The following is a 115,343-nucleotide window of genomic DNA, read 5'->3' as shown; positions in this document are numbered from 1 at the left end:
TGGTGTATTATTTTTATTAATGATTTTCTTCTCACCACTGGAAAAAATGGTGCCATTATATGCAACAACTGGTGCGCTGATTTATATCGGTGTACTGATGGCGTCAGATTTAGCCCGTATCAAATGGGAAGATTTAACTGAATCGGTACCGGCCTTTGTCACCACCATTATGATGCCTTTTAGTTTTACCATTACAGAAGGGATCGCAACGGGCTTTATCACTTATGTGTTTATGAAAGTTTTTTCGGGCAAATTCAAAGATTTGACTGCCTGTACTATCATTATGGCGATTCTATTTTTAGCTCGCTACATTTTCCTTTAATGAATGATTAAACAGATCATCTAACTTGATGACGAAAATAGGATATTATTATGACAACCATGTATAAAGAAGATATTTGTGAAATGATTGATGCCGGCGCTGCTAAAATTCCAGCCGATCTCATTATCATTAATGGTAACTTAGTTAATGTCAACTCAGCCGAAATTTATCCCGCTGATGTTGCTGTGTATAAATCACGTATCGTCGCAACAGGCGATGTATCAGGTTATATTGGTGCGAAGACGAAAACCATTGATGCCAAAGGTAAATATATTGTACCGGGGTTAATCGACGGCCATTTACATATCGAATGCAGTAAACTGTCCATGACTAGCTTTGCTAAAGCCGTGCTACCGCACGGCACAACGAGCATTATTTCAGGACTAGACCAATATGTGGTCACCGCAGGCCTTGATGGTATTGAAGAGATTTTACAAGAAATCGACAAGACGCCACTTAAAGTTTTTTGGGGACTGCCATTTTTAACACCTTACACCTTACCACAAAGTAATGTCGGCTTTAATGTCACCGCCAAAACACATGCTGAAGTCCAAAAGTGGCCAGAAGTATTTGGTGTATGGGAAACCGTTAGTGAATTTATTGAAAATCAGCACAGCGATGTGATGAAAGCGATTGAATATGCCCGTATCAACCGTTTACCTATTTTTGGCTGTGCACCAATGACGCGAGGCCATAAACTTAACTCCATTTTGTGTGCTGGTGTTCGCCTTGATCATGAAAGCTATGATCACCAAGAGATGATGGAGAAAATCCGTAAAGGGATGAATGTGATCATTCGTGAATCATCAATCTCGCATTTCTTAGCAGAAAACGTCAAAGTTATTACTCACTTAAACCCACGTTTATCTCGCCGGGTCAGTTTTTGTACCGATGATGTTATCGCATCCGATATCATCAACAATGGCCATATGGATAAATTGATTCGCATGGCGATTGCCAATGGGGTTGATCCACTCACTGCCATTCAAATGGGGTCGATTAACTCAGCAGAAGCGTACCGTATCGACCATTTAGTCGGTTCAGTTTCACCCGGCCGTTTTGCGGATATTTTATTAGTGGAAGACTTAGTGAAATTTAACATTGACACGGTTATTGCTAAAGGGCAATTAGTGGTTGAAAACCATCAAACCGTCTATCAATTTGTGCCACCAAAACGCAGTAATGTGCTCTTACAAAGCATGAAATTAAAACCGGTTACAGCTGATGACATTGCGGTTAAAACCGATGTGACTGAACCAACCGTGCACGCTTTATCTCTGGATGTCGATTTTGACATTCCCTTTGTACGACGTGGCCGTCAGGTAGAATTAGCGGTTAAAAATGGCGTAGTACAACCCGATATAACTAACGATGCAATCTATGCAACGGTGATTGAGCGTTTTGGCAAAACGGATGGTAAACCGAAAGTCGGTTTTTGTTCTGGCTGGAAGTTGAAAGCCGGCGCAATGGCAAGTTCTTGTGCACCCGATGATAATAATGTGGTCTGTATTGGTACCAATTCCGCCGATATGGCGATCGCAATCAACCATCTTGCCGAGCATGGCGGTGGTCAGGTCATCGTCAAAGATGGCAAGGTACTTGGCTTCTTATCACTGCCAATTTGTGGAATTGTCTCCGATCTTGATCCGCATACCATGGCCGCTGAAGAAGAAAAACTGCTACAAATCGCCCGTGAGCTTGGTTGTGATCTGCCTGATCCACTCTTTTATATGTGCTGCCTACAAATTACCGCCATTCCGGATTATGCCATCACGGATTTAGGTGTCATTGATTTCCATGAGCAAGCGGTTATGGATCCAGTCTTTAAATGCGGCTGTACACATGGCAAGTTACATCCTAAATGCCATCATTAAGGTGTCAAAAAGGACAAGTGATAACCTGACTTGTCCTTTCGATATCACATAGATAAGCATAACTATTTTTATCCCATTTTAGGTGAAAAAGAGGTACCTAATGACACAATATCAACAGCTTAATGATTTAATTGATATGGCCGCTGGTAAGAAAAAAGCGCACTTACTTATCACAAACTGTAAAGTGATCGACGTGTATAATCAACAAATCGTCGACGGACCTTTAGCGATTGCTCATGGCAAAATCGTTGGTTATGGCCATGATTATCAAGCAGAAAAAACCTTAGACGCTAAAGGTGGTTACGTGATGCCGGGCTTAATTGATGGTCACGTGCACATTGAATCCTCATCACTGAGCCCAACCCAATTTGCCCGCTGTATTTTACCATTTGGTACGACAACCATCATCGCCGATCCACACGAAATTGCCAATGTTTGTGGACTTGATGGTATCCGTTATATGCTTGAGTCGGCACGTAAAACCCCGCTTGATGTGCGTATTATGCTGCCATCTTGCGTCCCTGCAACACCATTTGAACAATCAGGCTGCGTGCTTGAAGCAGAAGATCTTGCCGAGCTCATCAATGAGCCTGGCATTCACGGACTTGGTGAAGTGATGGACTACCCTAGCGTGATTAATCATAGTGACAACATGATGAAAAAACTCTGGCTCGCCAAAGATCACGATCGCGTTATCGATGGCCATAGCCCTGGTGTGAAAGGTAAAGATTTAGTCGCGTATGTGATGGGCGGTATCATGACTGACCACGAATGCAGCACGACTAATGATATGCTAGAGCGCATACGTTTAGGCCAGTATATTTTGCTGCGTGAAGGCTCAACGTGCAAAGATTTATTAAACCTAATTCCTGCAATCACGCCAGCCAATGCGCGACGCTGCGTACTGTGTACTGACGACCGTGAACCATCGGATATTTTAACTACAGGTCATATCAATAAAAGTTTGCGTTTGGCTGTTGAGCATGGACTTGATCCGGTTTTAGCTGTCACCATCGCAACGCTTAATGCGGCGGAATGTTTTCGGTTGAAAAATAAAGGGGCTATTGCACCGAATTACGATGCTGACTTACTGATCGTTGAAGATTTAGTCTCATTCAACGCCAAACACGTCTTTGTTGGCGGGGAAGAGATCGCCCGCGATGGTCAGCTACTTGTTGAGTGGGAAGACTATGTGTCCGATGTTGTCTTAAATACCGTCAATATCCCCGATTTAACCATTGCTGATTTTACTTTGCCATTAACCAGTGAAAAAGTGAATGCAATTGGCGTTAAACCTGGTAGTGTGGTGACACGTCATTTACAGCTTGATGTGAAAAAAGATGAGCATGGCTATTTTGACCCTCAACATAATCCCGGTTTAAATAAATTAGCCGTGATTGAGCGCCATCATGCGACCGGTAATATTGGCCTTGGTGTACTGGCAAACTATCATTTAAAAAATGGCGCAATCGCCGTCACCGTTGCTCATGATTCACATAATATTGTGGTGGTTGGTGATAATGATGCCGATATGCTTGCGGCAGTGAAAGACATTGAAAAAATGGGCGGCGGCTTTTCGCTGTGTCAAAATGGCAAAATCCTTGCGCATCTTGCCTTGCCTATTGGTGGTTTAATGTCGGATAAACCCGCTCAAGAAGTCGCCGATGAACTCCACCATATGATTAAAGTGGCAACCGAGTCTTTTGGTATTAATCCCAATGCCCATCCACTAATGACATTGGTATTTATGACGCTACCGGTAATTCCTGAACTGAAATTAACGTCAACTGGGTTATTTGATGTAAAAGCATTTATGCCGCTCGATCTCTGTATCGAGTAATCAGCTGCTGATAAAATAATAGCACGCTTACCGTTCCATGACGTTAAACGTGCTATCACCTCACGGCAACAAGCGATTAAGATTTAAACATTGAGCTTAAAAATTCTTGCGTTCTTAAATTTTGTGGATGATCAATCAGTGATTTAGCGGGTCCCGATTCGACAATAATGCCACTATCCATAAATAAGACCGTATCAGCAACTTCTCGTGCAAATCCCATTTCATGGGTCACAATCACCATGGTCATTTTATCTTCAGCGAGTTTTTGCATGGTTTTTAATACCTCACCGGTTAGCTCCGGATCAAGTGCCGACGTCGGTTCGTCAAATAGCATAATCTCAGGTTGCATAGCGAGCGCTCTCGCAATCGCAACTCGCTGCTTTTGCCCACCAGATAATTGAGATGGATAATCATTTTGTTTTGCCAGTAAACCCACTTTACTTAATAGCTCTTGCGCTAATGGCACGATTTCATCACGTTTAATTTTTTTCACAATCATCGGTGCTTCAATCACATTTTGCAATACAGTCATATGGGGAAACAAGTTAAAATGTTGAAAAACCATGCCCATTTTTGCGCAAATTTGCTTAATTTGTCGCTCGGGTTGATACACGGCTTGATCTTGAGTATTATTTTGCACCATCCACTCATTGGCGATAGCAATATTACCAGAATCAATTTGTTCTAAATGATTTAAGCAGCGCAGCAGCGTTGATTTACCAGAACCGGATGAGCCAATAATCGCCACCACTTCAGAGCGCTTCACCGCTAAATCAACCCCTTTTAACACTGATAGCTGACCAAACGATTTATACACTTGATCAGCTTTAATCATCATATCAGTCATCGTAGCGGGCATAGTATTTCTCCAGTTTTTGATATAGCCAAGTCAAAATAAGCGTCATTAGTAGATAAAAAACCGCAGCTATAAAAAATGGTGATAAATCAAAATCACGTTTGACTAATTGGTAGGCAATTCGCATCAAATCTTGTAGCGCAAGTACATAAACGAGTGAGGTATCTTTAACTAAAGTAATCGTTTCGTTACTCAGTGGCGGTAAAATTTTCTTGACCATTTGTGGTAATACAATGCGCCACATGGTTTGGCTATAAGTCATCCCCAAGGTTTTGGCTGCTTCATACTGGCCTTTATTGACCCCTTGAATACCCGCTCTAAATATTTCAGCAAAATAGGCGGCATAGTTTAGTGAAAATGCGATAACAGCGGTCGAAAAACTATCAAAACGAATACCAAGCATAGGCAGCGCAAAATAGATAAAAAATATCTGCAGCATCAATGGTGTACCACGCATTAACCAGATATAACCATTAACCAAATACTCTAACGGTTTAATTTTGGATAAGCGCATTAACGCTAATATCAAACCAAACGGAATAGAAAGTAATAAGGTAATGAAAAATAAGCCTAATGTCAGCTTAGCACCAACCCACAGCTGCGGAACGATATCAATACAATAATATGCTATAAGCTTCGCATTACCCCCTATCTGAAGGATAATTTGCAGTATATAATCCATTTATATTCCTATAAAAATAACAACGCAGTCCAATATTGGGCTGCGTTTATCAAAATAGCGCTTTTTAAATGCTATTTTGTAACATCTTTACCAAACCATTTTTCCGAAATCTTAGCTGAAGTGCCATCGGCTTCCATACTATCAAGTGCATTTTGAATTTTTTGTTGTAACTCAGTATTGCCTTGTTTAAAGCCCACACCATATTGTTCTTCACCAAAATTATCATCAAGGATACGGTAGTCATCTGGTTTTTTCGCTACATAATAACGACCAACCACACCATCAACAACCACAGCATCAAGACGTTCATTACCTAAATCTAATAGCGCGGTCACATTATCCGCATATTGGTTAAGTTCACCAAACGATTGATGAATCGGATCAGCATTAACCGCATCAAGTGCACTACTACCGTTTTGTAATCCAATCACTTTACCTGCTAAATCAGCTTTGCTTTGAATATCACTATTAGGTCTAACCACAATAATTTGTTGGTTAACCATATAAGGTTTTGAAAACAGAACATTTTCTTTACGATAATCGGTAATCGTCAAGCCATTCCATAAGGCATCAACTCGACCACTATTTAATTCAGCTTCTTTTGCAGACCAATCAATCGGTTTAAACTCGACATTAAGATTAGCGCGCTTAGCCGCTTCTGTTGCTAAATCAATATCAAAACCCACTAAGTTATTACTCTCATCACGAAATCCCATCGGAGGGAAATCATCATCAAGCCCAACCACAATCGTTTGCATTTGTGTATTTGTATCTTCATTAGCCGCATTTTGTTTTGATGAATTGTCACAAGCACTTAATAAAAATGCTGCAAAAAATGTCATAATCGGTAAAAAAAAGTATTTACGCATAAGATTCCTTAAAATAGAGTTAATTAAACTTATATCAAATATCAGCTTTGATAATGCTATCGTATGTCACTCTATTTATCCAGTCAGTTTTAAGCGTTTTGCCATAAAATTAATTGATAATTGAAATCAAAATTCGACATTTCCTAATAGCGGGCTAATTCTGGTGTGCAACTTTATAAGATTTAGTTGTTGCTGTAAATATTTTAATAGTTATTTGCTGGAATAATTACACAAAATTCATCACGTTGTTTGAGTGCTAAACTCAAATTTAATGGGCACAACAGAATCATCAACACTACATTTAGCAAGGTTATTATTGCTAAAACTTTTCATTCATTAATTGCTCAAAATTATTTTGTTTCTGTTACAATGTTTCACATGCAGTAAAAGCAATGTCATAACCCTATAAAATAGAAGGTTTTTTAATGATTACAACAGATGCAAATGGCGCGGTATCCTCCGTTGCTTATCGCGCTAACGAAGTCATTGCGATATATCCAATCACCCCAAGTTCGACGATGGCTGAACAAGCAAGCACTTGGAGTGAATATCAAAAGAAAAATATTTTTGGCGATATCCCTACAGTCATTGAGATGCAGTCAGAAGCTGGCGCGATATCTACCGTACACGGTGCATTAATGACCGGAGCTCTAGCGACATCGTTTACCTCATCACAGGGATTATTACTCATGATCCCATCGCTATACAAAATTGCCGGCGAATTAACCCCATTTGTGCTGCATGTAGCGGCTCGAACTGTCGCAACTCATGCGCTATCAATTTTTGGCGATCACTCTGATGTCATGGCTGTGCGGCAAACTGGCTGCGCGATGCTGTGTGCCAATTCCGTGCAAGAAGCACAAGATTTTGCGCTAATTTCACAAATTGCCACCTTAAATAGCCGTGTGCCATTTATTCACTTTTTTGATGGCTTTAGAACCTCGCACGAAATTAATAAAATCGAGCCCATCACGGATGAAACGATCAAACGGTTGTTACCGTATGAAGCGATTGCAAAGCACCGTGCCAATGCACTAACGCCAGATCATCCGGTTGTGCGCGGCACATCCGCCAATCCCGATACGTTTTTTCAGTGCCGTGAAGCGGTTAATACCTTTTATGATAATACCTATCAACATGTGGTGGATGCGATGGACGCATTTGCTAAAGAGACGGGTCGACATTATCAGCCTTTTGAGTATTATGGTTCACCTGATGCCGAGCGCATCATCGTCTTAATGGGCTCTGCGGTAGGTACGACCAAAGAAGTCATTGATAACTTAATGCAGAGTGATGCGAAAGTTGGCGTGGTATCGGTCAGATTATTCCGTCCTTTCTCAGCTAAACATTTGCTCGATATTATTCCGCAATCAGTCAAAAAAGTAGCGGTTCTCGATCGCACTAAAGAACCAGGTTCACTAGCGGAGCCGTTGTATCTTGATATTATGACTGCTTTTGCTGAAGCCGTATCACGCGGCGAGCGCACCAGCCTACCAATGATAATTGGTGGTCGTTATGGCTTATCATCAAAAGAGTTTAACCCACGTGCAGTATTGGCAATATTTAATGAGCTAGCCTTAGAAAAGCCAAGGCCACGTTTTACCGTTGGTATCTTTGATGATATTACTGGTTTATCACTGCCCTTACCTGCGCAGTCAATTCCACAAAAATCTGCGCTTGAAGCGTTATTTTATGGACTTGGTAGCGATGGCACCGTATCGGCGACGAAAAATAATATCAAAATTATTGGTAATAGCTCGCCATTCCATGTACAGGGCTATTTTGTCTATGACTCGAAAAAGGCCGGTGGTTTAACTGTTTCTCATCTTCGCGTGAGCTCAGATCCGATTCATTCAGCCTACTTAATTGACAGTGCGCACTTTATTGGCTGCCATCAAGATCAATTTATTGATAAGTATCATATTGTCGAAAATTTGAAAGAAGATGGTATCTTCTTACTTAATACGCCTTATAGTAAAGACGAAATTTGGCATCGGCTACCGAAAGAAGTACAAGCTGGGCTCATTAAAAAACGCGCTCACTTCTATATTATTAACGCCAGTAAAATTGCGCGTGAATGCCGCTTAGGATCGCGTATTAATACCGTGATGCAAGCGGCGTTCTTTTATTTAGCTGAAATTTTCAAACAAGACTTTACAACCGAGAAACTTAAAGCGGTGGTCGAAAAAGCCTATAGCAGCAAAGGGCAAGATTTAGTCGAAAATAACTGGAAAGCCATTGATATGGCGGTCAGTTCATTAGAACATATTCCGTTGACATGTGTTGATGAGAGCAGCCCATTCATGCCGCCAATTGTGCCAGATAACGCGCCTGATTTTGTCAAAACAGTCACAGCGGCCATGCTCGCAGGTATTGGTGATAGCTTACCTGTTTCCGCTTTCCCACCCGATGGGACTTGGCCAGTAGGTACAACCCAGTGGGAAAAACGCAATATTGCTGAAGATATCCCAATTTGGCGAGAAGATCTCTGTACGCAGTGTAACCACTGTGTGGTTGCCTGTCCTCATGCCGCTATACGTGCTAAAGTCGTCTTGCCAGAAGATATGGCAGATGCACCAAGTACACTTGCCTCGCTTGACGTCAAAGCAAGAGACATGAAAGGTCAACGATACGTACTACAAGTTGCTCCAGAAGACTGCACCGGCTGTAATTTATGTGTTGAAGTTTGCCCATCGCGTGATCGCAATAACGTTGATATTAAATCAATCAATATGGCTTCACGTATTGATAACCTGGCAGATCAAAAAGCAAATTATGACTTCTTCTTGAATTTACCTGATCGTGACGTCAGTAGCATTGAGCGTATTGATATTCGAACTTCACAACTGCTCACGCCGCTGTTTGAGTACTCAGGCGCATGTTCAGGTTGTGGTGAAACGCCATACATTAAACTGTTAACGCAGTTGTTTGGCGATCACTTAGCCATCGCCAATGCGACGGGTTGTTCATCAATTTATGGGGGTAACCTACCGTCAACGCCTTATACCACAGACCGTTCGGGTCGCGGACCTGCGTGGGCTAACTCGTTATTCGAAGATAATGCTGAATTTGCATTAGGATATCGGCTCACCTACACACAGCACAAACACCGTGCTATGCGTTTACTTGAGCAAGTGACCACACAAGGCATTGCAACCGTAACGCCGGAATTAGTGCAGCAACTGATATCAGCGGACACACCATTGAACGATAAACGTCAACAGCTCGCTTTACTTAATGCACAGCTAGCTAATATCACATCACCCATTGCCAAAGAGCTACTTGCTTGCAGTAACTACTTAGTCGATAAGTCCGTTTGGGCTGTGGGGGGCGATGGCTGGGCTTATGATATCGGGTTTGGTGGGCTTGATCATGTGTTGAGCTTAACAGAAAACATCAACGTTTTAGTACTTGATACGCAGTGTTACTCCAACACCGGTGGTCAACAATCAAAAGCGACGCCGATGGGTGCAGTCTCTAAATTTGCCGATTTAGGTAAGCAGAAATCACGTAAAGATCTTGGCGTTAGTATGATGATGTATGGTCATGTGTATGTCGCGCAAATTGCGTTAGGTGCGCAGCTAAACCAAACCTTAAAAGCCATTCAAGAAGCCGAAGCTTATGATGGTCCATCAATTATTATTGCTTATAGTCCTTGTGAAGAGCACGGTTATGAACTCGATAAATCCCATGAACAAATGAAAGACCTAGTCAAATCAGGATTCTGGCCACTTTATCGTTATGATCCACGCAAACTGCACGAAGGTAAATCAGCCTTAACGTTGGATTCTCGTCCACCCAATAGTGGTATGTTATCAGCGACGCTATTAAAAGAGCAACGCTTCAAGCGCCTTGAAACCTTAGAACCGCTAACTGCTGACAAGTTACATCTAGAATCAACCAAAATTATTGATGCTAAATATAAACTTTTACAGTTATTAGCCACTTACACGGAAGCGGAAGTCCCGCCTGAAGCATAATGCACAAAGTCATCGCTAAGCAAAAAACAGCTCAATTGAGCTGTTTTTTTATCACTTAATCTTTGCTACTGTTTACGAAAACATCCCACTATGGGTAATGTTGATACAACTAATTCACGGCTTTCCTGCGAAATATGTTGCTTGAGCATATGATAAAAATCCCCCTCCTTACCACCTAACATTGATGTCATAACAGTGACAAGTTTTTCGCTATTAAAAAATGGCCACAGTAAAGGACATGATATTAAAATATAAGTTAGCGGGAGCAGATTTTTGAAATTTTCAACTGACGATGTACAATCAAATTCAGCTAATAGTCTTTTTAAATTGTAACTTAGTTCATTGTCAGTAGTTGCCACATTTTTGGTATTTAAAATGGCGTTAACTAACTCATCTGAATATGTACTTTGGCGATAGCGGATTTCTTCAACTAAGACAGAATTAAGCATGCCACAGATAAACTGTTAAAAAATATCACCCAATAAAAGTATCGTATTTCTGATAATTTTTAGTTATGCCGTTAAGCGGTTGCTTCACTTTGGCGTTTTCAGCAATAATACTTAATGAGTAGAAAATACGCGTCCAGATTTTACCGCTTAATAGCATTGGCGTTTTAATATTAATTGCTATACTGTTATCGATCCAAGTCCTTAAAAGCGCAATTAACCTTACCATCTCATGTGGGGAGTTCGCTGTGGCTATATAGATAACACTATCGAACTCATCTCTTTCATCATCCACAAATTCAGTATGGCCTTTTATTTTGCCACTAAAAAAATTTGGATAATCATAATTTTTCAATGTCATTAAATCAGCGATTTTAGCGGTGCCCTCTGAGAGTAGTTCAGCAATAGCGGCAATTAATTTATAGACTGAAATATAATCTCGCCGCTCTACCGCCGTTACAGCATGATGAGCCGCCATTGTAATTGTCATCACAGAGGTATAGTGATAAAGATCTAAAGGTGAATTTGGTGCCAATTTTTTGCTTAAGCCTTGTAGGGTATTAATGCACTTAAAATTGTTTGCTATTCGTTTTTGTAATAAAGTTTCAAATGTACTAACATCAAATGTTCTGGCATTAATTTGCCGATAGGTCCTAACTACATCACCTGAAATTGCCTTGTGATGCGTTGAGATTGAGTATGACTCTAATATAATTGGGCTAAAGCGTGCTGCAATACTCGTTATTCTATTATTATGATTTAAACCAATGTAATCGATATAACGTTCAGTATTACAACCTTCTTGACCGCTATTTTTGACACAATTTGTGTAAATATGGGCACTTGCCCCGACTATTAGCATTAGTTTGAGTAAATGACTTAATTCATTATTCAAGTTCATAGCTGATGCTGATAAATATAATTTCGCCGCATTATAAGAATTTTGCCCTTTAGAACTATCTGGGCGAGCATAAAAACCGGTTTCGAAATCATTATGCTGAAAAATTAATTTACACAACTCATAGCCTATAGGGTTAATATCATAGGCCGATAATGAATCAACATTCACACCTTCATCAATAATTTCACCGACAAAAATGTGGTATAGCGATTGCTCTAGCGCTTTTGAGGTAAACCGTCCATTTTGCATACCTTCTATCATCGTTTTGATAAACTGAAAAATAGATCTAATAGGTTGATTTAAAATAAATTTAATATATGAAATGAGATATTCTTTTTTAATATCTAAAGATTGCATAAAAATTGCCGTTAGTAATTGTCTAATCTCATTATCAGTTAAATTATCAGATAAATACGCATGCTTAATATAAATGATGCTCGATTTACTGACTAATTCATCCATCTTTTTTAGCGCGATACGCTGTTCTATTGGAAATACTTTTGACAAATATTGTTGCTCTAAGTGCGTAATTAAGGTATTTTTTTGCGTCTTATTGATATCGTCCTTGGTTGATAACTCATCATTTTTCTTATTTCTAACAATATAACTATATAGTTTTAAATCACCTGAGATGATAATCGCTAATCGCGGATGAGTTAAATAACAACGAATGGCTTCGAGTATTTCATATGCTTTTTCTGTTTGAGTATCGACATCGTCAATGGCAATAATAAAAAGTTCAATATTAAGCAATTTAGCAACTTGATCAATTAAGGTGTGAATTTTTTTCTCTACATGAATTCTACTTGTTGCTTTATTTACTGTTCGGCTTAAAAACCATGGCACATTATGCCCACTTTGCATATCATCTACCAGTACGAATGATTTAATACCTTCTGAGATTAAGTCCAATAATTTATGAAATTCCATCCGTTTTTCAACGTGTTGACAAAGTGTGAGATGTTCATCAACTAATGTATAAAAATGAGCAATAATATCAACTAAAATTGGCTGTTATAACTCAATGAGCGTAGGACCGATGAACGCAACAGGATAGATTGCGCTGATCTGTGAATTATTACTCGTCGTAAGGTATTTTTTATAATACGTCAATATTTCTCTTAAAAAGCTAGTTTTCCCTGCACCTCTCGACCTTGTATGTAAATCACATTGTTCTTTCTTTGTAAACCGAACTCAATCAAATTAGCGTTATCAGATGCTTCAGTACAAAATTTTTTTAATAATTTTTGCACATAACAAAACACATCTTTTTGTAAATAATTTTGTTCACAGTCTGAAAGTGACATACTTAATGATCGGTTCAAATTTAGTATAATTGGATCTTTCAATGTTCTTGGCATCTATTTCACCTAAACCTTATAATTATTATGCGATAGAGATAACTAAATCAATGTAAAATCAACACATAAAGCATTAAAAAAAAACAATAACAGTTCATATATTGAGCTTTTGTAAGATTTAATATGATTATTACTTAAGGTTAAAGAGCAATTAACGATAAAAAAAGCCACTAGTCATAGTGGCTTATATACAATTAAACGCCAAATACGATCGATTTAGCACTTAATCTTAGCGTTTAATCGATTAGCTAAGACTATCAAGTTTGCAGTGAGCTTACGCTAAACAGTTATGTCATACTGATTTTAAATGACGTTATTAATAAATGAAATGTTGGTTAATCAATTGCGATTCACCTTGATAACGGTAAGCAACAAGTTTACCGCTATCGAGCGCTGCAGAATAATCAACACATACCATTTTGGGCGTCAAAATAGCCGGTTTCCCCGAAAACCAATAGTGACCAAAAAATACCGGTTTTTTATCTTGATAAAGCTCTAAATTAATATCAATTTTTTGCTCAAGCCCCTTAATACACTCAGCATCAGGAATCATACATAATTTCCGTAATGTATCAGCGCGTTTCAACCACCATTTAATCCGCGAACGATGACGCGTCGTCCCTTCTTTATCTTGATAATACACGCCATCAGGTAAAGTGATTTCTTTACCTTTGAGCAAAGTTTCACAATATTCAAATAGCTCACAAGTGGGATCAAACGCTTGCTCAATATACTGCGCTTTTAAACAATGGCGCTCATCAAGATAAGGCAAAATACGGTCAATACATTGGTTATCCCAACAAGCATGAATCACCCGAATATGCGCTAAATCAAGAAAAAGTGGAAGTGATTTAAACCATTCTATCCAATATTGATGTAAAGCCTCGTTGTGCCCAAGCTGTTCTAAAAAAATCTTATGCTGCTTATGATGAATTGCATTGTGTTTTCTTAAAAATGTATCAGGATGTTGTGCGCTAGGAGTCATCCAACCTATGGCGTTAAATTCGTGGTTGCCCATCACGGCATAAGCATTTTGATTGTCTATCATCTCTTTAATGATGGCGAGCGTCTCAAGTTGATGGGGACCGCGATCAATAAAATCGCCGACAAAAATCACTTTATATTCGTTATGTGTAAATCCCTGATCGGTTTTTTTATACCCTAGCTTAATTAATAGCTGCTTAAGTTTAGTAGCCTGCCCATGAATATCACCAATAATATCAAACATATCACCTCTTTTCTCTATTTGTGCGATTTTACTGTATAAATCATTGTGGTAATCCATGTCCTATTGTAACTCATAAAACTCATTAGAAAAAACCGGTTCAAGCATAACATCGGCAATAATATGTGCTATACGACAGTTATTGGGTAAATACAATAAGTCATTACCTTTATTTTTTGTGGAATCAATGTATTACCGATAATTAAAATAGAATAATGTGTTCTGTTATCAAGGTCACAGATTTTTTTTTCACTATCTTATATCATGATAACGTTAACATGTTCTAACTGCGGTGCCATGACACATAATAATAAATGCGCGAACATGACAACGAGCCTGAAAATTAAGTCGATCTGATAATTATTATTTTATCCACTATTCAATTTAACTTCGCTAACTGACTTGATTTATGTTTTTAATAGTGAAAATGGGTTAAACGCAGTTTAGCAATATTCATTTATTGCAAGGCAATTACACAGTATTTGGACTTCCAAATATGTAACATTACATTTTTATATCATACTTAATGGATCATTCTTATGAAAATATCACTTCCTTTTAGTAATAAAAACTACATGTTTTCATCTTCATACCTGTTTTTCTTTTTTGCTGCATGGTCATTATGGTGGTCGTTTTATGCCATTTGGCTAAAAAATAATATCGGCGTATCAGGTTCCAATCTTGGCATAATTTACTCCATCAATCAGTTCACCAGTATTACCTTTATGATTTTATATGGCGTAATACAAGATAAACTTGGTATTCGTAAACATCTTATGTGGATTGTGAGTGTGATTCTTATCGCCACTGGGCCATTTTTAATTTATGTATATGAGCCGTTACTAAAACAGAATTTTATGCTTGGCGTGATTCTTGGCTCGGTACTGTTTTCACTCGGCTACTTATCGGCCTGCGGATTAATTGATAGTTATGTTGAAAAAATTAGCCGTAAATTTGGCTTTGAATATGGTCAAGCAAGATTATGGGGCTGTTTAGGCTACGCAGCAGCAGCCGCAATTGGTGGCATCTTTTTTAGTATCAATCCACACTATAACTTTTGGGCAGTATCGATCGTTGGGATCTTATTTTTTATCACCAATGTTTACTATCAACCGACTAAGTTATTAAAGCGTAAAGAGATACAAAATAAATCCGATAGCTACAATTCAATAACTTTAAACGATTTTGCCATTATTTTTAAAAATCCAAAATTCTGGGGCTTAGTTATTTTTATTTTAGGAACTTGGTCATTTTATAATATCTATGATCAACAACTTTTCCCGGTCTTTTTTGCCAATTTATTTAGTGACCCAAGCGTTGGGGCTAGCGTTTATGGGCAATTGAATTCAATACAAGTTATCCTCGAAGCACTCGGCATGGCTTGTATGCCACTATTGATCAATCGCATTGGACCTAAAAACTCGCTGTTACTAGGTGGTGCAATTATGACCTGCCGTATTTTAGGTTCGGCAATTTTCGACGATGTTTATATTATTTCATTTATCAAAATGCTGCACGCCCTCGAAGTGCCATTATTTGTGATCTCGATCTTTAAATATAATGCGGCAAATTTTGATAAACGCCTATCGGCAACCCTATTTCTAATTGGATTTCAAATTGCGACTTCGGTCGGTATCATCATCTTATCAATTCCAATTGGTATGCTATTTGATGAGGTCGGTTACCATACCATATTCTTTATTATATCGGTGATTGTTATTGCATCAATCGTGCTAGGATTTTTTACTCTCAGCAATAAAAGACAGTCCAAACCAGCCGGTGATATAAAACCCGCTAACGCATAACCACTTACAGCGATAAACATTGAGCATGTTTATCGCTACACACTTGTCTTATCAGGAACAACTCATGCCTACAGAAAAGCAAAAAATGTTAGCTGGCGAACTGTATAACGCCGCAACAGCTAATGAACTCTGCAATGAGCGGTATTGTGCTCAGAATTACTGTTTCGAATTTAATCAACTATCACCAGGACATACCGCTGAACGACTGGCTATTTTACAAAAACTCCTCAATCGAGTTGGACAAGACGCAATGATTATGCCCGGTTTTTGGTGTGACTATGGTTACAACATTACACTGGGCGATCACTTTTTTGCCAATTTCAATTGTGTCATGTTAGATGCAGCGCCAATCCAATTTGGCAATCATGTTTTTATTGGTCCTAATTGCGGCTTTTATACTTCAGGTCACCCTTTAGATATCAAATCACGTAATATGGGATTAGAATATGCTAAGCCCATTACTGTTGGTAATAATGTTTGGATTGGTGGCAATGTGGCGGTTTTACCTGGCGTTTGTATTGGTGACAACTGCGTTATTGCCGCAGGTAGTGTGATTACCCAATCAATTAGTGATGATGCCATCGTGATGGGTAATCCAGGTAAAATAAAGCGCATCTTAACCGAACTGTAGCGTTAAACGGTCAAGGCGATGCGGTCTACGCCGCATATAAGCGTTTGTTTTGTATTTAAAAATAATCTGAAAAATAAGGCTGCTTAGCTGGAATCATCTGTTCTAATACCACAATCATTGCTTGATCTGTTTGTAAGCGCTCATATTCAAAGAAAAACTGTGGGCGCCTAAAACTCATCAGCATCGATGATAATGTTTGTATCGTTAATCCGACAGCCTTACCTTTTGGCTGCCGATCAACAGCAAGCTGACCATTATCATCGCAGTAAATACTAAAGATCCCGTTATTCCACTCAGCAACGGGATCTGTGACCACAAAATGAAATGGTTCTTTGGGTAATATTTTAAATGGGTAGGCTTTTAAAAACTCCGCGACATCAACAATTCTCGCCATATAGTAAGGCTCAATCGTTTCGGTAATTTTACTATCTTGCAGCTGAAACGCCAGCGGATCATGGCGATAAATTCGACCTTTCACTTTATCGACCATTGAGTAATGGGCATAGACGAAGTTCCACAATCCTTTACGCGCTTCTTGCGTTAAATAGATCAGATCTTTGATATAAAATACATCTTTATTAATCCAATAAAACATCACGCCAGTGGGCTGATTATGCTGATCATAATATACCGCAGCTGTCCGCTCATTTTCATTCTCCCATCGCCAATATTCATCCCATGATAATTGACTACGGATTAGTGCGCCGTGATTAGATTGTGAAAATCGATTATAAACATCAATCACATCTTCTTCATCAATCTCAAGTCGCTCAACAAATCCAGGCTGCTTATCGTAACGCGGTAATTGTGAGTCTTTCAGATTAAACACCACAAACTCACTGAATATCTCCCAGCCTTTTTTACGATAGAAAGGCACTGAATACGGATACAAATAAGAGATCCACTGTTGATTATCACGCATTTTTTTCAGTGCAATTTGGATCAAATCATTCATCAATCCTAAGTTAGCGTATTCAGGGTAGGTACCAACACCGGTTAATCCGGCCATTTCAAAAATTTTATTATGGATATTGACCTTACAAGGATAAATACATAATTGGGACACAAGTTTATTTTTATTAAACCAACCAATAACATCAGTATCTTGCAGTACGGGACGTTTTTCACGCAATAACTCATCATATTTTTGATAACCAGACTCTTCAATATCTCGACTAGTTACCTGAAAAACATAACGTAACAATTCATTAAATTGATCTAAATGCTCAAGGGTAACGGGTTTGATCGTTAATTTATCGCGAATACTCGAACTTAACATATAGCCTTCTAATCTATTATTATTTTACTTTGCCTAATACAAATAACAGAGCTCATTAATAAAGTCAAATCGGACAAATCATTAAATTCTTTTTACCCTAATCCACTCAAAAATATCCATTGTATTCTGGATGAATACTGTTAGAATATTCCTTTTTAGCGGTGTAGACGTCTATATGGATAAAATAAAAAATACTGAGCAAAACCAGTTCCAACGCACAATGAAAACCCGTCATCTTGTCATGTTATCTTTAGGTGGGGTAATTGGCACTGGGTTGTTTTTTAATACCGGTTATATTATTGCTAGCGCAGGTCCTGCTGGTGCAATTCTCGCTTACTTAATTGGCGCATTGGTAGTTTATCTTGTCATGCTTTGTTTAGGTGAATTAGCTGTTGCAATGCCTGAAACGGGTGCATTTCATACCTATGCGGCACGTTTTATCAGCCCCGCAACCGGTTATACTGTCGCTTGGTTATATTGGCTAACTTGGACGGTTGCGCTCGGTTCAAGTTTAACCGCGGCGGGACTATGTATGCAGCTTTGGTTCCCAGCCATTGCTATTTGGAAATGGTGCCTTATCTTTTGCGTCATCATTTTTACATTAAATATTATCACCACGCGCTTTTTTGCGGAAAGTGAGTTTTGGTTCTCACTCATTAAAGTCCTCACCATTATATTGTTTATTATCGCCGGCAGCGCCGCAATCTTTGGCTTTATTCCATTGAAAGATGGTACCTCTGCACCATTTTTTACGAACTTAACCACTTCAGGCTGGTTACCTAATGGCATCACCCCAATACTGATGACAATGGTAGCGGTTAATTTTGCCTTTTCAGGTACAGAGCTTATCGGTATCGCCGCAGGAGAAACCGTTAATCCGCAAAAAACAATTCCACTGGCCATTAAAACAACCATTATCCGTTTGGTGATCTTTTTTGTTGGCACCGTTGTGGTGTTATCAGCTTTAATTCCCATGAGCGAAGCGGGCGTATCGAAAAGCCCGTTTGTGCAAGTTTTTGAAAATATTGGCATACCCTATGCTGCCGATTTATTAAATTTTGTCATTCTCACTGCAATATTATCAGCAGCAAATTCAGGCTTATATGCTTCGGGGCGTATGTTATGGTCATTATCCAACCAAGGTACGTTACCTCGTAGCTTCACTCGATTATCTCAACGTGGCGTTCCTGTCATTGCCCTAACGGTTAGTATGTTAGGTGGTCTGCTGGCACTGTTTACCAGTGTTATCGCTCCTGATACGGTATTTGTTGCCTTAACCGCAATTTCAGGTTTTGCGGTAGTTGCAGTTTGGTTAAGTATCTGTGCATCACACTACTTTTTTAGGCGCCATTATCTCAAATCAGGTAACGCATTATCCTCACTCAAATTTAAAGCGCCATTATATCCTTATGTGCCAATCTTGGGCTTTATTATGTGTTTAATCGCCTGTATCGGTCTCGCTTTTGATCCTGAGCAGCGTATTGCCTTATATTGTGGAATCCCATTTGTCGCCTGCTGTTACATCGCTTACTATGTCACGCATTATTATCAGAAAAAATAAGAGAGCAAACATGAGCAACACTAATCTTTTTGCGCCATTTTTAACCACTAACGGACATGTTATTATTGACGGTGCATTAGCAACAGAGTTACAAAATCGCGGCTGTGATCTTAATGATTCTCTCTGGTCAGCAAAAGTATTGATCGAACAGCCAGATTTAATCTCCGACGTCCACTACGACTATTTTATGGCCGGCGCTGATTGTGCAATTACGGCCAGTTATCAAGCGACCCCGCTGGGATTTAAAAAACGGGGTCTATCAACAGTACAAGCCATCGCGCTCATTGAAAAAAGTGTTCTGCTCGCACAACAAGCTAAAAGTAAATACCAGCATACAACCAAAAATTACCGACCACTGATTATCGCCGGCTCTGTTGGCCCTTATGGCGCTTATTTAGCCGATGGCTCAGAATATACTGGTAATTATGCCCTTAGCGAAACTGAAATGACCGATTTTCATGCTGAGCGTATTGATGCGCTCATCCGTGCAGGTGTCGATATTATCGCCTTTGAAACAATGCCCTCATTTACCGAGATTAAAGTGTTAACCCAGCTTATTAGTCAGTATCGAAATATGCCATGTTGGTTCTCATTTACTTTACAAGATAGCCAACACCTCAGTGATGGTACACCGCTGGACAACGTAGTTGATTATTTAAATAGCATTGAACCCGTCATCGCGCTTGGCGTTAACTGCATTGCACTAGATAAAGTCACCGATGCGCTAAACGAATTACAACAATTGACCGATAAACCGTTGATTGCTTACCCTAACTCGGGCGAACACTATGATGCAAAAACAAAAACATGGCAGAGCTTGCCTCATCAGCCAACACTTTGCCAGCAATTATCAGCATGGCAACAACATGGCGCTAAATTGATTGGTGGTTGTTGCCGTACTACGCCAATTGATATAAAAAATATCGCCTTAGCGCTAACGCGTACTGATGAATAACCTCAGCGCATCGTTTAAGCCTATCGATAACAACAGCTGACAGATAATAACGCGGTACCTCATGAGCGCAATACCTCTGCGCTCATAAGATCAATGATAATAGCAAGAATGAATCAACTTATTTATCAATCAAGCCATCTTTCAGAAACATCGCTTTAATTCCCCGTAGCGCTTGACGGGTGCGATCAAGATTTTCAATTAATGCAAAACGCACATGGGTATCGCCATAATCGCCAAAACCAATGCCTGGCGATACACAGACTTTCGCTTCCGCTAATAATTTTTGTGCAAATTTAAGTGATCCTAAATGCGCATACGCATCCGGAATTTTGGCCCAAATATACATTGACGCTTTGGGTTTTTCAACCATCCAGCCAATTTGATGAAGCCCTTTCACAATCAGATCTCGGCGCTCTTTATATTGGTTGGCAATCTCTGTTACACAAGATTGATCGCCTTCGAGTGCGGTAATTGCAGCAACTTGAATTGGCGTAAAAGAGCCATAATCATGATAGCTTTTAATTCTAGCCAGCGCACTGACTAATTCGGCATTGCCCACCATAAACCCAATCCGCCATCCAGCCATATTGTAGCTTTTTGACATGGTGAAAAATTCAACCGCAACCTCTTTTGCACCTTCAACTTGCATAATCGATGGTGCTTGCCAACCATCATAAACCAAATCAGCATACGCCAAGTCATGCACCACTAAAATATTATATTGCTTCGCTAGCGCCACCACTCTTTCAAAAAAATCCAATTCCACGCATTGCGCAGTTGGATTGGATGGGAAGCCTAAAATCATCATTTTTGGCTTTGGAATCGCTTCTTTAATCGCACGCTCCAATTCAGAAAAAAAATCGATACCAGGAATCAATGGCACAGAGCGAACTTGTGCGCCGGCGATAACCGCACCATAAATATGAATCGGATAACTTGGATTAGGTACTAAGACCGTATCACCATGATCGAGCACCGCTAACATTAAATGCGCTAGCCCCTCTTTAGAACCAATGGTTACAATGGCTTCACTATCGGGATTAATATCAACATCATAGCGATTTTTATACCAGTGCGAAATTGCCCGACGCAAACGAGGAATACCACGGGAGGTCGAATAACCATGCGTATCACCGCGCTGCGATACCTCGATGAGTTTATCAACAATATGCTTAGGTGTGCTACCGTCAGGGTTTCCCATACTAAAATCAATAATATCTTCGCCACGGCGACGTGCCGCCATTTTTTGCTCAGCTGTGATATTAAAAACATAAGGCGGAAGACGATCAATGCGCGCAAAACGGCGCGTTGTAGAATTAGACATAAAAACCTCGAATAACGTTTGTGCCCAGAACCGTCTGAGCAACGCAGTCAATAATTGACGCTATTATATTATGCTGATTTAAGCTAAAATCAATGACAATATTGTGCAATAGTTGCAAAATATCCAGAAATCGAAAATATCAGCTCAAGATGATAATATATTGATAACATTGACTTTAAAAATTTAAAATATCAATTTATCCAATAAGGTGGAAAATAAATAATGAAAAAAATGCTTAGCCTGACAGGTTTAGTGCTCGTACTTGCAGCCTGTTCATCAATCACAACCGATCCGAATTGGCGCCCGGATATGACTAATGCTAATTTTGGTAAATATCCAACTAACTACCCAGAAATTATTAAAACATGGGGCGATGATCATTTTGACAATCCCAAAGCTGTTAGCTACGTATCAATGAGCTCACCGCGTGAAGAATACATTGTGACCGATTCAGAAAAACAACAAGCAAACTTTGGTTATTCTGTTTGTGCCAATATCGGCGGAGTTAAATCTGACAGCTACTATAAACCATTCAAAAAATACTGGTTCTTTATCCGAAATGGCAAAGTTGTCGAACAGCGAGATTTAGAATACGGTTATAACAAAGTTATTTATCGTGATCATAAAATTAATTGCGATGATGCTAATTAATCACTAGCCAACAGCAACGTTGCAGTCATTAACCATTATTGAAAATAGCGGTCTATAGGTAGTCCAATGCCAGATAGACTCATTCATCATATCAAAAATAACTGACTGCAATTAGCGTCCCTACAGCAAGCTGAATTAATGAAAGATAATGCCCCTTTGATAGCTCTACTTGAGCTACTTTTAGCTTGAACCGATACTAAGATAAGTAAACAATCAACACTGTGCGATAAAGCAGTGATCATCATATCGCACTAGATTTCGTCTTCATCATCGGCCAAACTTAACTAAGTTGATATTGTTTAATAAAACGGCTAGCTGCAAAGTTTAAAGACCAACAAATCACAAAGTACACCGCAATCACAAACAAAAAGATTTGTGTTGGATTAACGATAACACGATTATTGACTTGCGTGGCTAAAAAAGTGAATTCGGCTACACCAACAATATATGCTAGTGAGCTGTCTTTAATCAACGAAATCCACTGATTAATAAACGATGGCATCATCATCCGAATTGCTTGCGGTAAAATGATATAAACAATAACCTGTTGCCGCTTCAATCCCAGTGAGTAAGCTGCCTGCCACTGCTCATCTGTAATCGCTATCATACCGGCAAATACCGCATAGGCAATATAAGCCGCACCAATCAATGCTAACGCCATAATTACAGTAAAAATAGCCGGCACATCAATCTGAAACAAAACTGGCACTAAAAAATAGCTCCAAAAAATCAGCATAATAATCGGAATTGCTTGTAAAAATGCCAAAATAGTAACTAAAATACGACGCGGCCAGCTTGTCAAAACCACTAAACCAATCCCGGCGATAATGCCAAGTCCGGTTGCCAGTACAATCGCAGCCAGACTCATCAACAGCGTCAAGGCAATGCCACTAATTGGCCCATCAGGATAGTTACCCCAGGCTAAATAATCCAAATTTTGCCAAACAACGTCAAACCCTTTAATCAGTTGCGAAAAATCCATTATTTGACCTCTTTAAGCAGTAAGCTGCGGTGATAAATATTACCAATCATACCAACCAACGTTACCCCCAGAATATACAATAAAGTTGCCAAGGCAAAATCCTGAAATGTTTTTAATGTTTCAGTTTCAATCTGCCGAGAGACGTACGATAGCTCAAGCACACCGATGGACATCGTTAAAGATGAGTTTTTAATAATATTCATATACTGACCCACTAAGGCGGGAAAGGCAATTCGCCAAGCTTGCGGTAGCACAATAAAATAAAACCCTTGCCAACGGCTCAAGCCTAAAGCAAGGGACGCATTGAGCTGCCCAGCCCTAACACCTGCAATTCCCGCTCTAAACTCCTCAGCAACAAACGACGCCGAATAAAACGTCAGCCCAACCAAACCGATAATAAATTCGAAGGACGGCATTGATAAAATGACCGGACCGAACCCAATTTGCGGTTCATCAAATAGCCATAATTTAAATTCAAGTGGTAAAATACTGCCCACACCAAAATACCAAAAAAAGAGTTGTGGCAATAATGGAGAATAACGAAAAATGGCATTATACGCATTCACCATATATCGAATTATTCGGTGTTGACTTTGCGCTAAAATCGCTAATATAAAACCGGCAATTGTCGATAAAATAATGCATAATATCGAGATAGACATCGTGACAACAAATCCGTTCCATAGCCAGCCTAAATAGCGTGGTGCTAATAACTGTTGAAAGATTTCCTGTGTAAACATAATTGGCTCTAATTTAATAAAATCGCCACATAAAGCGGCGTTAATCATCGGGGGGATAGTTTACTTGGTTAAGGTGCCATCACCGGTTTTAAAATTGCCTCTTGGCATTGCTGATGATGTATCAGGACCAAACCAGCGATTATAAATTGTCAGTGCCTCGCCTTTAGCTTCCAACGAAAAAAGAACTTGATTGACCTTATCTTTTAAGCGCGTTTCACCTTTAGGGATTCCAACAGCTTGATACTCCTGAGTTAAACTAAATGGCGAAATTTCAAATTGTTCACGTTGCTCCGCTGACACATTAGCCAATAATCCAATCAGCTTTGCATCATCTTGGGTGATAGCCTGCACAACACCATTACGCAGTGCAGCAAATGCAAATGGCGTATCGTCATACGAAATCACTTTGGCATTTGGGTATTGCTCACGTAACGTGATCTCCATCACCGTGCCTTTGTCGGCGCCAATGCGCAGTTTTTTCAGGTCATCCGGCGTTTTGAGTAGGCCTTTTCTGGCAATAAATTTTTGCCCTGTTGCAAAATAAGGCACACTAAAATCAACAGCGTTAGCCCGCTCATCTGTCACGGTAAAATTAGCCACGATCAAATCGGCTTTTTGTGATGTTAATAATGGAATACGGTTAGCTGGGTTAGTTGGCACTAAAATAACTCTAACATTTAACGCATTAGCAATTGCCTTAGCATAATCGACATCGAGCCCCACAATCGTTTTTGATTTTTCATCGACGTAACCAAATGGTGGATTACTATCAAAGACCGCAATTTTAATTTCACCACGTTTTTCAATATCATCTAGACGATCAGCATACGCACTGTTCACGCTAGCAAACATACCTAATAGCGCTAAAGCAGTGACAGTTTTCTTAACGATTGATTTCATTTTTGGACTCCATTGTGAGTAATAGCATTAGTTTAACAAGCAAAATAATGGATTCTAAATAATAAAATGCTACATATTTATAACTAAAAGTTATAAAAATAAAGGCAGATTCAATTCGTTAATTTGCACTTACTCGGTTCACTATTTTTTAGATTGTGCTATCAATTAGCATGGTAGTCTAAAAAGTTCACTTATGATCTATTTAATAAAAATGTACGGATTAATTACTCAGCCAAAATGTTAAGCACTGAAACAATTGGTATCCGAAAGCCCTTTGTTTAACACTGTTTTACTGAATTCGATAAAACTTTACTGCATGTAAACGGTTTTAGAGAAGTGTATTTGATTATAAGGCTGCTATGATTGCATTAATCATCAGTAAGCATGATAATACTAACGTCGGTTTGGTGCTTAAAGGCATCTTAATGACTGAGGGCGGATAAAAATTTTCCCTAAAACAGTGTCATCCAATGACTGAGTGCCAGCAACTCAAACAACAAGATTGTTCGGCGGTAGACCAGCAAAAAAATACGTTAGGCGACTTAATATTAAGTTCACTAAGTGAAGAATTAAATTTCGATGATTTGTGTAGGCTTTTATTAGCGTTTTTAATAAAAACGATCAATGTCATAAAAATATTGATAGGAATTTTGACAACAAATCAATCCGCATTGAGTTAAAAATTATTACCAAAAATACATGATTTCGTTAATATTTTATTACTGACAGTTTTGTTATTATCGTCGGCTACAAAAAATATACGATGATAATGATGAAACGATTTTTAGTTACCTTACTACTTATTCCTGCTCTATCACACGCAGTCCAACAAAATTTTAGCCATGCGAAAACCGAGCTTGTCAAACTTTATAAAAATAATCCTGAACAGAAAGAGTTCTACTGCGGTTGTGATTTTAGATTTCAGGGTAAAAAAGGCATTGTTGATTTACCAAGCTGCGGCTATCAAAGCCGTAAAAATCAAACGCGTGCTCAACGCATTGAATGGGAACATGTCATGCCAGCGGAAAACTTTGGCCGCAATCTCCAATGCTGGAAAAATGGTGGTCGTAAAAATTGTAAAAGTGATGCAACCTTTAATCAAATAGAAGGCGATATGCACAACTTACAACCGGCGATTGGTGAAGTCAATGGTGATCGCTCAAACTACAGCTATAGTCTATTTACCAAGACATACACTCAATATGGTCAGTGTCCAACAGCGGTTGACTTTAAAACGCGTCAATTCCAGCCCCGTGACGAAATCCGTGGTATGATTGCGCGTACCTATTTATATATGTCAAATCAATATCATATTCCGCTATCAAAACAAAACCAGCAATTAATGTCTGCATGGAACAAAATGTACGCGCCAAGTATATGGGAATGCCAGCGTAATCAACTGATCAAAAAAGTCCAAGGCAATGATAATCCATATATTACCGAGCAGTGCGGTAATAGCGCTTTGTAATGAAATAATGAAAGGTAGTCGTTATGACTACCTTTTGGTATTTAACATAATATTTCACCGCTCAACTTAACACAATAAGCGTTAGATAATAATCCTTTGCTTTGCCAGCTCAACCATCCCCGACAATACCTGACTATATTTATAAATTATTTCAAATAAGCACCAAATCACTCATCAGTTGTTAGTTAGCAATCAAACCAAATTAAACAAAAAATATAATATATTAATTCATAACAAAATTTTTAAGAAATTATGTAACAAAAATTGATTAATTAAAGATTCTGGTTATCTCTCGCTTTATTAATACAATCTTTACACTTTTTTCCGTTGTTTATTTTTATCATTTGTTTGTTAAATACCGATTTTTAGACTATTTGAATAAAAAAACGATCTAATTATTTCTGTTGAAAAAAAAGTGTTTTTCTCTATTTTTACACTCACTGCTAATCGGTAAGTATATACTTAAAACAAGTAAAAAAAGAATTATTATTAATAAAATTCAATATAATAACTAAAAATCAAAATTAATCTTTTAGCTGTTTTTTTGCTGCACTCAAAGTTGATATTTCCCTTTTCCTAAACTATTCTAGCCAAGTGAATCAAATTTCATTTTACCTGTTATTAAATTTATTGCTACATAAAAAAATAGTATTCCTAATAAAAATTTGCAATGCGCCTTCAAAGAATAGAAATCCACGCAAGCAAATCATTTATTCTAACGTTAATTAATTTAGTGAGGTTCCACATGACTCTTCCACTACAAGGTATCCGTGTACTCGACTTTACAGGCGTGCAATCTGGCCCATCATGTACTCAAATGTTAGCCTGGTTTGGTGCAGATGTAATTAAAATTGAACGTCCTGGCGTTGGTGATGTTACCCGTCGTCAATTACGTGATATTCCTGATGTTGATGCGCTCTACTTTACTATGTTAAATAGTAATAAGCGCTCACTCGAACTCAATACCAAAACCCCTGAAGGTAAAGAGGTGATGGAAAAATTAATCCAAGGTGCTGATGTATTAGTTGAAAACTTCCACCCCGGTGCGATGGATCACATGGGCTTTACATGGGAAAAAATTCAAGAACTCAATCCGCGTTTAATCTTTGGCTCAATTAAAGGATTTGATGACTGTTCACCTTACGTTGATGTTAAAGCCTATGAAAACGTTGCACAAGCAGCGGGGGGGGCATTATCAACAACCGGTTTCTGGGACGGGCCACCAACAGTAAGTGCCGCCGCATTAGGTGATAGTAACACCGGTATGCACCTATTAATTGGTTTACTTGCTGCTTTGTTACAACGTGAAAAAACGGGTAAAGGCCAACGCGTAACCATGTCAATGCAAGATGCGGTATTAAATTTATGTCGCGTTAAACTGCGCGACCAACAACGCCTTGAAAAAGTCGGTTACCTTGAAGAGTATCCGCAATATCCAAATGCAAAATTTGGTGATGCTGTGCCACGTGGTGGTAATGCGGGCGGCGGCGGCCAACCGGGTTGGGTATTAAAATGTAAAGGTTGGGAAACCGATCCTAATGCGTATATCTACTTTACGATCCAAGAACAAAACTGGGCAAATACTTGTAAAGCGATTGGCAAACCAGAGTGGGCTGAAGATCCTAATTACAGTACACCACAAGCTCGTCAGCCACATATTTTTGATATTTTTGCTGAAATTGAAAAATTCTTAGCCAATTACGACAAACATGCCGCCGTCAAATATTTAAGTGCTTACGATATTCCATGTGCACCAGTGTTAAGTATGAAAGAAATCGCCGCAGATCAATCACTACGTCAAAGCGGTAGCGTGGTTGAAGTAGAGCAACCTGGCCGTGGGACTTACCTAACAGTTGGTTGCCCAATGAAATTCTCAGCATTTACACCTGATATTAAAAGTGCACCACTATTAGGTGAACACACAGAGCAAGTGTTAAAAGAACTCGGTTATAACGATGAACAAATCACCCAAATGCGAAAAAATGGTGCCATTTAACGCAGTGATAACCAAGGTAAAACACATTGGAACGGCGCGAGTATAGCCCGTTCCTGTCCGTTAAATGCAAACGAAGATGAAGGTATAAAATGTCTGATAACAATACACAAAATCTAACAGATGGCATGCACATTATCGTTGATGCTTTGAAAAAAAATGATATTGATGCCATTTATGGTGTGGTCGGTATTCCAATCACTGATATGGCTCGTCATGCGCAAGCTGAGGGCATTCGTTATATTGGTTTTCGCCACGAACAATCAGCAGGTAACGCAGCGGCAATTAGTGGCTATTTAACCAAAAAACCGGGTATTTGCTTAACCGTTTCGGCGCCGGGTTTTTTAAATGGTCTGGTGGCGCTTGCCAATGCCACAACTAATGGCTTTCCAATGATTTTAATCAGTGGTTCAAGTGATCGTGAAATCATCGATTTACAGCAAGGTGATTATGAAGAGCTTGATCAAATGAATGCCGCTAAACCTTATGCTAAAGCGTCATTTCGCGTGAATAAACCTGAAGATATTGGCATCGCGCTTGCCAGAGCAATTCGCACTTCCGTATCGGGCAGGCCAGGCGGTGTGTATTTAGATTTAACCACCGAAGTGTTATCTGCTGTGATGGATAAAGATACGGCTGATAAATCGATTTTTAAAGTAGAAGATCCTGCCCCAGCGCAGCTTCCAGCCCCTGAATCAGTCAATAAAGCACTACAACTGTTAGCTGGTGCCAAAAGGCCATTAATTATTTTAGGTAAAGGCGCGGCTTATGCGCAGGCCGATCAAGATATTCAAACGTTTATCGAAACAACCGGTATTCCATTTTTACCGATGTCAATGGCAAAAGGCTTACTACCCGATACCCATAAACAATCAGCCGCAGCAGCACGTTCACATGTGCTGTCAAACGCTGATGTGATTGTGCTATTAGGCGCACGATTAAATTGGCTACTCGGTCATGGTAAAGGCAAAAATTGGTCAGCCGAGACAAAACTGATTCAAGTTGATATTGATGCCAATGAAATCGATAGTAACCGCCATATTACAGCGCCCGTTGTCGGTGATATCAATTCAGTCATGGCTGAGTTTGTGAAAGGATTACAACACGTCAATATTCAAGCCAGCCAAGATTGGATTGAGGGTATTAATACCATCAAAACCACCAACGAAGCGAAAATGGCAGCGAAATTGAATAAAGATGTTGTGCCGATGAACTACTTTTGTGCACTAAGAGCGATTCGTGATGTCCTTGTTGATTATAAAGATGCTTATGTCGTCAATGAAGGGGCTAATACCCTGGATAATGGGCGTAATATCATCGATATGTACAAACCTCGTCAGCGTTTAGATTGCGGTACGTGGGGTGTGATGGGTATCGGAATGGGCTACGCAATTGGCGCCGCGGTGACCAGTGGCAAACCCGTTGTCGCCATCGAAGGTGACAGTGCCTTTGGCTTTAGCGGAATGGAAATTGAAACCATCTGCCGTTATCAATTACCTGTCACGATTCTGGTATTTAACAATGGCGGCGTATACCGCGGTGATGATGTCAACCGTCACGGTGATAGTGATCCAGCGCCAACGTCGTTAATGAAAGAAGCGCGTTACGATAAAATGATGGAAGCATTTGGTGGACAAGGCTTTAATGCCACCACCGCTGATGAGATCAAACAGGCATTATTAGCCGGTTTACAATCAGGTAAACCAACGTTAATCAACTGTGAAATCGATCCAACGGTTGGGACTGAAAGCGGTCATTTAACCAATTTAAATCCTCAATCCGTCGATACAAAATAGACGTTAATTGGCAAGTGCCCCGCACTTGCCTGCTTTAATAAAAAGCTAAGGAGCTTTTATGTTTAGTATTTTTATGGCCGATTTGCTGCCGATTATCGTCATCATGGCATTAGGTTATGCCAGTGGTAAACGTAACGTGTTTACAGAAGATCAAGCCAAAGCCTTTAATAAACTCGTGCTTAACTACGCGTTACCGGCAGCTCTTTTTGTGTCATTAGTTCGTGCCGATAGATCGATGCTATTTGCCGATATGACCTTAACGATTGTTTCATTTGTTGGTTTAATTATCAGCTTTTTTGTGGCATTTTACAGCTGTAAATACCTCTTTAAACACACCCGAGGTGAAGCCGCAGTATGTGCTTTAATCGCCGGTTCACCAACTATTGGATTTTTAGGATTTGCCGTTTTAGACCCGATTTATGGCGATACCGTCTCAACTGGCCTTGTTGTTGCCATTATCTCGATTATTGTCAATGCGATTACCATTCCAATTGGTCTCTTTTTACTTAGCCCAGCGAAAGGCGAAAATGCCAAAGGTAACAGCGGTTTAGACTCACTAATCTCAGCTCTAAAAGAGCCGGTCGTCTGGTCACCAATTTTAGCGACGGTGCTCGTATTAGTTGGCTTCAAATTACCATCAATGTGGGATCCAACCTTTGATCTTATTGCTAAAGCCAACTCTGGTGTGGCAGTCTTTGCGGCAGGTTTAACCTTAGCGGCGAATAAATTTGAATTTGATGGCGAAATTATCTATAACACGTTATTAAAATTAGTCTTTATGCCTGCGTTATTATTAGTGCTTGGCTTAATGTTCAACATGTCGTCAAACAACTTACAGATGATGGTTCTTGCCGGTGCCTTACCACCAGCCTTCTCAGGCATTATTATCGCTAGCCGTTTTGGCGTGTATACTCGTACTGGTACTGCCTCACTTGCAGTCAGTGTACTTGGTTTTATTATCGCCGCACCAGCTTGGATATTTATTACTCGTTATGTCATTGGTTTAGTGTAATATCATTTAAGTCGTATCGATATAACCCAATCAAGAGATCAACGGCGCAGCGGTGATCTCTTTTATTATTAAATAGCACAAGAACACCCTATCAATGGAGTGAGTATGACAGACCATAATCCCAAATTAGCAAAAGGCCCTTTTGACGGTTTACTCGTGATTGATTTAACGCATGTATTAAATGGACCGTTTGGTACCCAAATTTTAGCTGATCTAGGCGCTCGCGTTATCAAAGTTGAACAACCGGGCCATGGTGATGATACACGGTTATATGGCCCGTTTGTTAACGGCGAATCACTTTATTACAGCTTTACCAATCGCGGAAAAGAGAGCATTGTACTGAATTTAAAAGATGAAGCAGACCGCGAAATTTTCTTTAATATGATTAAAGAAGCTGACGTATTAGCCGAAAACTTCCGCCCAGGTACTATGGATAAACTCGGTTTATCCTATGACACTTTAGCAAAAATTAATCCACGTTTAGTTTATGCGTCATCATCAGGATTTGGTCATACCGGCCCACTTGCTAATGCCCCCGCTTATGACACCATTATTCAAGCGATGAGCGGCATTATGATGGAAACGGGTTTCGTCAATGGTCCGGCAACTCGGGTCGGAACGTCGCTATCTGATTTATGTGGCGGTATTTATATGTTTTGTGGGATTGCCAGCGCGCTATATGGTCGGGAGCGTACCGGTCAAGGAACCCATGTTGATGTCGCCATGTTTGATTCCACCCTCGCCTTTTTAGAACACGGCTTAATGAATTATGTGGCAACGGGTCAATCGCCTGAACGCTTAGGCGATCGCCATCCTTACATGGCACCATTTGACGTATTTCAAACGCAAGACAAACACATTGCGATTTGTTGCGGTAATGATGCGCTATTTGCTGAGCTGTGTGATGCGTTAAAAATACCGGAACTTGTCAGTGATGAACGCTTTAGCAGTAATGCCAGTCGAGTCAAAAATCAAGCTGAATTAAAAGCGATCATTGAGCAGCAGCTTAGCCAACAAAATGCCGCCTACTGGTTAGATGAAATCGATAAACACCGCGTACCAGTAGCGCCACTACTTGGCGTTGCACAGGCGATGGAGTTACCCCAAACCAAAGCCCGTAACATGCTCATTGATGCTGGCGCCGTGAAAGTACCCGGCACCCCGATAAAACTCAGTACTTACCCCGATCCAACCGTCAGGAAAGGCGCACCAAAACTTGATGAAAATGGTACAGCTATTCGGCAAGAATTTGCAACCGCTCAAAAAACATAATTGTTTCGAGATAGTGATAGCGTGAGTCGTTATCGAAAATGAAAATGACTCACCATTAACAATCAATAACGCGTCGAATCAGTGAATTTGTGCTTATCTGCCACAACGCGTTATAATTTCCAGTAAGACTGTAATGGCCAAATAATCAATTTGGATAATTCAACTAACATGATACCGATAATAACACCACATAATCGGTAAATCCCGGGCTCTGCGGACATCTCAGTGAGCGAATCAGGCACCATAACAACTAAATACACTAACACAAATTGAGTACCCATATAGGCAAACGCTTTACCACTGTTTTCAATATGCCGTCCAATCATTATGCCTAATGCTAAAATGATTGTGCTTATCATTAAATTAACTTGATAAAACGGTAAACAGACCAACGCTAACATAGCACCTGATAAGCACCCTAAAAAGCGATGGAAATTGCGTTTAGAGACAATTTTAGCATTATTAATACTTGTTAAGGGAACAGTTAATACCACAAAACAGGTAATTGCCGTTTGACCTAAATAGCGTAAGTCAAAAAAATAGGCTAAAAAAGGCAAAGACGCTAAAGCGATCATGGCCCTTAGTGAATGAATGACGGTATATTTTGCGTAATTGGGGAATTTAACCACATCAGTCAGACCAATTTTACAAGGCTTTGTAATAAATCTCGGCTTTATAAAATTAGAAATAATACTGACAAACACCGAGGCGCAAATGCCCGCCGATACTTCAATGACCCGTGAAATGACAAAATCGTGCACTTGGTTAAACGGATTGCCTAGCGCGTCAACGCCGACCATAATGTAAGTGATGCCTAAAAAAAGCCAAGCATAGTTATATTTACTAGTAATTGCGAAATACAGTGCAATTCCACCAATTAGAGCAATGGCAGAGGCAATCAACAATAGATCATCGCCATATGCATATGCCGAGCTATAGGCTAAACACGCTCCGATAATCGTTCCCAAAAATCGTAAACCACCGCGAATGAGCGTATCGAGCACATGTGAACGCATAATCATATAGCCGGTAAACGCCGCCCAGCCAATATTTTGCGCATTGATAAAATGCGCGATGATAATAGCTAAGAAAACCGAACAGACTACTTCTAACTCATCGATAAAACGCGATAAGGTGATGTTTTGTCGCCGAAATTGCGCAACAATATCGTGGGTAAAGACTGAAACGTTATGTAGACTTTCCATGAATGACACTAAATTTCCAATATTCAATAAAAGGTGATGCTTGATCGCAATAAAAAACCTTTATCCTAGCGTTTTTTTAAAGTTATTTAGTGCTTTAGCTAAGCCATTTTATAACATATCACAATATGAAGAGTAATGATTCTACTGCGAATTCCTCATTAACTTCAAGCAATTTAACTCGCTGTTATCTTGTAATTTGACTCAGCAATCCATGTTCAATAACGCAATTTCGATATATAATTTCTGTTAAAGGCGTATCAATCGAGGAATAGCAAAGATGCATAGTTTTACCAATGATTATAATGAAACCGCTCATCCACAGTTATTAGAAGCACTGTTAAATATTGCAAAACAAAAAAATGGCGGTTATGGCCTAGATAGTTACTGCGAACTTGCTGCTAGCCACATTAAAACATTAATCCAATCACCGCAAAGTCATGTGCATTTTTTACCGGGTGGAACCATCACGAATCTGACGTTTATTGCCCATGTCCTAAGACCTCACCAAGCAGTGATTGCCGCCGAAAGTGGTCACGTTGCAGTACATGAAACCGGCGCAATTGAAGCAACCGGACACAAAGTCATCACCGCAAGATGCCAAGCGGGTAAACTCTCGCCAGAGGTAATCAAACCGATTTTAGATGAACATTGTGATGAGCATATGGTGCAACCTAAGCTAGTTTATATTTCCAATACAACAGAACTTGGCACCATTTATAGCCATAAAGAGTTACGAGCACTCCATCAATTTTGCCAGGCGCATCAGCTTTACCTTTACGTTGATGGTGCCCGTCTAGCCATGGCGCTCAGCGCCAAAGATAATGATGTGACGTTTGCCGATTTAGCCAAATACACCGACGCGTTTTATATTGGCGGTACCAAAGTTGGCGCCTTTGCAGGTGAAGCATTAGTGATTAATAATCCGCAGCTGAATCATGATTTTCGTTTTACGATCAAACAAAAAGGCGGCTTAATGGCTAAAGGTTGGATTTTAGGTGTGCAGTTTCTAACGCTGCTGCAAAACAACTTGTATCTTGAGCTTGGTGCACACAGTAATAATATGGCTGGGCAACTCGCTGAATTATTTCAGCAGTGCGGCTTTAGCTTTTCGCACCAGCCACAAACTAATCAGATTTTTGTCAATATTCCCGATCATTTAGTTAAAGCTATCACCGATCATTATGACGTCTATGCGTTTGGTAAACCCGATGATGTACATACCTGTTTACGGTTTTGCGCATCTTGGTCAACCACACAAGATGATATTGAAAAATTTAAATGTTTCTTCAACAATCTGCAGCAAAAATAGCTTGCTAAGCGAAATAAAGTATTATATGGTATCGGTAGTTTAATTGGAGAATTAATATTTTTATGAATTTACTTTGCGTCTGTTTGAACAACCATCATCACCATTTCCCTGAATAGTCTTCGGGCGTTTGGTGCTGGAAGACATACGGTCTTCCGGTTGAGCGCAAAGCAAGTCAATAGAGCCCTCGGAAGATCAACTTCCGGGGGTTTTTTTATGGCGAATTCACAGACTTCTTTGTTTTAATATACACAATAACAATAGGGGAAAAAATGTTAGATAATTCACGTTTACGTATTGCAATGCAAAAATCAGGACGCCTGAGTGACGAGTCCAAAAAGCTGTTAGCACAGTGCGGAATTAAAATTAACTTACAAGAGCAGCGCCTAATTGCTTTTGCCGAAAACATGCCAATTGATATTTTACGTGTACGTGATGACGACATTCCAGGTCTTGTTATTGATGGCGTCGTTGATATTGGTATTGTTGGCGAAAATGTCCTTGAAGAAGAAGTGCTTGATCGCCAAGCCGAAGGCCAACAGCCTCAGTTCAAACAGTTACGACGACTCGATTTTGGTGCGTGCCGTTTATCAATTGCAGCCCCTCGTGATTTTCAGTATCAAGGCCCAAGGTGTTTACAAGATCTGCGCATTGCAACAACTTATCCTCACTTATTAAAACGTTACTTAGCTAATTATAACGTCACCTTTAAAACCTGTTTATTAAATGGCTCAGTCGAAGTGGCACCCAGAGCGGGGCTAGCTGATGTGATTTGTGATTTAGTATCAAGTGGCGCAACACTTGAAGCCAATGGGCTCAAAGAGATTGAAATTATCTACCAATCAAAAGCCTGCTTAATTCAGCGTAGCGGCATTATGTCAGCTGAAAAACAAGCGCTAATCGATAAATTACTAACGCGAATTCAAGGCGTGATTCAAGCACGAGAATCAAAATACATCATGTTACATGCGCCAACAGCGGTACTTGATCAAGTCGTTGCCCTGTTGCCCGGTGCTGAGCACCCAACCATTTTACCGCTAACCGGTGAAAAAAATCGGGTTGCACTACATATGGTCAGCAGTGAATCACTATTTTGGGAAACGATGGAAAAATTAAAAGCGCTTGGCGCCAGCTCTATTTTAGTGCTACCCATTGAAAAGATGATGGAGTAACAACATGCAATTAATCTATTGGCAACGCTGCAATGCCGAGCAGCAAACAGCCCTCTTAACTAGGCCTGCGGTAAATGCGTCAGATGCAATTAGTCAATCAGTTGCTACAATTTTAGCGCAAGTGCAAACCGGTGGTGATAGCGCATTAAAAGCGCTCAGCCAGCAATATGATAAAATGACATTATCAGCTCTGCAAATTAGTGCCGATGAAATAATTCAAGCTGCGCAGCGCGTACCTGAGCAACTAAAACACGCGATGCAACTTGCTGCCCGCAATATTACGTTATTTCATCAGGCACAAGTCCGTGATACCGTGACCGTTGAAACAATGCCGGGCATTACCTGCCAGCAGCTCACCCGCCCTATTCAATCGGTTGGTTTATATATTCCTGGCGGCTCTGCGCCGTTGTTATCGACGGTTTTAATGCTCGCCATTCCCGCTAAAATTGCCGGTTGTAGTAACGTTATCTTATGTTCACCGCCACCAATTGCCGATGAAATTTTATATGCGGCTCATCTTTGCGGCGTAAGCAAAATTTACCCAATTGGCGGCGCACAAGCGATCGCCGCAATGGCGCTAGGCACTGAAACTATCGGCCGTGTTGATAAGATTTTTGGCCCAGGTAATGCTTATGTGACAGAAGCAAAGCGCCAAGTCAGTCAGCGCCTTGATGGCGCGGCGATTGATATGCCAGCTGGCCCTTCTGAAGTCTTAGTCATTGCCGATAGTCACGCAAACCCAGCGTTCATCGCGGCTGACTTATTATCCCAAGCGGAACATGGCCCTGATTCGCAAGTGATCTTATTAACGCCGGATGAAAATCTGGCTCAAGCGGTCGCCAATGAGGTTGATAAACAGTTAGCTCAGCTATCACGTCAAGCTATCGCCAAACAAGCACTGAGTGCCAGTCGTTTAATCATCGCCCAAGATATTGCACAGTGCATTGCAATTAGCAATGCCTATGGTCCTGAGCACTTAATTATTCAAACGCGTGATGCGGCAAAACTAGTGCCAAAGATTACCAGTGCCGGCTCTATCTTTTTAGGCGATTGGTCACCAGAATCGGTCGGCGATTATGCCTCAGGCACCAATCACGTCCTACCAACTTATGGCTACACAGCGACCTATTCCAGCCTTGGGCTGGCGGATTTTCAAAAACGCATGACCGTGCAAGAACTGACGCCAAGTGGGCTACTATCAATTGGCCAAGCCGTCGAACTTATGGCAGAAGCTGAGCAATTAACCGCTCACAAAAATGCCGTTACGCTGCGCCTGTCCGCCTTAAAGAAGGAAAAATCAGATGAATAGAGCAATGGATATCAATCAATTAGTCCGCCAAAACGTACGCGAGCTGACACCTTATCAATCAGCAAGGCGTATCGGCGGTAAAGGCGATGTGTGGTTAAATGCTAATGAGTCAGCCATTGCTCTACATTTTGAGCTCACCATGCAAACGCTTAATCGCTACCCAGAACCTCAGCCCGAGCAAGTGATTGAACGTTATGCGCGCTATGCCGGCGTGAGAGCCGATCAAGTCATTGTCAGTCGCGGCGCCGATGAGGCGATAGAACTCTTAATGCGCGCATTTTGCGAGCCGGGCCGAGATAGGATTATTTATTGCCCGCCAACTTATGGCATGTATTTGGTCAGCGCTCAAACGCTTGGCATTGGCTATAAAGCGATTGTACAAATGAACAACTGGCAATTAGATTTAACTGCCATCGAACAAAATTTAACCGATACGAAATTAATTTATATCTGTTCGCCGAATAACCCGACCGGTAATGTGCTTAATCCTGATGATATCAAAACCTTACTCGATATGGCTTGGGGAAGTGCGTTAGTGGTCGTTGATGAGGCCTATATTGAGTTTGCCATGGAACATTCCGTGGTCAGTTGGCTGGCAAACTACCCGCATTTAGTGATATTAAGAACCTTGTCAAAAGCCTTTTCTTTAGCTGGATTGCGCTGCGGTTTTGCACTGGCAAATAAACCGGTGATTGATGTGCTGCAAAAAGTGATTGCGCCTTACCCGTTACCAACGCCAGTGGCAGATATCGCAGCGCAAGCACTGAGTAAAGAAAATTTAACCAAAATGACCTTACAAGTGGTTAATCTCAATAAACAAAAAGCACATTTAATCACTGCACTTAAGCAGTTTAGCCTTGTTGATGCGATCTATCCGAGCTATGCTAATTATATTCTCGTCAAATTTAATGACCAAGGTGTATTTAAATACTTGTGGAATCAAGGCATTATTTTACGCGATCAGTCCAAGCAGCCGAATTTAGCAAACTGTATTCGTATAACAATTGGCAGCCAAGCTGAATGCGATGCCGTTATCAACGCGTTAAAAACATTAAATGATCAGGGGAACTAAAGATGCAACAAAAGTACCTGTTTATCGATAGAGATGGCACATTAATCACTGAGCCGCCGGTTGATTTTCAAGTGGATAAATTTGAAAAATTGGCTTTTGAAGCCCATGTCATCCCCGCTTTACTCAAACTACAAGCGGCAGGTTTTAAATTAGTCATGGTCACTAACCAAGATGGTCTGGGCACAAATAGTTACCCAAAAGCCGATTTTGATGGCCCACATAATTTGATGATGCAAGTCTTTCGCTCACAAGGCATCAAATTTGAAGACGTGCTAATTTGCCCACACTTCCCAACTGATAATTGCTCATGTCGTAAGCCCAATATTGAGCTGGTGCTGCCTTATTTAATGAGCGGCAAGCTCGACAAGCAACACAGCTATGTGATTGGTGATCGCCAAACCGATGTACAGTTAGCCAATAATATGGGCATTACCGGATTACGGTACAATCCTACTACGTTAAACTGGGATGAAATAACCCAACGATTAACAACGCCCGATCGCTATGGCAAAGCTGAGCGCCACACCAAAGAGACACAAATTCTTGTCGAGGTCTGGCTTGACAGGCAAGGCAATAATCACATCAATACTGGCATTGGCTTTTTTGACCATATGCTCGATCAAATTGCTACTCATGGCGGCATTCGCTTAAATATTGAGGTGAATGGCGATTTGCACGTTGATGATCATCATACGATTGAAGATACTGGCCTGGCGCTAGGTGAAGCATTAAAAGTTGCCTTGGGTGATAAACGCGGAATTACACGTTATGCCGCAGTGATTCCAATGGATGAGTGTTTAGCCCAATGTGCAATCGATATTTCCGCTCGCCCTTATCTTAAATTTTCAGCGCCATTCACACATCAAAAAGTGGGTGACATGAGTACTCAAATGGTTGAGCACTTTTTTTACTCATTAAGTTATGCAATGGCGATTACTTTACACCTTGAAACCACTGGCGATAATGATCACCATAAGGTGGAAAGCCTGTTTAAAGCCTTTGCCCGAACCTTAAAACAAGCAATTAAACTTGATGGCAATCAACTACCAAGTTCAAAAGGAGTACTGTAATGGAGATTGTTATCCTTGATACTGGCTGTGCCAATTTATCATCCGTCAAATATGCCATTGAGCGATTAGGTTATTCACCAATCATTACTGCCAATCCAGAACAAGTCTTACAATCAGATAAGCTGTTTTTGCCCGGCGTTGGCACGGCTGCTTCGGCAATGGCTCAACTACAAGAGCGCAACTTAATTGAACTCATCAAAGTCTGTACCCAACCAATTTTAGGTATTTGTCTGGGTATGCAGCTATTAGCAAAACATAGTCAGGAAGGTGATGTTGATACGTTAGGAATGATTGATGAAACCATTGAGAAAATTCCCGATTGCGGTCTACCTATTCCGCACATGGGGTGGAATAATGTTTATCCTAAAGCCGGTCATCACTTATTTAGAAACATTCCAGATGGTAGCTATTTTTACTTTGTGCACAGCTATGCACTGCTGCTTTGCTCAGCAACCATTGCCGAAACCCGCTACGGTGAAAATTTTTCAGCCGCGGTGCAAAAAGATAATTACTTCGGTGTACAGTTTCACCCCGAGCGTTCTGGAGCGGTGGGTGCACAGCTATTAAAAAACTTTTTGGAGATGTAAGACGATGCCAAAACCAATTATTATTCCTGCACTCGATCTGATTGATGGTAATGTGGTGCGTCTACATCAAGGCGACTATAATCAGCAACGCGACTATGGGAATGACCCACTACTTAGGCTGCAAGATTATCAGGCACAAGGCGCTGAAATTTTACATTTAGTCGATTTAACTGGTGCCAAAGATCCACAAAAACGACAAATTGCGTTAATCAAAACGCTGATTAATGGTGTGAAGATTCCGGTCCAAATTGGTGGCGGTATTCGCTATGAATCCGATGTTGCCGCGCTGTTTAGTGCTGGGGCTGCTCGAGTCGTCATTGGTTCGACGGCAATCAAATCACCCGATATGGTTAAATCGTGGTTTACCACCTATGGCGCTGAGCGCTTAGTATTAGCACTGGACGTGCGCATTAATGATGCTGGGCAAAAGCATATCGCTATTCATGGCTGGCAAGAAGAGTCACAGCAAACCTTAGAAGACGTCATTGAGGATTTTCTCCCATATGGCCTTAAGCATGTGCTGTGTACAGACATTGCTAAAGATGGCACGTTATGTGGCACTAATGTGGCACTATATCAACAAATTAGTCAAAAATACCCCCAAGTGGCCTTGCAAGCGTCGGGGGGAATCGGTCAACTCGATGATGTCAAAGCACTAGAGCATAGCGGCGTTAACGGCGTTATCGTCGGTAGAGCATTACTCGAAGGAAAATTTACCGTTAGGGAGGCTATAAAATGCTGGCAAAACGCATAATCCCCTGTCTTGATGTCAAAAATGGTCAAGTCGTGAAAGGCGTGCAATTTCGTAACCACGAAATCATCGGTGATATCGTGCCGTTAGCTAAACGTTATGCACAAGAAGGCGCTGATGAGCTGGTCTTTTATGATATCACCGCCTCATCAGATGACCGCGTTGTCGATAAAAGTTGGGTTAGCAAAGTCGCCGAGGTCATTGATATTCCATTTTGTGTGGCTGGCGGCATTAAAACCGTTGAAGATGCCGCACGTATTTTATCTTTTGGCGCTGATAAGATTTCCATCAATTCCCCTGCACTAGCCGATCCATCACTCATTAGCCGCCTGGCCGATCGCTTTGGTGTACAGTGCGTAGTTGTCGGTATTGATAGCTGGCATGATGACACGCGTAATAATTACCATGTGTACCAATTCACCGGCGATGAAAAACGCACTGTTGCAACCACTTGGCAAACAATCGACTGGGTTGCAGAAGTGCAGCGACGAGGGGCTGGCGAAATCGTTCTTAATATGATGAACCAAGATGGCGTGAAAAATGGCTATGATTTGGCGCAGCTTTGCGCCGTTAAATCCGTTTGCCATGTGCCATTGATTGCCTCTGGCGGCGCAGGTCAAATGCACCACTTTTTAGATGCTTTTCGACAAGCCGACGTCGATGGTGCACTTGCTGCCTCAGTGTTTCATAAACAGATCATTAATATTCACGAACTCAAACAATATTTATCGGATAACGGAGTCGAAATACGCTTATGTTAACAACCGCACAAATTGATCAGCTTGACTGGCAAAAAGTCGACCACTTAATGCCAGCTATTATTCAACATGCCATCTCTGGCGATGTCTTAATGCTAGGTTATATGAACCAAGAAGCGCTAGCTAAAACTGTTGAATCCAATAACGTCACCTTCTATTCTCGTACCAAACAACGATTATGGATGAAAGGCGAAACCTCAGGGAACGTGCTCAATGTGGTGAGTATTAGCGCTGATTGTGATAATGATAGCTTACTTATCTTAGTCAATCCGGTTGGCCCAACTTGCCATACCGGTAATCGCAGCTGCTTTAATGACGCACAATCAGCAGGCGGCTTTTTATTTGCGCTTGAGCAGCTACTTGCTTCGCGTAAAAGTGCCGATCCAAATACATCGTATACCGCAAAGCTCTATCATGACGGTACAAAACGCATTGCCCAAAAAGTCGGGGAAGAAGGCGTTGAAACCGCGCTTGCCGCAACCGTTAATGATCGCGAAGAGCTGAAAAATGAATCGGCTGATTTAATCTATCATCTCTTGGTGCTGCTACAAGATCAACAGCTCAATTTAACCGATGTGATTGGTATTTTAAAAGCACGTCATCAACAATAATTATCCCCTTATTTTTATATCAAACCGCATCAATGCGGTTTTTTTTGATCATTATCAGTGATACTCTATAAAATGAATCACCGGTTAAGATCGATTAAATAGCAGTTGCACTGCATTCATGCTGCTCGATTAAAGCGAGCAATGCCTGTAATGGATGTTTTAGTACTAGCTTTTCAAAACGTTTAACTTGACTGCGACATGAATATCCAGTCGTTAAACAGTGTGTGCTTGGATATTTTGCTAACGCTTGCTGCCACGACAGTTGATACAGTTTTTCAGAGTCGTGTAAGTTAGCCAGTTCATGACCATAAGTCCCCGCCATACCACAACACCCGACATCAACAATGTGTAAATTAGCGCCAAAATGGGCGAAGATTGCTTGCCATTGGGCACGACTTGCCGGTAATTGCGTGGTTTCACTACAATGACCGAGCAAGTACCACTGAGATACTGCCTGATGCTCTTTACCTTGTAATGGCAAATTAAGTTGAGCTAACCATTCATGGGATAATAATACCGTGAAATCGCCTTTATCATCTTGTAGCATCTGCTGATATTCATCGCGATAACAAAGCACCAAAGCGGGATCTACGCCTACCATTGGCATACCCAAAGCAGCAATTTGCGTTAAGGCATCAGCGGCTGACTTAGCTGTTTTGGCAAATTGGGCCAGAAAGCCTTTAATATGCTGTGCTTTACCATTGGGTATAAACGGCAAAACCACCGGTTTAAAACCCAGTTTTTCGGCCAATTTGACAAAATCAGACACCACTTTAGCATCGTAATAGGAGGTAAAAGGATCTTGCACAATGAGCACATACTGCTGACGCTCTGCAACAGTTAACGCCTTCAACTGCGGTAAAGTGATATTAGCGCTATGATGGCCCGCTAACTGCTGTTTTAACGTTGGATAAGAGAGCAAAGGTAAACTGGTCATGCCCACCATTTTTCGCGACAGATAGTCTGTGACTGAAAGGCGCATAAAGACGTTAAAAAAACGAGGCGTTTTCGCCATTAAAGGTAACAAGGTTTCAATATGGCCAACGGCATAATCTTTTAATGGACGTAAATAACGCGTGTGGTAAAGCTGTAAGAAACGCGCTTTAAAATCAGGTACATCGATTTTAATCGGGCACTGCGTCGAGCAAGCTTTACAAGATAAGCAGTAACTCATCGATTGTTTGACTTCATGAGAAAAATCATACTCACCGCGTTTTGCGTTAATCGTATTGGTCAAGCGCTTGGCTAGCTCAATGAGCGATCCGCGTTTTTGCGGATAAATCGTATTAATGTCATGTTCATTCATGCCCTGCTCTACCAGTAAGCGTAACCATTCTCGCACCAGCGCGGCCCGACCTTTTGGCGAATAAACACGATTGGCTGAGATCTTCATCGAAGGACACATTGGACTATTGATATCAAAGTTAAAACATAAACCGTTACCATTACACTCCATCGCACCGTGAAAAACCTGTTTAACACGGATAGGAATGGTTTGATCGTACTCGCCCCGCCCGGTTGACTCAATCGAATAAAGCGGTTCATCAATCGTTAATGGCACACAAATTTTTCCGGGATTTAACCGATTATTGGGATCAAAGGCCGCTTTAATCGTTCGTAGCCCATGATAGAGCGTCTCACCAAAAAATGCAGGGCTATACTCACTACGCAGACCTTTACCATGCTCGCCCCACAGCAAACCACCATACTTTGCCGTCAATTCGACAACGCGATCAGATAGGGTTCTAATCAGTTTTCGCTGCTCACTATTACAAAGATCCAAAGCCGGCCGAACATGCAATACGCCTGAGTCCACATGACCAAACATGCCATAAGTTAAGTGATGCTGATCAAGTAATGCCCTGAACTCCATAATATAATCAGCTAAATGCTCAGGGGGGACGCAGGTATCTTCAACAAACGGAATCGGTTTTTGTGCCCCTTGCGCATTACCAAGCAAGCCAACCGCTTTTTTACGCATGGCATAAATTTTATTAATTTCAGCCAATTGATCACAAGTTTGATAACCAATCACACCAATTGCGTTACCCTCAAGCAAGCGATCTAACTGCTGACATAACGCAATAAATTTAGCGTTGACCTCATCAAAATCTTGACCGGCAAATTCGACAATATTAATGCCTTGCAAGTCATAGCCTTTAACATCGGTAATTAAATTTTGTACTGATTGCCAAATAATATCTTGTTTCGCTAAATTAAGGACTTTTGAATCAACGGTTTCAACCGATAGCGCTTTTGCCTCAACTAACCATGGCGCATGTTTTAAAGCCGATTGAAACGAATCGTATTTAATATTAATTAAATAACGAACTTTAGGCAGTGGAATAATGCGTAATGTTGCCTCTGCAACAAAGGCTAACGTCCCTTCAGAACCCGTAATTAACCGGGTTAAATCAAACTCCGTCATCTCATCGTTAAATACGTGCTTGAGATCGTAGCCGGTTAAAAAACGGTTCAATTTGGGAAAACAGTCTAAAATCAGTGCACGATGATCACGGCAATAATTAAACACTGTTCGATAAATATCGGCGATTGGCGTTGTTTGAGCCAAAAGATCAGCGACCTCCGTCAACGACTGCTTGCCGGTTTGTAAAATATCACCGGTTAATAATACCGCTTTAAGTGCTAAGGTATGATCGGATGTTTTGCCATAAACCATCGAGCCTTGCCCTGAAGCATCAGTACTAATCATCCCGCCAATTGTCGCACGGTTACTGGTTGATAGCTCGGGGGAAAAGAAATAGCCATAAGGCGCCAGATATTGATTAAGCTGATCTTTCACCACTCCCGCTTCAACTTTTACCCAGCCTTGCTCAACATCAATGGCTAAAATACGATTCATATGCCGGGATAAATCCACAATAATATCGTGATTAAGCGATTGACCATTGGTGCCAGTGCCGCCACCGCGAGGGGTAAAGCGAATAGCATGATAATCCGATTGTTGCGCTAAGGTGGTTAACAAAGTTATATCATCAATGTTGCGCGGAAATAAGATAGCTTGAGGTAACAGCTGATAAATACTGTTATCCGTTGCCAGACTTAATCGTGAGGCATAATCCGTTGCAATATCACCACCAAATCCGCTATCGCGTAACGCTTGTAAATAACGTAGCGTAAGTGGACTAATTTGTGGCGAGTGTTTAATTTGCGGTATCATATTTATACAACATTGGGTTGGAAAATGATTAATGTTAATCTAACACAGGCAATCAATAAGTTAAATGATAATAATAGGTATATTATTGCCGATAGCAGCACCCACAGGCACTGCTATACATAATATTACTGAGCAGAAAATGCCGACAATAGCATTTGCCACTGCGGATCAAAATCACAGCGAATCGTCATCGGTTGCTGGCTTATCGGGTGGAGAAAGGTGAGTTCACTCGCATGTAGCATCAAACGTTTAATAGCAAAATATTGCGCAAATGCGCGATTTTGATGTAAATCACCATGCCGACTATCACCAATGATCGGGTGAAAAATATGCTTCATATGGCGTCTAAGTTGATGTTTACGCCCCGTCAGTGGTTTAAGCTTCACAAAGCTATAACGTGCCGTTGGATACTTGCCAACGCTAACGGGAATCTCTACCGAGCTTATCGGTTGGTACTGCGTCACCGCCGATTGTGCTGGCTTGGCCTTATCAGCAAATTTATCGGCAATCTTATCGAGTTCTTCAACTAACGGATAATCAATCTTACCGCTCTCAGTAATGACGCCACGTACAATGGCATGATAGGTTTTTTGTGGTTGCCTCTGCGAAAACTGCTGCGCTAATAAGTGCGCAACTTCACTCGATAGCGCCAACAATAACACGCCGGAGGTCGGCCGATCTAATCGATGAACCGGAAACACATGTTGACCAATTTGATCGCGCAGTGTTTGCATCACCACCACTTTTTCATTTTTATCGAGCCAACTGCGATGAACAAGCCAACCTGATGGCTTATTTATCGCAATAAGATACTGATCTTGGTATAAGATATCAAACATCGTGTTATAAAAATAAACGGGTTAGTTCTTGAGCAATACTGGGCTGATTATTATCACCAATCACTCGTGTCACTTGTGACTTAACCTCATCATCGGCGTTACCCATCGCAATGCCCAGACCAACAGTTTTTAACATGCTGATATCATTATAACTATCACCAAATGCAACAATATCTTGTAAGTCCATCTGCTCTGACTTCGCCCAGTTAGCCAGTCCATTGCCTTTACTATTGCCTTTTAAAGCCACATCGGCGCGATTAACCCAAGACCATTCACACTCAAATTGACCTGTTTGCTCAACTGCTTTAGAAAACGCTTGTAACGCCGGAATATCATGTGAGCTCGTGGCAAACTTAAAGACCTCTTTGCTATTGTCAATCACATCAAGAAAACTATCGACTTTCATCAATTTAGGCTGTAGCGCTTGAGGTAATGAATCAATCCATTTAAATAATCCAGCAAGATGATCATCAAGCACTTCATAAGTCATATAACTATCGGTATAAAGCAACGTGTGAATGCGGTATTCGTTGACTAAATTAAGTAATAACTTAGCTTGTGTTTTCGATAAAGGATGCGCATCAAAATAACGCTGTTTGCTAAAATCATAAAGGTAGCTACCATTGCAACAAATAGCCGGTGTATTGAGCTGCAATTGGTGAAAGTAAGGGTAAATCACACTGTGATGACGCCCCGTGACTAAAATCACTTTTATCCCTTTTTGCGTTACCAGCTCAATGGCAGCTATCGTTTCAGGCAAGATGGCTCTTTGGCTGTTTAGTAATGTCCCATCCATATCAAAAGCAACGGCTTTATAGGTCATAATATCCTCGTTATAATGATTAAAAATATGAACGCTAAATGATTCACTGATTTATCGATAAATATCGATTTTTTGGCGTCCCAAAAATGAGTGAGACAACGTTGTGCCATCAACAGTTTCAAGTTCACCACCAACTGGCACGCCGTGAGCGATGCGCGTTGCGATAATATCAGCCTCACTACACATTTGCGCAATATAATTAGCAGTAGCTTCCCCTTCAATAGTTGGGTTAGTTGCTAAAATCACTTCATTAATTTGCTCACTACGTAATCGTATGTTGAGCTTATCTAAACCAATATCATTGGGGCCAATGCCATCTAATGGTGAAAGATGCCCCAAAAGCACAAAATAGCGTCCACTGTATTGTCCGGTTTGCTCAATTGCCACAATATCAGCAGGTGTTTCAACAATGCATAGCTGGCCACTTTCGATACGTCGAGAATTGGCACAAATAGCGCATTTGTGCTGTTCTGTAAATGTTCGACAATCCTCACAATGCCCAATGTTAATCATTGCCTCATGTAAGAGATGTGCTAATTCAATGCCACCTTTACGATTGCGTTGCAATAAATGAAATGCCATGCGCTGAGCACTTTTAGGACCGACGCCAGGTAAACACCTTAGCGCCTCGATTAAAGACTGTAATAAAGGACTAATTTGCATCTTACTACCAAATGATTATGTTAATTAACAACATTATATAAACAGCGCATCAATATGCACTATCAATAAAATCTCACACTGCTTTTTGATTTGTCGCGCGAAGTATCAGGCAAAATAACGCCTTAATGCAAAGCGAGTTAAACAATATAAAACCGCATAACAAACGATAAACCACAGCAGTAATAGGATTATTGAGTGAAATGCAAAGACAAACGGTAACATAAAACAACTTATCATTAATGATGATATCCCAAACAAGATTAATGTTATCGTACTTGCGGTTAACAAACTTGAAATAGGTAACCAACTATATGTTTTTAAAATAAATTTTTGACTAATACAGTATAAAAAAACATAGCTAAATATCACCGAGGCAAAACCAAATAGGAAAATCATGTTGTCATACTCATTGAGTAAAACATTAATTTCATAAACGGATGAAAAAATACGAAAATAAATATTCCACATCGCACCATTACTGACAAAACAAAAAATCGATGCAAAAATAATGGCATAAAACTTGCTGCTATCTTGTTGAGTCATATTGCTATTAAGTTGATTACTTGAACTCGGTAATTTTTGTTGGTGAGATTGTGCAAAACTATCAATTAATGGCGTTTGAAAAAACCGTCGGCTTAATTTAACTAGAATATATAACACAATACCGCTAATAATATATAACCAGATGTTTGTTGAGATCTCAATGAGTGAATTTACTATCGGAATTTGATCAGCCTGATGATAATTACTAGATTGTTCACCTAATTTGACAAAATTACTCATAAAAATAATCTTGATCAAATAGGATAATACACACTCTGTGAATAAATAAATCAAAGCAAAAACAAGTGCTAATATCCGAATACGCGACTTATTTCTCGCAATATAAAAATAGAGTTTATTTTGATAAAAAAAGAAACAACTCAAGATTAACACAAAGAAAAAAGACGTTAAATCGTATAACGCCATTTTAGTAATTGTATTACGCTGAGCGGTCGTATCATTAATAAACTTCCGCCCAAAAAACAAAGACAGCACTTGAGCTGAGAGTAGAATAATATAATAACTCGCTGAAAATAACAAAGGTAAGCGATAAAACATAGGTTACTCTATCAAAATGGCATCTTAAAGCCAGGCGGTAATTGCATGCCACCCGTCACTTGAGCCATCTTTTCTTTTTGGGCTTCATCCAAACGACGGCTTGCATCATTATAAGCTGCGGCAATTAAATCTTCTAACATTTCTTTATCATCATCAGTTAACAGTGATGGATCAATTTCAACACGTCGGCAATTATGCGCGCCATTGACGGTTACTTTGATCATACCAGCCCCTGATTCGCCAGTTACTTCCATTAGGGCGATCTCTTCTTGCACTTTTTGCATACGCGTTTGCATTTGCTGTGCTTGCTTCATAATATTACCCAAACCACCTTTACCACCAGAAAACATGATTAATTCCTCTTAAAATTGTTAGTACATTACATTTAGTCGTGATTAAAATGCAGTATTATACAGGACGAATACTCTCTTCATCAATTCGCGCTTCAAAAAATTGGCAAATCATGGCCACTTTACTGTCTTGCAAAACGCCTTTTTTTGCTTGGGCCAATTTCGTTTGATAAATTTTTTCGCGCACTTCTAAAGGGGTTAAGTGCGATTTATCATCATCAACTACCGCCGTTAATGATAGCTCTTGGCCACGGTGTGAGGATAATATTTCGGCTAAACGTTTAACATTGTTATCGCTACGCACCAAATGAGCTAAGGTTGAACGAATATGTAATATGAGTTTGGTTGGCTCAACATATTCTAAAAATGCGTTTATCGCAATTTGCTTGATTAAAGGTGGCATGGTTAATATATTTATCTCAGCACTCCAGGAATCAATTTGCGCAGCCTCATCAATCAGCTTCTGATTAAGTTCGGGTGTTTTTTCATGCAAAAACGCTTGTTTAACGGTTTTAGCATCCAACACCGTTTCGGCATTAGGTGTGAAATGCTCACTAAATTGCCATTGATAGGTTTCAGCAGTTTCTTCCGTAGAATTGAGTTCTTCTCCCGGCATTGCCGCTGACTGTATCTGCTCAGACGGATCAGCGGCAGTTAACAATCTTGCCGAATGACTTTCCACACTTCGCGCCATCAATTCAGGTTGAGTGCGCTCAACCTGATCAGACTTTTTTACATTTTTTTCGCTCTCAATAACTTGTTGCCTTGCTGCTAAAATGCTTTTTGTCGCATCAGCAACATGATGATCAATCTCGGGGGCACTTGCGGGAGGGGGCGCTAATTGCGTCGTTTTTTTGGTAGTCGCGATAGGTAGTTCTTGTATCGGCTGATTATCGGTTGCTGCACGATTCATTGCGGGGTCAATCGAACGAGCGAGGGGATTATCTTCCTGCGCGACTTGCCTTTCATTATCCGATTTAGCGTTAGATGATATCAACGTTTTAGGTATGAAGGCCAATGCGCGCAAAAAGCCCATTTCAACACCCATTTTTTTATCGGGTGCATAAGTAAGCTCTTTTCGGCCCATTAACAAAATTTGATAAAATAGCTGAACATCATTAGGCGCAATATGCTGTGCTAAATAACGAATGCGCTCTTGATAATCACTATAATCACCAATTGCACTTGGCACAATTTGTAACAATGAGATTTGGTGCAATAGTGTTAACGTTTCGGTCAATAGATGATCCCAGTCAACACCTTGTTTAGCTGCCTGCTCAAGGTGCTGCATCAAACGATTACCATCACCTTGATACATCGCTTCAATGAGTTCAAAAGGGATCACTTTATCGAGCGTACCAAGCATAATGCTTACTGACTGCGTATCGATTTTGCCATTGCCCAATGCAATGGATTGATCCGTTAAACTCAGTGCGTCACGCATGCTACCATTTGCTGCTTGTGCTAATAATTGTAGCGCTTTATCATCAGCTTCAATTTGCTCACTATGCAGTATTTTAACTAATTGTTGCCTAATTAAATCGTGATCAAGTACGCTAAGGTGCAGGTGTAAACAACGCGATAAAATCGTAATAGGTAGTTTTTGTGGATCGGTTGTCGCCAATAAGAATTTAACGTGTTCAGGTGGCTCTTCGAGCGTTTTTAATAAAGCATTGAAACTGCTACGCGATAGCATGTGAACTTCATCGATCAAATAGACTTTAAAGCGCCCTTTCGTTGGCAGGTATTGAATATTGTCGAGAATTTCACGAGTATCTTCAACTTTAGTGCGCGATGCGGCGTCAATTTCAAGTAAGTCGATAAACCGTCCCAGTTCAATATCACGGCAGTTATCACACTCACCACAAGGATTGGCGGTGATACCTTTTTCGCAATTAAGGCCTTTAGCTAATAAACGCGCGATCGATGTTTTTCCAACGCCGCGCGTTCCTGAAAAGAGATAAGCATGGTGAACACGCCCCAAAGAAAGTGCATTTGCTAATACGGTTAACACATGTTGTTGACCGACAACATCGGCAAATGCTTTAGGGCGCCATTTTCTGGCTAAAACTTGATAACTCATCATTTAACTCTTACCGTACTTTATCAAACATCCGATTTTTTTGCATTATAGCATAAATTTATTGTGAGTTTAGCGGGCAATTTATCTGTTATTGATTAGCAAAATTGCAACATAAAAATGACAATTAATTAGCTAACAACACGTTTGGCGATCCAGTAATGTTTTTTCCAGTAGCTATCATTGACGTTAGAAAAGCGGACACCATCAGATGTTGATGCATGTAAAAATTGACCATTTTTATAATAAATACCGACATGTAAACCCGCTGATCCGCGGCCGGTTTTAAAAAAAATCAAATCGCCAGCTTGTAATTGTGAAACCGATACGCCAATTTTTGCTTGATCGGTCGTCACCCGAGGAATCCACATATTAAACTTATCGCTATAAAAACGTTTTACAAATGCTGAACAATCCACGCCATTTAGCGTATTACCGCCATAGCGATAGGGTGTTTTATTCCAGACTTGATATTGTTGTTCGATTTTTTTCAGCATCACAAAATCGGATTTTTTATCTGCGTATTTCAATGAAGCTTCAGAGCTGCAAGCACTTAACATCACTAATGCAATTAGGACATTAACAAGCTTAAATATCCTAATCCAATTCATTTGCAACATGTTCCAAAACCTCTTGACGTTGATCATCGTGTTTTTTATAGCGATGATGATTAAGTGTAGACCAATTAGGGTGAGCTCGGGCAATTTGTAACGATTTAGGTAATTTGCCCTTTTTCCATTCATTCTCATCTAATTTAGCTAAAACAATCGGCATATTATTAGCATGACCTCGCGCATTCAAGCTTGCCTTTAGCTGTAATAATCGTAGCGATAAAAAACAGATAACGGCATCATCGATGGTCATATTAGTATGGCCTGATATTTTTTGTTTGATTCGTGCGCCGTAATGCTTGGCTGTTTGTGCAATTCCGCCAATTGTTGCACCAATTAAAGCCGCTGAACCTAACGTGATACCACCAACCGCTAAATCAACACCCGCACCAATTGCTGCACCTGAAATAACGCCTTTGCTTAAATGTATCCCCATTAACTTCAGCGCTTCTTTATTAAATAAATCGCTTTTAAAACGACCTTGTAATATAGGCATATTCTCACTACTTTCTTGCGCAACAGAAAACTGATATAACGATAATAAATCATCGATGGCTTTTTGCTCTCGTCGACGCACTTGATCTTGCATTGATTTAACCACCGCTTCAATGTTGTTTTTCACCAACTCATGATAAGCAACAACGTCAATGAGCGTTTCAGCAATTACGATTTTAGCTGCATAATCACGAGATGCACGCTGTTGCTGAATTTTTTCTTGCCATTGGTTTAAAATTGCTTGGGCAGGTTCAATCAGTAATAATAAGCTTTGGTAAAGGCGGATTTCACCATCGATCGATGGAAACACCGCATCAAAACGAACAATAGTATGGATACCGACTCTGGCAAGCAATGTTTTCCAATTCGTTTCATTGGGTGAAGACGATGCCGTATAGTTAAGTACCGCTAGGACTGGCTTATCGCTATAAGCAAGTATAGCTAGCTCGTCATGGTATTTCTCAAGTACGGGTTCTCGCACATCCACGACATAAATTGCGACGTCACTTTTCAATAATTGGCGAATAACTTTTGCTTCTTGCTCAAATTGATGCTGTGATTCAGGACTGGCTAAAAATAGGTTTAGTTTATCAATGCCATCGCTTTTAGTATTAAAACGATCCAACTGGCGAATATAATCATACAGCGCAATGCTGTCTTCGATACCAGGTGTATCGTAAAAATGAATTTTTTTGTTTTGTGCGAGTGAAAAGGTGATTCTTTCAACATGTGTTGTCGTGCCAGGTTTGTCAGCGATGCTTCCTAAATGGCTATCTTGTGTCAATGTTCGCAGTAATGATGTTTTACCCACATTGGCATGACCCACAATAGCCAAATTAAGTTCATTAAGCATCATGCTTGCCTTCCAATAACCAGCGCGAATTAGCCTGCTCAATATTAAGGCTCGCCAGATTCTCTTGCCAGTTATTCCATTGCCGCCCTTGATTAATAAACCATACTTTCGTTTGCGAGGATTTACTCGCCAAAGTCTGAATAAGATGTATCATGCCGCGATCGGGAGTACGATCACTATCAATTGCGATTAACAATTTTTCTGCTGGCTGCTGCTGCAACAAATCAAGCACCGTTTCCCTCTGCTTATGGTTGTTTACAAAGCCGATAAAATCGATATTTTCAGGTGATTGCCAATGCGTTTCAATATCGATCGCAACAAGCATATTCTTGCCACCAGACCGAAATAACGCAGCAGCCTTGCTGCGGCTTACTTGCCAATCTGCTTGTGCATCAATGACCGATTTAATCGATGTTGGCTCTAAATCATGGCTTAACATTTGGTATTCGGGATATTGTAAATTGAGGCTTATACTATTACAACTAATTCGCCATTTTACCCAGCAAAAAATACACAAAATAGCTCGAACAGCAACACCATAAACAATAAAAATACCGAGTAGCCAAACCGCCCAGGCCGATCGAATCTCTCCATTAGTGATGGCTTGTTCGCTGGCGCGAATCATTTCAGTATCTGGCAATGAAAAACCGAGTGCGGCGGGCAGTTCACCTAACAAGCGGGTTAAGGTAATGACCGATTCAGCGCTTAATAGCGTCGTTTGCCATTCAAAACTGTAATTTTTGGTCGACAATAAACCCACTAACACAATTAGCGCAGCACATAAAATCACAGTCCAAAGCACGTTCACAATTAAACCAACTAACCACCGTATTTGCCTAGAAAATAGCGTAATAAAGGCGGGCAAAATTTGTGTTGTCGTCGTTTTTTGTGATAATTTTTTAGCGAGCCATAACCAAAGATGAATAAACAAGCTGCCACTTTCATTCGGCAAGAAAACACTTGATAATATCCATAAGCATAATGTGACTAAATGAACACCAAGCAAACATAACAGTGCCCAATATAAATTAACCGGATTATACGCTAACGCGCCCAGCGCAAGTCCGCTGCCGGTAAATACCGCCACAATAAGTAAAATAATCATGGATAATTTAACCGAATTGAGCCAATGAGCTTGTGCTCGCGTTAACTCATGTTGTTCACTAATGATCTCAGCTCGCATAATAATACGTTCATCGAGGGGGGCATTTAACGCCCTTGCTTGACGATTTGCTTCATCATCACGAAATCGGCCATTATTGTGTTCAATCAAGCGAACCGTTTCAGTTAACCATAATGATTTTAAATATTGATTCATTGCATCTCTTTTTATTCATACGTTTATCACGTTGTACAAAACTATCATCGTGATCATGCTGACATAAAATAATCATAGCGTTATTTTTGCGCAAGATAAACTAAAAAAGGGCATAACATGCCCTTTTAAGTACTCGGTTTAATTGTAATAATCTTAACGTGATATTTCGCCAATTTTACTGACTAACGTCGAAATACGTTCTTGCCACGCAGTTTGTTCTTGTTGTAATGCCATATTTTGATTACGTAAATTGGTCACTTCGTCAGACTCTTCGCTAATTAGCGTCTCTAAATCCTGATTTTTTTGTTTCAATTCATCGATTTCACGTTGTAATGATTGAATAGTAGTGACAGTTTGTTGAATTTTAGTTTCTAACTGATTAAGTATTTCTAAAGACATATTGATCCTCAATAACAATTATTTGTGTATAATGAGATATATTATAGCGAATTCAAATTAAATCTACACTCAATTAAATGCAATTATTGGAGAAAATTATGCGTAAACCTCTTGTTATGGGAAATTGGAAACTTAATGGCAGTAAACCGATGGCTTTAGATTTAGTCACTGGCTTAACAAAACACCTTGCCAATATTGAGGGTTGCGACGTTGCAATTGCACCGCCTGTTGTTTATTTAGACTATGTACAAAAATTGCTAGCTGACAGCAATATTATTTTAGGTGCGCAAAATGTCGACACTCACCTATCGGGGGCTTATACCGGTGATATTTCAGCTGATATGCTTAAAGAAGTGGGCGCGACACATATTATTATTGGTCATTCAGAGCGCCGTACTTATCATAAAGAGTGCGATAAATTTATTGCAGAAAAATTTGCGATATTAAAAGAAAGTGGTCTAGTGCCGGTTTTATGTATCGGTGAAACCGAAGCAGAAAACGAAGCGGGACAAACTGAGGCAGTTTGCGCAAAACAAATTGACGCAGTCATTGATCTGCTTGGTGTAAAAGCATTCAATAATACCGTCATTGCTTATGAACCAGTTTGGGCAATTGGTACGGGTAAGTCAGCAACGCCAGCCCAAGCACAAGCCGTCCATAAATTCATCCGAGATCACCTCGCCAAACTTGATGCAAGTGTTGCACAGCAAGTGATTATTCAATACGGTGGCTCAGTGAATGACAAAAATGCAGCTGAATTATTTACCCAACCCGATATCGATGGTGCATTAGTTGGCGGAGCGTCATTGAAAGCAGATGCGTTTGCAGCCATTGTAAAAGCAGCCGAATCGGCCAAAAAATAATCATTAACAGTGACTTACTAGCTTATTTAGTCTGTAAGTCACTGCACGATCATAAATGTTAAATAGGTCTACTCCTACAAAAGTAGGTGAATCTATTTAACAAATTAAGATAAGGAAATTAGACAGGATAGGTTGTTGACTATTTCTTATACCGAGTTGGCCAAATTTTTTCTACAGGAACATTTAAATATTCAGAAATAATTTTTTCATATTTAGGGCAATGACGATATAATGCATTCCTTAGTGTGTCAGCTTGTAAACCACTTTTACGGGACAAATCTCTTAGACTTCCTCCACGAATTTTAATTTCCCCCACTACTCTTGACGGTAGCCAGTCTTGATCTTGTACTCTCATTATGAGATCCTCTTATGTAGATAGTTAAGATTATCGGTGCAATACTATATAATGATGTGAAAATACACCATAATGAGATAAAGAATACCACACAAAAAAACGAATTTAAACAAAAAAGTACACATTTATACAAAAAAAATTTGTAAATATACTTATATTATTTTAAAAGTAAGTAAAACTTGAAGGTAACAATGACAGAACTTGAAAAACAAAAACTATTGGCAGACACTGGTATTCTGGAGTTCAAAAATAGGCTCTCACTTGCGCAAGAAGGAATGTCTGGTAATGCTTTCGCTAAAAAAGTCGGTATGTCTGAAGCGGTAATTAGGGATTACTTATCAGGCAAAACCTATCCATCTTTAAACCGTTTGGCAATGATCGCCAAAAAATGCAATGTACCGATAGAATGGTTAGCCACAGGCCAAGGAGAGTGTCGGCTCATATCTAACAAAAGTACGCAAAAAGTTGTTTATATTCCCGCTTATCAAAACAAGCCGTCTGATAATTACGACCCTCTGGCCCCACTCGATAATAAACGAACTTTACCTTTCGATTTAAACTGTATCAAACATCATAATTTTGATATTGAACAGTTGTACGTTTTTACTGCAAAAGGTGATTCTATGTCGCCAACTATATCAGATAACGATACCTTAATTATCAATACCGCCAACTTGTTCTCATTTGATGGTTATATCTATGTGATTGAATATGGTGAATCTTTTAGTGTTAAACGGATACAAAATCACGGTAAATATTTCTTATTATTATCCGATAATGAAAAATACCCATCAATCAAAATAGATAAATCAAATTCAGCAGATGAATTTAAAATTATTGGTCGGGTGATCTGTATCTTAAAAGATCTCTCTTAACTCGATTTAGCAGCCATTTATCAACCACCTTAATAAATGGTTATTTATCTTTTTACCGTAAAACATTATTGCTCTTTTATCATTTATGATAAAATTGTCAGCAATGTTCCTTCTATTTAGTTTATAGTTAATTATGTCAAAAAATGAAATAAGTCATTCAAAAAAAGTGAAAGTCATTGTTGGAATGTCTGGCGGTGTCGACTCTTCTGTATCAGCCTATTTACTTCAGCAACAAGGATATGATGTTGTTGGTTTGTTCATGAAAAACTGGGAAGAAGATGATAATGAAGAATACTGTTCAGCGGCATCGGATCTCGCTGATGCGCAAGCAGTATGCGATAAATTAGGCATAAAACTGCTGACAATCAATTTCGCCGCTGAATATTGGGATAACGTTTTTGAGCACTTTCTATCAGAATACCAAGCCGGCCGAACACCAAATCCGGATATTTTGTGTAATAAAGAGATTAAATTTAAAGCATTTTTAGATTACGCCGCTGAAGATCTCGGGGCAGATTATATTGCAACAGGCCATTATGTTCGCCGCAGCGATCACCAAGGTCAAGTTAAGTTGCTCAGAGGCATTGATAATAACAAAGATCAAAGTTATTTCCTGTATACACTCAGTGAACAACAAATCGCTAAGAGCTTATTTCCGGTGGGTGAACTGGAAAAACCAGACGTCAGAGCGATTGCCCATAAATTAGGATTAGCAACCGCAGCCAAAAAAGATTCAACCGGAATTTGCTTTATTGGTGAACGAAAATTTAGTGATTTTCTTGCTCGCTATCTCCCAGCTCAGTCTGGCGTTATTAGAACCGTTGATGGCGAGATCATTGGTGAACATCAAGGCTTAATGTATCACACGCTTGGGCAAAGAAAAGGTCTCGGTATTGGCGGACTAAAAAATGCCGATGAAACACCATGGTATGTGGTCGATAAAGATATCAGCAACAATGAACTCATCGTTGCACAAGGGCATGATCATCCTGCGCTGCTTTCAGGCGGATTAATTGCCAGTCAACTCCACTGGGTTGATCGTAAAGCATTAACCGCCCAGCTGACATGTACGGTTAAAACGCGTTATCGCCAGCAAGATATCCCATGTACATTAACTCCAATTGACGATGATAAAATTACCGTGGTTTTTGCATACCCTATCGCAGCCGTTACACCAGGTCAATCAGCGGTATTTTATCAAGGCGAAGTTTGCCTTGGCGGTGGGATTATAGAAGAAAGAACACATCGCCAGTTTGACCAACATGTATCGGCCAATAAAGAGAGTTATTATGAACAATAAATATCATCATATCGCCATTGCATTAGGCGGCGTGTGCCAAAGTGCGATGTTAGTGCCGACATTAGCCAACACCGGTCAGTGTGATACAACACTCTATGATGTTTCACTCAGTAGTATTTTTAATACTAATCCGACTTCTGCTCAAGATGTATTTGGCGGCCCACAAAACATCAAAGTGGGCCTAGAAATTTTGATTCAATTATTTAATCATAATCAAAAACACAATGCTGAAGTGATTCGCTATGTGTTCGGCGCACTTGGTGTAACTCATAAACTATTAAAAAACCATGATGCTTTAGCAAAAATTTCGCAACGTTTAACGCGGATTGAATCTGTGTATCAGTCAGAAAATAATGATACGTTATTTGCTAATCACCGCGATGAAATATCTTATTCTTTAGCTGGTATCTATTGCGATATTATCAGCCCCCTCACGTCAAAAATTAGAGTGGTGGGCAAAATCGAATATTTGCAAAATACTTTAGTTCAAGCCAAAGTACGCTCAGCGTTATTTGGTAGCGTAAGAGCCGCAACGCTGTGGCATCAAGTCGGGGGCAGTCGTTGGCAGTTTCTTTTTGCCCGTAAAAATATCGTGAATGCTGCTAATGATATTTTACGATAATATTAAGTCATGATGACAAAACGCCACTTATCAATGATTAAAAGCCAATAAACTACGGAGCAAAATGATGGAATTGTCTGCACTTACCGCCCTATCACCAATTGATGGTCGCTATGGAGATAAAACAAAAGCGCTTAGACCCATATTTAGTGAATATGGATTATTAAAATACCGTGTCGAAGTTGAAATCAGATGGTTGCAAAAACTAGCCAATTGTCAACAAATTACCGAAGTGGCTGAATTTGACCACGCCACCAATCAGTTCCTGGATAATATGATTGCGCAGTTTAGTGAACATGATGCTTTAAGAATTAAAGCGATCGAAAAAACCACTAATCATGATGTGAAAGCCGTAGAATACTTTCTGAAAGAAAAAACAGCCGATATTCAATCTTTAGCGTCGGTCGCTGAATTTATCCATTTTGCTTGTACATCTGAAGATATTAATAATTTATCGTACTCATTAATGCTAAAAGCCGCAAAAGATACCGTCATTATTCCTTACTGGACACAATTAATTGATGCGCTAAAAGAGAAAGCAAAATTATATCAAGATATCCCATTACTGTGTCGAACTCACGGTCAACCTGCTACGCCTTCAACAATTGGTAAAGAGTTTGCCAATGTTGTTTACCGTTTAGAACGACAACTTAAGCAACTAAAAGCGATTGAAATATTAGGTAAAATTAACGGTGCGACCGGTAATTATAATGCACATCTTGTTGCTTACCCTGATGTTGACTGGAATCAATTTAGCCAGCAATTTGTTACCTCATTAGGCTTGGTCTGGAACCCATACACCACTCAAATTGAGCCGCATGACTATATTGCCGAGTTTTTTGATTGTGTCGCTCGCTTCAATACCATTGTTATCGATTTTGACCGCGATATTTGGGGCTATATTGCACTCAATCACTTTAAACAAAAAACTGTTGCTGGCGAAATAGGTTCATCAACGATGCCACATAAAGTTAACCCAATTGATTTTGAAAACTCAGAAGGCAATTTAGGCTTAGCCAATGCTGTTATGCAGCACTTAGCAAGTAAGCTACCGATTTCACGTTGGCAACGTGACCTTACCGATTCAACGGTTTTACGCAACTTGGGTGTTGGGCTTGGTTATGCATTAATCGCCTACCAGTCTACCTTAAAGGGCCTTAGCAAATTAGAAGTGAATCAAGCACATTTACTCAATGAACTCAATCATAATTGGGAAGTGTTGGCTGAGCCGATTCAAACCGTTATGCGCCGCTACGGCATTGAAAAACCTTATGAAAAACTAAAAGAGCTCACTCGAGGTAAGCGCGTAGATAGTGAAGGTATGCAGGCATTTATTGATAGCCTTGCGCTACCTGAACATGAAAAAACCCGTTTGAAACAATTAACACCGGCCAACTATATTGGCTATGCAATTGAGTTTGTTAAAAAAATATAATGTTAAGGATATACTGTGTCAACTCAGACCATTAAAATAGCAACGCGTAAAAGTCCGTTAGCGCTATGGCAAGCAAATTATGTCAAATCGCAGTTGCTATCATATCACCCTAATTTAAGTGTTGAACTGGTTCCGATAATCACGCAAGGCGACGTGTTACTTGATAGCCCATTATCAAAAATTGGCGGTAAAGGACTATTTGTCAAACAGCTGGAAATTGCGATGTTGAATCATGAAGCCGATATTGCGGTTCACTCAATTAAAGATATTCCGGCACAATTTCCGCAGGGCTTAACGTTAAGCACAATTTGCCCGCGTGATGATGTGCGAGATGCCTTTGTGTCAAACCAGTATCAATCCCTTGATGAGTTGCCCGTTGACGCCATTGTCGGCACCTCAAGTTTGAGACGACAATGCCAACTAAAAGCCCACTACCCTCATTTAATCATCAAGGATTTACGCGGTAATGTCGGTTCTCGATTAGAAAAACTCGATAATAATCAGTATGATGCCATTATTTTAGCAGCTGCAGGTTTAAGACGCCTAGGTTTAGCAGAGCGTATTAAGCAATATATTTCAGTGAGCCTTATTATGCCAGCGGTCGGACAAGGGGCCGTTGGGATTGAAACGCGACAAGATGATGTGCGACTTCATCAACTGTTAGCACCGTTAGACGATGCCAATACGCGTTGTTGTGTCATCGCTGAGCGGGCCATGAACAATTATCTACAAGGTGGGTGTCAGGTACCGATTGCCTGTTACTCTGAATTAACGCAGCAGACATTATCCCTCAAAGGGTTAGTCGGCAGTGTCGATGGTCAACAGATAATTCAAGCTCATGTGTCAGGTGAAATACAACAAGCACAGGCACTTGGCATCACATTAGCTCAGCAATTGATTGACCTTGGCGCAGATAAAATTTTACAACAACTTTAACTTTTACGATTGCTTAGCAGGCGCATTTTATGATTATCGTGACACGTCCCTCCCCCTATGGTGAAGAACTGGTGCAATTATGTCATCAAGCGATGTTACCGGCTAAGCATTTGCCCTTTTTTCGTATCAGTACCGGTGGTGATCTTGATACATTACAGCGACAATTGAATCGCTTGCAGCAAGGAGATATTGTCATTACCGTATCACCACAAGTTGTCAACCAGATATACTCATCTAATTTGTCTATCGAGTTTCCTGATTTTATCCATTACTTTGCCGTTGGTAAAAAGAGCGCACAACAATTCCAAACCTTATGTCAACAGTCCGTTGGCTATCCACCAGTAGATGAAAATAGTGAAGGTTTAATTAACTATTTACACAGCATTAAGCTCCCCGTTAATCAGCGCCGAGTGTTAATTTTATGTGGTGATAAAACTCGCCCGGTTATGACAAATAGTCTTTGTGCACAAGGGGCATTAGTCACTAAAATTGAGTGTTATAATCGCCATGTCATTGAATACTCTTTAGCAACTTTTCAAGCTAATAGCAACGATTATCTTGTGATTACGAGTATCGAGCATTTATTACAACTTGAACATTACTATAGCAATGAAGATAAACAGCAGGTAACGCTAATTGTCAGCAGTAACGTAATAATGAATGCAGCAAAAAAGCAAGGTTGGCAGCACATTTATGTGAGCTTGAATGCAAATAATCAAAATTTGTTTAAAACAATTGTAACTCTATGTCATAATGATACCAAGCCCTTAATGAGTTGGACATCTAATGCACCACACCGATAATAAACCTATTGAATCAAATATGCGATGTATCAGTGCCAATGCCACGTTATCAAATATAGCGGTTACTGAGTTTAATACTCAGCATGATGACTTTTTGTCCGTACCCTCGCAAGCACCAGCAAGTCCACCGATTATTGATAAGCATACGCAATCTCAACAAGTGAAAGAAAACATGAAAGAAAACAAAGAACCCACAGTGTCGACCAAAGCACCGATTAAAGATGAGAAAACGCGATCTAAAGAGAGCCTGACGCCATCAAATAAAGTCCCTGTTTCAAAACTGTCTATTGTGGCCATTGGTTTAACACTCTGTTTAGGTGGCTTTTTTTATTTTCATAACCATCAGCAATTGATGCGACAAGATGCAACTATTGCGGCGTTAAAAACCGAAATTACGACGTTAAAAGACACGTTACAACAATCCATTACCGATGAACTTAAAGCGCACGTCTCGCAAGCAGTTGAAAAGCAAAATACCCAATTGTTGTCATTAGAACAACAAGTCAAAAATCAGCTCAGTGAGCAGACGCAAAAACAGCAACAATTTATCGCTAAAATCGATAATTCAATTAAAGTATCGGAACAAAATATCATTAACTTCAACGAACGTCTGTCGGCAATGTCCACAACCGATAATAAAGTTTGGTTAATCTCGCAGGCCAATTATCTGGTTAATCTAGCGGGCCGTAAAATATGGAATGATCAAGATTACACCACCGCAAGATTATTGCTGAAAAATGCCGACACTAGCCTTGCTCAAGCGAACGATCCAAGTTTATTACCCGCTAGACAAGCAATTAATAAAGATATTTCATCGTTATCGGCTATTAGCTTTACTGACTTTGATGGCATTGTGATGTCTTTAATGGAGCTGGTTGATTCGATTAATACTTTACCGCTTGTTGAACATTACCAAGATATCGCGCTTAATAAAGAGCAAAACGGTTATACAGTCACTAATGTAGATGATGCCGAATACACCGCCAATGGTGCCTTAGCGCAAACAAACAGCAGTACGATATCCACATCCATTGCTGATTGGTACAGTAATTTAGTGAAAGGTACTGAATCATTCTTTCAAAAATTTATCCAAGTTGAAAAATATGACACCTTCAGTGAGTGTATTGCTGATGCCGGAGAAGACGCCGATTTACTGAAAAAATGCCAAGCCCACACTGCAGTCATCTTGCCTGAACAAGCGCTTTACTTAAAAGAAAACATCAAGTTAAAACTGCTTATTGCCGCTCAAGCCGTGCCAAGACACCAAGAGCAGATTTATCAACAATCGCTTAATGATGTCTCAGTTTGGGTCAATGCTTATTTTGCCGATAATTCACCATTCGTCAAAGCGTTCTTAAATGAATTACAAAATTTGCAAAAACAGTCGATTAGTAATCAAAATGTGCCAGCACAACTTAGCAGCAACGAAGAGCTTAGCAAATTAATGCAAACTCGTGTTCGAGCAATGTTAGCGGAATAGGAGAAAAATAATGTTACGAATTTTGGTTATTTTTCTGGTGCTCGTCGCCGGCATGATTATTGGCCCAATACTGGCCAACCACCAAGGTATTGTCCTTTTTCAAACATCCGGTTATCGTATCAAAATGAGCCTGACGACATTTATTTTGGCACAAGCACTGTTGCTCTTACTGCTTTATATCGTTTATTGGTTATTGAAAAAACTCTTTTACTCAAAAACTTCTTTTGGCGAGTGGTTACGTTCAAAGTCACCGAAGAAATCACTTAAACGTTTAGAACAAGCTCAGCTCGCTTTGCTTGAAGGCGATTATAAAAAAGCGTCAAAATTACTCGCTAAAAGTGCCAAAGGCGCGACGAATAATACGTTAACGTATTTACAAGCCGCACAAGCTGAAATTAATCAAAATCAATTTAACGAAGCAAGAGAACATTTAGAAGAAGCAGCAAAAACTTGTCAGGATAAAGAGCGTTTTGCATTTAAACTGGTGCAACTAAGACTGTATATTAAAAGCCAACAATATCCGCTTGCTAACCTTGCTGTCGAAAAATTACTCGAAGAGATGCCGCGTAATGCTGAAGTATTACGCCTGGCGGATCACCTTTATTATGAAACGAAAAATTATCAAGCAATTATTGAGATTCTTCCGACCATGTATAAATCTGCTGCTTTTGATGAAACACAGTTAGACCGTTTTAAAAATGTCGCTTATATTGGTCGCATCAAACAGCTTGCAGATAATGAAGGTATCGATCAGATGATGAAATGGTGGCAAGCTCAGCCGAAAATCATCAAACAAAATAGAATTTATCAAGATACGATTGAAATCTATCAAGATAATTTATTAAAACGCTAAGATAAGTATCACATTGTAAAAAAACCACCTATTCGGTGGTTTTTTTATTGAGATGATAATTTAAAGTATGCCTTGTCCTAACATCGCATCCGCGACTTTAACAAAACCGGCAATATTAGCACCATCTACGTAATTCACCACTTGACCATCACCATGTTCACCATATTTAACACATGATGCGTGAATCTCTAGCATAATTTTGCGTAACTCCCGGTCAACATCTTCTGCGCTCCACGACATTCTTGCCGAATTTTGTGCCATTTCTAGACCAGATGTGGCAACGCCACCTGCATTAGCCGCTTTACCTGGTGCAAACAGTACATTAGCCTCAATAAACGCTTTTGTTGCCTCTATCGTTGTTGGCATATTCGCGCCCTCACCAATCGCAATCACCCCGTTACCAATCAGCATTTTTGCCTCATCAAGGGTGAGTTCATTTTGTGTTGCACACGGTAATGCCACGTCCACTTTGACGTGCCATGGTTTTTTACCTTGATGAAATACCAAACCAAATTCATTAGCGTATTGTTCAACGCGGCCATATTCAGTATTTTTAATCTGCATCAAGCGCGCTAATTTCTCTGGTGTAAATCCGGCTTCATCAACTACCGAACCGGCCGAATCAGAAATCGTAATAACTTTTGCGCCTAATTGCATACACTTTTCAATCGCATATTGCGCAACATTACCCGAGCCAGAAACCGCGACTCTTAAACCCTCAAATGTTTTACCTTGCTGTTTAAGCATCGCTTCAACAAAGTACACCAGCCCGTACCCCGTCGCTTCTGGGCGGATTAAACTACCACCAAAAGAGAGTCCTTTACCGGTAAACACACAAGACGCATTATTGGTGAGTTTTTTCATCATACCGGCCATAAAGCCAACTTCACGTCCCCCCACGCCAATATCACCCGCTGGTACGTCAGTATCTGGGCCAATATGACGATACAATTCAGTGACTAATGCCTGGCAAAAACGCATCACTTCGCCTTGACTTTTACCTTTTGGATCAAAATCGCTGCCGCCTTTACCACCGCCCATTGGCAGTGTTGTTAATGCGTTTTTAAATGTTTGCTCAAAACCAAGAAACTTAAGAATCGATAAATTGACTGACGGGTGAAAACGCATGCCACCTTTAAATGGACCAATTGCTGAATTAAATTGGACTCGCCAAGCGCGATTAACTTGCACATGACCTTTATCATCAACCCAAGTTACACGGAACTGAATAACGCGTTCAGGCTCCGTGATACGTTCAAGCAAACCGTGTTGGGTATACTGCGGATTTTTTTCTAAAAAAGGCCATAATGATGTTAATACTTCACGAACCGCTTGCAAGAACTCTGGCTGATTGGGATCGCGCTTTTGTAAAGCGCTAATGAATTGATCAACTGATGAATAATGACTCATAATCTATCCTTATTATTGGTAATAATCTCATGTTTACTAATCTACCTAGTTTAGTGAAAATATAGCACTAAAATAATGCATACAAAATAATAAGTTTTCATAATAACAATGCCATTAATAAAAATGATTATAAGATTGACGTTATAAGTCTTTAGTTATCACCGTTAAGGTACAACGCACCAAAATCATTTTCAATTAAGCAAAATAACGTACGAGTGACATGGATACAATACCAACAATCACGATCCACATTAGATTTTTAGTCAAGATAGCGGCCAATACGGTTGGACAGGAAGCATACCAATATTCGCTATTTATTTTAGGTAACTGACCTTCTTGCACCAGCAATAAATTTTGCACCAATAAAGCGGTCAAAATGCACAGCGGCACATAAGATAAAAAACGTAGTACAACCTCAGGGATATTGATTTTGCGTATTAACATGAACGGAATAACGCGAGGCAACCACGTCACCACACCACATCCTAAAATAACCCCTAAACTATATAACGTTATTTCCATTTTTCTAATAGAACTCCAAATAAACAACCCAGTAACGTTGAAACAAGTATAGCGAGCTCTGCTGATACCCATTTTGTTAATAAAATTAATACAATTGCGACAGTTAGCATGACATAGATCATCTGTTTTTTGGTTTTGCTTTTATCATTAATCAATTGCAAATAAAGCAAACCGATAAACATAGCAACTAAGGCATAATCCAGACCAAATTGCCTTGGATCGGGTAACCAATTACCGATCACTGCGCCAATAAAACAAGCAAAAATCCAGGCAATATAAGCGGTAAGGTTAAGCCCGTGCATCCAAGGGGCCGTAACGGAAACTTTTTTGGCAATCGACGTCATCGTCACGGCGAAAGTTTCATCGGTTAATAAGCTGCCAATACCAATATTATTCCAGAATGGATATTGCTTAAAATAAGGCGCCGTTGCCATACTCATTAAAAAGTGGCGAGAATTGATTAAAAAGACGGTAAAAATAATCGCGGAAATGGGGGTACTTATCACCATAAGCCCAGCGATAATAAATTGTGCTGCACCGGCATACACTATCACAGCCAGCAAGGTGACTTCTAAAATACTCAAATTGGCCGCCTTACCAATCACTCCTGCTGCAATGCCAATACCAATATAGCCCAGTAACGTTGGAATACAGTCCACAACACCATTTTTGAAGGTTAAACTCATCACTTAATTCAAAATTAATAATCTATTTACGCTATTATAATCAACTTATTTCACGAAGGCGATAACTTGTAGTAAAGACCACTAGAACTTTATTTCGATTTAGCATAACGGCAATATACGATACGTAATGGTGTGCTGATCAATTTTACCGTTCATTACTTCAATGAAGTAACGATTTTTAGTCAAATTATCTTCTAAAATATGGTGATAGACTGAAAAAAGTGAATAAATTTAAATATTCAAGTAATTTATATTGAAATAGTCTATAATCACTATAAGCACATTCATTTTTTAGATTTATCAGGGATAATTTCATGTCATTTGATTCTCTTGGTTTAAATACCGAGATTTTGCAAGCTATTGAAGAACAAAAATACACCACACCGACACCAATCCAACAACAAGCAATTCCTATTGTATTATCAGGTAAAGATCTGATTGCCAGCGCACAAACTGGTACAGGAAAAACAGCTGGTTTTAGCCTTCCTATTTTACAAAAATTAGCTGAATCACAGGCGGAAGATAAAAAAGGCAAACGCCCGCTTTATGCCTTAATTCTAGCTCCAACGCGTGAGCTTGCGGCGCAAATCGGTGATAATATTCGCGATTATAGTCGCTATTTACCGATTCGCTCATTAGTAGTATTCGGCGGGGTAAGTATTAATCCTCAGATGATGAAATTACGCGGTGGCGTGGATATTTTGGTTGCAACCCCTGGTCGATTACTGGATTTAGTTCAAAAAAATGCTGTCGATCTGTCCACCATTAAGATTTTTGTGTTGGATGAAGCAGATCGTATGTTAGATATGGGATTTATCCACGATATCAAACGAGTAATTACTAAATTACCCAAAAAACGTCAAAATTTAATGTTTTCGGCGACCTTTTCTGATGAAATAAAAAAATTATCACAATCAATACTGCAATCGCCAGAGTCTATCGCCGTTGCCAAAGAGAACAGTACCGCTGAACAAATCACGCAATATGTCCACCGCGTCGACAAGAGCCGCAAACGTGAACTGGTGTCTTATCTGATTGGCAAAAATCAATGGCAACAAGTGCTAATTTTTACCCGCACCAAATATGGTGCTAATCATTTGGCTGAACAATTGACGAAAGATGGTATTAAATCAGCGGCAATTCATGGAAATAAGAGCCAAGGCGCTAGAACCAAAGCATTAGCTGACTTTAAAAGTGGTCAAATACGTGTGTTGGTTGCAACCGATATTGCCGCGCGTGGCTTGGATATTGAATTATTACCTTATGTGGTCAATTATGATTTACCGCAAGTTGCTGAAGATTATGTTCATCGCATTGGTCGTACTGGTCGCGCACAAAACAAAGGTCAGGCAATATCACTTGTCTGTATCGATGAATTACCACAACTCAAAGCAATTGAAAAGTTGGTAAAAATGCAAATTCCTGAATTAACAACGCCGGGATTTGATGTCAATCCAACAATTAAAGCAACGCCGGTGAAAAAAAGCAATCAACGGCCGAACAAAAAGTGATAAACTAATCGAATGATTCGCAGTAAAACAAGTTTAAAAGGATATTATTATGGCTAATCGTAGTCGACGTTTGAAAAAAAAATTACATATTGAAGAATTTAAAGAATTAGGCTTTACATTGAGTTGGTCGTTTAGTGAAGGCACCGATGCTGCAACGCTAGATAATGTAGTTGATCAGTTCATTCGCGAAGCTGTTGTTCCTAACGGCCTTGCTTATGAAGGCAGTGGTTACTTAAACTGGCAAGGTTTAGTTTGCACTCAAAAACTCGGTAACTGCACTGAAGAACACCGTAAAATTGTTACCGATTGGTTGAACAACCACGGGCTTAAAGATGTTAAAGCAAGCCAACTTGTTGATATTTGGTGGGATGAGTTAGTTTTTTAAGTGTATTTAACTTACCGATTGTCCAATAAAGCCAATATGAAATATTGGCTTTATTTTTTTTTATGTAATCGCTCATTAAACTATTTTGCTCTGTGCTCATTAGTTTGGATGTCAAAATTGAGTTTTGATATATCAAATCCCAGTGATTTTGCCATCTGTATATACTCAGTTTTTATTTTATCGCTAATGCTAGGCGTTCTAGCTAAAATCCATAAATATCGATTTGTTGATCCAACGACTAATGCCACTTGATAATTGGGATCAATTTTAACCACATGATATCCGCCATAAAAGGGGCCAAAAAATGATACTTTTAAAGCGGCAATATTGGGAGTATCAAGAAAATACGCTTTGCCGATGCTTTCTTGCCATTGATCTTTTTGCTTATTATAACCTCGATTAATGACTTTTAGACCGTTGTCATCTCGATAGCTATAATGCGCATAAACATTAATTAATCCCTGCTCAAAACGGTTATCTAATCGCGCTATTTCATACCATTTGCCCAAATACTGTTCTGGCTGAAAATGACTAATTGGTTTAATACCTCTAGGTACACTTACGCGAGTTAATATTAACTTTGATAGTAGCCTCTTCCATAAAGTTTTAATCATTTTAAACATTTTTAACCTCTTAATATCATAATGTGAAAATTAAAACGGCGAATGGCTAAAAATCTAATGCCGCTATTGGTACAAATGATAAATCAAATCGTTAGATAATAATGGCAAAACGAGAAGAAAAAACAGACAAATACAATGACTCTAGACTTTAATACTAAAATGAGAAAATTGAACTAAACCGACATAGTATCTATTTAGTTCAATAACATGAATAATTATTTATCGCAGCGTAAGATGCCGCCATGAGCGATTTGCTCGGTTGAGATTTCATGCATTATAATTTGAACGGCATCAGGCTTACAATTAAGCGTTTCTGAAATAGCTTGCGTAACACGCTTTACCATCTCTCGTTTTTGTTCTACCGTTCGTCCTTCTAAAAAATCAATCACGACATTTGGCATACGATTCTCCCTATTTTTGGTTATTAATTTCTGCAATCTGTTGATCTGTTAAAGCAATATCACAATTAAGACAAACACCAATACCGGATTCAATTATCTTAGTTGCAATTAATTTTGCTTCACCAAGTGAGTGCATTTTATAAGATCCACATTGATACTCATTCAGTTCAGGAATTTCATCTTGCGACGAGACTTGCATAATATCTTTCATTGATTCAAGCCAACTGCTCGCAACTTGTGATTCATCAGGTTGCCCAATAACACTCATATAAAATCCAGTACGGCATCCCATAGGCGAAATATCAATAATTTCGACGTCTTGCCCATTAAGATGGGTTCGTAAAAATCCGGCAAACAAATGCTCAACAGTATGCATTCCTTTCTCAGGTAAGACGATTTTATTTGGGGCGGTAAAACGCAAATCATATACAGTAATAGCATCCCCTTTGGGTGTTTGCATCATTTTCGCTACACGTACAAAAGGGGCCTTCATCTTGGTGTGATCAACTTTAAAACTATCTAGTAATGGCATAACTTACTCCTTAATGAACACTGGTGTCAGCAAAATATTGCAACATTGTTTGTTCATCCATGATTTGAATATTGAGTTCTTCAGCTTTTATGAGTTTAGAGCCAGCCGATTCTCCTGCGATGACAATATCGGTATTTTTTGATACGCTACCGGTAATTTTAGCACCACATTGTTTAAGCTTATCTTTCGCTTCATCGCGACTCATCGATGATAATGTGCCGGTTAATACCACAACTTTACCCTTGAAAATACTCTCATTTATTGCTGTAACAACAATTTTTGGCCAATTAATCCCAATTTTATCACTAATTAACTCATCAATAACGTAACGATTGTGCGTTTCCTGAAAAAAGTTAACAATACTTTTTGCAATCACTTCACCAATCTCAGTTACCCTTTGCAAATCTTCAACGCTACTGGCACGAATCGCATCAAGCGACCCCAATTCATTAGCTAAATTTTCAGCCGTAACTTCACCAACATGAGGTATCCCTAAAGCATAAATAAAACGCGCTAAAGTGGTTGTTTTGGTTATCTCTAAAGAACTTAATAAATTTGTTGCCGATTTTTCACCAATTTTATCCAGTGAGCATAATTTTGGTAACGTCAAATGATACAGATCAACCGGCGTTTTGACGTAATCTTTATCAACTAATTGATCAATGATACGATCGCCAAGCCCCGTCACATCAAGTGCACGACGTGATACAAAATGTTTTAAGGCTTCTTTACGCTGTGCTGGGCAAACCAGCCCTCCCGAACAACGCGATATCGCTTCACCTTCATCACGCACAATAACTGAACCACAAACCGGGCAATGCGTTGGGAAGATAATGGCTTGCGTTTCTGCTGGTCGTTGTTCGTTAATAACAGCGACAATTTTAGGTATGACATCACCCGCCCGTCGTATGGTTACAAAGTCACCTTCGCGAATACCAAGTCGTTCAATTTCATCACTATTATGCAATGTTGCATTACTCACAATAACACCAGCAACTTGTACAGGTTCAAGCCGCGCAACCGGCGTAATTGCCCCGGTTCTACCGACTTGAAAATCGACTTTTTTGAGTTGAGTAATTTGTTCTTGTGCCGGAAACTTGAAAGCAGTGGCCCAACGCGGCGCTCTGGCAACAAAACCAAGCTGCTCTTGCAGTGCAATTGAATTGACTTTAATGACAACACCATCAATATCGAAACCCAACGACATTCTTTGCTGTTCAATATTTTTAAAATAATCAATCACCGCATCGCAGTCTGTATTAACGATTACTTTATCGCTAACAGGCAATCCCCAACGTTTAAACTGCATTAAGCGTGCATAATGCGTATCAGGTAGCGTATCGCCTGCAAAAATTCCCATACCATAACAATAAAATGCTAAAGGCCTTTTGGCTGTGACTTTTGGATCGAGTTGCCTTAAAGAACCTGCAGCTGCATTACGGGGATTGGCAAATATTTTTTCATGACGTTTTTCGGCCTCTTGATTGAGTTTTTCAAAACCTTTATGCGTCATAAAAACCTCTCCACGCACTTCCACCCGAGCAGGTATATTATCGCCAGTTAAGGTTAACGGTATTGAGCGAATTGTTTTAACATTTTCTGTTATATCCTCACCTACACTACCATCACCACGCGTTGCTGCTTGCACAAATTTTCCATTTTCATACAGTAAACTCACCGCTAAACCATCAAGTTTTAATTCACAACAATATTCTACATTATGATCAGCAGAGTAAATTCTATCTCGTACACGTTTATCAAACGCAATAAATCCTTCTTTATCAAAAACATTATCGAGTGACAACATCGGCAATTCATGCTTTATAGACTTAAATTGACTTAAAGCCATCCCCCCAACCCGCTGCGTGGGTGATTGGGGCGTAATTAGCGACGGATGCTGTTGTTCTATCTGTCGTAACTGTGTGAGCAATTTGTCATATTCAGCATCAGGAATACTGGGTGCATCTAGCACATAATACTGATATTCGTGCTGTCGAATAATATGCCGTAAATTTTCGATTTGCTCTTTAACACTGATAAAGTCTTGATCTGTTTTCATGTCACACTCGTATTATCGTCTTTAATATCATCAATATCGAATCGATTTCATCACTTATTCTGTAGTAACATTTTTAATTCGCGTTTTATAACTATCTATCTTTTGCGGTGTAAGCATATGATGCTCATCATCCAACACAACGCCATTGACGTCATCTGCAATTCTTTGTGCAGATTGCAACATCAGTTTAAAGTTTTGAGCACTATTGCCATAAGAAGGAATCATCATAAATAATGAAATGCCCTGAGTTACAAATTCATGCATTGTTTCAGGATCAAGCGTGCCGGGTTTAACCATGTTGGCTAAACTAAATAACACTGGGCCATTTCCAGCAGGATCTAAATGACGATGAAAAATTTGCATCTCTCCAAATTGGAATCCAGCTTGAATAATACTACTTAATAGTAGATCACCTTTTATTTTTTCATCATTTAATCCAATGACGTGCAGAATTATTACATCGTTTTTGGGTGATGATAACGCCGTATTCTCTTCAACAGTATTTGTATTGGCTGCAAGAGTATGTTCATCGATTTTTGCAACTGGGTTATTATCAGCCAGCGGCTTAGTCTTAATGAGTTCAGCGCCTTGTTGTTTATCATTAGCTGTGTATATTGGCTCTTCTTCGATAAAAAAATCACGCTGAATTGGTTTTATCTCAATATTTTCATCAGCAACCGCTTTCATCGTAGTATGATGCACATTAGCACTTGTATTTTTACCGCTAATAACTTGAGCCTCACTCACACTGTCTAAAAAGCTATCATGTTGTTGATCATTTTGCCTTGCTTCTGAACCTTTCCCTACTTTTCGCGCTTTTGATGCATCAAAAAGAGAGGAGCGTTCTTTTTTATTAATCCAAAAACCATGTATTAATAAGGCGATTATCACTAAAGAGGCAATAATAATCAGCACAATACGTAAGTTATCCATAATACCCATCTCTGTATTCATTTAATAATGACTATATTACTGTATTTAAATATCAATACTCAAGTAACTTGAAAATTGGTCTAAGACATTTTATAAAATAGACTTTATTTCACTTATCTAATACCTAAATCCATATATTAAATAAAAAAAACCACTCAGTTACTTCATTTAAAATAGCATAAAATTCACTAGTGACAGAACTATTTATTTTGTTACTAAGAGCTATTACAGTGATTATTACTTACATTCCACGTTAAATTTAGGTAGAATTAAGACCATTTGCTAGGAAAACGTATTTATTTTGTCTGTAGACAAATAAATATTTGCGTTGTTGATTTTACCGAGGTAACTTTATATATGAAATTTAGAAAAGCGCTCTTCCCCTTTACTTTTGCTCTAGCTTTAGGAGGCAGTCTGCTATTAACTGGTTGTGATAATAACCCAGCCAATAGTAACCAAGCCAAATTATCGACGGTAAATGTTCAAGTCTTTGAAACCAACCCTCTTAACTATACCGTTAAAGTTGCATTACCAGCGCGTGTTGTGGCTTCACAAATCGCGGAAATAAGACCGCAAGTTGGCGGCATTATTTTAAAACGAGAATTCGCTGAAAGCAGTAATGTCACTGAAGGCCAATCGCTATACCAAATTGATCCCGCTATCTATCAAGCAAATTACGATAGCGCAATGGCAAGCGTTGCGAGTGCAGAGGCTAGTGCTAAAATAGCCCACTTAACTATGAATCGTTATAAAGATTTATTAAAAACAAAGTCAATCAGTCAACAAGAATTTGATAAAGCAGCGGCCGATGCTATGCAAGCCGATGCGTCAGTTTTAGTTGCTAAAGCAAACTTAAATACCGCTAAAGTAAATTTAGGTTATACCAAAGTATACTCTCCAATTGATGGCTATATTGGTAAATCAAATGTTACCGAGGGTGCGCTCGTTTCAGCAGGTCAATCAACAGCGATGGCGATAGTACAAAAACTTGATCCTATCTATATTGATATGACCCAAACTGCAACCATATTTGAAAAAAATGAAAAAGAACGTAATCAGATTTATGTACCTAACGAAAAAGTCGAAATCTTTTTCAATGATAGTCGCAAGTATGAATATGATGGTCATATTATCTTCTCAGATAAAAATGTTAATGAAACAACTGGAACGGTAATTTTACGTGCACAATTCCCCAATCCTAATGCGGAAATATTACCAGGTATGTTCCTTAAACCATTGCTAACACTTGGTAATATCGAGAACGCAATTCTAGTGCCACAAAAAGGCATTACGAGCGATGCAGCAGGCAACTACACGGCAATAGTCGCAATTCCAGTGCCAGCTGACCAGGAGCTTACGTTTATCAAAGAAACTTTACTTGCAAGATTACCAAAACAAGATTCTGAATCAGGCATGAAAGAAAATGAGCAAAAAGCGGAACAAGAAGCTTTAGCCATCATCAAAGCTCATAAAGAGAGCGATAAAAAAGACACACCATTTTATTACTTTGAAAAACGTAATGATGTGAAAGTCTATGCTGGTATTTCAGGGTATTGGATTGTAACCAGTGGAATTAACGCGGGTGAAAAAGTCGTTATTAGTGGTTTACTGAATTTATCAAGTATTCCTAATTTAAACACACCAGTATACAGAACATTCGCCAATATCGTTGCTGATCCACAATCTTTGACTCAAGAACAACTTGATACATTGATCGAAAATAGCGTTAAGTAACGAGGGAGCTCTTAAATAATGGCTAAGTTTTTTATAGACCGCCCTGTCTTTGCTTGGGTAATTGCAATACTAATGATGCTAGGTGGTTTACTTGGCATCAAGTCACTTGCAGTTGAACAATATCCAGATATCGCACCACCCGCTGTAACTGTTACAGCTGTTTATCCCGGTGCCGATGCTGAAACAATCAGTAACACTGTTACACAGCTCATTGAGCAGAACTTAACAGGTATTGATAACTTAATTTATATGCAATCCACCAGTAGTTCACAAGGGATGGTACAGATCACACTAACATTTGCACCCGGTACCGATCCTGACTTTGCTCAGGTTCAAGTACTCAACAAAGTCGAAAGTGTTAAATCACGTTTACCAGAAAGTGTGCAAAAAAATGGGGTATCTGTTGCTAAAAATAATACTAACTTCCTAAAAGTTATTGGTTTTTATTCAACTAATCCAGATAAAAGTCAAACTGACATTGCTGACTTTGTTTATTCAACGGTTCAAGATCCAATTCGCCGCGTACAAGGTGTGGGTGATACGACGTTATTTGGTTCTGAATATGCGATGCGTATTTGGCTTGATCCAAGCAAAATGACTTACTTTAAATTATCGACAGAAGAGGTCACCGCCGCAATTCAAGCACAAAATGCGCAGGTAACAGCGGGCCAGTTAGGTGCTTTACCTGCGACCAAAGGGCAAGAGCTAAATGCAACGATTACCGCACAATCCCGCTTAAAAACAGCGGAACAATTTCAAAATATTTTAGTCCGAGTAAATACTGATGGTTCAAAAATATTATTGAAAGATATTGCAGATGTTGAATTAGGTGCAGCTGATTATAACTTTATGTCTCGTTATAATGGTAATCCATCGGCTGGACTTGCTATTTACTTAGCAACAGGAGCTAACCAATTAGATACATCAAATGCCGTGGATAAAGAACTTGCAGAATTAGCAAAAATTTTTCCTGATGACATTGAGTATCGTTTCCCATACGATACAACACCATTCGTTAAATTATCAATCGAGAACGTTGTCGATACGTTAATTGAAGCGATTATTTTAGTTGTCATCGTTATGTTCGTCTTCTTACAGAACTTAAGATCAACGCTAATCCCAACCATTACCGTACCTGTTGTATTACTCGGAACATTTGCGGTGTTATATGTATTTGGGTTTACCATTAATACATTATCGATGTTCGCCCTTGTTCTGGCGATCGGACTATTAGTGGATGATGCAATTGTTGTTATTGAAAACGTTGAACGTATCATGCATGACGAAGGGTTATCACCTTATGATGCAACCGTAAAATCAATGGAACAAATTACCTCGGCGTTAGTTGGGATTGCAGTCGTACTCTCTGCGGTATTTGTGCCAATGGCATTTTACGGCGGCGCTGCGGGTGGTATTTATAAACAGTTCTCAATTACCATCGTAACTGCTATGGCCCTTTCTGTGCTGATGGCAATTGTACTAACACCTGCGTTGTGTGTACAAATACTAAAAGCCCCATCAAAATTCAAAAACAGAAAACAATCTTTAGCTAGCCGACTCAGCAAAGTACCGCCATTTTCTTGGATTGAACTGCTATTGAATAAATTCTTTGCTGGTTTCAATGGTTTCTTTGCTAAAAGCCTTCATGTGTATGAAAAAGGCGTTATTAAAGTCATCCGATATCCGTTAATTAGCTTTGCAACTTATGCATTAATCATTTTAGCACTTATCTTTGGTTTTAATAAATTACCGACGGCATTCTTACCGAATGAAGATCAAGGCGTTATCATTATGATGACTGAATTGCCACCGGGTTCGACGCTAAATGAAACGCAAAATGTACTGACTAAGGCAAGTAATTATTTCCAAACCGTACAAAAAGACTCCGTTGACGAAATCTTCTCGGTCGGTGGCTTTAGTTTAGCAGGACGAGGCCAAAATATGGGTCTTGCCTTTATTAAATTAAAAGACTGGTCAGTGCGGACGCATAAAGATCAATCAGTTGACGCAATCGTGGCAAGTGCTAACCGCTTTTTAGCAACGATTACTGAAGCAAGAAGTTATGCGTTGAATATTCCAGCTGTACCGGCTTTAGGAATGGCAAATGGTTTCTCTTACATGTTAAAAGATAGTGGTGGCGCGGGTCATGAAGCATTAATGCAAGCTTTTTACCAGCTATTATCTGAAGCATCAAGGAATCCAAACTTAGTCCAAGTCAGACCAGCAGGTATGCTTGATGTGCCACAATATAAGATCAATGTTGATTTTGAAAAAGCTCAAGCTTTAGGGACTTCAATATCGTCTATTAACACGGTTTTATCAACCAGTTTAGGCTCTGCTTATATTGATGACTTTGTTTATAACAACCGCGTTAAGAAAGTCTACGTACAAGGTGCTGCACCTTTCCGTATGCTACCGGGCGATTTTAGCTACTGGCATGTTAAAAATGGAAATGGTGAAATGGTTCCTTACGATTCATTTGCTACTACATCTAAAACTTACGGTTCACCGTCTTTAGTGCGTTATGATGGTGTTGCTGCAATGGGAATTAGTGGATCGGCAGCAGCTGGGCAAAGTTCGGGTCAAGCAATGGCAATCATGGAAGAGCTATCGAAGAACTTACCAAAAGGCTTCACGTATGACTGGACAGATATTTCTTATCAAGAAAGACAAACGGGTTCACAGACAACCACATTGTATATCATCTCGCTTATTGTGGTGTTCTTGTCGTTAGCGGCGTTATATGAAAGCTGGACTGTGCCAATTTCGATCCTCTTTATCATTCCAGTTGGTATTATCGGTACCGTTTACGCGACAATGTTCAGAGGACTTGATAATGATATCTACTTTATTGTGGGTCTTTTAACCACAATGGGATTGGCGGCTAAAAACGCCATCTTGATTGTTGAGTTTGCTAAAGATGCACTCGAAAAAGAAGGAAAATCACTGATTGACGCAACACTGGAAGCATGTCGCTTACGTTTACGTCCAATTTTAATGACCTCATTTGCCTTTATTCTCGGTGTATTACCACTCGCTATTAATAGTGGTGCCGGTTCAGCAAGTCAAAATGCGGTAGGCACAGGGGTAATTGGTGGGATGTTAACTGCAACATTCTTAGCTATTTTCTATGTGCCATTATTCTTTGTGTTTATTACTAAATTATTTACTAAACATAAAAATAAAGTTGTGATTGCAACCAAACCAAAACAATCATAATGCCAACCTAAATAAAAAAGCGCCAATCGGCGCTTTTTTTATCGGTCTGACTAAAACATAATAAACGAGTTGAACAATAATCACGGCTTATTGTAACTATAATTCGGCTTTGGCTTTTGCTAACTGCGCTTTTATCATTGCCAGACGACTTTTTCCTTGCTCTAAACGCTGCTCGGATGTTTGCTGTTTTTTGCTATTCCAATTGAGATCATCTTGCGGAAGTTCCAATAAGAATCGACTCGGCTCTAAGTAACTCACATCACCATACTGTTTACGTTCAGTGCTATATGAAAATGTCAGTACCTGTTGTGCGCGTGTGATCCCCACATAAGCAAGCCTTCGCTCTTCTTCAATGTTATCCTCATCAATACTTGCTTGATGAGGTAATAATCCTTCTGCCATGCCAACTAAGTAGACGTAAGGGAACTCAAGACCTTTTGAAGCGTGCAAAGTCATAAGCTGAACGGCATCTTCTTCTTCATCACTTTCATTTCGTTCAAGCATATCGCGCAGAGTAAAACGCATAACCGCTTGTTCAAGTGTCATCGGTTCGTCAATATCATCGCCTTTAAGCATGCTATCAAGCCAGCTAGTTAACTGTTCAACATTCTTCATACGCATTTGTGCTGCTGCAGGAGAAGGTGACGTTTCATATAACCAGCTTTGGTAATCAATACCATGCAACAATTGATCAACAACCGGCATTGGATCATGTTGTGCATTGTCAGATAATTGACTAAACCAGTTAACAAATTGATGTAAGGATTCAAACCGTTTTGGTGGCAGCAGCTCTGTCAGTTGCACATCAAATGCCGCTTTAAATAAGCTAAGGGATTTTTGTTCAGCAAGCTGCCCTAATTTTTGTAGTGTAGCAGGACCTATTTCGCGCTTAGGGGTATTTACAACCCGGATAAAGGCATTATCATCGTCAAGGTTAATTAACAAACGCAGATAAGCCATGAGATCTTTAATCTCAATACGAGAGAAAAATGATGTCCCCCCTGAAATTTTATAGGGAATACGGTTTTGCATAAGGATTTTTTCAAACAAACGTGATTGATGATTACCACGATATAAAATCGCGTAATCACCATAACGACTATTGGTTGCAAAACGATGACCAATTAAATCATTAACGACTTTTTCAGCTTCATCTTCTTCATTATTAGCCGAGATCACATTAAGTGGTTCGCCATAACCTAGCTCAGAGTGTAGTGTTTTGGTAAAAATATGCGGATTATTTTCAATTAAAATATTCGCCGCTTTTAAAATACGCCCAGAAGAACGATAGTTCTGTTCTAATTTGATCACATTAAGACTGGGAAAATCTTGATTTAACAGCACTAAATTTTGTGGTCTTGCACCGCGCCAAGAGTAAATAGACTGATCGTCATCACCAACCACCGTGAATTTTGCCTTATAACCGACCAGTAATTTAATCAGTTCATATTGGCTAGTATTGGTATCTTGATATTCATCAACAAGTAAATAACGCACGCGATTTTGCCATTTTTCACGCACTTGCTCATTGCTTTGTAACAATAAAGTCGGTAATAAAATAAGATCATCAAAATCTAAAATACCACAGGCTTTTTGTTGTTGTTCATACAGCTGATAACAATGGGCAAATAACTGTTCTTTTTTCGTTTGCGCACGAGCCATAGCAATCGTTGCATCAACTAAATCATTTTTCCAATTAGAAATGGTATGACGTAATTGATTAATTAAATCTTTATCGCCATCAAACCACTGCTCAGTCAGCGCTTTTAATAACGAAAACTGATCATTATCATCAAACAACGAAAAATTACTTTTAATCCCGATCTGCTTGTATTCTTTGCGAATAATATCGAGACCTAAGGTATGAAAAGTTGAAATTTTTAGCCCACGCGCCTCTTTACGACCTAAGGTTTGTGCAATACGCTCTTTCATTTCACGTGCCGCTTTATTCGTAAATGTCACCGCCACAACATGCTTAGGTTGATAGCCTTTTACTTGAATTAAATACGCAATTTTATTGATAATGACGCGCGTTTTACCCGAACCAGCACCAGCTAAAACCAAGCACGGCCCAGAGATGTATTCGACGGCTTGTTGTTGACTTATATTTAAACGCACAAAAATTAACCAATTAAAGCGAAATTTCACTTAGTATACTAAAATTAGCCTTGAAAACCTATTGCACATTTGAAATTATCGATATTTATCAGTCTATAAACATGTCTGTAAACACCGCAATCACAAGGCCTTACCTTGACCAAGAAGACTGCTATTTAACACATAAATAGGATTAAAAGCATAAAAATATATAGCAACATATTGATTTATATTGATAACTCTTTTGATAATGTACCTATTTAATTAAATATGCTATGCTATCGCATCGATTTAAGTACATAGACATACACCTACCATATGCGACTACCGTTTATTAAATATGATTATCAAAAATACCTAACTGAATTGCCCAAAATAGCGCAATCGGTCGATCATTATCAGGTTTTACATACCCCTGTTGAATATCGGGAAATGCTGTTACATCATATTAAAAATGCGACTAGGCGCTTGTATATTGTCGCGTTATATTTAGAACGAGATGAAGCGGGGCAAGAAATTCTACAAGCAATTTATGATGCAAAAAAAACCAATCCGAATTTAGATGTCAAAATTTTTGTCGATTGGCATCGAGCACAGCGAGGTCGAATGGGCGAAGGTAATGCCCAAACGAATGTGCAGTTCTATCATCAAATGAAAGTCAATTATCCCAATTTGAATGTTGAAATTTACGGTGTGCCCGTAAATCGACGAGAAGTGCTCGGTGTGTTGCATCTTAAAGGCAGTATTATCGATGATACGGTACTTTATACTGGGGCAAGTATTAATAATGTCTATTTACACAAACTCGAAAAATACCGTTATGATCGCTATCATATGATGACTAATCCCATTTTAGCCGACAGTATGATAGATTATATCAATAATAACTTTTTGGTGTTTGATGGTGTTGAGCGGTTAGATTGTTTGGAACAAAAAACCCGCAAACAACTCAAATCTAAAATTCGCACATTACGCTACCATTTAACGCAAGCCGACTATCAATTTAATGGACAGGCAACAAATAATGAATTAGCGTTGACCCCAATTGCAGGGTTAGGTAAAGGTAATAAACTCAATCACGTTATTCATCACCTAATCTGTTCAGCTAGTGAAAAAGTAACATTTTGTACTCCCTATTTCAATCTTCCGCCAATTATTATTAAAGATATTATTCGTCAGCTAAGGAAAGGTAAAAAGATAGAAATTATTGTTGGTGATAAAACGGCTAATGATTTTTTTATTCCGGAGGATCAGCCATTTAATATTATTGGTGGTTTACCATATTTGTACGAAATCAATCTACGTAATTTTGTTGAAAAATTACAGAATTTTGTCGATAAAGAGCTATTAATTATTCGTCTATGGAAAGATAATGATCATTCCTATCACCTTAAGGGGATATGGATAGATGATAATTGGGCATTGATTACCGGTAATAATATCAATCCAAGAGCTTGGCGCCTCGATCTTGAAAACGGTATTTTAGTCCATGATCCGAATAGCGAACTCCATGATAAATTCAGTAAAGAACTCCAGGTAATAAGAGAAAATACGTTATTAGTCAATCATTTTCAGCAAATTCAGGCGAGCCAATTTTATCCAAAGCCGATTCAAAAATTAATTAACCGGTTAAGTAGAATTCGCATTGATAAAATTATTAAACGTTTGTTATAAAATATGATAATCATAGCGCTATTACGAAATACACGAGCGCATTAGTTGTCAACATGTTATATTGACTTAAAACGCTCTTTGATGGCACTTAGCTCTTGTTGCATATTATTCATGCTAGTGACGCCGCCTCTAACGCTTGATGCCCATTTTTTGATGGACACTCTTACGTGATTATTGCCCAATCCTTCTGGCTTTATTTCTATCTTATAATAGTGATAAAAAGATCCTAATAGCATTTTTAAAATTACATTACCTTTCTCATAAATATGATTACCGATATTTTGATAACCGCGTTCCACCATCACACGTTCAATGATTTGCTGAAATTCTGCTTCTGAAGGAAATTGATATAAAAAAGTATAATTATTTTCATTAAAAAACTCTTCTTTGATCAAAAAAGGCATGATTAATTCCCTTATTATTTTTAGTCGTTATTTTTACTAATATAAAAAAACAGCACCACTGTTCAAAACAACGTCATATTAACATAAAATATATCCAATATATATTATCCAATTATATTATCGAAAATAGCTTAAGTATTACTTGTTTAAAAGGACCTATGAACGGTGAGTAACTCACTCAATGACCATATATTACTTGCATAGTTAGAAAAGACGACTTTGACCTAGACTAATATATATACTTTCTGTTTTATAATCTTATAATGATATGAAAATAACGTTTTTAGGATTAATTCTAACCAATTGATGACGATGTTCTATGTGAATATACAATTGTTATCAGCTAGGATCAGATAAGCATAATAATAAATGACGTCATCAACTTTTAAAAAACTGCACATGATACTATTTAAATTATTTTAATTGTTAATTAATTAAAATAGGTCTATAATTCGCAGTTATATTTGAATTAATAGCATAATTGAGTTGATTTTATGTTAATTCGATGTTAATAATTCGAGCCTTAGCTTGGATTCTAGTGATGAAAAGAATATAAAAATGAACAAACAAAAAATAATGTGTTTTCCTATAAAGTATTTGTTATCTCAATCTGTTATCTCTTTAAAAGATTTTTTTCCAGCTAAATTAGCAGGGCCAATTGTATTGGGGTCAAGTTTTTTGATTCATAGCGTTCAAGCCGCTTTATCAATAACGACCATAAATTCGATTAAAGGTACCTCTCCTATTTTTATCGATGAAATAAGTCTCAATGATTTTAAGTATTTTGGTGTAAATTACAACAATAAATCTTATTATGACGATACATTATTAAATAATGCTTTTAGTTCTCTGGCCCTTTCAGCTAAAACAAGCAAACCATCTGATATCAGTGGGCTTAGCGTAGCGCCATTTGGTATGCCAACTGCAGATGAAGTTGTTGATAGTGATGGTGACAATGTTAATCCCATTTCGATAACAGAAACTCAAAATGGTTCGGTAAGTGTTGCTTGGTATGACAAAGCAACCAATACCGCATTAACATCAACTCAGTTAAACCAAACGTTTTGTCAATTATCCTATTTGGGCATTAGTCCTTATATTAAGGTTTTTGGTAGTGTTAATCTTAATACGCAATATGGTGATCCTCATAAACAAGTTTATCCTGATAATATATTATCATTACCCACTCCAGAGCGCGCATTTCCAATTAATATTGATCCTCAGCTGTGTAGTGCGATGCCTGATAGAAACTCTATGACTGTAGGTGTTGCTGGCCCCGCTAGTGAATGGGACCCTATTATCGGTTTTTTACCGCAAAGTGATGGTAATAACTTCCCAACAACTGGACTTAACAGCTTATATTTTGATTTAGTCATTGCGGGTGTTGCAGCTGATGATTTAACTTGGCCAAGCTCAATGACGTCGGGCAATATAACAGTCAATCTTACTGTTTCCCCGACTATGGTGAGAGTTAAGTTATCGGGTCCAACTGCTAATACTAACTTACAAGGTGCTAAAGCTGATGCCTTTGTAGGCCCGGCAAGTTTTGTTATTGAAGGTAAGGACCAGCAGGGGAATGTCATCATTCAATATTCGTTTACTATTAAAAAGTGGTTTGTCAATCGTAGCAGTCCTTATTACATCACATCTCAAAGAACTTGGTGCAATGCTTTATCCGGCAGTAATTACTCCTTGGCAACCGTGCGTGATTTAACTAATTCAAGCGTTGGGCCTGCTGCACCGAGTGGGTTTCCACTCCCTTTATCGTCTCGAAATGTTTATATGCGAAAAATTGGAGCAGGATTATCAACCGAGTGGGGGAATCTCGGCAATTATCCTGATGCAACTATGAGCTACATTGGTTACTGGACTAATGACGCAAACACATCAGGTGGATTTTATGGCGTAGGCGTTAATGATGGCGATGTCCGCAATGTTGAGGCGATCGGTGGAACTACCTATTACGCACTATGCGCATCTAAATAACAAATTATACTCGGTGATATTAATAAATCACCGAGATTAACTACCGTATTTATTTTTAATTACGATTTATAACGAGTTGCTCACTCATATATTTAGTCATCTGATACTTAATCAGATGACTAAACACGATTGAAGCAACTACTTTGTATTAACACAAAGTGCTCCCCAAGTTGTTGCAACTGTGTTTGTTGGAGACGTAATGCTTCCATCATTAACACCAACTCCATAAGCCTTGGAACCAACAGAATCACTAGTCCAATTTGATATCATGAAATTATCTGTTATTTTAGTAAAGTTACCCCATTCAGCTATCAAACCACCTTGAATAGTACGCGAAATTGTTCCCGTGCTCGAGGGTTTGAGTGCAGGTACACTCCACTGGTTCGTATTGCTTAACTCACGGATACCACTAAGGGCATAAGTCGTGGTTGTGCTGCCAACATTTTGGCAATAGCTTTTCGCGGCACTCAGGTTTACCCCTTTACCATTTTTTGTATAAGATAAAAACCATTTGTCGATGGTAAAAGGGTAACTAATCTGCAATGAATTATTACTCTTTAAATAACCTTGAATTGTAAATGTAGCACTACCTGCAAAATTGTCCGCTTTGGCTGATGCAGTATCGTTGCTAGGTTTTGGGCCATTTAATGTTACCCGAGTATTACCATCAACAATGGATATGGTTGGTGTGATACCACCAGATGAAGCAGGAACGATTTGCCAATCCATTGTAGTGGCATCAGCGCCAGCCATAATCAAATCGAAATAGAGCCCATCACTTCCCGTAGTCGGAAAATTTCGTGTTCCGGTTGGCTGCTTTAAAAAACCCAGTTTGGGATTCCATTCAGATGCAGGGCCAGTAAATGATCCCATCCCACTGATATTGGGCCGAACACTACAGAGTTCAGGCTTAGGCCAAATAAACGGAAAATATCTCCGCGGAGCGCTGTATCCTAATAATTCATCAGGATATGCTTGATACCGTGGGTCGCCGTATTCGGTCTGCAATCTAATAGTTCCTGTAACCAACAAAGTCGGATAGATCCCCGATGCAGACAACTCACATAACGATAACTTTAATTGATCATCGGTGAGTTTGATTGGCGAGTCTAATCCTGCACTCGTATTGTACCAATCTAAAACAATTGCATCTGCAGTTGCTGTTCTGATTGGCAACATACTATCGCTAACATCACCATCGGGATCAACATAAAGCTCAGGAGTAACATTTTGTATAATAAGCGGCATCATTTCTAACGAATTACCATTCGTGTTACCGGTATTAATGTAAATATCATTTGGTGTTATAGTGGAGGGACTTTTACTGCTATTTTTGGCGTAAAAAGCTTGACCTAATGTAGTTGCATCAGTATAAGATTTTTGCTGATAACGGATACCGAAAAACTGGAAATTATTAAAATCAATGCCATCACTACCGAGTATAAAAGTTGGAGCATTACCTTTTATTGTTTGAATTGTTGTACCAGTGAGCCCTGCATATGAAACACTTGTTAACGTTGTTAGAGCGAGCAAAGCTAGTTCAAACTTATTATAATGTTTAAAGCGCCGACGTTTTTTCGATTTATCAACTATTATGAGCGAATTGTCATTACATGATGTTTCATGTCTATTATATTTTATTATTTTCATTGTAACCTATCTACCTTAAATCGCGTTTAGTATTGTTATAATTTATATTGATACCGCGCAAGATTATAGCAAAAAAATAAGATTCTTTACACGGTTTATACCATTTTTTAATTGTTGTTCTCGATAATTTAATATAATAACACAATTATGTTATAGTAAAATATATTGATAATTAGCTGTAATAACGACTATGACAACTGTCTCGATCTATCATAATCCACACTGCTCAAAAAGTAGAGAAACATTAGAAATATTACAAAATAAAGGCATTAATTTAAATGTGATTTTATATTTGGATACCCCGCCGTCAGTACAAATGTTGAAAGAGTTAATCATGCAGCTTGGTTTTACCTCTGTAAGAGAACTTATTCGCACCACAGAATTGAGCTATAAACAGTTAAATCTAGACGATAAAAATTTAACCGAAGATCAATTATTAACTGCATTGCATCAGCACCCAGCACTAATTGAAAGGCCGATTGTTGTTGTGGATCAGCACGCTAAGATTGGACGACCACCAATTCAGGTTATGAGCTTATTTAAAGATTGATTTAAAGACACTATAATTGAATTATCTAACATGATAATTCAATTAAAAAACAGCAATGTATCTGTTTATTGCGCTTAAAATCCAATGAAATCGTTTGCTGAGTAATGTCTTTAGCGGATAAACCTAACTGAGCTAAACCATCATAATCAAGTTTAAATCCACGTTTATTATTGGAAAACATAATAACGCCATTTGGGCGTAGCAAACGTTTTAAGTTTGTCATTAATTCTAAATGATCGCGCTGAACATCAAAGGTATCACTCATTCGCTTAGAATTAGAAAACGTAGGCGGATCGATAAAAATGACATCAAATTGTTCATCACTTTCACGTAAATACAGCAAGCAATCTGCCTGAATTAAACGATGCTTTTTACCTACTAAGTGATTCTGCTTTAAATTGCGATCAGCCCACTCCAAATAGGTTCGAGACATATCAACCGTTGTCGTTGAATTAGCGCCCCCTAAACCGGCATAAACCGTTGCACTCCCCGTGTAGGCAAAAAGATTCAAGAAATCTTTATTACGGCACAAATCCCCGATCATTTTACGGGCAATTCGGTGATCTAAAAATAAGCCCGAATCTAAATAATCAGTGACATTCACCCAAAATTGAGCATGATATTCATTGACTAAGAAGTAGTCTTTTTTCTGTGCAAGACTCTGATACTGTTGCTTACCTTTTTGTTTTTCACGCGTCTTTAAAATAAGCTGATTGGCAGTTAAATTTAAGACCGACATGGTACTATTAATAATATCGAACAAACGCTGCTTCGCTTTTTGCGGATCAACGGTTTTGGGCGGTGCATACTCTTGTACCACAATTTTATCTTTATAGCGATCTATTGCGACATTATATTCTGGCAGATCAGCGTCATATAAACGATAACATTCAATCCCTTCTTGCGCTGCCCATTTGATTAACTTTTGCTCATTTTTACGTAATCGGTTAGCAAAATCGAGTGCAGGTAACAGTGTCTCAGTTGGCGCTTGTAACGTATCATGGCGCGGGCTAATGGTATAGTTCTTCTGTACACAATCAAGCGGCCCATTTTTCGCTTTAAATTGACGCTCAGAACGTAGCTGCAAACAATCTAACAGCTGTGGCGCGGCACTAAATAAGGAAACATGCCAACCACCAAAATAGTGTTTAAAACGTTGACCCAATACACTATGCAGTGCAATTAATGCGGGCTCACTTACAAGGCGTTCACCGTAAGGCGGATTACTAATAATTGTGCCCACTTGATCCGGATAAGGATTATTTAGCATAGTGACATCTTGCACTTTAAACTGGATAAAATCTGCCACCCCAGCTTGCCGTGCGTTTTGCTCAGCTTTGCGTATCACATTTGCATCATTATCATAGCCAATAAACAGAGATTCAGGCTTTGTAATGTGCTCTCTGGCGGCAAAAAGCGCATCATTCCACCGCGTTGGGTTAAACCCTTTCCAAGATAAAAAGCCCCAGTTTTTACGCTGCAAGCGTGGTGCAATATTCGCAGCCATCATAGCAGCTTCAATTAATAACGTGCCTGAACCACACATCGGATCAAGTAAAATCTGATTTTTTTGCCAATTAGAACGCTGCACAATCGCCGCAGCAAGATTTTCTTTAAGTGGTGCTTCACCAGTTAGGTCACGGTACCCTCTTTGATGCAGACTTTCGCCACTTAAATCAAGAGAAATAATCACTCGATTTTTATTTAAAAATGCATGAATGCGAATATCAGGATTGTCTTTAGTCACATTCGGGCGCTGATCAACCTTACGGGTAAAACAGTCAACAATCGCATCTTTAATCTTCAGTGCACCATACTGACTATTACGAATAAAATCATTAGTGCCCGCAAAATGAATCATAAATGTCGCATCGACAGCAAAAATATCCGGCCAATTGATGTTAAGCGCACAGCTATATAAGTCTAAATCACTATAAATATCAAATTCTGTAATCGGCAATAGAATACGAGAAGCAATTCTTGACCATAATAGCGCACGATATAACGTTGATTCATCAGCCTGAAAATAAACGCCACCTTGTGCGATCTGGCACTCGGTGCCACCAATATCGCAGAGTTCTTTTTTCAGGAGTTCTTCAAGGCCACGTGGGCAACTAGCAAATAGTTTTTTCATTTATTATCTACAATTCAGCAAAATTGACGCTAATTATATACAGAATTGTCAATGTCGCCTACTAATAAGCGCCACTATTTAGCGAATGTATTAAAATAGGCAACGCCATCACAATCATAATTACTTGCGTAAAATGGCTAATTAAAACATTGCAGCATATTAAAAGCCCTTGTTTTGTTTCTTACGATATCAATTGCGCTGTATAATAAACGCAGTCCTTGCCGTTTCAGCACTTCTTATAAAAACATTTGTGCCTATATCGTCATATTGATCTTGAAAAAATCACCAAGATTTGGTAACGTGTTCAACAGTTATTTTTTACATTTAACACTAAAAAGAAGGTAATTGTTATGACAATCAAAGTAGGTATTAATGGTTTTGGACGTATTGGTCGTATTGTTTTTCGTGCAGCTCAAAAACGTTCTGACATCGAAATTGTTGCGATTAATGATCTATTAGACGTTGAGTATATGGCTTATATGCTAAAATATGATTCAACGCATGGCCGTTTTGATGGTACTGTTGAAGTTAAAGATGGTAAACTCATCGTTAATGGCAAAACAATTCGCGTTACCGCTGAAAGAGATCCTGCTAACCTAAAATGGAATGAAGTCGGTGTTGATGTTGTTGCTGAAGCGACTGGTTTATTCCTTGATGATGCAACTGCACGTAAACACATTGAAGCAGGAGCTAAAAAAGTTGTCTTAACGGGTCCATCAAAAGACAATACGCCAATGTTTGTAATGGGTGTTAATGATAAAGCATATGCAGGTCAAGATATCGTTTCTAATGCATCATGTACAACTAACTGTTTAGCGCCTTTAGCTAAAGTTATCAATGATAACTTTGGTATCGTTGAAGGTTTAATGACAACTGTTCACGCAACTACTGCAACACAAAAAACAGTTGATGGTCCATCTCATAAAGATTGGCGTGGCGGTCGTGGTGCGGCTCAAAACATCATTCCATCATCAACAGGTGCGGCAAAAGCAGTTGGTAAAGTTATCCCTGAATTAAATGGTAAATTAACCGGTATGTCTTTCCGTGTTCCGACTCCAGACGTTTCTGTGGTTGACTTAACTGCGCGTTTAGCAAAACCAGCTAAATACGAAGACATCTGTAAAGCAATCAAAGCCGCATCTGAAGGCGAAATGAAAGGTGTGCTTGGATACACTGAAGATGATGTTGTTTCTACCGATTTCTTAGGTGAAGTTTGTACCTCTGTATTCGATGCTAAAGCAGGTATCCAATTAAGTGATACATTTGTTAAATTAGTCGCTTGGTATGATAACGAAGTCGGTTATTCTAACAAAGTACTTGATTTAATCGCTTGTGTATCTAAAAAATAAGTGATTTAACCTTACAAAAAGCGGCGAGTTAAGCCGCTTTTTTTATAGTTATTGCATCTAATAATATGTAATCATCATATGATCGATATTGCAATTACGCTCGCGAAAATAACGTTATACCACTAGCCGCACTCGCTTCGCATAGCCGCTGCTTTGCCCTAATAATATTGTCTTGCCATTGTTCATCTTTAGCCCACATTTCAATCACCACCGGCGATTGATAATTCATCTTTTTCAATGTTGCAAAAATTGCCGCAAAATCGACTTCCCCCTCACCAATCACTAAATCACGAAATTGCCCACCATAGCCAGATTTAACACAATAGGTATCTTTTAAATGAATTTGCACAATATGACGGTTACTTAATTGCAATTCAGTGCATACATCATAATTCCAACCATTAATATTGCCGACATCAGGATAGGCCATAAAATACAGTGAGGGAATATGTTGTTTTAATATTTCAAATTTACTTAAAGAATTGAGATAGTTGGTATCCATAATTTCAACAGCAAGCATGACACTAGCCTTCTCAGCTTGTTTAGCACACCACGTCATACCTTGAATAAAGCGTTGGTGGGTGCGTTCGTCAGCGGGTTCATAATACACATCGTAACCGGCTAGTTGAATCACCCTAATCCCGAGTTTGTAGGCTAATGTAATCGCTTTAAGCATAATGGTTTTTGCTTGATTAACAACATCAGGATTAGCAGAACCAAAAGGGAATTTTCGATGCGCACTAAGGCACATAGAGTGCAGCGCAATGCCATGTTGTTCACATAAACGGCGCAGCGCATAAATATCATCGTTACACCAATCTAAACGTGCCCGTTTTTCGGCCGTTTCATCGATAGAGATTTCCAAAAAATCAAAACCTAACGTTTTGGCCGCTACTAGTTTATCCTGCCAGGAAAAATATTCCGGTAGGGCTTTTTCATACAAACCCACTCGTAAAGAAACTTGATCTTGATACATAGTAAAAACCCAATAATGAATTAAAAAAATAAAGCCGGCTTAGCCGACTTTATGCTGAGCTACCAGTGCTTAGCAATTTGCGCTCTTAACTCTTGAGCAGTTTTTTGCCCTTTTTCACCCGCCAAAGCGCGACCCGCAATAAATGCTTTAGTTTTAATGCCAGCAAATAAGTGAATATCTTCAGGCACAATGCCCCCCGTAATTGATAACTCTAAACCAAGATCAGAGAGCTGACGCATTTTAACTAAATCATCTTGAGTCCAACCAATACCTGCGAGCTCTGCATCTCGAGAACGATGATAAATGGCCTGCTTAATGCCAAGTTTTCGCCAAGCTTTAGCATCATCTAAGGTCCAGTGCCCATATAATTCAATTTGAATTTCACCGTGATATTCATCGGCAACTTTTTTACATGCTTCAATCGTTGCAATATGCGCTGCGGCGGAAACCGTCAACCAGTTTGCACCGGCTGAAAAAGCCATTTTCGCTAAAATCGCCCCCCCATCGGTGGTTTTTAAATCGCACACTAAAATATGCTCCGGATGGCGCTCTCTTAATGTTTTAACACCAATAATTCCCGCCCCAAAAGCCAATATCGTGCCAACTTCAATAATATCGACATAACCTGCCACATTTTTGGCAACGTCCAGTGCACTTGCCAACTCAGTTTGATCTAACGCTATTTGTAATTTCGGTTTTGACATCTGCTTTCTCCTTAAAATATTATTTTTGCCCATAATAAGCATTCGCACCGTGTTTACGAAAATAATGCTTATCAGATAATTCTGCTTGAATTTTAATTGTCGGATTTAACTGTCGCGTCGCAATTGCCATCGCGGCAATCTCTTCTAGTACCACAGCATTATGTACGGCATCTGCAGCATGTTTCCCCCAGACAAAAGGCGCATGACCGCAAACAACAATACCTGGTGTTGCAGCCGGATCGATGCCGCGCTGACGGAATGTTTCGATAATCACCAGTCCAGTATTTTTTTCGTAATCTTGCTCAATTTCAGCTTTAGTTAGTGAACGAGAACACGGAATATCACCATAAAAATAATCAGCATGTGTTGTGCCTAAAGCGGGAATATCCATTGACGCTTGCGCCCAAATTGTCGCCTGACGAGAATGCGTATGTACGATGCCACCAATATGGCTAAATGCCAGATATAGCTCAATATGTGTTGCGGTATCACTCGATGGATTTAAGTGCCCTTCCAGCACGTTGCCATCAAGATCAAGCAACACAATATCATCAACCGTCATCGCATCATATTCAACGCCAGATGGCTTAATAGCGATAACGCCAGCGTTGCGATCAATTTCGGAAACATTGCCCCATGTAAACGTCACTAAACCATACTGGGGCAGTGCCAAATTAGCCTGTAAAACCCGTTGTTTCAGTTCTTGATACTGAGTTTGATACTTCCCTTGATACATAGTGCCTCCGTCATTAATTTAACGCATTATCAATAGCTTGATAAACATCATTCTCTGTGCGGCATAATCTCAATGGCGCTAAATTAACGCCGGTTTCGCTGGCTTCATCCTCTAAAATTTGGATAACTTCCATTAAGCCAGCCATATGTTCATCAGAAGTGCTGCCGGCTAATGTCACCAAAACATCAACCGGCTCGGGTTCATCGTCAAACAGCACTGGTGTTTTTAAGGTCACTAAAGCGAATGCGGTACGATTAACGCCATCTTCCGGCCTTGCATGTGGCATGGCAAAATTGGGCGCAATAATGATGTAAGGCCCCATCGTTTTAATACAATTGATAATTGCATCGTAGTAACCAGCCTCAACGGCGCCTGATGCAACTAGCATATCGGTACCAAGTTTGATTGCGGTGCGCCAATCGGCAGCTTCTGCTTGCAATTTTATCGATTTATTTTCCATTAAGGATTGTTTAAATGCCATAATCTTCCCTTACTGATAGTCGTGATAATCATTAATTAACTTAATCAGGTACTTGATTGATTAATGCGATCAGCTCATCACCAAATGTTGCTGGATTGAGCATATTGGTCACCCCTAGCGAATACTGCCCTTCCCCCACCGTGATTTCATGAATGAGATGCTTAGAGCAGACAATAATATCGGTATTGGCTAATTTCGATTTATAATCCGTTACTGCACACGAATCCATCACATTCTTGATACCTTTTTTATCCAAATAAGTGGCAATTTTCATTTTCATCATCATCGAAGACCCTTGCCCACTGCCACAGACAGCTAAAATACGCACGGCGCGACGATCTTGCGATAACGCCTCTGCTTGCTTTAGATTTTCAGCGACAATCGAATTACTGTCTTCGTCAGGTAAATTGCGTACATCATTTGCATGTTGTAATTTTTCGGCCGCTTCTTCTGCTCGAAGTGTTCTAGCAGCAAAGAACATATACACCATTGCTAAGACGATTAACACATAGATAAATAAGTGCGAAATCGATAAACCTTGTAGGATGGGTGGGAATAAAATGGCCCAATCAGCCATGCCCATCCAGGCATCAATCGGCGTGCCGTTTTGTAAGAAAATATGCAGTGCCCAAGCTGAGCCCAGTACTTCAATAATCCCCATCACAAAACAGATTTTCATCACCGCTTTCCAACCCCCAAAATGATTGGCAAATACACCGATAGTCGCATTAGAGAAAAACATCGGCACAAAGCCGGGAATGATCATAATTGGAAATTTGAACAACAGTAACCCAGCAATGGCAACAAATTGACCTAAAGCCCCCCACATAAAACCAAATACCACTGCATTTGGCGAAAAAGCATAAATTGCTGCACAATCGATCGCTAACACCGCATTTGGAATTAAGCGTTCTGAAATACCTTTAAATGCTTCAGAAAGCTCAGCAACAAACATTCTAACGCCAACAATAATAATTTGGATTGCTACCGCAAATTTTAGACCCGTCTCAAAAATATACAGACTCCAATGTGTGTTTGGACCAGCCATAGCCTGAACATTATCGACGCCAAACGATAACAAAATAATACCAAAAAATAGGGTCATAATAATCGCTGTTGCAGCGATGCTATCATTGAAGATATGTAACCACTTAGGCAATTTAAGGGCATCAACAGACTCCTCTTTATTACCCAGTTTAGGTGCTACTTTGCAGGCAATCCAAGAAGCGAATTGTTGCTGGTGACCAATAGAAAATCCGGCGCCACCCGTTACCGCTTCAGTCGGTTTATACATCATGTTACAAAAGATGCCCCAATATAGTGCGATAATGATCGCCGAATAGATGATCGTTTCCCACATGCTAAAACCGAATAAAAAGTAAAATAGCGCAATCAATCCGACTTGCTGAAACATGATGTGCCCAGTTAACATAATGGTTCTAATACCCGTAATACGCCGAAAAACCACCAATAAAATATTGATCAGTAAAGCTAGCAGAACCGCATAACCAACCCAAGAGTAACTATCTTTCATCGCATTTTCAACAGCCACCATTGACGCATAAGTATCAATGATTGACCCATTAATACCGTGGTATTGTGATAATTTCTCAATGACCGGTTTAAAGGTTGATACCAGCACACCAGAACCGACTTGGAGTAACATAAAACCGACGATGGTTTTAATCGTGCCTTTCAAAACAGTAGTGACATCTTTTCTCAATAAACAATAACCTAACAGCGTAACGATACCTAAAAGAAAAGGTGGTTTATTTAGTAGTTGTATAAAAAAATTACTTTCCATAATGCCCCTCAATTGCCTTCATTTAGAATCTCAATTTAATCACCATTCAGTAATATGACTGATGAGATGATTACGGTGTTTCTTTTTATAAAATTGATCTTGACCTACTCAGTATTATCAATCACAAAAAATCATTCAATGATTATTTTTGATTCATTTGAACTGGATCACATTTAAAGATAACTTGCCTTGTTAACAATGAAAAAATAGCCATAACATGATGAAAAAGCAATAAAAATGGTAGAAGGTTACAAAATCACTAAATGAAAAATTAAACAATCAATATCTATTGACAATAAAATAAATGAAAAATACAATCATAAAAAATCAAAATACGATTATTTATGATTAAACATGACAACCTCGAGGATCGGTATGAATGAAATTACACGACATAATGAAATCGTCTCATTAGTCAACAGCAAGGGAATGCTTAAAGTTACCGATTTAATTGCGCATTTTGCTATTTCAGCAGCAACAGCAAGGCGAGATATGACTAAACTTGATCAAGAAGGTCGGGTCAAAAAAGTCCGTAACGGCATTGTTAAAATTGAAGAAAAAAAACCGATTTGGACCCCCTTAGACATCACCAATACCGATAACTATCACGAGAAAGCAAGAATCGCTTTACGTGCAGCAAAAATCTGTAATGACGGTGAAAGTATCGTGATTAACTGTGGCTCTACCGCATTTTTACTCGGCCGAGAGCTATGTGGCAAAAACTTACCCATCATTACCAATTATTTTCCACTCGCCAGTTATCTTATTGAAAATGATCATGAAAGCGTCATTATTATGGGCGGGTTATACAATAAAACACAAAATATTATCCTCAATCCATTATCGGATGTGAGTAATAGTTATGCAGGCAAATGGATGTTTACCAGCGGCAAAGCACTCACCGCTGCCGGTTTATACAAAACAGAAATTTTGACCGCCGTATCGGAACAACAAATTTTAGCAAAAATTGAAAAATTAGTCGTCGTTGTCGACAGTTCAAAAATTGGCACCAATGTCAATTCAGGCATGCTATTTTGCCCAACCAATAAAATCGATGTGCTGATTACCGGAAAACAAGCAAATGCTGAAGTTATTGAGGCCATAAAACAGCAGGGAGTTGAAGTTATTTTAGTTTAACAATCACTTAAAAGGATATGATCATGAGCAAAGTAAACGAAATTACTAGAGAATCTTGGATATTAAGTACTTTTCCTGAATGGGGAACTTGGTTAAATGAAGAAATCGAGGCGACTCAAGTCAAACCCAATACATTTAGTATGTGGTGGCTAGGTTGTACTGGTATTTGGCTAAAATCCGCAGGAAGCACCAATATTTCAGTCGATTTCTGGTGCGGCACCGGTAAAAAAACCCATGCCAATCCGCTTATGAATAAACAACATCAAATGATGAGAATGGGAGGTGTTAGAGAATTACAACCTAACTTAAGAACTAGCCCATTTGTCCTTGATCCATTCGCGATAAAAGAAGTCGATGCAATCATGGCAACGCATGATCATGCTGATCATATCGACGTTAATGTCGCCGCCGCAGTAATACAAAACTGCAGTGATAAAGTTAAATTTATTGGCCCTAAAGCTTGTGTTAATCTTTGGATCAAGTGGGGAGTGCCTGAAGATCGCTGTATCATTGCAAAAGTCGGTGATGTCATCGACGTGGGTGATATTAAAGTTAAAGTGCTTGATTCATTTGATCGTACTTCTTTAGTTACGCTGCCAGCAGGCGTATCCTCAACGGATAAATCGATCTTAGATGGTATGGATGATCGCGCGGTTAACTATCTATTTGAAACAACAGGCGGCTCGTTATACCATTCTGGCGATTCGCATTACTCGAACTACTATGCCAAACATGGTAACGATCATAAAATTGATGTTGCGCTATTATCTTACGGTGAGAACCCACGTGGGGTCACTGATAAAATGACGTCAGCGGATATTTTACGCGCAGCAGAATCACTCAATACACAAGTGGTTATTCCATTCCATCATGATATTTGGGCTAATTTCCAAAGCGATCCAAGAGAAATTGAAGTGCTATGGAATATGAAAAAAGATCGCCTACAATATCAATTTGCACCGTTTTTCTGGCAAGTAGGCGGTAAATACACCTATCCAACCGATAAAGGACGAATGCATTACCAGCATTTCCGCGGGTTTAAAGATATTTTCATTGATGAGCCAGAATTACCTTATCGCTCATTCTTATAACTCTCAGGTGATTAATACAGTATAAGCGACTTAACGAGTCGCTTTTTTATTGATAATAAAAAACTCGGTACAATGACTAACGAACCGTATTAATCTACTGATTTTAAAGTAAAATATCTGACAATTGAATGTTTAAATGTGTTATATCTCAAATAATCAATTGAATAAATCGATAAATAAAATAAATTCAATCTAAAAAACAAATCAATACACGTCATATTGATCGAATTAAACAATTTGACCGATAATCTTTATTATATAACCTATACTGCGTATATTTATCCATGATTTGAATTAAATAAATATATAAAATTTGATAAATAATAAGTATAAAAGGAATAGAGAATGGAAATAACAATAAGCAGCATAAACGTAAAACTATGTTGTTTTTTATCATTGTCATTGACGTCTTTGATCGCAGGCGCTGGGCTTTCAGTAGAAACCGTCAAAATTATTGTGGGTAACCAACCTAGCCTATCTCAGTCCGCTGAGGATGCTATCGATGATCTCGATTTACTTGGCTTTACTCTGACCGAAATCTATCAAGGCACTAAAACTGAAACCAATTACTATGGCAGTGATGCTCAAAACTTACCGATTAAACCTGCCTATCCTTTCAAAGCACTATTTAAAATCGCTCCTATCAAACAGCCTAGTGATGCTAATTTTTACGATTTAGATGGTGATAATTTCCCAGCGTTAACAGAACAGACAGCATTAACAATGCAGTGGTATTATACATCAAATACAGGAGTGCCTGTTGCATTTACGCCAACAAATAGTGATACTTTTTGTAATCTGACATCGGCAAATAAAGTTGGACCTTATTTACTCACTATATCGGGTAATTTAATTTTAGCATCACGCTATGGTGTGCCAAATACTAATGAATATCCCAATGAAACAATTACGCTCACGCCATCAAAAACCTATACCATTCTTGCTGATGCAGGTATATGTTACGCTCAGCCCAATTTAATCCCAAATTCATCTTTGTACACGGGTGAACAGTGGTCAGCAAAAAATGGTTTTCTAACTCAATCAGATTCTCACGGGGAAACCAATTTTCCTCGGACCGCATTTTATAACGCACATTTTAGTTTAATGTTAGCAAAAAAAGGCTTAGTGAATAACTATAATTGGGAAATTAAAAAAGGGGCGGACTTAATCACAATATTACCTCAAAAAGATAATATCGTGGTAACTTTCAATGGGTCATTAGCATCAAATACTGCGGCGGCAAGGAGTCTGGTTGTTAATAGCAACGGGGGGTATGATGTATTAATTACAGGTACTCATAACACATCGGGTGCTATCATCAAATATCCATTCAAAGTTGCTAATTGGTATTCAGGCTGGAATGGCTCAACTGCACCTAATAGTGCATTTGCCGCAAGAGTAAGTTGGAATAATGTTGCAGCCGCGTGTTCAGCTTTATTGCCTGTAGGAGGATATCGATTACCTTATGATGATGAAGCAAGTAACGCAGCATTAGGTACAGGTGCTAATCCTCAAGCATTTTTTACCCGTGAGATATCAAAAATGATCTTTTCAGAATGGGGAAAAATAGATGCCAGTTCATACCCTGACACCTTCGGTTTTAATGCTAACACCGCTAGGCGTTTTTGGGTTATCAATAAAGCGAATAACGATATTTGTGATATTCATTTATATAATCAAAAGTATCATTGCCGTGATGTCAATGAAACTAAAAATGCCGTTTGTATAGCAACACCTTAATACTTATCGCCGCGAACTCTATTTTGCGGTTTATCTTAGTTCTAAATAAATAATCAATGTTTCTTATTCCCGTTTTGTTTATCTCATCTTTATATAACCTTTTTCGCATTTGACAACCACAACGATCAATCAATTTAATCGATCAATGCAATACAACCAATATGCAAAACAAATTAATACAAAGCTTATTGATCGAATTAAACAATTTGCAACAATTACTTTTTTTATATATTATTAGCAGTCGATATTTATCGTAAAAATAATATAACACTCTGATTAAATTTACTTACTCTAGTAATATATACCAAATAAATAACCATTTTAGTTATAATTTTTGCTTATAAATACAATTAATTAGAAAATAATAAGAAAAATAGGAAACGATAATGTCATTAATTCTCAAAAATGCACTAATTATATATAGCGCAATTTGTGTTATACTTGCCTCCAGATTAGTAGATGCATCCTTATCGATATCTACAACAAAAACTATTCAGGGTGATAAACCCACATTTACGCCGGAAATAGAAGAAAATATCAATAATTTTGTATTATTTGGTCTTAATTATACAGATCCTGATACACTTAATACGGTTAGTTACTATGACAATAGTGACATCTCAAATATCGGGGTAAGAGGCTCCTACCCTTTCTATGATCTCTTTTCTATAGCTCCCATAAAGCAACCAACCGAAGATCAATACGCGAATATTGATGGCGATTTATTTAAAGAACTCATTGCAAGTTCCGCGTTAACAATGCAATGGTTCTATACTAATGTATCAGGTCAAGAGGTGCTTTTTACTCCATCAAAATCCGATACTTTTTGTAATTTATACTCAGCGGGTAAAGAAGGTCCCTATAAAGTCAAGATTTTTGGTGATTTAGTTCTGCGTTCACATTATGGCGATCCAAGTGAAAATACCTACCCCAATGAAACTGTCTCCACGCAGCCCTCTATTACATATACCATTTTAAACGATCCCGGTATTTGTTATGCCAAACCCGCACTAACCCCTTCGACAGCACTGGGCGTATCAGCTAGTCAGTGGGATGCAAAAAGTGGATTTTTAATACAATCGCTAAATAGTCCTGAAAAAAACTTCCCATCAACAGGCTTTTATGGCGCAAAATTTGATTTATTACTAGCAAAATCTGGCTTAGCAGCCAATTATGACTGGTCAATAACCAAAGGTAGTGAACTTGTGAATATCAGTGTAGACTCGAGCGGCGTGCACCTTGTTTTTAACAAAATCGCCGCAAGTAGTACCGATTTATATTGGAATTACATTATGAGCACTGATGGCTATGAAGTTGTTGTTGAAGGCATACATAGAACAAAGGGATATAGCATAAAGTATCCGTTTAAATTAACCAAGTGGTTCTCTGGATGGAGTAAGGCTAACCTTGATAATGCAACAATAGGATACCGTGGTGATGCTAAAGAAATCATACAAGGCTGTGCAAGCCTAAGTGGTAAGTATAAAATTAGCGAGGCATCACATGTCAGTAATGCACCTTACAATACCGCATCAAGTGGCGTATCATATACCCGTGAAGTTGGTACATTACTCGGCGAATGGGGATACCTATCTCAAGACAATTATCCCGGTTCTTGGGGCGCAAAGGAATCACAAGCAAATTCGTATTCAAGAATTTGGCTGTACGATACTAATCTCGGTGAATACTGTGATTTACATTTATACAATTCTAAATATCACTGTATATCCGAAGCGGGTAATAAAAATGGTGTTTGTATTGCCACAAATTAAACATATCCTCATTTGAGTATATCCCAAACAATACGACTGTTTATAATTTACCCTTGAAATTTGTTTTTTTATACCTATATTGATAAACAGGTTTAAATCAATTTACTTATTTTATTAGAGGTATTAATCAATGAGTCAACCAGGAACAGAAACTCGTGGATTCCAATCTGAAGTTAAACAACTTTTGCATTTAATGATCCATTCTCTTTATTCTAATAAAGAGATCTTCTTACGTGAACTTATTTCAAATGCATCTGATGCGGCTGATAAATTGCGCTTTAAAGCACTTGAAAACCCAGATCTATATGGTGGTGATGCCGAATTAGGGGTCAGAATTTGGATTGATAAAGATGCAGGCACATTAACTATTGCAGATAACGGAATTGGTATGACCCGTGAGGAAGCAATTGAAAATTTAGGCACCATTGCCAAATCAGGTACCAAAGCATTTTTACAATCTATCGGTAACGATCAAGCCAAAGATAGCCAATTAATCGGCCAATTTGGCGTTGGTTTCTATTCCTCATTTATTGTTGCAGATAACGTCACAGTCACAACCCGAGCAGCAAAAGCAACGCCTGATCAAGCCGTTGTGTGGCAATCAGCTGGTGAAGGTGAATACACGATTTCTGACGCACAGAAAGAAACACGCGGCACTGAAATTACCCTGCATTTGAAAGAAGAAGATAAAGAATTCTTAGATGATTGGCGTATCCGCTCAATTATCAGTAAGTATGCAGATCATATTTCTCTGCCAGTTGAAGTGCAAACAATTGATGAAGAAACCAAAGAAACAAAATGGGAAAAGGTCAACAAAGCACAAGCACTGTGGACTCGTAGCCGTAATGAAATTAGCGATGAAGAATATACTGAGTTTTATAAACATATCTCGCATGATTTTGCTGAGCCATTGAGTTGGAGTCATAACCGGGTTGAAGGTAAGCAAGAGTACACCTCTTTACTTTACATTCCATCTAAAGCGCCTTTTGATATGTGGAATCGCGATCATAAACATGGCTTAAAACTTTATGTACAACGCGTATTTATTATGGATGATGCAGAACAGTTCATGCCAAACTATTTACGATTTGTAAAAGGGTTAATTGACTCAAATGATTTGCCATTAAATGTGTCGCGTGAAATTTTACAAGACAGCAAAGTCACCCAAAATTTACGTAATGCCTGCACCAAACGTGTGCTACAAATGCTAGAAAAATTGGCAAAAGACGACCATGAAAAATATTTACAGTTTTGGCGTGAATTTGGTTTAGTACTAAAAGAAGGTTGTGGCGAAGATTTTGCCAATCGTGAATCCATCACTCAATTACTGCGTTTTGCATCAACACAGCAAGATAGCGATGCGCAGACAATATCATTAGATGACTACATCAGCCGTATGCAAGATGGCCAAGAAAAAATCTACTACATTACGGCCGATAGTTATAATGCGGCCAAAAATAGCCCACACTTAGAACTATTCCGTAAAAAAGGCATTGAAGTGTTACTATTATCCGATCGCATTGATGAATGGATGATGAGTAACCTGACCGATTTTGCTGGTAAAGCGTTCCAGTCAGTGAGTAAATCGGATGAATCAATTGAGAAACTCGCTGAACAAGAAACGGATGAACAAAAGCAAGCTGAAAAAGAGCTTGAACCGTTTATTGAACGTGTGAAAACAGCATTAGGTGATAAAGTCAAAGAAGTAAAATTAACTCATCGTTTGACCGATACACCGGCTATTGTGACAACAGCTGCTGATGAAATGACCACCCAAATGGCCAAATTATTTGCTGCTGCTGGGCAAAAAGTGCCTGAAGTAAAATATACCTTTGAACTCAACCCTGATCATCAATTAGTAAAACAGGCAGCAGATACGCAAAATGACAGTGAATTCAATGACTGGATTGAACTGCTTTTAGATCAAGCACTACTGGCAGAAAAAGGCTCATTAAATGATCCAAGTCAGTTTATTACACGTATGAATAAACTGTTAACAAAATAATTTAGAAAATTATTCAGGCAAAAAAATACGGCACTTATGTGCCGTATTTTTATTCTATCAAAACATTACAATTTACTCGTAATGTTAGCTCAAGCATACATCTTATCATGCACACTCATAGCGATTTGATTACAAAGGTGCGGCTTTACGTGGTGCTCTACGTTTTGGTGCGCTCTCTTTATCACCATCTCGACTAGGTGCTCTACTACGACGTTTTGGTTGGTCAGCAAATGCATCATCTTGCTTGCGCGAACCGCGTCTTGCCGTTGAAGCTGGTTTATCGTTATTAGCGACTAAACGCATATTCATTGGAATATTCATGACACGAACAGTTTCAAAATGCTTTAATAAGTCTGTTGGCATGTCTTTTGGCAGTTCAACTGTTGAATATTTTTCATACAATTTAATATTGCCAATGTACCGACTACTAATATCGCCTTCGTTCGCAATCGCACCAACAATATTACGCACATCAACGCCATTCTCTTTACCGACTTCAATTCGATACAGATCCATATCACCAACGTCTCGACGTTCACGGCGTTTTGGCGCTTCACGAGCATCCCCTTTCAGTCTACGTTCGCCACGATCACCGCGCTCTGGTCGATCGCGTTCGCTGCGTGCTGGTTTAAAAACTGGATCAGGCGGTAGAATCAAAGGGCGTTCGCCTTGTGCTAATTTTAGAAGTGCAGCGGCTAACGTTTCAATATCTGTCTCGTCACTTGCTAATAATGAAGGCAGGATCTGACGATAACTATCCAAATCTTTTGCTTCCATTTCTTTAGCAACGCGATCAGCGAATTTAGTTAAACGACGAGATTCCAATAGATCCTTAGCTGGTAATTGCACTTCAGGAATTGGTTTTTTAATCGTTTGTTCGATATTTTTTAATAACCGACGTTCACGACTATCAACAAATAGTATCGCACGACCTGCTCGGCCCGCTCGGCCTGTTCGACCAATACGGTGTACATAGGATTCTGAATCAAGTGTAATGTCGTAATTAATAACCAAACTAATACGCTCAACATCAAGTCCACGAGCAGCAACATCGGTCGCGATAAGAATATCTAAACGCCCCTTACGTAAGCGATCGAGCGTCTGTTCACGGAGTTGCTGTGTCATATCACCATTAAGTGCAGCTGAACTATAACCATGCTGCTCAAGTACATCAGCGACATCCAATGTTGCTGATTTAGTTCGTACAAAGATAATCGCTGCATCAAAATCTTCGGCTTCTAAAAAGCGGATCAAAGCATCATTTTTACGTAATCCCCGCACTAACCAGTAGCTTTGATCGATATCAGGAGCAGTTTGATTGGTTGATTTGATCTGAATCTCTTTTGGATCTCGCATAAAGCGTTTAGTAATTCGACGAATTGGTGCCGGCATTGTTGCAGAGAACAACGCAGTTTGATGATCGTCAGGAATGGCAGCCATGATGCTTTCTACATCATCAATGAATCCCATTCTTAACATCTCATCAGCTTCATCTAACACTAAACCTTTTAGATTTGATAAATCTAATGTTTTACGATTTAAATGGTCAAGTAAACGACCTGGCGTACCAACCACAATTTGTGGCCCTTGTTTCAATGCACGTAATTGTACATCATAACGTTGTCCACCATATAGCGCTAACACTTTCACGCCTTTCATATATTTTGCATACTCACTGCACGCATCTGCAACTTGGATTGCTAATTCACGTGTTGGAGCTAAAACTAAGACTTGTGGTGCTTTTAAATTTTCATCCAATTTCATTAAAAAAGGAATGGAAAATGCGGCAGTTTTACCGCTACCGGTTTGTGCCATTCCCAAAACATCATTCCCCTCTAATAATAAAGGAATACATTCTGATTGAATTGGAGATGGTTTGGCAAAACCAAGATCACTTAATGCGTTAAGGATTTCCTCGGATAGTCCAAGGTCAATAAAAGAAATTTCTTTTGTCATGTAAACTCGCTTATAACTGCTATATACAGTTGTTAAAAACATTTATAATGCCAGTCTACGTAATGAATATTACAACCCACCCAAAAATAACAAAACATTCAATGGGATAACTCTTTTCACTCAAACTAACCGAATGAATTGAATTAACGTCTTAAATGGTTACATAAAGAACGCTGCTATAACTGCTTATATTCACATCTAAACTGGCATGACCCAAATACAACTTATTGTTGATTAAGCTGCTTTATTTCGAAAAGTGCCTGCTGATGTTCTAAATAATTATAGACATTGCTTGCTAATGCATACTTAAATAACATTTCGGCACGTTTATTATCACCTTTATTTTGGTAATACTTCCCTAAATAAAAGTAGGTTTCACAAAGACGTTGAGCTAATGCTTTATTAGTCTCAATACCTTGCTGTAAGTTAATCATCAAGCGATTTTCGCTAATTTTACCTAAATAAAATGCTACGATATCACTCCCCCAAACCGTTTTATCTTGCATATCATCATAGCGCGCTAACAAGTGCGCTTTGGCTGATACCTTATCAAGCTTACTTTCGATGAGATAGACCCAAAGAATTCGAATCGGTTCATTCGGCGCATAATGATAAAATTTTAATGCATCTGCTAATGCCGGTTCATATTTATCATTATTATATAACGCAATAGCTCGATTAATATACACAAACTCATAATCAGGATCCAGTTCAGCGGCAGTATTAAATGCTAAAAATGCGGCATTATAATCCCCTTCCTGCATCGCATAAGTACCAAGGTAATTATAGACATCAGGGATAGCGACATTAAACTTTAGCAACTGAGTAAAATCATTTTGAGCAAAAGCTTTGAATCCGAGCGAATCATAAAGCGCGCCTCGTTGATAATACAGCTGCATTTTCGCTTCATCACTCAAGTTACGGTTATATAATTCCTGACTGATTTGAGCAAGTTGCACTTCATCATTATATGAAATTTGCTCAGGCACCGCTAATACTGGTGTGTTGCTACTACATCCAAAAAGATAACTTGATAAAAAAAGCGCAACTGGTAACAACCATATTGTTTTCAAGTTACTTTTTTTCATTCATCACTCCTAATTATATTACAAAATATATGCTAATGCTTAAGCATTAGCATATATATACTTTTATTCACTTGCCGCAGTGTCAACAGCAGCATCATGACTAGAAGTATTATCTACAACATCTTTCATGCTCAGACGAATACGTCCTTGGCGATCAATTTCAAGTACTTTTACCTTTACCTCTTGCCCCATTGTTAAGACATCGGTCACTTTCTCAACTCGGTGGTCGGCAATTTGCGAAACATGTACAAGACCTTCTTTCCCACCAATGATTGAAACAAATGCACCAAAATCAACAATACGCACAACTTTACCAGTATAAATAGTCCCCACTTCAACTTCAGCGGTTAAATCACCAATACGTTTAATTGCTGCTTGAGCTTTATCACCATCTGATGCAGCAATTTTGACTGTGCCATCATCTTCAATTTCAATGGTAGTGCCCGTTTCTTCGGTTAACGCTCGAATAGTAGCGCCCCCCTTACCAATGATGTCACGAATTTTTTCTGGATTGATTTTCATCGTATAAATACGCGGAGCAAACTCAGAAATCTCATTACGCGGACGATTAATCGCTTGTTCCATCACACCTAAAATATGCAAACGCGCGCCTTTTGCTTGGCTTAACGCTACTTGCATAATCTCTTTGGTAATGCCTTCGATTTTAATATCCATCTGTAGAGCACTCACCCCTTCGCGAGTTCCGGCAACTTTAAAGTCCATATCGCCAAGATGATCTTCATCACCCAAAATATCCGATAAAACAACAAAATCATCACCTTCTTTAACAAGGCCCATTGCAATACCGGCAACAGATGATTTAATTGGCACACCCGCGTCCATTAATGCTAATGACGCGCCGCATACTGATGCCATAGATGATGAACCATTTGATTCAGTAATTTCTGATACAATACGCACAGTATAAGGGAATTCACCCGCTTTAGGCATAACCGCTGCAACACCACGTTTCGCTAAACGACCATGGCCAATCTCGCGGCGTTTTGGTGAACCAACCATACCGGTTTCACCTACTGAATAAGGAGGAAAATTATAATGGAATAAGAATTTATCAGTTTTTTCACCGGTTAATTCGTCAATAATTTGTGCATCACGCTCAGTCCCTAACGTTGCAGCGACTAAAGCTTGTGTTTCACCGCGAGTAAATAACGCACTACCATGTGTTCTTGGTAAAACGCCTGTGCGAATATCTAAGGCTCGAATCATGTCTTTTTCACGGCCATCAATACGTGGCTCACCCGCAATAACACGTTTACGAACCGTTTGGCTCTCAATATTAGTGATAATATTTAAAATTTCAGTATCATCAATGGTGTCATCTTGTGCTTTTAATTTCGCTAAAACATCATCTTTAATCATATTGATTTGTGCATAACGCGCTTGTTTTTCAATAATACGGTATGCTTCACCAATACGATCTTTCGCTAATTCAGCGACCGCATTATATAGTGCTTCATTTTTGACTGGTGCAACCCAATCCCATTTAGCACGGCCAGCATTAGCAACAAATTGGTTAATATTATCAATCACAACTTGTTGTGCATCATGACCAAATACCACCGCTGCTAACATTTGCTCTTCGCTTAATAAATCCGCTTCAGATTCAACCATCAATACTGCGCTATTTGTTCCTGCTACCACTAAATCTAAACGGCTATTTGGTAATTCATTCACTAATGGGTTTAATACAAACTCACCATCGATAAAACCGACTCGCGCAGCACCAATAGGGCCGTGGAAAGGCACGCCAGATAAAGATAATGCCGCAGATGCACCAATCATAGCAACTAAATCAGGGCTAACTTGTGGGTTAACCGATACAACAGTTGCAATAATTTGGATTTCATTAACAAACCCTTCTGGGAAAAGTGGACGTAAAGGACGGTCAATTAAACGTGCGGTTAATGTTTCGCCTTCACTTGGACGACCTTCACGTTTAAAAAAACCACCGGGGATGCGACCCGCTGCATAGGTTCTTTCTTGATAGTTAACTGTTAATGGAAAAAAGTCTTGTCCTTCTTTCACTTTTGGTTGTGCAACAACGGTGACAAATACAGCTGTATCATCCATATTTACCATTACCGCCGCAGTAGCTTGACGAGCCATAATGCCGGTTTCTAATGTCACCGTATGGCGACCGTATTGGAATTTTTGGATTGTTGGATTAAACAATGTGATGTCCTCTTAAATAAGATAAATGGAGATAGATCATTTTCATTGTTACGACTAATGACAAATTTATCGAGTCGCACCTTGATTTTGGATGCAAAATACCAGCATGAACCAACTAAGAAGAAACCACCAAATAAAGCTCTCATTAGCCGTACGAAACATGAAGCGATGATCTTTATGTATAACTTGTCAATTATACATGAAAATAATGTATTGTCATATTAATTAAATCAGTCAGAACCTAATATTTGCATTTATTGCAACGTGATTAAGCATTAAATTGGTATAAATAAACAGAAAAAATCGAAATGGCGCATATTATTGCGCCTTTTTAATCATCACTAAATTATCGCTGTTTAAGAGGGGTAAATGCTACTGGACTACTAATATTTTTATAGGCTGGGCGAATAATTCGGCGGTCATCAAAGTTGAGTTCCTCAATACGGTGCGCACACCATCCGACAATTCGTGACATCGCAAATAATGGCGTATAAACTTCTTTTGGTAAGCCAATCATGTCGTATACAAAGCCAGAATAAAAATCGACATTCGCACACACTTGCTTTTTTGTTTTGGCATTTTTACGATGAGTAATCGAGTGGATAGCCCGCTCTTCAAGCAGCTGCATAAAGGCAAACTCAGCGTCTCTGCCTTTCTCTTTAGCAAGATCCTTCGCCATCTCTTTCAATAATACCGCCCTCGGATCAGAGACAGTATAAACCGCATGACCAATACCGTAAATCAATCCTTTCCTATCATACACTTCTTTGGCGAGCATTTTGGCAAAATAGTCATCAATCTCTTGCGCATTAGTCCAGTCTTTAATCACGTCCTTAAGATGAGTAATCATTCGGCCAACTTGTAAATTAGCACCACCGTGCAATGGCCCTTTTAATGAGCCGATACCTGCTGCAATCGAGGAATAGGTATCGGTTCCTGTTGAGCTAGTGACGCGCACCGCAAAAGTAGAATTGTTACCACCGCCATGTTCAGCATGCAAAATTAACGCTAAATCCAGTACTCTCACGTCCAGATCGGTATAACCTTGCGATCCTTTTACCATGTAGAGAAAATTTTCAGCGATGGAGACATTATCATTCGGATGGCGAATATGTAACGATTGCCCTTTAGCGCTATGGCGTAAAATATTATAAGCATAGGCGATAATCGCTGGAAACTTCGAGATCAATTCAAGCGATTGACGCATAAGATTATCGCGCGACGTATCATCTGGATCGGGATCATAGTTATACATTTCAAGCACCGTACGCGCTAAAATATTCATGATATCTTGCCCTTCGAGATCAATAATGGCAATTTTGGTCTGTTTTTCTAATGCCATCGATTCACAGAGCATGCGTGAAAACTGCCTTAACGCATCTTCATCAGGCAACGCACCCGATAGCAATAAATAGATCACTTCCTCAAATCCGCTACGATGCTCTTTTTGTGCGCAGTGCGCCAGATCGTCAATATCAATGCCACGATAGAGTAATTTACCCGCAACCGGCTGTAAGGTGCCATCGTCTAAACGATCATACCCCACCACATCGCCAATATTGGTCAAACCAACAAGCACACCAGTATGGTCAGCATTACGTAACCCACGCTTAACATTAAATTTTTCAAATAATTCGGTACTGATTTTACTCGTTACTTTTACTGTCTCAGACAACTTGTACATCATAAATTCATCTTTCATACCCAACCTCTTCAATAATCTCGTCTTGGATACAACACTTGCAATGCCAGCCTTTATTATTTATCTATAAATGACGAATAATCGCTTGAGTAAATTGCTTGGTTGTCAGAATTTTGCCATTTGACATAAAGCGTGCCAAATCGACTGTTGCACTACCTTGTTGGAATAATTGAGCCATTGCACGGCTAATCAATTGCCCGACTTCCGTCCAGCCTAAATAATCAAACATCATCACGCCAGACAATAATAATGATGACGGATTAGCCATATCTTCTCCGGCGATATCCGGTGCGGTGCCATGGGTTGCTTCAAAAATAGCATGGCCGGTTAAATAGTTAATATTAGCGCCCGGCGCAATACCAATGCCACCCACCATTGCGGCTAATTGGTCAGAAACATAATCACCATTAAGGTTAAGTGTTGCAATGACCGAATACTCTTCAGGTTTTAATAATGTATTTTGTAAAAAGGCGTCGCAAATAACATCTTTGATAATCAGTTTACCCGATGATTTTGCGTGTTTTAATGTTGTCTGAGCGGCCTCATTACCTTGCTGCTTCTTCAATTTGTCAAATTGCTGCATGGTAAACACGCTATCAGCAAATTCTCGCTCAGCAAGCTCATAGCCCCACTGTTTAAAGCCGCCTTCAGTGAATTTCATAATATTGCCTTTATGCACTAACGTCAGCGATGGCAATTTATTGTCAAACGCGTAGTTAATGGCCGCACGAATTAATCGCTCAGAGCCTTCAATCGATACCGGTTTGACGCCAAAAGCAGAGGTTTGCGGAAATCTGACTTTTTTAACGCCCATCTCTTGTGACAAAAATTGATAGAATTTCTGCGCTTCTGCGGTGCCTTGCTGCCATTCAATACCGGCATAAATATCTTCCGTATTCTCACGAAAAATAGTCATGTTAACTTTTTCGGGCATTTTTAGCGGTGATTCTACGCCGTTAAACCAGCGCACCGGTCGTAAGCACACATACAGATCGAGCTCTTGCCTTAATGCCACATTGAGCGAGCGAATACCACCGCCAACTGGGGTGGTTAATGGGCCTTTAATCCCAATTAAGTAGTCTTTAAATGCCTGCATCGTCTCATCAGGTAACCAAGAACCATTAGCATTAAATGATTTTTCGCCGGCTAGCACTTCTTGCCATGCAACTTTACGTTGACCTTGATAGGCTTTTTCAATAGCATGATCAAAAATCGTTTGTGCTGCTTGCCATATCTCAGGCCCAACGCCGTCCCCCTCAATAAAAGGGATTATTGGATGATTTGGTACAATAAGTTTGCCATTAACAACCGTTATTTTCTGACTCATATTAAATCCCTTTATGATTGATTAAACTCTGATTTTAATTTATTTAATGCACTACCCGCTTTGAACCAAGCAATTTGCGCTTCATTGTAAGTGTGTGCCACTGGGAACGCTTCAACATTGCCATCTTGGTGATGTAATACCAGGGTTAAATGTTGATTTGGCGTAAACTCGGTTAGACCAAGAATACTAATATTGTCGTCTTCTAACACTTTGTCATAATCTTCTTTATTCACAAAGGTCAAGGCTAACATACCTTGTTTTTTTAGGTTCGTTTCATGAATACGCGCAAACGATTTAACCACAATCGCTTTGACATTTAAGAAGCGAGGTTCCATTGCAGCATGCTCACGCGATGAGCCTTCGCCGTAATTTTCTTCCGCTACCACCACCGATCCTAATCCTTGTGCTTTGTACTGTCTTGCGAGGGTCGGCACTTCAACATACTGCTGAGTTTGGCGATCAAGCACCGCATTAGTTTTTTCATTAAAAGCATTTACCGCACCAATTAACATATTATTGGCAATATTATCCAAATGACCACGATACGTTAACCATTTACCGGCCATTGAAATATGATCCGTGGTACATTTACCCACCGCTTTAATCAATAGTGGTTGCTCAACAATATCTTGGCCATCCCATGGTGAGAATGGCGCTAATTGCTGCAAACGCTCAGAATTTGGCGCGATATTAACCGTCACATTGCGGCCATCTTTCATTGGCGCAATGTATCTAGCATCCTCAACAGCAAAACCATGCTTAGGCAATTCATCGCCCGTTGGTTCAGGTAGTTTTACTTGCTCACCTTGACTATTGGTTAGTGTGTCAGTTAATGGGTTAAACGTTAAACTTCCCGCAATCGATAAAGCCGCAACCATCTCGGGGGAACACACAAAAGAGTAGGTATTTGGATTACCATCATTACGTTTGGCAAAATTACGATTAAATGAAGTCACAATCGAGTTCAAGTGTTCATCATCAACTTCATCGCGGCGCCACTGACCGATACAAGGACCACACGCATTGGCCATGATCACGGCACCTGCTTGCTCAAACGTTGTTAATATTCCATCTCGCTGAGCGGTAAATTTAACCTGCTCTGAGCCTGGATTGATAATCAATTTGGCTTGTACGCTTAGCCCTAATTTCATCGCACTATCAATAACTGATGCCGCGCGGCTCATATCTTCATAAGATGAATTCGTACACGAACCAATTAAACCCACTTCCATATTATTAGGGTAATTATGCGCTTTAACCGCTTGAGCCAATTGCGAAATAGGATACGCTAAATCGGGAGTAAATGGCCCATTGACGTGCGGCTCTAATTCTGAAAGGTTGATGTCAATAACTTGATCATAAAATTGACTTGGGTTGTTAAGTACTTGTGGGTCAGCGTTAAAGCAATCATGCAGTTGCGAGGCTAAATCAACAATCGCTTGACGCCCGGTTGCGGCTAAATATTGCGCTGATTTATGATCATAAGGAAAAATAGACGTTGTTGCGCCAACTTCGGCCCCCATATTACAAATTGTCGCTTTACCTGTTGCCGATAATGAGCTGGTCCCTTCACCAAAATATTCGATAATTGAATTGGTACCGCCTTTCACGGTGAGTAAACCCGCCAGTTTTAAAATCACATCTTTTGGTGATGCCCAACCGGATAATTTACCGGTCAATTTAACGCCGATTAAGCGTGGCATTTTCAGTTCCCAAGGCATTCCGGCCATCACATCAACCGCATCGGCACCACCAACGCCAATGGCGATCATCGATAAACCACCCGCGTTAGGGGTATGAGAATCGGTGCCGATCATCATGCCGCCAGGAAAAGCATAATTTTCCAGTACAACTTGGTGAATAATGCCAGCATCTGGCTTCCAAAAACCAATACCGTATTTATTCGAAACATCACGCAAAAATTGGTAGACTTCTTGATTATGACTCTGCGCAATAATTAAATCATCATAGGCATTTTTATAAGCTTGAATCAGATGATCACAATGAACGGTAGAAGGCACGGCAACGCGATCCCGCCCAGAATTCATTAATTGTAACAATGCCATTTGCGCTGTTGCATCTTGCATAGCAACGCGGTCAGGAGCAAAATTCACATAATCAACGCCACGCTGATAATCTTTAAGCACTTCACCTTGAGGTAAATGAGTATAGAGAATTTTTTCAGTTAAAGTTAAAGGTCGACCAATTTCATGTCGAATATGGTTAACTTTTTGTTGGTAAGTTTCATAGACACGTTTAATTAGTTCAAGATCAAAAATCATGATAAATCCCCATTGCTCATTGTGTTTTTATGATGCTCAATATCTTGTTATCAATTGGGCTTAAATGAATATTTATTCAAAATAAAAGAATTATTATTCAGTAAATAGCTTAGCAGTATAAAAAATAAACGCAATAACAGATTATCCTGACTGGTAATATTGTCAATAAATAATACGAGGTATTTTGATTAAAAAAATTAATATTGGTATGATTTTTATAATGAATTGAGTGTCTGCGAGCACAAATAGATAAACGAAATGCAGTAAAGAATTACTATGGATTACGCAATAATGTCAACGATATATCAAAAAAATATAAGCACATTGATTAGCTAAATGCTTGATGATAGCCTAATCAATGTGTTGTGTTTTATATTGTATGGCAAAGTAAAATAAAATTGCTTAAGCGTTTCGGACTAAGCGGTGACGTAAATCGGTTCTGACCGCTTCAATCGACCAAATCCAAAACGCGGTGCCAACAAATTCAGAAATTAACGCTTGTGGGCCGGCTAACCATAACCAACCAGATAGTCCCAATAATGGCACGACTAAGCCGTGCGCAAACACCGAAACACCGAGACCAAAAATAATGCCGTGTAAAATTTTAGTTTTCACTAAATACTCACACGCAGCGCAGTAGATAATCGCAATGACAATCGAAAACAAAATGTGCACACCATTACCGCCCCAATTAATGGTATAACCTAACCAGTGATAATCCATTGCGCTCACGTTGACACCTAATTTTTCAAGTAACATCACCGGCGGTGGCGTTGTTTCTAACGTTCGTGGTGGTATGAGTGTTTCAAAACCCGATTTGACCAGTGCGGAAAAGATACCCGCAATAATGCCTATATACACCATCGTCAGTACGTGACGATCTTTCTTATTTGATAGCTCAAATAAATTAACCATTGACTCACTCCATTATTAGCTTAATTAATCGCGATCTTTGATGATCATTAACACATTTAGCTAAGAATAACGTAAACCAATGCTAATAGTGTGGGTATTAAACTCTTTTTGCATTTTAGTCGCAAAATGCTGCGTAATTTTTCGCAATACTTAAAAATAGACGATGTATTAATCAATAAATAAGTGACTAGGATCCTTAATCAATCATTGGTAATAATCGCCAGCAGCCAGATACGATGATTAAGTTTAAACATGCTTATTCCCGATGGGCGATAACCATTAATTACCATAATTATTTGCGACAATATACGGCCAAGGCTTTAATGAGTTATCTTTCTGTCGAAAAAAGGTTTGCATATAAAAGCCTTTGTTCCAGTCAATCGCTTCACCCTTTGTTGATGGCACGCTATAACCCGCATCCCTTAATAATGGCGAGGTTGCCCACGCGGGGATCTCACCTTCAACATGTCGGTTATACACCACTTCAACTTGTATTTCATCAAAATATGTCACAATTTCTTGCTTGCTTTTAATGCTATCCACCACCACCCGGCCAAAACAAAATTTTTGCCGATCACCATTATAATAGCGATACGCTTTACCTAACTCGGTGATCTCATAATGGTAAAAACCGTTTGGTTTACCATCCTCACTAATCACTGGCTGCTCCGTTAATAAACCCAGTTGGGCAAAGGTAGATAGCCGTTTATTTAAAGTATTATTTCTATCGATAAATCGATTATAACCAGACTCGTCTAATTCACCGGTCACCGC

At 39.2% G+C, this 115,343-nt stretch carries 94 protein-coding genes, 1 pseudogene and 1 other annotated feature (1 of these 96 only partly in view); of the genes and pseudogenes, 45 read left to right on the top strand and 50 right to left on the bottom strand.

What is annotated here, in order from left to right; translation table 11 throughout:
* From DES39_RS02500 to ade, 3 genes are all read left to right on the top strand, one after another.
* Positions 1–322: the 3' end of an NCS2 family permease gene (locus tag DES39_RS02500; RefSeq protein ID WP_121144181.1), read on the top strand. The gene continues 1,010 nt to the left of window position 1, outside the view; 322 of the gene's 1,332 nt are visible here — the last part of the coding sequence; its start codon lies beyond the left edge, outside the window; it ends in the stop codon at positions 320–322.
* Positions 323–381: 59 nt separating this feature from the next.
* Positions 382–2,196, top strand: coding sequence for an adenine deaminase C-terminal domain-containing protein (locus DES39_RS02495; protein WP_121144763.1), 1,815 nt, complete (start codon positions 382–384; stop codon positions 2,194–2,196).
* 100 nt (positions 2,197–2,296) lie between these two features.
* Entirely contained in the window at positions 2,297–4,036 is a 1,740-nt protein-coding gene (gene ade, locus DES39_RS02490) for an adenine deaminase (protein ID WP_121144180.1), read from the top strand.
* Positions 4,037–4,112: 76 nt separating this feature from the next.
* On the opposite strand, the gene DES39_RS02485 is transcribed toward ade, so the two are convergent.
* From DES39_RS02485 to DES39_RS02475, 3 genes are all read right to left on the bottom strand, one after another.
* The gene (locus DES39_RS02485; protein WP_121144179.1) at positions 4,113–4,895 is read right to left on the bottom strand and encodes an amino acid ABC transporter ATP-binding protein; all 783 of its coding nucleotides are present in this window, start codon (positions 4,893–4,895) and stop codon (positions 4,113–4,115) included.
* A complete protein-coding gene (locus DES39_RS02480; protein ID WP_121144178.1) occupies positions 4,876–5,574 on the bottom strand; it encodes an amino acid ABC transporter permease in 699 nt (232 codons plus the stop codon). Before DES39_RS02480 ends, DES39_RS02485 begins: the two co-directional genes overlap by 20 nt.
* Before the next feature lie 71 nt (positions 5,575–5,645).
* Positions 5,646–6,443 carry an amino acid ABC transporter substrate-binding protein gene (locus DES39_RS02475; RefSeq protein ID WP_121144177.1) on the bottom strand — a complete coding sequence of 266 codons (798 nt, stop codon included), beginning with the start codon at positions 6,441–6,443 and terminating at the stop codon, positions 5,646–5,648.
* Between the two features lie 425 nt (positions 6,444–6,868).
* Between DES39_RS02475 and nifJ the strand changes: the two genes are divergently transcribed.
* Complete coding sequence (nifJ, locus tag DES39_RS02470) at positions 6,869–10,423, top strand: pyruvate:ferredoxin (flavodoxin) oxidoreductase (RefSeq protein ID WP_121144176.1); 3,555 nt, start codon at positions 6,869–6,871, stop codon at positions 10,421–10,423.
* Between the two features lie 65 nt (positions 10,424–10,488).
* Here the strand turns inward: nifJ and DES39_RS02465 are convergent, their stop codons facing one another.
* The 4 genes from DES39_RS02465 to DES39_RS02450 all read right to left on the bottom strand — a co-directional run bounded on the left by DES39_RS02465 (position 10,489) and on the right by DES39_RS02450 (position 14,359).
* Positions 10,489–10,872, bottom strand: coding sequence for a hypothetical protein (locus DES39_RS02465; protein ID WP_121144175.1), 384 nt, complete (start codon positions 10,870–10,872; stop codon positions 10,489–10,491).
* A 25-nt stretch (positions 10,873–10,897) separates the two neighbouring features.
* Positions 10,898–12,700, bottom strand: a complete 1,803-nt coding sequence (locus DES39_RS02460) for a hypothetical protein (protein ID WP_121144174.1) — start codon at positions 12,698–12,700, stop codon at positions 10,898–10,900.
* Between the two features lie 191 nt (positions 12,701–12,891).
* Positions 12,892–13,131, bottom strand: a complete 240-nt coding sequence (locus tag DES39_RS02455) for a hypothetical protein (protein ID WP_121144173.1) — start codon at positions 13,129–13,131, stop codon at positions 12,892–12,894.
* 316 nt (positions 13,132–13,447) lie between these two features.
* Positions 13,448–14,359, bottom strand: a complete 912-nt coding sequence (locus DES39_RS02450) for a metallophosphoesterase (protein WP_170143315.1) — start codon at positions 14,357–14,359, stop codon at positions 13,448–13,450.
* A 536-nt stretch (positions 14,360–14,895) separates the two neighbouring features.
* Between DES39_RS02450 and DES39_RS02445 the strand changes: the two genes are divergently transcribed.
* Together DES39_RS02445 and DES39_RS02440 are read left to right on the top strand one after the other, a co-directional pair.
* The gene (locus tag DES39_RS02445) at positions 14,896–16,161 is read left to right on the top strand and encodes an oligosaccharide MFS transporter (RefSeq protein ID WP_121144171.1); all 1,266 of its coding nucleotides are present in this window, start codon (positions 14,896–14,898) and stop codon (positions 16,159–16,161) included.
* Between the two features lie 64 nt (positions 16,162–16,225).
* Positions 16,226–16,792, top strand: coding sequence for a sugar O-acetyltransferase (locus DES39_RS02440; RefSeq protein ID WP_121144170.1), 567 nt, complete (start codon positions 16,226–16,228; stop codon positions 16,790–16,792).
* A 55-nt stretch (positions 16,793–16,847) separates the two neighbouring features.
* On the opposite strand, the gene DES39_RS02435 is transcribed toward DES39_RS02440, so the two are convergent.
* Entirely contained in the window at positions 16,848–18,071 is a 1,224-nt protein-coding gene (locus DES39_RS02435; RefSeq protein WP_121144169.1) for a GNAT family N-acetyltransferase, read from the bottom strand.
* Positions 18,072–18,246: 175 nt separating this feature from the next.
* Here DES39_RS02435 and mmuP point away from each other — a divergent pair, with 175 nt between their 5' ends.
* Complete coding sequence (gene mmuP / locus DES39_RS02430) at positions 18,247–19,632, top strand: S-methylmethionine permease (RefSeq protein ID WP_121144168.1); 1,386 nt, start codon at positions 18,247–18,249, stop codon at positions 19,630–19,632.
* Between the two features lie 10 nt (positions 19,633–19,642).
* Entirely contained in the window at positions 19,643–20,587 is a 945-nt protein-coding gene (mmuM, locus tag DES39_RS02425) for a homocysteine S-methyltransferase (protein WP_121144167.1), read from the top strand.
* 118 nt (positions 20,588–20,705) lie between these two features.
* Here mmuM and alaC read toward each other — a convergent pair whose 3' ends face one another.
* Complete coding sequence (gene alaC / locus DES39_RS02420) at positions 20,706–21,911, bottom strand: alanine transaminase (protein ID WP_121144166.1); 1,206 nt, start codon at positions 21,909–21,911, stop codon at positions 20,706–20,708.
* 222 nt (positions 21,912–22,133) lie between these two features.
* Here alaC and DES39_RS02415 point away from each other — a divergent pair, with 222 nt between their 5' ends.
* The gene (locus DES39_RS02415) at positions 22,134–22,562 is read left to right on the top strand and encodes a membrane lipoprotein lipid attachment site-containing protein (RefSeq protein ID WP_121144165.1); all 429 of its coding nucleotides are present in this window, start codon (positions 22,134–22,136) and stop codon (positions 22,560–22,562) included.
* A 280-nt stretch (positions 22,563–22,842) separates the two neighbouring features.
* Here DES39_RS02415 and DES39_RS02410 read toward each other — a convergent pair whose 3' ends face one another.
* Genes DES39_RS02410 through DES39_RS02400 form a run of 3 tightly spaced genes read right to left on the bottom strand, consistent with a single transcriptional unit; the run spans position 22,843 to position 25,184 of the window.
* Positions 22,843–23,544, bottom strand: a complete 702-nt coding sequence (locus DES39_RS02410; protein WP_121144164.1) for an amino acid ABC transporter permease — start codon at positions 23,542–23,544, stop codon at positions 22,843–22,845.
* A complete protein-coding gene (locus DES39_RS02405) occupies positions 23,544–24,284 on the bottom strand; it encodes an amino acid ABC transporter permease (protein WP_121144762.1) in 741 nt (246 codons plus the stop codon). Before DES39_RS02405 ends, DES39_RS02410 begins: the two co-directional genes overlap by 1 nt.
* Before the next feature lie 60 nt (positions 24,285–24,344).
* Positions 24,345–25,184: an ABC transporter substrate-binding protein gene (locus tag DES39_RS02400; RefSeq protein WP_121144163.1), complete on the bottom strand. Its 840-nt coding sequence runs from the start codon at positions 25,182–25,184 to the stop codon at positions 24,345–24,347.
* 766 nt (positions 25,185–25,950) lie between these two features.
* Here DES39_RS02400 and DES39_RS02395 point away from each other — a divergent pair.
* The 5 genes from DES39_RS02395 (at position 25,951) to yfdE (ending at position 32,725) form a co-directional block, all read left to right on the top strand.
* Positions 25,951–26,652 (top strand): endonuclease, encoded by a 702-nt coding sequence (locus DES39_RS02395; RefSeq protein ID WP_211324632.1) that lies wholly within the window; start codon positions 25,951–25,953, stop codon positions 26,650–26,652.
* A 745-nt stretch (positions 26,653–27,397) separates the two neighbouring features.
* Positions 27,398–28,648 (top strand): formyl-CoA transferase, encoded by a 1,251-nt coding sequence (gene frc / locus DES39_RS02390; protein ID WP_121144161.1) that lies wholly within the window; start codon positions 27,398–27,400, stop codon positions 28,646–28,648.
* 89 nt (positions 28,649–28,737) lie between these two features.
* Positions 28,738–30,441, top strand: coding sequence for an oxalyl-CoA decarboxylase (oxc, locus tag DES39_RS02385; protein WP_121144160.1), 1,704 nt, complete (start codon positions 28,738–28,740; stop codon positions 30,439–30,441).
* A gap of 58 nt (positions 30,442–30,499) precedes the next feature.
* Entirely contained in the window at positions 30,500–31,453 is a 954-nt protein-coding gene (gene yfdV / locus DES39_RS02380; RefSeq protein WP_121144159.1) for a transporter YfdV, read from the top strand.
* A 105-nt stretch (positions 31,454–31,558) separates the two neighbouring features.
* A complete protein-coding gene (gene yfdE, locus DES39_RS02375) occupies positions 31,559–32,725 on the top strand; it encodes a CoA:oxalate CoA-transferase (RefSeq protein ID WP_121144158.1) in 1,167 nt (388 codons plus the stop codon).
* Positions 32,726–32,835: 110 nt separating this feature from the next.
* Here yfdE and DES39_RS02370 read toward each other — a convergent pair whose 3' ends face one another.
* Positions 32,836–33,930, bottom strand: a complete 1,095-nt coding sequence (locus DES39_RS02370; protein ID WP_121144157.1) for an FUSC family protein — start codon at positions 33,928–33,930, stop codon at positions 32,836–32,838.
* Between the two features lie 277 nt (positions 33,931–34,207).
* Here DES39_RS02370 and DES39_RS02365 point away from each other — a divergent pair, with 277 nt between their 5' ends.
* The 9 genes from DES39_RS02365 (at position 34,208) to hisIE (ending at position 42,566) form a co-directional block, all read left to right on the top strand.
* Positions 34,208–35,239 carry a threonine aldolase family protein gene (locus DES39_RS02365; RefSeq protein ID WP_121144156.1) on the top strand — a complete coding sequence of 344 codons (1,032 nt, stop codon included), beginning with the start codon at positions 34,208–34,210 and terminating at the stop codon, positions 35,237–35,239.
* A 91-nt stretch (positions 35,240–35,330) separates the two neighbouring features.
* Positions 35,331–35,454 (top strand) — a sequence feature (His leader region).
* A 54-nt stretch (positions 35,455–35,508) separates the two neighbouring features.
* Positions 35,509–36,408, top strand: coding sequence for an ATP phosphoribosyltransferase (hisG, locus tag DES39_RS02360; RefSeq protein WP_121144155.1), 900 nt, complete (start codon positions 35,509–35,511; stop codon positions 36,406–36,408).
* A gap of 4 nt (positions 36,409–36,412) precedes the next feature.
* Complete coding sequence (hisD, locus tag DES39_RS02355; RefSeq protein ID WP_121144154.1) at positions 36,413–37,717, top strand: histidinol dehydrogenase; 1,305 nt, start codon at positions 36,413–36,415, stop codon at positions 37,715–37,717.
* A gap of 4 nt (positions 37,718–37,721) precedes the next feature.
* Positions 37,722–38,789, top strand: a complete 1,068-nt coding sequence (hisC, locus tag DES39_RS02350) for a histidinol-phosphate transaminase (RefSeq protein ID WP_121144761.1) — start codon at positions 37,722–37,724, stop codon at positions 38,787–38,789.
* Positions 38,790–38,791: 2 nt separating this feature from the next.
* Entirely contained in the window at positions 38,792–39,859 is a 1,068-nt protein-coding gene (hisB, locus tag DES39_RS02345; RefSeq protein ID WP_121144153.1) for a bifunctional histidinol-phosphatase/imidazoleglycerol-phosphate dehydratase HisB, read from the top strand.
* Positions 39,859–40,446 (top strand): imidazole glycerol phosphate synthase subunit HisH, encoded by a 588-nt coding sequence (gene hisH, locus DES39_RS02340; RefSeq protein ID WP_121144152.1) that lies wholly within the window; start codon positions 39,859–39,861, stop codon positions 40,444–40,446. Before hisB ends, hisH begins: the two co-directional genes overlap by 1 nt.
* 16 nt (positions 40,447–40,462) lie before the next feature.
* Positions 40,463–41,200 (top strand): 1-(5-phosphoribosyl)-5-[(5-phosphoribosylamino)methylideneamino]imidazole-4-carboxamide isomerase, encoded by a 738-nt coding sequence (hisA, locus tag DES39_RS02335; protein WP_121144760.1) that lies wholly within the window; start codon positions 40,463–40,465, stop codon positions 41,198–41,200.
* Positions 41,182–41,958, top strand: a complete 777-nt coding sequence (hisF, locus tag DES39_RS02330; RefSeq protein WP_121144151.1) for an imidazole glycerol phosphate synthase subunit HisF — start codon at positions 41,182–41,184, stop codon at positions 41,956–41,958. Before hisA ends, hisF begins: the two co-directional genes overlap by 19 nt.
* A complete protein-coding gene (gene hisIE / locus DES39_RS02325; protein WP_121144150.1) occupies positions 41,952–42,566 on the top strand; it encodes a bifunctional phosphoribosyl-AMP cyclohydrolase/phosphoribosyl-ATP diphosphatase HisIE in 615 nt (204 codons plus the stop codon). The genes hisF and hisIE overlap by 7 nt, the downstream gene beginning before the upstream one ends.
* Positions 42,567–42,660: 94 nt before the next feature.
* Here hisIE and ydiJ read toward each other — a convergent pair whose 3' ends face one another.
* The 11 genes from ydiJ to zapB all read right to left on the bottom strand — a co-directional run bounded on the left by ydiJ (position 42,661) and on the right by zapB (position 55,279).
* Positions 42,661–45,747 carry a D-2-hydroxyglutarate dehydrogenase YdiJ gene (gene ydiJ, locus DES39_RS02320; RefSeq protein WP_121144149.1) on the bottom strand — a complete coding sequence of 1,029 codons (3,087 nt, stop codon included), beginning with the start codon at positions 45,745–45,747 and terminating at the stop codon, positions 42,661–42,663.
* A gap of 125 nt (positions 45,748–45,872) precedes the next feature.
* Positions 45,873–46,586 carry a tRNA pseudouridine(65) synthase TruC gene (gene truC, locus DES39_RS02315; protein WP_121144148.1) on the bottom strand — a complete coding sequence of 238 codons (714 nt, stop codon included), beginning with the start codon at positions 46,584–46,586 and terminating at the stop codon, positions 45,873–45,875.
* 4 nt (positions 46,587–46,590) lie between these two features.
* Positions 46,591–47,409 carry a pyridoxal phosphatase gene (locus tag DES39_RS02310; RefSeq protein WP_121144147.1) on the bottom strand — a complete coding sequence of 273 codons (819 nt, stop codon included), beginning with the start codon at positions 47,407–47,409 and terminating at the stop codon, positions 46,591–46,593.
* 51 nt (positions 47,410–47,460) lie between these two features.
* Positions 47,461–48,072, bottom strand: coding sequence for a recombination mediator RecR (gene recR, locus DES39_RS02305; RefSeq protein ID WP_121144146.1), 612 nt, complete (start codon positions 48,070–48,072; stop codon positions 47,461–47,463).
* Positions 48,073–48,177: 105 nt separating this feature from the next.
* Positions 48,178–48,855, bottom strand: coding sequence for a hypothetical protein (locus DES39_RS02300; protein WP_147405412.1), 678 nt, complete (start codon positions 48,853–48,855; stop codon positions 48,178–48,180).
* Between the two features lie 329 nt (positions 48,856–49,184).
* Complete coding sequence (locus DES39_RS02295; protein WP_121144144.1) at positions 49,185–49,523, bottom strand: YbaB/EbfC family nucleoid-associated protein; 339 nt, start codon at positions 49,521–49,523, stop codon at positions 49,185–49,187.
* A gap of 58 nt (positions 49,524–49,581) precedes the next feature.
* A complete protein-coding gene (gene dnaX, locus DES39_RS02290) occupies positions 49,582–51,606 on the bottom strand; it encodes a DNA polymerase III subunit gamma/tau (protein WP_121144143.1) in 2,025 nt (674 codons plus the stop codon).
* A 128-nt stretch (positions 51,607–51,734) separates the two neighbouring features.
* The gene (locus DES39_RS02285; protein WP_121144759.1) at positions 51,735–52,214 is read right to left on the bottom strand and encodes an NlpC/P60 family protein; all 480 of its coding nucleotides are present in this window, start codon (positions 52,212–52,214) and stop codon (positions 51,735–51,737) included.
* Entirely contained in the window at positions 52,201–53,565 is a 1,365-nt protein-coding gene (locus DES39_RS02280; RefSeq protein ID WP_121144142.1) for a GTPase/DUF3482 domain-containing protein, read from the bottom strand. Before DES39_RS02280 ends, DES39_RS02285 begins: the two co-directional genes overlap by 14 nt.
* Positions 53,555–54,880, bottom strand: a complete 1,326-nt coding sequence (locus tag DES39_RS02275) for a DUF2868 domain-containing protein (protein ID WP_121144141.1) — start codon at positions 54,878–54,880, stop codon at positions 53,555–53,557. The genes DES39_RS02280 and DES39_RS02275 overlap by 11 nt, the downstream gene beginning before the upstream one ends.
* Positions 54,881–55,033: 153 nt before the next feature.
* On the bottom strand, positions 55,034–55,279 hold the full coding sequence (gene zapB, locus DES39_RS02270; protein ID WP_121144140.1) for a cell division protein ZapB: 246 nt from the start codon (positions 55,277–55,279) through the stop codon (positions 55,034–55,036).
* Between the two features lie 98 nt (positions 55,280–55,377).
* Between zapB and tpiA the strand changes: the two genes are divergently transcribed.
* Entirely contained in the window at positions 55,378–56,142 is a 765-nt protein-coding gene (gene tpiA / locus DES39_RS02265) for a triose-phosphate isomerase (RefSeq protein ID WP_121144139.1), read from the top strand.
* A gap of 139 nt (positions 56,143–56,281) precedes the next feature.
* Here the strand turns inward: tpiA and DES39_RS02260 are convergent, their stop codons facing one another.
* The gene (locus DES39_RS02260) at positions 56,282–56,497 is read right to left on the bottom strand and encodes a helix-turn-helix domain-containing protein (RefSeq protein WP_121144138.1); all 216 of its coding nucleotides are present in this window, start codon (positions 56,495–56,497) and stop codon (positions 56,282–56,284) included.
* 191 nt (positions 56,498–56,688) lie between these two features.
* Here DES39_RS02260 and DES39_RS02255 point away from each other — a divergent pair, with 191 nt between their 5' ends.
* From DES39_RS02255 to DES39_RS02220, 8 genes are all read left to right on the top strand, one after another.
* Positions 56,689–57,372: a LexA family transcriptional regulator gene (locus tag DES39_RS02255; RefSeq protein WP_121144137.1), complete on the top strand. Its 684-nt coding sequence runs from the start codon at positions 56,689–56,691 to the stop codon at positions 57,370–57,372.
* Between the two features lie 133 nt (positions 57,373–57,505).
* Positions 57,506–58,672, top strand: coding sequence for a tRNA 2-thiouridine(34) synthase MnmA (gene mnmA / locus DES39_RS02250; protein ID WP_281271050.1), 1,167 nt, complete (start codon positions 57,506–57,508; stop codon positions 58,670–58,672).
* Positions 58,662–59,294, top strand: coding sequence for a high frequency lysogenization protein HflD (gene hflD, locus DES39_RS02245; protein ID WP_170143314.1), 633 nt, complete (start codon positions 58,662–58,664; stop codon positions 59,292–59,294). The genes mnmA and hflD overlap by 11 nt, the downstream gene beginning before the upstream one ends.
* A 67-nt stretch (positions 59,295–59,361) precedes the next feature.
* Positions 59,362–60,729 carry an adenylosuccinate lyase gene (gene purB, locus DES39_RS02240; protein WP_121144135.1) on the top strand — a complete coding sequence of 456 codons (1,368 nt, stop codon included), beginning with the start codon at positions 59,362–59,364 and terminating at the stop codon, positions 60,727–60,729.
* A 15-nt stretch (positions 60,730–60,744) separates the two neighbouring features.
* A complete protein-coding gene (hemC, locus tag DES39_RS02235; RefSeq protein WP_121144134.1) occupies positions 60,745–61,665 on the top strand; it encodes a hydroxymethylbilane synthase in 921 nt (306 codons plus the stop codon).
* A 29-nt stretch (positions 61,666–61,694) separates the two neighbouring features.
* Positions 61,695–62,468 (top strand): uroporphyrinogen-III synthase, encoded by a 774-nt coding sequence (locus tag DES39_RS02230; RefSeq protein ID WP_121144133.1) that lies wholly within the window; start codon positions 61,695–61,697, stop codon positions 62,466–62,468.
* 19 nt (positions 62,469–62,487) lie between these two features.
* Positions 62,488–63,948, top strand: a complete 1,461-nt coding sequence (locus DES39_RS02225; RefSeq protein ID WP_170143313.1) for a uroporphyrinogen-III C-methyltransferase — start codon at positions 62,488–62,490, stop codon at positions 63,946–63,948.
* A 10-nt stretch (positions 63,949–63,958) separates the two neighbouring features.
* Complete coding sequence (locus tag DES39_RS02220) at positions 63,959–64,801, top strand: heme biosynthesis HemY N-terminal domain-containing protein (RefSeq protein ID WP_121144131.1); 843 nt, start codon at positions 63,959–63,961, stop codon at positions 64,799–64,801.
* A 60-nt stretch (positions 64,802–64,861) separates the two neighbouring features.
* Here DES39_RS02220 and gdhA read toward each other — a convergent pair whose 3' ends face one another.
* The 3 genes from gdhA to DES39_RS02205 form a co-directional block, all read right to left on the bottom strand.
* A complete protein-coding gene (gene gdhA / locus DES39_RS02215; RefSeq protein ID WP_121144130.1) occupies positions 64,862–66,211 on the bottom strand; it encodes an NADP-specific glutamate dehydrogenase in 1,350 nt (449 codons plus the stop codon).
* 195 nt (positions 66,212–66,406) lie between these two features.
* Complete coding sequence (locus tag DES39_RS02210) at positions 66,407–66,733, bottom strand: AzlD domain-containing protein (protein WP_121144129.1); 327 nt, start codon at positions 66,731–66,733, stop codon at positions 66,407–66,409.
* The gene (locus DES39_RS02205) at positions 66,724–67,419 is read right to left on the bottom strand and encodes an AzlC family ABC transporter permease (protein ID WP_121144128.1); all 696 of its coding nucleotides are present in this window, start codon (positions 67,417–67,419) and stop codon (positions 66,724–66,726) included. The genes DES39_RS02210 and DES39_RS02205 overlap by 10 nt, the downstream gene beginning before the upstream one ends.
* Before the next feature lie 314 nt (positions 67,420–67,733).
* Here DES39_RS02205 and DES39_RS02200 point away from each other — a divergent pair.
* Positions 67,734–68,915: pseudogene (locus DES39_RS02200) on the top strand (DEAD/DEAH box helicase); the annotation flags it as partial.
* Between the two features lie 61 nt (positions 68,916–68,976).
* Positions 68,977–69,315: a YggL family protein gene (locus tag DES39_RS02195; RefSeq protein WP_121144126.1), complete on the top strand. Its 339-nt coding sequence runs from the start codon at positions 68,977–68,979 to the stop codon at positions 69,313–69,315.
* An 80-nt stretch (positions 69,316–69,395) separates the two neighbouring features.
* On the opposite strand, the gene DES39_RS02190 is transcribed toward DES39_RS02195, so the two are convergent.
* The 5 genes from DES39_RS02190 to zipA all read right to left on the bottom strand — a co-directional run bounded on the left by DES39_RS02190 (position 69,396) and on the right by zipA (position 73,884).
* Positions 69,396–69,938 carry a lipocalin family protein gene (locus DES39_RS02190; protein ID WP_211324587.1) on the bottom strand — a complete coding sequence of 181 codons (543 nt, stop codon included), beginning with the start codon at positions 69,936–69,938 and terminating at the stop codon, positions 69,396–69,398.
* 215 nt (positions 69,939–70,153) lie between these two features.
* On the bottom strand, positions 70,154–70,339 hold the full coding sequence (locus tag DES39_RS02185; protein WP_121144125.1) for a 2-hydroxymuconate tautomerase: 186 nt from the start codon (positions 70,337–70,339) through the stop codon (positions 70,154–70,156).
* A gap of 10 nt (positions 70,340–70,349) precedes the next feature.
* Positions 70,350–70,871 (bottom strand): S-ribosylhomocysteine lyase, encoded by a 522-nt coding sequence (gene luxS, locus DES39_RS02180; protein ID WP_121144124.1) that lies wholly within the window; start codon positions 70,869–70,871, stop codon positions 70,350–70,352.
* Between the two features lie 10 nt (positions 70,872–70,881).
* Complete coding sequence (gene ligA / locus DES39_RS02175) at positions 70,882–72,930, bottom strand: NAD-dependent DNA ligase LigA (RefSeq protein WP_121144123.1); 2,049 nt, start codon at positions 72,928–72,930, stop codon at positions 70,882–70,884.
* Positions 72,931–72,984: 54 nt separating this feature from the next.
* Positions 72,985–73,884, bottom strand: coding sequence for a cell division protein ZipA (gene zipA / locus DES39_RS02170; protein WP_211324586.1), 900 nt, complete (start codon positions 73,882–73,884; stop codon positions 72,985–72,987).
* A gap of 336 nt (positions 73,885–74,220) precedes the next feature.
* Here zipA and DES39_RS02165 point away from each other — a divergent pair, with 336 nt between their 5' ends.
* Together DES39_RS02165 and DES39_RS02160 are read left to right on the top strand one after the other, a co-directional pair.
* Positions 74,221–75,597: an efflux RND transporter periplasmic adaptor subunit gene (locus tag DES39_RS02165; protein ID WP_121144122.1), complete on the top strand. Its 1,377-nt coding sequence runs from the start codon at positions 74,221–74,223 to the stop codon at positions 75,595–75,597.
* 18 nt (positions 75,598–75,615) lie between these two features.
* On the top strand, positions 75,616–78,816 hold the full coding sequence (locus tag DES39_RS02160) for an efflux RND transporter permease subunit (RefSeq protein WP_121144121.1): 3,201 nt from the start codon (positions 75,616–75,618) through the stop codon (positions 78,814–78,816).
* A 96-nt stretch (positions 78,817–78,912) separates the two neighbouring features.
* Here DES39_RS02160 and rep read toward each other — a convergent pair whose 3' ends face one another.
* Positions 78,913–80,934 carry a DNA helicase Rep gene (gene rep, locus DES39_RS02155; RefSeq protein WP_121144755.1) on the bottom strand — a complete coding sequence of 674 codons (2,022 nt, stop codon included), beginning with the start codon at positions 80,932–80,934 and terminating at the stop codon, positions 78,913–78,915.
* A gap of 297 nt (positions 80,935–81,231) precedes the next feature.
* Between rep and pssA the strand changes: the two genes are divergently transcribed.
* Entirely contained in the window at positions 81,232–82,587 is a 1,356-nt protein-coding gene (pssA, locus tag DES39_RS02150) for a CDP-diacylglycerol--serine O-phosphatidyltransferase (RefSeq protein ID WP_121144120.1), read from the top strand.
* 56 nt (positions 82,588–82,643) lie between these two features.
* On the opposite strand, the gene DES39_RS02145 is transcribed toward pssA, so the two are convergent.
* Positions 82,644–82,991 carry a hypothetical protein gene (locus DES39_RS02145; RefSeq protein ID WP_121144119.1) on the bottom strand — a complete coding sequence of 116 codons (348 nt, stop codon included), beginning with the start codon at positions 82,989–82,991 and terminating at the stop codon, positions 82,644–82,646.
* Positions 82,992–83,549: 558 nt separating this feature from the next.
* Between DES39_RS02145 and DES39_RS02140 the strand changes: the two genes are divergently transcribed.
* Positions 83,550–84,977 (top strand): hypothetical protein, encoded by a 1,428-nt coding sequence (locus tag DES39_RS02140; RefSeq protein ID WP_121144118.1) that lies wholly within the window; start codon positions 83,550–83,552, stop codon positions 84,975–84,977.
* 138 nt (positions 84,978–85,115) lie between these two features.
* Here DES39_RS02140 and DES39_RS02135 read toward each other — a convergent pair whose 3' ends face one another.
* The gene (locus DES39_RS02135; RefSeq protein WP_121144117.1) at positions 85,116–86,627 is read right to left on the bottom strand and encodes a hypothetical protein; all 1,512 of its coding nucleotides are present in this window, start codon (positions 86,625–86,627) and stop codon (positions 85,116–85,118) included.
* A gap of 190 nt (positions 86,628–86,817) precedes the next feature.
* Between DES39_RS02135 and arsC the strand changes: the two genes are divergently transcribed.
* Complete coding sequence (gene arsC, locus DES39_RS02130; protein WP_121144116.1) at positions 86,818–87,177, top strand: arsenate reductase (glutaredoxin); 360 nt, start codon at positions 86,818–86,820, stop codon at positions 87,175–87,177.
* A 25-nt stretch (positions 87,178–87,202) separates the two neighbouring features.
* Here arsC and rlmKL read toward each other — a convergent pair whose 3' ends face one another.
* Complete coding sequence (gene rlmKL, locus DES39_RS02125) at positions 87,203–89,311, bottom strand: bifunctional 23S rRNA (guanine(2069)-N(7))-methyltransferase RlmK/23S rRNA (guanine(2445)-N(2))-methyltransferase RlmL (RefSeq protein WP_121144115.1); 2,109 nt, start codon at positions 89,309–89,311, stop codon at positions 87,203–87,205.
* 350 nt (positions 89,312–89,661) lie between these two features.
* Between rlmKL and gapA the strand changes: the two genes are divergently transcribed.
* The gene (gapA, locus tag DES39_RS02120; RefSeq protein WP_121144114.1) at positions 89,662–90,660 is read left to right on the top strand and encodes a glyceraldehyde-3-phosphate dehydrogenase; all 999 of its coding nucleotides are present in this window, start codon (positions 89,662–89,664) and stop codon (positions 90,658–90,660) included.
* Between the two features lie 94 nt (positions 90,661–90,754).
* On the opposite strand, the gene DES39_RS02115 is transcribed toward gapA, so the two are convergent.
* Genes DES39_RS02115 through DES39_RS02095 form a run of 5 tightly spaced genes read right to left on the bottom strand, consistent with a single transcriptional unit; the run spans position 90,755 to position 95,361 of the window.
* Positions 90,755–91,636 carry an L-ribulose-5-phosphate 3-epimerase gene (locus DES39_RS02115; RefSeq protein ID WP_121144113.1) on the bottom strand — a complete coding sequence of 294 codons (882 nt, stop codon included), beginning with the start codon at positions 91,634–91,636 and terminating at the stop codon, positions 90,755–90,757.
* Between the two features lie 59 nt (positions 91,637–91,695).
* Positions 91,696–92,340 carry a 3-keto-L-gulonate-6-phosphate decarboxylase UlaD gene (locus DES39_RS02110; RefSeq protein WP_121144112.1) on the bottom strand — a complete coding sequence of 215 codons (645 nt, stop codon included), beginning with the start codon at positions 92,338–92,340 and terminating at the stop codon, positions 91,696–91,698.
* A 19-nt stretch (positions 92,341–92,359) separates the two neighbouring features.
* A complete protein-coding gene (locus DES39_RS02105; RefSeq protein ID WP_121144111.1) occupies positions 92,360–93,076 on the bottom strand; it encodes an L-ribulose-5-phosphate 4-epimerase in 717 nt (238 codons plus the stop codon).
* Between the two features lie 13 nt (positions 93,077–93,089).
* Positions 93,090–93,557 (bottom strand): PTS sugar transporter subunit IIA, encoded by a 468-nt coding sequence (locus DES39_RS02100; protein WP_121144110.1) that lies wholly within the window; start codon positions 93,555–93,557, stop codon positions 93,090–93,092.
* A 40-nt stretch (positions 93,558–93,597) separates the two neighbouring features.
* A complete protein-coding gene (locus tag DES39_RS02095; RefSeq protein WP_121144109.1) occupies positions 93,598–95,361 on the bottom strand; it encodes a PTS ascorbate-specific subunit IIBC in 1,764 nt (587 codons plus the stop codon).
* A 375-nt stretch (positions 95,362–95,736) separates the two neighbouring features.
* Between DES39_RS02095 and ulaR the strand changes: the two genes are divergently transcribed.
* From ulaR to htpG, 5 genes are all read left to right on the top strand, one after another.
* Positions 95,737–96,498, top strand: coding sequence for an HTH-type transcriptional regulator UlaR (ulaR, locus tag DES39_RS02090; protein ID WP_121144108.1), 762 nt, complete (start codon positions 95,737–95,739; stop codon positions 96,496–96,498).
* Positions 96,499–96,521: 23 nt separating this feature from the next.
* Positions 96,522–97,589, top strand: coding sequence for an L-ascorbate 6-phosphate lactonase (gene ulaG / locus DES39_RS02085; protein WP_121144107.1), 1,068 nt, complete (start codon positions 96,522–96,524; stop codon positions 97,587–97,589).
* A gap of 345 nt (positions 97,590–97,934) precedes the next feature.
* Positions 97,935–99,329: a hypothetical protein gene (locus tag DES39_RS02080; protein ID WP_121144106.1), complete on the top strand. Its 1,395-nt coding sequence runs from the start codon at positions 97,935–97,937 to the stop codon at positions 99,327–99,329.
* 386 nt (positions 99,330–99,715) lie between these two features.
* Complete coding sequence (locus DES39_RS02075) at positions 99,716–101,101, top strand: hypothetical protein (protein ID WP_121144105.1); 1,386 nt, start codon at positions 99,716–99,718, stop codon at positions 101,099–101,101.
* A 130-nt stretch (positions 101,102–101,231) separates the two neighbouring features.
* Positions 101,232–103,106 carry a molecular chaperone HtpG gene (gene htpG / locus DES39_RS02070; protein ID WP_121144104.1) on the top strand — a complete coding sequence of 625 codons (1,875 nt, stop codon included), beginning with the start codon at positions 101,232–101,234 and terminating at the stop codon, positions 103,104–103,106.
* Between the two features lie 129 nt (positions 103,107–103,235).
* On the opposite strand, the gene DES39_RS02065 is transcribed toward htpG, so the two are convergent.
* The 8 genes from DES39_RS02065 to DES39_RS02030 form a co-directional block, all read right to left on the bottom strand.
* The gene (locus DES39_RS02065; protein WP_121144103.1) at positions 103,236–105,062 is read right to left on the bottom strand and encodes a DEAD/DEAH family ATP-dependent RNA helicase; all 1,827 of its coding nucleotides are present in this window, start codon (positions 105,060–105,062) and stop codon (positions 103,236–103,238) included.
* A 224-nt stretch (positions 105,063–105,286) separates the two neighbouring features.
* Entirely contained in the window at positions 105,287–106,150 is an 864-nt protein-coding gene (nlpI, locus tag DES39_RS02060; protein WP_121144102.1) for a lipoprotein NlpI, read from the bottom strand.
* A gap of 63 nt (positions 106,151–106,213) precedes the next feature.
* Positions 106,214–108,343: a polyribonucleotide nucleotidyltransferase gene (gene pnp, locus DES39_RS02055; protein WP_121144101.1), complete on the bottom strand. Its 2,130-nt coding sequence runs from the start codon at positions 108,341–108,343 to the stop codon at positions 106,214–106,216.
* Positions 108,344–108,689: 346 nt separating this feature from the next.
* Entirely contained in the window at positions 108,690–110,045 is a 1,356-nt protein-coding gene (locus DES39_RS02050) for a citrate synthase (protein ID WP_121144100.1), read from the bottom strand.
* 64 nt (positions 110,046–110,109) lie between these two features.
* Complete coding sequence (gene icd / locus DES39_RS02045; protein WP_121144099.1) at positions 110,110–111,372, bottom strand: NADP-dependent isocitrate dehydrogenase; 1,263 nt, start codon at positions 111,370–111,372, stop codon at positions 110,110–110,112.
* A gap of 11 nt (positions 111,373–111,383) precedes the next feature.
* Positions 111,384–113,654, bottom strand: coding sequence for an aconitate hydratase (locus DES39_RS02040; protein WP_121144098.1), 2,271 nt, complete (start codon positions 113,652–113,654; stop codon positions 111,384–111,386).
* 402 nt (positions 113,655–114,056) lie between these two features.
* Complete coding sequence (locus DES39_RS02035) at positions 114,057–114,569, bottom strand: DUF1440 domain-containing protein (protein ID WP_121144097.1); 513 nt, start codon at positions 114,567–114,569, stop codon at positions 114,057–114,059.
* Between the two features lie 279 nt (positions 114,570–114,848).
* The coding region (locus DES39_RS02030) for a hypothetical protein (RefSeq protein ID WP_170143312.1) at positions 114,849–115,343 on the bottom strand (495 nt) is incomplete at its 5' end.

The sequence above is a fragment of the Orbus hercynius genome (genome assembly GCF_003634275.1).
Taxonomy (GTDB): Bacteria; Pseudomonadota; Gammaproteobacteria; order Enterobacterales; family Orbaceae; genus Orbus; species Orbus hercynius.
The sequence above is the reverse complement of the archived record's forward strand: the minus strand, read 5'-3'. Positions and strand labels throughout refer to the sequence as shown.

What these genes read in the sequence shown, in the direction of transcription:
- rlmKL (WP_121144115.1), bottom strand. Translation starts at nt 89,311, where the DNA reads ATGAAAAAACTATTTGCTAGTTGCCCACGTGGCCTTGAAGAACTCCTG.
- DES39_RS02495 (WP_121144763.1), top strand. Translation starts at nt 382, where the DNA reads ATGTATAAAGAAGATATTTGTGAAATGATTGATGCCGGCGCTGCTAAA.
- gdhA (WP_121144130.1), bottom strand. Translation starts at nt 66,211, where the DNA reads ATGAGTCATTATTCATCAGTTGATCAATTCATTAGCGCTTTACAAAAG.
- DES39_RS02295 (WP_121144144.1), bottom strand. Translation starts at nt 49,523, where the DNA reads ATGTTTTCTGGTGGTAAAGGTGGTTTGGGTAATATTATGAAGCAAGCA.
- DES39_RS02465 (WP_121144175.1), bottom strand. Translation starts at nt 10,872, where the DNA reads ATGCTTAATTCTGTCTTAGTTGAAGAAATCCGCTATCGCCAAAGTACA.
- DES39_RS02040 (WP_121144098.1), bottom strand. Translation starts at nt 113,654, where the DNA reads ATGATTTTTGATCTTGAACTAATTAAACGTGTCTATGAAACTTACCAA.
- htpG (WP_121144104.1), top strand. Translation starts at nt 101,232, where the DNA reads ATGAGTCAACCAGGAACAGAAACTCGTGGATTCCAATCTGAAGTTAAA.
- zapB (WP_121144140.1), bottom strand. Translation starts at nt 55,279, where the DNA reads ATGTCTTTAGAAATACTTAATCAGTTAGAAACTAAAATTCAACAAACT.
- DES39_RS02400 (WP_121144163.1), bottom strand. Translation starts at nt 25,184, where the DNA reads ATGAAATCAATCGTTAAGAAAACTGTCACTGCTTTAGCGCTATTAGGT.
- DES39_RS02450 (WP_170143315.1), bottom strand. Translation starts at nt 14,359, where the DNA reads ATGTTTGATATTATTGGTGATATTCATGGGCAGGCTACTAAACTTAAG.
- DES39_RS02460 (WP_121144174.1), bottom strand. Translation starts at nt 12,700, where the DNA reads ATGGAATTTCATAAATTATTGGACTTAATCTCAGAAGGTATTAAATCA.
- hisG (WP_121144155.1), top strand. Translation starts at nt 35,509, where the DNA reads ATGTTAGATAATTCACGTTTACGTATTGCAATGCAAAAATCAGGACGC.
- ydiJ (WP_121144149.1), bottom strand. Translation starts at nt 45,747, where the DNA reads ATGATACCGCAAATTAAACACTCGCCACAAATTAGTCCACTTACGCTA.
- hisC (WP_121144761.1), top strand. Translation starts at nt 37,722, where the DNA reads ATGGATATCAATCAATTAGTCCGCCAAAACGTACGCGAGCTGACACCT.
- DES39_RS02165 (WP_121144122.1), top strand. Translation starts at nt 74,221, where the DNA reads ATGAAATTTAGAAAAGCGCTCTTCCCCTTTACTTTTGCTCTAGCTTTA.
- hisF (WP_121144151.1), top strand. Translation starts at nt 41,182, where the DNA reads ATGCTGGCAAAACGCATAATCCCCTGTCTTGATGTCAAAAATGGTCAA.
- DES39_RS02280 (WP_121144142.1), bottom strand. Translation starts at nt 53,565, where the DNA reads ATGATGCTTAATGAACTTAATTTGGCTATTGTGGGTCATGCCAATGTG.
- DES39_RS02210 (WP_121144129.1), bottom strand. Translation starts at nt 66,733, where the DNA reads ATGGAAATAACGTTATATAGTTTAGGGGTTATTTTAGGATGTGGTGTG.
- DES39_RS02480 (WP_121144178.1), bottom strand. Translation starts at nt 5,574, where the DNA reads ATGGATTATATACTGCAAATTATCCTTCAGATAGGGGGTAATGCGAAG.
- DES39_RS02405 (WP_121144762.1), bottom strand. Translation starts at nt 24,284, where the DNA reads ATGTTTACACAGGAAATCTTTCAACAGTTATTAGCACCACGCTATTTA.
- DES39_RS02115 (WP_121144113.1), bottom strand. Translation starts at nt 91,636, where the DNA reads ATGTATCAAGATCAAGTTTCTTTACGAGTGGGTTTGTATGAAAAAGCC.
- DES39_RS02100 (WP_121144110.1), bottom strand. Translation starts at nt 93,557, where the DNA reads ATGGCATTTAAACAATCCTTAATGGAAAATAAATCGATAAAATTGCAA.
- alaC (WP_121144166.1), bottom strand. Translation starts at nt 21,911, where the DNA reads ATGTCTAATTCTACAACGCGCCGTTTTGCGCGCATTGATCGTCTTCCG.
- DES39_RS02455 (WP_121144173.1), bottom strand. Translation starts at nt 13,131, where the DNA reads ATGCCAAGAACATTGAAAGATCCAATTATACTAAATTTGAACCGATCA.
- mmuM (WP_121144167.1), top strand. Translation starts at nt 19,643, where the DNA reads ATGAGCAACACTAATCTTTTTGCGCCATTTTTAACCACTAACGGACAT.
- luxS (WP_121144124.1), bottom strand. Translation starts at nt 70,871, where the DNA reads ATGCCATTACTAGATAGTTTTAAAGTTGATCACACCAAGATGAAGGCC.
- DES39_RS02410 (WP_121144164.1), bottom strand. Translation starts at nt 23,544, where the DNA reads ATGGATTTTTCGCAACTGATTAAAGGGTTTGACGTTGTTTGGCAAAAT.
- DES39_RS02445 (WP_121144171.1), top strand. Translation starts at nt 14,896, where the DNA reads ATGAAAATATCACTTCCTTTTAGTAATAAAAACTACATGTTTTCATCT.
- DES39_RS02105 (WP_121144111.1), bottom strand. Translation starts at nt 93,076, where the DNA reads ATGTATCAAGGGAAGTATCAAACTCAGTATCAAGAACTGAAACAACGG.
- DES39_RS02220 (WP_121144131.1), top strand. Translation starts at nt 63,959, where the DNA reads ATGTTACGAATTTTGGTTATTTTTCTGGTGCTCGTCGCCGGCATGATT.
- mnmA (WP_281271050.1), top strand. Translation starts at nt 57,506, where the DNA reads ATGTCAAAAAATGAAATAAGTCATTCAAAAAAAGTGAAAGTCATTGTT.
- recR (WP_121144146.1), bottom strand. Translation starts at nt 48,072, where the DNA reads ATGCAAATTAGTCCTTTATTACAGTCTTTAATCGAGGCGCTAAGGTGT.
- DES39_RS02095 (WP_121144109.1), bottom strand. Translation starts at nt 95,361, where the DNA reads ATGGAAAGTAATTTTTTTATACAACTACTAAATAAACCACCTTTTCTT.
- purB (WP_121144135.1), top strand. Translation starts at nt 59,362, where the DNA reads ATGGAATTGTCTGCACTTACCGCCCTATCACCAATTGATGGTCGCTAT.
- DES39_RS02050 (WP_121144100.1), bottom strand. Translation starts at nt 110,045, where the DNA reads ATGAAAGATGAATTTATGATGTACAAGTTGTCTGAGACAGTAAAAGTA.
- ade (WP_121144180.1), top strand. Translation starts at nt 2,297, where the DNA reads ATGACACAATATCAACAGCTTAATGATTTAATTGATATGGCCGCTGGT.
- hisH (WP_121144152.1), top strand. Translation starts at nt 39,859, where the DNA reads ATGGAGATTGTTATCCTTGATACTGGCTGTGCCAATTTATCATCCGTC.
- gapA (WP_121144114.1), top strand. Translation starts at nt 89,662, where the DNA reads ATGACAATCAAAGTAGGTATTAATGGTTTTGGACGTATTGGTCGTATT.
- DES39_RS02255 (WP_121144137.1), top strand. Translation starts at nt 56,689, where the DNA reads ATGACAGAACTTGAAAAACAAAAACTATTGGCAGACACTGGTATTCTG.
- frc (WP_121144161.1), top strand. Translation starts at nt 27,398, where the DNA reads ATGACTCTTCCACTACAAGGTATCCGTGTACTCGACTTTACAGGCGTG.
- DES39_RS02065 (WP_121144103.1), bottom strand. Translation starts at nt 105,062, where the DNA reads ATGACAAAAGAAATTTCTTTTATTGACCTTGGACTATCCGAGGAAATC.
- DES39_RS02080 (WP_121144106.1), top strand. Translation starts at nt 97,935, where the DNA reads ATGGAAATAACAATAAGCAGCATAAACGTAAAACTATGTTGTTTTTTA.
- nlpI (WP_121144102.1), bottom strand. Translation starts at nt 106,150, where the DNA reads ATGAAAAAAAGTAACTTGAAAACAATATGGTTGTTACCAGTTGCGCTT.
- hisB (WP_121144153.1), top strand. Translation starts at nt 38,792, where the DNA reads ATGCAACAAAAGTACCTGTTTATCGATAGAGATGGCACATTAATCACT.
- DES39_RS02310 (WP_121144147.1), bottom strand. Translation starts at nt 47,409, where the DNA reads ATGACCTATAAAGCCGTTGCTTTTGATATGGATGGGACATTACTAAAC.
- DES39_RS02075 (WP_121144105.1), top strand. Translation starts at nt 99,716, where the DNA reads ATGTCATTAATTCTCAAAAATGCACTAATTATATATAGCGCAATTTGT.
- DES39_RS02440 (WP_121144170.1), top strand. Translation starts at nt 16,226, where the DNA reads ATGCCTACAGAAAAGCAAAAAATGTTAGCTGGCGAACTGTATAACGCC.
- DES39_RS02435 (WP_121144169.1), bottom strand. Translation starts at nt 18,071, where the DNA reads ATGTTAAGTTCGAGTATTCGCGATAAATTAACGATCAAACCCGTTACC.
- DES39_RS02140 (WP_121144118.1), top strand. Translation starts at nt 83,550, where the DNA reads ATGAACAAACAAAAAATAATGTGTTTTCCTATAAAGTATTTGTTATCT.
- yfdV (WP_121144159.1), top strand. Translation starts at nt 30,500, where the DNA reads ATGTTTAGTATTTTTATGGCCGATTTGCTGCCGATTATCGTCATCATG.
- DES39_RS02225 (WP_170143313.1), top strand. Translation starts at nt 62,488, where the DNA reads ATGCGATGTATCAGTGCCAATGCCACGTTATCAAATATAGCGGTTACT.
- ligA (WP_121144123.1), bottom strand. Translation starts at nt 72,930, where the DNA reads ATGAAAACAGATCAAGACTTTATCAGTGTTAAAGAGCAAATCGAAAAT.
- DES39_RS02190 (WP_211324587.1), bottom strand. Translation starts at nt 69,938, where the DNA reads ATGTTTAAAATGATTAAAACTTTATGGAAGAGGCTACTATCAAAGTTA.
- DES39_RS02275 (WP_121144141.1), bottom strand. Translation starts at nt 54,880, where the DNA reads ATGAATCAATATTTAAAATCATTATGGTTAACTGAAACGGTTCGCTTG.
- DES39_RS02485 (WP_121144179.1), bottom strand. Translation starts at nt 4,895, where the DNA reads ATGCCCGCTACGATGACTGATATGATGATTAAAGCTGATCAAGTGTAT.
- tpiA (WP_121144139.1), top strand. Translation starts at nt 55,378, where the DNA reads ATGCGTAAACCTCTTGTTATGGGAAATTGGAAACTTAATGGCAGTAAA.
- DES39_RS02135 (WP_121144117.1), bottom strand. Translation starts at nt 86,627, where the DNA reads ATGAAAATAATAAAATATAATAGACATGAAACATCATGTAATGACAAT.
- DES39_RS02285 (WP_121144759.1), bottom strand. Translation starts at nt 52,214, where the DNA reads ATGAATTGGATTAGGATATTTAAGCTTGTTAATGTCCTAATTGCATTA.
- hisD (WP_121144154.1), top strand. Translation starts at nt 36,413, where the DNA reads ATGCAATTAATCTATTGGCAACGCTGCAATGCCGAGCAGCAAACAGCC.
- icd (WP_121144099.1), bottom strand. Translation starts at nt 111,372, where the DNA reads ATGAGTCAGAAAATAACGGTTGTTAATGGCAAACTTATTGTACCAAAT.
- DES39_RS02205 (WP_121144128.1), bottom strand. Translation starts at nt 67,419, where the DNA reads ATGAGTTTAACCTTCAAAAATGGTGTTGTGGACTGTATTCCAACGTTA.
- DES39_RS02475 (WP_121144177.1), bottom strand. Translation starts at nt 6,443, where the DNA reads ATGCGTAAATACTTTTTTTTACCGATTATGACATTTTTTGCAGCATTT.
- dnaX (WP_121144143.1), bottom strand. Translation starts at nt 51,606, where the DNA reads ATGAGTTATCAAGTTTTAGCCAGAAAATGGCGCCCTAAAGCATTTGCC.
- nifJ (WP_121144176.1), top strand. Translation starts at nt 6,869, where the DNA reads ATGATTACAACAGATGCAAATGGCGCGGTATCCTCCGTTGCTTATCGC.
- DES39_RS02415 (WP_121144165.1), top strand. Translation starts at nt 22,134, where the DNA reads ATGAAAAAAATGCTTAGCCTGACAGGTTTAGTGCTCGTACTTGCAGCC.
- arsC (WP_121144116.1), top strand. Translation starts at nt 86,818, where the DNA reads ATGACAACTGTCTCGATCTATCATAATCCACACTGCTCAAAAAGTAGA.
- DES39_RS02160 (WP_121144121.1), top strand. Translation starts at nt 75,616, where the DNA reads ATGGCTAAGTTTTTTATAGACCGCCCTGTCTTTGCTTGGGTAATTGCA.
- DES39_RS02035 (WP_121144097.1), bottom strand. Translation starts at nt 114,569, where the DNA reads ATGGTTAATTTATTTGAGCTATCAAATAAGAAAGATCGTCACGTACTG.
- DES39_RS02370 (WP_121144157.1), bottom strand. Translation starts at nt 33,930, where the DNA reads ATGGAAAGTCTACATAACGTTTCAGTCTTTACCCACGATATTGTTGCG.
- DES39_RS02365 (WP_121144156.1), top strand. Translation starts at nt 34,208, where the DNA reads ATGCATAGTTTTACCAATGATTATAATGAAACCGCTCATCCACAGTTA.
- yfdE (WP_121144158.1), top strand. Translation starts at nt 31,559, where the DNA reads ATGACAGACCATAATCCCAAATTAGCAAAAGGCCCTTTTGACGGTTTA.
- ulaR (WP_121144108.1), top strand. Translation starts at nt 95,737, where the DNA reads ATGAATGAAATTACACGACATAATGAAATCGTCTCATTAGTCAACAGC.
- mmuP (WP_121144168.1), top strand. Translation starts at nt 18,247, where the DNA reads ATGGATAAAATAAAAAATACTGAGCAAAACCAGTTCCAACGCACAATG.
- hflD (WP_170143314.1), top strand. Translation starts at nt 58,662, where the DNA reads ATGAACAATAAATATCATCATATCGCCATTGCATTAGGCGGCGTGTGC.
- truC (WP_121144148.1), bottom strand. Translation starts at nt 46,586, where the DNA reads ATGTTTGATATCTTATACCAAGATCAGTATCTTATTGCGATAAATAAG.
- DES39_RS02300 (WP_147405412.1), bottom strand. Translation starts at nt 48,855, where the DNA reads ATGAGTAATTTTGTCAAATTAGGTGAACAATCTAGTAATTATCATCAG.
- hisIE (WP_121144150.1), top strand. Translation starts at nt 41,952, where the DNA reads ATGTTAACAACCGCACAAATTGATCAGCTTGACTGGCAAAAAGTCGAC.
- DES39_RS02185 (WP_121144125.1), bottom strand. Translation starts at nt 70,339, where the DNA reads ATGCCAAATGTCGTGATTGATTTTTTAGAAGGACGAACGGTAGAACAA.
- ulaG (WP_121144107.1), top strand. Translation starts at nt 96,522, where the DNA reads ATGAGCAAAGTAAACGAAATTACTAGAGAATCTTGGATATTAAGTACT.
- DES39_RS02230 (WP_121144133.1), top strand. Translation starts at nt 61,695, where the DNA reads ATGATTATCGTGACACGTCCCTCCCCCTATGGTGAAGAACTGGTGCAA.
- pssA (WP_121144120.1), top strand. Translation starts at nt 81,232, where the DNA reads ATGCGACTACCGTTTATTAAATATGATTATCAAAAATACCTAACTGAA.
- DES39_RS02110 (WP_121144112.1), bottom strand. Translation starts at nt 92,340, where the DNA reads ATGTCAAAACCGAAATTACAAATAGCGTTAGATCAAACTGAGTTGGCA.
- oxc (WP_121144160.1), top strand. Translation starts at nt 28,738, where the DNA reads ATGTCTGATAACAATACACAAAATCTAACAGATGGCATGCACATTATC.
- DES39_RS02145 (WP_121144119.1), bottom strand. Translation starts at nt 82,991, where the DNA reads ATGCCTTTTTTGATCAAAGAAGAGTTTTTTAATGAAAATAATTATACT.
- zipA (WP_211324586.1), bottom strand. Translation starts at nt 73,884, where the DNA reads ATGAATACAGAGATGGGTATTATGGATAACTTACGTATTGTGCTGATT.
- DES39_RS02260 (WP_121144138.1), bottom strand. Translation starts at nt 56,497, where the DNA reads ATGAGAGTACAAGATCAAGACTGGCTACCGTCAAGAGTAGTGGGGGAA.